The 115,343-nt window shown below is 42.0% G+C and carries 81 protein-coding genes and 1 pseudogene (1 of these 82 running past the window's edge); 66 read left to right on the top strand and 16 right to left on the bottom strand.

Going from position 1 to position 115,343, the window contains the following annotated elements; genetic code table 11:
* Positions 1-22, top strand: partial view of a putative ABC exporter domain-containing protein gene (locus tag FQ608_RS03475; protein ID WP_158856417.1) — the final stretch only. The gene continues 1,625 nt to the left of window position 1, outside the view; the window shows 22 of its 1,647 coding nt (coding positions 1,626-1,647); the start codon falls outside the window, past its left edge; its stop codon occupies positions 20-22.
* A 1,385-nt stretch (positions 23-1,407) separates the two neighbouring features.
* On the opposite strand, the gene FQ608_RS03470 is transcribed toward FQ608_RS03475, so the two are convergent.
* The gene (locus tag FQ608_RS03470; RefSeq protein ID WP_158856416.1) at positions 1,408-2,751 is read right to left on the bottom strand and encodes a Gfo/Idh/MocA family protein; all 1,344 of its coding nucleotides are present in this window, start codon (positions 2,749-2,751) and stop codon (positions 1,408-1,410) included.
* 22 nt (positions 2,752-2,773) lie between these two features.
* On the bottom strand, positions 2,774-3,871 hold the full coding sequence (locus FQ608_RS03465) for an amidohydrolase family protein (RefSeq protein WP_234364049.1): 1,098 nt from the start codon (positions 3,869-3,871) through the stop codon (positions 2,774-2,776).
* A 232-nt stretch (positions 3,872-4,103) separates the two neighbouring features.
* On the opposite strand from FQ608_RS03465, the gene FQ608_RS03460 reads away from it, so the two are divergent.
* The gene (locus tag FQ608_RS03460) at positions 4,104-5,573 is read left to right on the top strand and encodes a sulfatase (protein WP_234364048.1); all 1,470 of its coding nucleotides are present in this window, start codon (positions 4,104-4,106) and stop codon (positions 5,571-5,573) included.
* A 104-nt stretch (positions 5,574-5,677) separates the two neighbouring features.
* Here the strand turns inward: FQ608_RS03460 and FQ608_RS03455 are convergent, their stop codons facing one another.
* Genes FQ608_RS03455 through FQ608_RS03440 form a run of 4 tightly spaced genes read right to left on the bottom strand, consistent with a single transcriptional unit; the run spans position 5,678 to position 12,005 of the window.
* The gene (locus FQ608_RS03455; protein ID WP_158856415.1) at positions 5,678-7,171 is read right to left on the bottom strand and encodes a c-type cytochrome domain-containing protein; all 1,494 of its coding nucleotides are present in this window, start codon (positions 7,169-7,171) and stop codon (positions 5,678-5,680) included.
* Positions 7,172-7,186: 15 nt separating this feature from the next.
* Positions 7,187-8,566 carry a DUF1552 domain-containing protein gene (locus tag FQ608_RS03450; protein ID WP_234364047.1) on the bottom strand — a complete coding sequence of 460 codons (1,380 nt, stop codon included), beginning with the start codon at positions 8,564-8,566 and terminating at the stop codon, positions 7,187-7,189.
* Positions 8,567-8,623: 57 nt separating this feature from the next.
* On the bottom strand, positions 8,624-10,003 hold the full coding sequence (locus FQ608_RS03445) for a DUF1552 domain-containing protein (protein WP_234364046.1): 1,380 nt from the start codon (positions 10,001-10,003) through the stop codon (positions 8,624-8,626).
* A 16-nt stretch (positions 10,004-10,019) separates the two neighbouring features.
* The gene (locus FQ608_RS03440) at positions 10,020-12,005 is read right to left on the bottom strand and encodes a DUF1592 domain-containing protein (protein WP_158856414.1); all 1,986 of its coding nucleotides are present in this window, start codon (positions 12,003-12,005) and stop codon (positions 10,020-10,022) included.
* Between the two features lie 530 nt (positions 12,006-12,535).
* On the opposite strand from FQ608_RS03440, the gene FQ608_RS03435 reads away from it, so the two are divergent.
* The 18 genes from FQ608_RS03435 to FQ608_RS03350 all read left to right on the top strand — a co-directional run bounded on the left by FQ608_RS03435 (position 12,536) and on the right by FQ608_RS03350 (position 42,246).
* Positions 12,536-13,372 (top strand): endonuclease/exonuclease/phosphatase family protein, encoded by an 837-nt coding sequence (locus tag FQ608_RS03435; RefSeq protein WP_158856413.1) that lies wholly within the window; start codon positions 12,536-12,538, stop codon positions 13,370-13,372.
* A 172-nt stretch (positions 13,373-13,544) separates the two neighbouring features.
* The gene (locus FQ608_RS03430; RefSeq protein ID WP_158856412.1) at positions 13,545-14,774 is read left to right on the top strand and encodes a DUF6786 family protein; all 1,230 of its coding nucleotides are present in this window, start codon (positions 13,545-13,547) and stop codon (positions 14,772-14,774) included.
* A gap of 230 nt (positions 14,775-15,004) precedes the next feature.
* Positions 15,005-15,592, top strand: a complete 588-nt coding sequence (locus tag FQ608_RS03425) for an RNA polymerase sigma-70 factor (RefSeq protein WP_234364045.1) — start codon at positions 15,005-15,007, stop codon at positions 15,590-15,592.
* A gap of 117 nt (positions 15,593-15,709) precedes the next feature.
* Entirely contained in the window at positions 15,710-16,708 is a 999-nt protein-coding gene (locus FQ608_RS03420) for a FecR family protein (RefSeq protein WP_158856411.1), read from the top strand.
* Positions 16,709-16,809: 101 nt separating this feature from the next.
* A complete protein-coding gene (locus FQ608_RS03415) occupies positions 16,810-20,271 on the top strand; it encodes a SusC/RagA family TonB-linked outer membrane protein (protein ID WP_158856410.1) in 3,462 nt (1,153 codons plus the stop codon).
* Positions 20,272-20,284: 13 nt separating this feature from the next.
* Complete coding sequence (locus FQ608_RS03410; RefSeq protein ID WP_158856409.1) at positions 20,285-21,994, top strand: RagB/SusD family nutrient uptake outer membrane protein; 1,710 nt, start codon at positions 20,285-20,287, stop codon at positions 21,992-21,994.
* A gap of 476 nt (positions 21,995-22,470) precedes the next feature.
* Entirely contained in the window at positions 22,471-24,843 is a 2,373-nt protein-coding gene (locus FQ608_RS03405; RefSeq protein WP_158856408.1) for a hypothetical protein, read from the top strand.
* 162 nt (positions 24,844-25,005) lie between these two features.
* Complete coding sequence (locus tag FQ608_RS03400) at positions 25,006-26,046, top strand: FecR family protein (RefSeq protein WP_234364044.1); 1,041 nt, start codon at positions 25,006-25,008, stop codon at positions 26,044-26,046.
* Between the two features lie 87 nt (positions 26,047-26,133).
* Positions 26,134-29,544 (top strand): SusC/RagA family TonB-linked outer membrane protein, encoded by a 3,411-nt coding sequence (locus FQ608_RS03395; RefSeq protein WP_234364043.1) that lies wholly within the window; start codon positions 26,134-26,136, stop codon positions 29,542-29,544.
* A 12-nt stretch (positions 29,545-29,556) separates the two neighbouring features.
* Positions 29,557-31,137: a RagB/SusD family nutrient uptake outer membrane protein gene (locus FQ608_RS03390; RefSeq protein ID WP_158856407.1), complete on the top strand. Its 1,581-nt coding sequence runs from the start codon at positions 29,557-29,559 to the stop codon at positions 31,135-31,137.
* A gap of 354 nt (positions 31,138-31,491) precedes the next feature.
* On the top strand, positions 31,492-33,195 hold the full coding sequence (locus FQ608_RS03385) for an FAD-dependent oxidoreductase (protein WP_158856406.1): 1,704 nt from the start codon (positions 31,492-31,494) through the stop codon (positions 33,193-33,195).
* Positions 33,170-33,472, top strand: a complete 303-nt coding sequence (locus tag FQ608_RS27880) for an FAD-dependent oxidoreductase (RefSeq protein WP_158856709.1) — start codon at positions 33,170-33,172, stop codon at positions 33,470-33,472. The genes FQ608_RS03385 and FQ608_RS27880 overlap by 26 nt, the downstream gene beginning before the upstream one ends.
* Before the next feature lie 12 nt (positions 33,473-33,484).
* The gene (locus FQ608_RS03375) at positions 33,485-34,891 is read left to right on the top strand and encodes a Gfo/Idh/MocA family protein (protein WP_158856405.1); all 1,407 of its coding nucleotides are present in this window, start codon (positions 33,485-33,487) and stop codon (positions 34,889-34,891) included.
* Positions 34,892-34,931: 40 nt separating this feature from the next.
* A complete protein-coding gene (locus FQ608_RS03370) occupies positions 34,932-35,675 on the top strand; it encodes a 3-keto-disaccharide hydrolase (RefSeq protein WP_158856404.1) in 744 nt (247 codons plus the stop codon).
* An 87-nt stretch (positions 35,676-35,762) separates the two neighbouring features.
* Positions 35,763-37,451, top strand: coding sequence for an FAD-dependent oxidoreductase (locus FQ608_RS03365; protein WP_158856403.1), 1,689 nt, complete (start codon positions 35,763-35,765; stop codon positions 37,449-37,451).
* Positions 37,452-39,230 (top strand): arylsulfatase, encoded by a 1,779-nt coding sequence (locus FQ608_RS03360; RefSeq protein WP_158856402.1) that lies wholly within the window; start codon positions 37,452-37,454, stop codon positions 39,228-39,230. It begins immediately after the preceding gene.
* A 12-nt stretch (positions 39,231-39,242) separates the two neighbouring features.
* The gene (locus FQ608_RS03355) at positions 39,243-41,249 is read left to right on the top strand and encodes an FAD-dependent oxidoreductase (RefSeq protein WP_158856401.1); all 2,007 of its coding nucleotides are present in this window, start codon (positions 39,243-39,245) and stop codon (positions 41,247-41,249) included.
* A gap of 361 nt (positions 41,250-41,610) precedes the next feature.
* Positions 41,611-42,246 (top strand): hypothetical protein, encoded by a 636-nt coding sequence (locus FQ608_RS03350; RefSeq protein WP_158856400.1) that lies wholly within the window; start codon positions 41,611-41,613, stop codon positions 42,244-42,246.
* 136 nt (positions 42,247-42,382) lie between these two features.
* Here the strand turns inward: FQ608_RS03350 and FQ608_RS03345 are convergent, their stop codons facing one another.
* From FQ608_RS03345 to FQ608_RS03335, 3 genes are all read right to left on the bottom strand, one after another.
* Positions 42,383-43,387, bottom strand: a complete 1,005-nt coding sequence (locus FQ608_RS03345) for an SDR family NAD(P)-dependent oxidoreductase (protein WP_158856399.1) — start codon at positions 43,385-43,387, stop codon at positions 42,383-42,385.
* A 208-nt stretch (positions 43,388-43,595) separates the two neighbouring features.
* On the bottom strand, positions 43,596-43,835 hold the full coding sequence (locus FQ608_RS03340) for a tyrosine-type recombinase/integrase (RefSeq protein WP_158856398.1): 240 nt from the start codon (positions 43,833-43,835) through the stop codon (positions 43,596-43,598).
* Positions 43,805-43,954 (bottom strand): hypothetical protein, encoded by a 150-nt coding sequence (locus FQ608_RS03335; protein ID WP_158856397.1) that lies wholly within the window; start codon positions 43,952-43,954, stop codon positions 43,805-43,807. Before FQ608_RS03335 ends, FQ608_RS03340 begins: the two co-directional genes overlap by 31 nt.
* A gap of 30 nt (positions 43,955-43,984) precedes the next feature.
* Between FQ608_RS03335 and FQ608_RS27975 the strand changes: the two genes are divergently transcribed.
* Complete coding sequence (locus FQ608_RS27975; protein ID WP_394351628.1) at positions 43,985-44,356, top strand: DUF6922 domain-containing protein; 372 nt, start codon at positions 43,985-43,987, stop codon at positions 44,354-44,356.
* 154 nt (positions 44,357-44,510) lie between these two features.
* Here the strand turns inward: FQ608_RS27975 and FQ608_RS27970 are convergent, their stop codons facing one another.
* Positions 44,511-44,591, bottom strand: a complete 81-nt coding sequence (locus FQ608_RS27970; RefSeq protein ID WP_394351627.1) for a GIY-YIG nuclease family protein — start codon at positions 44,589-44,591, stop codon at positions 44,511-44,513.
* Positions 44,592-44,844: 253 nt separating this feature from the next.
* Between FQ608_RS27970 and FQ608_RS03325 the strand changes: the two genes are divergently transcribed.
* The 11 genes from FQ608_RS03325 to FQ608_RS03275 all read left to right on the top strand — a co-directional run bounded on the left by FQ608_RS03325 (position 44,845) and on the right by FQ608_RS03275 (position 72,313).
* Positions 44,845-46,167 carry a site-specific integrase gene (locus tag FQ608_RS03325; protein ID WP_158856396.1) on the top strand — a complete coding sequence of 441 codons (1,323 nt, stop codon included), beginning with the start codon at positions 44,845-44,847 and terminating at the stop codon, positions 46,165-46,167.
* A gap of 19 nt (positions 46,168-46,186) precedes the next feature.
* On the top strand, positions 46,187-47,065 hold the full coding sequence (locus FQ608_RS03320) for a hypothetical protein (protein WP_158856395.1): 879 nt from the start codon (positions 46,187-46,189) through the stop codon (positions 47,063-47,065).
* A gap of 740 nt (positions 47,066-47,805) precedes the next feature.
* On the top strand, positions 47,806-48,585 hold the full coding sequence (locus FQ608_RS03315) for a M15 family metallopeptidase (RefSeq protein ID WP_158856394.1): 780 nt from the start codon (positions 47,806-47,808) through the stop codon (positions 48,583-48,585).
* A 36-nt stretch (positions 48,586-48,621) separates the two neighbouring features.
* Positions 48,622-56,334, top strand: a complete 7,713-nt coding sequence (locus tag FQ608_RS03310) for a SpvB/TcaC N-terminal domain-containing protein (RefSeq protein WP_158856393.1) — start codon at positions 48,622-48,624, stop codon at positions 56,332-56,334.
* A 687-nt stretch (positions 56,335-57,021) separates the two neighbouring features.
* The gene (locus FQ608_RS03305) at positions 57,022-66,456 is read left to right on the top strand and encodes a ribosomal protein L7/L12 (protein WP_158856392.1); all 9,435 of its coding nucleotides are present in this window, start codon (positions 57,022-57,024) and stop codon (positions 66,454-66,456) included.
* 3 nt (positions 66,457-66,459) lie between these two features.
* Positions 66,460-66,699 carry a hypothetical protein gene (locus FQ608_RS03300; RefSeq protein ID WP_158856391.1) on the top strand — a complete coding sequence of 80 codons (240 nt, stop codon included), beginning with the start codon at positions 66,460-66,462 and terminating at the stop codon, positions 66,697-66,699.
* A 652-nt stretch (positions 66,700-67,351) separates the two neighbouring features.
* The gene (locus FQ608_RS03295; RefSeq protein WP_158856390.1) at positions 67,352-67,630 is read left to right on the top strand and encodes a helix-turn-helix domain-containing protein; all 279 of its coding nucleotides are present in this window, start codon (positions 67,352-67,354) and stop codon (positions 67,628-67,630) included.
* A 117-nt stretch (positions 67,631-67,747) separates the two neighbouring features.
* A complete protein-coding gene (locus tag FQ608_RS03290) occupies positions 67,748-68,968 on the top strand; it encodes a VapE domain-containing protein (RefSeq protein WP_158856389.1) in 1,221 nt (406 codons plus the stop codon).
* A 194-nt stretch (positions 68,969-69,162) separates the two neighbouring features.
* Positions 69,163-70,038 carry a toprim domain-containing protein gene (locus FQ608_RS03285; RefSeq protein ID WP_158856388.1) on the top strand — a complete coding sequence of 292 codons (876 nt, stop codon included), beginning with the start codon at positions 69,163-69,165 and terminating at the stop codon, positions 70,036-70,038.
* 797 nt (positions 70,039-70,835) lie between these two features.
* On the top strand, positions 70,836-71,399 hold the full coding sequence (locus FQ608_RS03280; RefSeq protein ID WP_158856387.1) for a GNAT family N-acetyltransferase: 564 nt from the start codon (positions 70,836-70,838) through the stop codon (positions 71,397-71,399).
* 5 nt (positions 71,400-71,404) lie between these two features.
* Positions 71,405-72,313, top strand: coding sequence for a response regulator transcription factor (locus tag FQ608_RS03275; protein ID WP_158856386.1), 909 nt, complete (start codon positions 71,405-71,407; stop codon positions 72,311-72,313).
* 58 nt (positions 72,314-72,371) lie between these two features.
* On the opposite strand, the gene FQ608_RS27965 is transcribed toward FQ608_RS03275, so the two are convergent.
* The 6 genes from FQ608_RS27965 to dinB form a co-directional block, all read right to left on the bottom strand.
* Positions 72,372-73,046 carry a nuclease-related domain-containing protein gene (locus FQ608_RS27965; protein ID WP_158856707.1) on the bottom strand — a complete coding sequence of 225 codons (675 nt, stop codon included), beginning with the start codon at positions 73,044-73,046 and terminating at the stop codon, positions 72,372-72,374.
* Between the two features lie 117 nt (positions 73,047-73,163).
* Entirely contained in the window at positions 73,164-73,640 is a 477-nt protein-coding gene (locus FQ608_RS03265; protein WP_158856385.1) for a hypothetical protein, read from the bottom strand.
* A 94-nt stretch (positions 73,641-73,734) separates the two neighbouring features.
* Positions 73,735-74,391: a tetratricopeptide repeat protein gene (locus tag FQ608_RS03260; RefSeq protein WP_158856384.1), complete on the bottom strand. Its 657-nt coding sequence runs from the start codon at positions 74,389-74,391 to the stop codon at positions 73,735-73,737.
* 334 nt (positions 74,392-74,725) lie between these two features.
* Positions 74,726-75,568: a helix-hairpin-helix domain-containing protein gene (locus tag FQ608_RS27375; protein WP_234364042.1), complete on the bottom strand. Its 843-nt coding sequence runs from the start codon at positions 75,566-75,568 to the stop codon at positions 74,726-74,728.
* Positions 75,516-77,666 carry a PHP domain-containing protein gene (locus FQ608_RS03255; protein WP_234364041.1) on the bottom strand — a complete coding sequence of 717 codons (2,151 nt, stop codon included), beginning with the start codon at positions 77,664-77,666 and terminating at the stop codon, positions 75,516-75,518. The genes FQ608_RS27375 and FQ608_RS03255 overlap by 53 nt, the downstream gene beginning before the upstream one ends.
* A 1-nt stretch (position 77,667) precedes the next feature.
* On the bottom strand, positions 77,668-78,816 hold the full coding sequence (dinB, locus tag FQ608_RS03250) for a DNA polymerase IV (protein ID WP_158856383.1): 1,149 nt from the start codon (positions 78,814-78,816) through the stop codon (positions 77,668-77,670).
* A 1,196-nt stretch (positions 78,817-80,012) separates the two neighbouring features.
* On the opposite strand from dinB, the gene FQ608_RS03245 reads away from it, so the two are divergent.
* From FQ608_RS03245 to FQ608_RS03080, 34 genes and pseudogenes are all read left to right on the top strand, one after another.
* Positions 80,013-80,756 carry a hypothetical protein gene (locus FQ608_RS03245; protein ID WP_158856382.1) on the top strand — a complete coding sequence of 248 codons (744 nt, stop codon included), beginning with the start codon at positions 80,013-80,015 and terminating at the stop codon, positions 80,754-80,756.
* Positions 80,753-82,051 (top strand): hypothetical protein, encoded by a 1,299-nt coding sequence (locus tag FQ608_RS03240; protein ID WP_158856381.1) that lies wholly within the window; start codon positions 80,753-80,755, stop codon positions 82,049-82,051. The genes FQ608_RS03245 and FQ608_RS03240 overlap by 4 nt, the downstream gene beginning before the upstream one ends.
* Before the next feature lie 299 nt (positions 82,052-82,350).
* Positions 82,351-85,671 carry a hypothetical protein gene (locus tag FQ608_RS03235; RefSeq protein WP_158856380.1) on the top strand — a complete coding sequence of 1,107 codons (3,321 nt, stop codon included), beginning with the start codon at positions 82,351-82,353 and terminating at the stop codon, positions 85,669-85,671.
* A 14-nt stretch (positions 85,672-85,685) separates the two neighbouring features.
* The gene (locus FQ608_RS03230; RefSeq protein WP_234364040.1) at positions 85,686-90,170 is read left to right on the top strand and encodes a DUF6443 domain-containing protein; all 4,485 of its coding nucleotides are present in this window, start codon (positions 85,686-85,688) and stop codon (positions 90,168-90,170) included.
* Entirely contained in the window at positions 90,158-90,886 is a 729-nt protein-coding gene (locus tag FQ608_RS03225; RefSeq protein ID WP_158856379.1) for a hypothetical protein, read from the top strand. The genes FQ608_RS03230 and FQ608_RS03225 overlap by 13 nt, the downstream gene beginning before the upstream one ends.
* A 964-nt stretch (positions 90,887-91,850) precedes the next feature.
* Positions 91,851-92,237: a ribbon-helix-helix domain-containing protein gene (locus tag FQ608_RS03220; protein WP_234364039.1), complete on the top strand. Its 387-nt coding sequence runs from the start codon at positions 91,851-91,853 to the stop codon at positions 92,235-92,237.
* A complete protein-coding gene (locus FQ608_RS03215; protein ID WP_158856378.1) occupies positions 92,234-93,721 on the top strand; it encodes a relaxase/mobilization nuclease domain-containing protein in 1,488 nt (495 codons plus the stop codon). Before FQ608_RS03220 ends, FQ608_RS03215 begins: the two co-directional genes overlap by 4 nt.
* A gap of 11 nt (positions 93,722-93,732) precedes the next feature.
* The gene (locus FQ608_RS03210) at positions 93,733-94,377 is read left to right on the top strand and encodes a ParA family protein (RefSeq protein ID WP_158856377.1); all 645 of its coding nucleotides are present in this window, start codon (positions 93,733-93,735) and stop codon (positions 94,375-94,377) included.
* Positions 94,356-94,700 (top strand): hypothetical protein, encoded by a 345-nt coding sequence (locus FQ608_RS03205; protein ID WP_234364038.1) that lies wholly within the window; start codon positions 94,356-94,358, stop codon positions 94,698-94,700. The genes FQ608_RS03210 and FQ608_RS03205 overlap by 22 nt, the downstream gene beginning before the upstream one ends.
* A 1-nt stretch (position 94,701) precedes the next feature.
* Positions 94,702-95,049: a hypothetical protein gene (locus FQ608_RS03200; RefSeq protein ID WP_158856376.1), complete on the top strand. Its 348-nt coding sequence runs from the start codon at positions 94,702-94,704 to the stop codon at positions 95,047-95,049.
* A 1-nt stretch (position 95,050) separates the two neighbouring features.
* Positions 95,051-95,368, top strand: a complete 318-nt coding sequence (locus tag FQ608_RS03195) for a DUF4134 family protein (RefSeq protein ID WP_158856375.1) — start codon at positions 95,051-95,053, stop codon at positions 95,366-95,368.
* Positions 95,369-95,424: 56 nt separating this feature from the next.
* Complete coding sequence (locus FQ608_RS03190) at positions 95,425-95,730, top strand: DUF4134 domain-containing protein (protein WP_158856374.1); 306 nt, start codon at positions 95,425-95,427, stop codon at positions 95,728-95,730.
* The gene (locus FQ608_RS03185) at positions 95,730-96,035 is read left to right on the top strand and encodes a DUF4133 domain-containing protein (protein WP_158856373.1); all 306 of its coding nucleotides are present in this window, start codon (positions 95,730-95,732) and stop codon (positions 96,033-96,035) included. The genes FQ608_RS03190 and FQ608_RS03185 overlap by 1 nt, the downstream gene beginning before the upstream one ends.
* Complete coding sequence (locus tag FQ608_RS03180; RefSeq protein WP_158856372.1) at positions 96,007-98,505, top strand: TraG family conjugative transposon ATPase; 2,499 nt, start codon at positions 96,007-96,009, stop codon at positions 98,503-98,505. The genes FQ608_RS03185 and FQ608_RS03180 overlap by 29 nt, the downstream gene beginning before the upstream one ends.
* Positions 98,506-98,516: 11 nt before the next feature.
* Entirely contained in the window at positions 98,517-99,176 is a 660-nt protein-coding gene (locus FQ608_RS03175; protein WP_158856371.1) for a hypothetical protein, read from the top strand.
* The gene (locus FQ608_RS03170; RefSeq protein ID WP_234364037.1) at positions 99,139-99,828 is read left to right on the top strand and encodes a hypothetical protein; all 690 of its coding nucleotides are present in this window, start codon (positions 99,139-99,141) and stop codon (positions 99,826-99,828) included. Before FQ608_RS03175 ends, FQ608_RS03170 begins: the two co-directional genes overlap by 38 nt.
* Positions 99,825-100,484 (top strand): hypothetical protein, encoded by a 660-nt coding sequence (locus tag FQ608_RS03165; RefSeq protein WP_158856370.1) that lies wholly within the window; start codon positions 99,825-99,827, stop codon positions 100,482-100,484. Before FQ608_RS03170 ends, FQ608_RS03165 begins: the two co-directional genes overlap by 4 nt.
* A complete protein-coding gene (locus tag FQ608_RS03160; protein ID WP_158856369.1) occupies positions 100,481-101,281 on the top strand; it encodes a hypothetical protein in 801 nt (266 codons plus the stop codon). The genes FQ608_RS03165 and FQ608_RS03160 overlap by 4 nt, the downstream gene beginning before the upstream one ends.
* A complete protein-coding gene (locus FQ608_RS03155) occupies positions 101,278-102,462 on the top strand; it encodes a plasmid transfer protein (protein ID WP_158856368.1) in 1,185 nt (394 codons plus the stop codon). Before FQ608_RS03160 ends, FQ608_RS03155 begins: the two co-directional genes overlap by 4 nt.
* A 12-nt stretch (positions 102,463-102,474) precedes the next feature.
* Positions 102,475-103,086 (top strand): conjugative transposon protein TraK, encoded by a 612-nt coding sequence (traK, locus tag FQ608_RS03150; RefSeq protein WP_158856367.1) that lies wholly within the window; start codon positions 102,475-102,477, stop codon positions 103,084-103,086.
* Positions 103,064-103,495: a hypothetical protein gene (locus FQ608_RS03145; protein ID WP_158856366.1), complete on the top strand. Its 432-nt coding sequence runs from the start codon at positions 103,064-103,066 to the stop codon at positions 103,493-103,495. Before traK ends, FQ608_RS03145 begins: the two co-directional genes overlap by 23 nt.
* Positions 103,485-104,708 (top strand): conjugative transposon protein TraM, encoded by a 1,224-nt coding sequence (locus FQ608_RS03140; RefSeq protein ID WP_158856365.1) that lies wholly within the window; start codon positions 103,485-103,487, stop codon positions 104,706-104,708. Before FQ608_RS03145 ends, FQ608_RS03140 begins: the two co-directional genes overlap by 11 nt.
* 5 nt (positions 104,709-104,713) lie before the next feature.
* Positions 104,714-105,556: a conjugative transposon protein TraN gene (gene traN / locus FQ608_RS03135; RefSeq protein ID WP_158856364.1), complete on the top strand. Its 843-nt coding sequence runs from the start codon at positions 104,714-104,716 to the stop codon at positions 105,554-105,556.
* Between the two features lie 26 nt (positions 105,557-105,582).
* Positions 105,583-107,565 carry a type IV secretion system DNA-binding domain-containing protein gene (locus FQ608_RS03130; protein ID WP_158856363.1) on the top strand — a complete coding sequence of 661 codons (1,983 nt, stop codon included), beginning with the start codon at positions 105,583-105,585 and terminating at the stop codon, positions 107,563-107,565.
* A 34-nt stretch (positions 107,566-107,599) separates the two neighbouring features.
* Positions 107,600-107,779, top strand: coding sequence for a hypothetical protein (locus FQ608_RS03125; RefSeq protein WP_158856362.1), 180 nt, complete (start codon positions 107,600-107,602; stop codon positions 107,777-107,779).
* Entirely contained in the window at positions 107,769-108,776 is a 1,008-nt protein-coding gene (locus FQ608_RS03120) for an ArdC family protein (protein ID WP_158856361.1), read from the top strand. Before FQ608_RS03125 ends, FQ608_RS03120 begins: the two co-directional genes overlap by 11 nt.
* The gene (locus tag FQ608_RS03115; protein ID WP_234364036.1) at positions 108,773-109,681 is read left to right on the top strand and encodes a DUF4099 domain-containing protein; all 909 of its coding nucleotides are present in this window, start codon (positions 108,773-108,775) and stop codon (positions 109,679-109,681) included. Before FQ608_RS03120 ends, FQ608_RS03115 begins: the two co-directional genes overlap by 4 nt.
* The gene (locus FQ608_RS03110; protein WP_158856360.1) at positions 109,656-110,306 is read left to right on the top strand and encodes a hypothetical protein; all 651 of its coding nucleotides are present in this window, start codon (positions 109,656-109,658) and stop codon (positions 110,304-110,306) included. Before FQ608_RS03115 ends, FQ608_RS03110 begins: the two co-directional genes overlap by 26 nt.
* Positions 110,307-110,495: 189 nt before the next feature.
* Positions 110,496-110,873, top strand: coding sequence for a hypothetical protein (locus tag FQ608_RS03105; RefSeq protein ID WP_234364035.1), 378 nt, complete (start codon positions 110,496-110,498; stop codon positions 110,871-110,873).
* Between the two features lie 509 nt (positions 110,874-111,382).
* Positions 111,383-111,874, top strand: coding sequence for an RNA polymerase sigma factor (locus FQ608_RS03100; protein WP_158856359.1), 492 nt, complete (start codon positions 111,383-111,385; stop codon positions 111,872-111,874).
* Complete coding sequence (locus FQ608_RS03095) at positions 111,858-112,184, top strand: hypothetical protein (protein WP_158856358.1); 327 nt, start codon at positions 111,858-111,860, stop codon at positions 112,182-112,184. The genes FQ608_RS03100 and FQ608_RS03095 overlap by 17 nt, the downstream gene beginning before the upstream one ends.
* Positions 112,185-112,199: 15 nt before the next feature.
* Positions 112,200-112,925, top strand: a complete 726-nt coding sequence (locus FQ608_RS03090) for a hypothetical protein (RefSeq protein WP_158856357.1) — start codon at positions 112,200-112,202, stop codon at positions 112,923-112,925.
* A 598-nt stretch (positions 112,926-113,523) separates the two neighbouring features.
* Positions 113,524-114,168: pseudogene (locus FQ608_RS27875) on the top strand (JAB domain-containing protein).
* A gap of 525 nt (positions 114,169-114,693) precedes the next feature.
* Entirely contained in the window at positions 114,694-115,275 is a 582-nt protein-coding gene (locus FQ608_RS03080; RefSeq protein WP_158856356.1) for a hypothetical protein, read from the top strand.
* The last annotated feature ends 68 nt before the right edge of the window (positions 115,276-115,343 follow it).

Below are 115,343 nucleotides of genomic sequence, written 5' to 3'. Positions count from 1 at the left end.
GCTGGAATTTAAGGAGATGTAATTTGAAAAATTGAAATATGGTAGAAATATTGATGAATTGATATTAGTGGATATTTGATATTTATGGATATTAGGGAAAATTGAAATATAGTTGAAATATGGCCCATGGCCGAAATAGTTAGGGATTGATATATAGTGGAAATAAGGTGGAAATATAGCCTTCGGCCGAAATATTGCCGAATTGATATTGGTGGATATTAGATATTGGAGTTGTGGTGTTTTTTAATATTCAGGAAAGGAAATATGCCTTATCGGCCGAAATATTGAAATTGGTCAGGCGATATGTTTTTCAACAACAACCAATAAACCTATAGACCCATCGACCTATAGACTAGATATCGAAATACAGTAGAAATGAGGTGGAAATATAGCCTACGGCCGAAATATTGGGGAATTGATATTAGTGGATATTAGATATTAATTGATATTAAGAATTTCGATTTGCGAGGCAAGTCATATTGGGTTATGGGTTTGAGTTAATTATGAGGTCTGGGTTATGATCGAAATAGCGAATTACCTTGCGATTAATGGTTGATAAGTTGATGGGTTTTTAGGTTGATTATGAGTTATGGATTGAACAATTGAAATATAGTGGAAATCGGAGCGATGCGTAGACCCTGAGGAGCGAAGCGGTTCAGGGTATGGCCTACGGCCGAAATATTAAATACCTCTGGAAATCGGAATGTAACGTCTAAAGCGTATTTATAATTTCGGTTTTATGATTTTGATTTCGCATTTCACAGCCCTGAAAGATCGAAATCTCATAGCCTGGGGTGTAGCGTAGCCCCAGGTAAGAATTGAATATTCTCGATTGTGATTTGGCAGCGGGGATGGTTGAGGTGTCATACCTTTCCCGCCAAAACCCGGTTTTATTGATCTGTGCTTTATCTACGAAAAATGGCCCGCAGATCTCGCGGATTTTCGCAGATCTTTTTGGTAAAAGATGGTTTTATTTTTTTTAGCCCTGAAAGATCGAAATTTCATAGCCTGGGGTGTAGCGTAGCGGAGCCCCAGGTAGGAATCAAATATTCTCGATTGTGTTTTGGCAGCGGGGATGGTTGAGGTGTCATACCTTTCCCGCCAAAACCCGGTTTTATTGATCTGTCCTTTATTTACGAAAAATAGCCCGCAGATCTCGCGGATTTTCGCAGATCTTTTTGGTAAATGATGGCTTCATTTTTCTAAGTCCAGACTTGGTGGCCAAAAAGTACGTAAGAGAATATTCCCAAGTCCCCAGGTTTCACCTGGGGTAATTGAGGGGTTCGACAGATTCACTGTCGTTGAAAAAAAACAATCCGTAATTAATTTATAAGAGAACAATCTCTTATTCCGGTTAGGGTTAATTTAAAAATGATTTCGTTTGGTTTTCTGAACCACATTGGATGATTAACCCCCATAAGGGATATAAAGAGGCGGCCTGCTCTGCCACTTTCCTTTGGTAAAATCCGGGAAATCCACGGGTTTGCTTTTTCCGGCCACAGATGCCTCCGAAAGTGGAATAACGGCAGCACTGGTGACGGAATCGTACACATCCCAATCCGGTTGGGTTTTTTCTCTGATGGCTTGAATTAATCTGTGCCAGTTGATGGGAGTTTGTGTCATTCCTCCACTTCCATGGCCCCGTATTGCTCCTCCTTTTCGTTGGGGAGGATTGTAGTTTTTCACAATTTCATGCTCGTATTCTTTTACATATTCGTCAGCGGATTCCCATTGATGATCTCGGGGACTTTTGCCATCTAGGTAGATGCGTGAATTGTCCCGTTCTCTGAGATAAATGCCTTTGGTGCCTTGGAGTCGGAAGTTTTCCCGGGGATGTGGGGTATGGGTATCGTGGTTAAGTGTGATCATTTTACCATTCACCGTACGGATCAGCGAGGCATTGTAATCTCCGAGTGCCATTTCCTTTGTAGCGTATGGATGCTCTTCACCATACATGTCTTTAGCATACTCATTGATCATAACAGATTTGGAACTCATGGATACCAGGTAGTCGAAGCGATCTCCCCGGTTGATGTCCAAGCAGGGCATCATATTGCGCATGGGATGGTCAGGATAAAGGTTTCCGTTGCGGTCTACAGCAGGCTGAAGGCGCCAAGGTTCTTCCTCAGGGTTGAATTTTACCATTCGCAAGTCATGGATATAACCGCTTTCTACATGTATTATATCTCCCAACAATCCCTTTCGAACCATATTCAGCATAGTCAGGTCCCCAAATCCTCCCAATACTATACTTGCCCATTTGCCGGTTTTCTCAAAGGTTTCCACCAATTCCCAAGCCTGTTCTATGGTTTGTGCCAATGGCACCTCGCAGGCCGCATGCTTGTTGTTTCGCATGGCGGCTAAGCAAATTGGAGCGTGGGTATCCCATGGCGTCGCGCAGATGACTGCATCCAGTTCTTCCTCTTCGCACAACCGCATGAAATCTGTGGGGCCTTTGTCGTAAAGTCTTGGGCTTGGCTGTCCCGATTCCTCTACCCAACGCTTGGCCCGGTACAGGTTTTTTGTGTTTGTGTCGCAAATAGCAGGTACTTCGACTCCCTCTATCCCCAAGGCAGTATCCAAATGATACGATCCTCGTCCCCCAATTCCAATAAATCCCAACCGAATTGTTTGCTTGGCGGAATGAGTATTTGAAAAGGCTTTACTGGGTGAAAATGCCGCACCTAAACTTAGTCCTCCGATTGCGAGGGATGATAATTTGAGGAAATTTCTCCGATTTTGTAAATTCATGGTAGGTTGGGTTCTATTAGGATCAGATTGGTTTTTGATTTAGTCGTGGAAACCACTTCTCCGCGTTGGTCCGGTAAATTTTGTCTACCACCGAAGATGGAAGCTTCATACCTTTAAATTTTCGAGTCACTTTAGGGACTTCCATTTCATCGTCCGTTACAAAAAAGCGCCAATGACGTAACCAAACCTCATGGGCATGATTTTTAATTTCATCCGAGGTTGTCCCTGTAATGTCAGAAGCACTTGTTCTTAAATCCGTTCCATAAATGATCCGGTCTTGGTATTTTACAAGAAAGTCATGGACTCCTAGCCAGTTTGTTACAGCCTGATGCTGTAAGTGTGAAATCCGTTCGGCCAAGTCCACGGACATGTTGGGATATTTATCCAGTCTTTTCGCCAGTTCATCAACACTCCATTCCAGGCTTCCCAGGTGGGCACCTACAAAATTCAGGTTGGGATTTATTTCCAACAACCTGTCCCGGGCTGCCATTTGGGCATCGTAGTCGGGATATTCTGGATGTAGGTACATATGGTATTTTGGATTTTCCGAGAAATAATCCCGGTCACCCTTTACGGTCATTTCTTCTATGGGAAGCCAGGTGTTTTTTGGCTCTCCCAGATGGCCCAACAGTGGGATGTTGTTGTCGATAAGTATTTTGACGATTGGTTCAAAAGCCTTGTCGTCAATCATCACAAATTCATCATCCTTGTTTTTTAGTTCCAGACCTATGTTCTTCCAAACCTTTACGCCTACAGCACCCTTATCAATAGCAGCTTGCAGGTAACTTAATGTTTTTTCTGTCCAATCGGACTCATTAAATCCTTCCAGCGAAAAGGTGCTGATAAATGCCAAGTCTTTGGGGTATTTATCCAATAGCTGAAGAGAAAAATTATCCTGGGATTCCGGAGAGCGAGTTGGTGAGGAATAGACACTGACATTGACCAAGGCAAAATTGTCAGCTAAAGCCTGATCCAAAAACAGCGTATCGAACTCCTTCCAAAGGTGCACGTGGGCATCGTATTTTTTGACGGCCTGAAAGTCTTCCATCGTGTAAAATTCCTTTGATTCGCTGGAATCGTCGGTTTCTTTTGGTGAGTCGCACTGGGTGAGTAGTGTCATTGTCAATAGAGAAAGTAAACAAATTAGCTTCGGTTGGCGCATAGTAGTAGCAGGGAAATAACCCTTTAAATGGCATATTACGAAAATTATATTGGTAATTCCAGCCATTTTATGGGGTTGGGGATTAATTTAAATCATTTTGCTGTAATTTAAAGCCGGATTCAAGATATTTCTTGCCTTTTTCTTTAAACCTCTTGTTTGATCATAACTTTCCAATCTATTCCTAACCCTCATGAATTATCCGATTTTCAAAACTTTTCTGCCGCATTTTATGGTATTAGTGATGATGCTCTTGTTATCTAGTCCAGTACCAAAAACCAAGGCAGATCGCTCTAAACTTTCCGCTCCAAATATTGTGTTGATTGCAGTCGACGATCTTAATGATTTTATTGGAGCGATGGGGCATCCGGATGCCATTACGCCCAATTTGGACAGGTTGATTCAGCGTGGAACCCTTTTTGCCAATGCCCAATGTCAGGCTCCCATGTGCAGTCCTTCCCGGGTAGCGATTATGACGGGCTTGAGGCCGTCCACAACGGGCATTTATGGGTTTTTAGATGACAACCTGATCCAGAACACCAACGAGGCAACAAGGAATGTAACCCTGATGCCGCAATACTTTAAGGATGCTGGCTATTATACCATGGGAATTGGGAAAATATTTCACGAACATGCACCTGACGGTCTGTTTGATGAAAGCGGTGGAAGGGAGCGGGGCTTCGGACCTTCTCCACCCGAGCGTTTTCATTGGGATAAAAAAGGTACATCTACCGATTGGGGAGCTTTTCCGGAACGGGACGATCAAATGCCGGATTACCGTACAGCTAAGTGGGCCGTGGAACGATTGGACAGAAATTATCAATCCCCTTTCTTCTTAGCCGTGGGGTTTTTGAGGCCGCATGTTCCCTGGTATGTGCCTCAAAAGTGGTTTGACTTATACGATACAGCAGCTATACATCTACCCGACTATCTTCCAACTGATGCCGATGATTTGCCTCCAATAGCTTTGGAGATTGATGATCTTCCAATGATGCCATCCACTGAATGGGCCATTGAAAACAAGCAATGGAAAAATATCCTTCAGGCTTATTTGGCGAGCGTTTCTTTTGTAGACCATTACGTTGGAGAGGTGTTAGATGCCTTGGAAGTGAGTCCTTACGCCCAAAATACGATTGTGGTCCTTTGGTCGGACCACGGGTATCGCTTGGGTGAAAAGGGAACCTTTGCCAAAGTGGCACTCTGGAATCGGGCGACACTTTCTCCCCTTATTTTTGCGGGACCGGGCATCTCTGAAAATGTACGGATAGATGCTCCGGTAGAGTTGTTTTCCATTTACCCCACCTTAGCCGAGTTGGCGGGGCTTCCCAACGTGCATGCGATCGAATCCAGAAGTATTGTCCCTCTTATCCAAGATCCAACACTCCAATGGGCACATCCTGCAATTACCACCTGGGCAAGAAACAACCATGCCATCGTAACCGAATCCCATCGTTTTATCCGGTATGAGGACGGTTCGGAGGAATTGTATGATTTGGTTCATGATCCCCAGGAATGGCATAATATTGCTTCAAATCCTGATAATAAATCCATCATCGATGAATTGGCTACCCATCTACCTAAAGTAAATGTAAAATGGGCGGCTGCATCCAAATATGACAACAACGCATATTTTATTCGTCAAAAACGGGAGCAAAGTGAGTAATGTCTAAAACTAATACTCTGCCTTGAATATTATGCGGCCAATGTGTGAAATTTGAGCTGGATTGATCAACGTATCTCGGGAATAACTAACTCCAGTTTGCTTCACTAAAAGAAATTCCCCCGCTCCAGGTGGATGGTAACATCCGGCCGGTTTACCTGTATGGCCTTAATCACTTCCGGGGATACTTGGGTACTGTTTAAATAAAGCTCCTGTAGACTTCCTATCTTTAATACGTGTAAAAGGTGCCCATCTTCAATAGCTGACTTAGAAAGGTCAAGCAGTTGAAGTTTGGGAAGGTTGCCAAGGAAGACTAACCCGGATCCATTGATCTTGGTCTGCTGCAAATAAAGCTCCCTAAGTGAAGACATCTGGCCAATATAGTAAAGTGCATCGTCAGTAATGTTGCTGGCTACCATCGAAGCCTTGGAAATTTGAGGGAAGAGGGGCTGCAGGTCCATCAAATCATTGTCTTCAAATGAGGTAGGGGGGAAGGCCATGGATAGGGCTATCCTACCGTCCCCAAATTCATCCAAACTCAGTTTGTACCTGTTTCCACTGGATACAGAAACGATCATACTTTCCAGTTCTTTCTGTTGCATATACCTGGCCTTCCTCTGGTTTTCCAGATCGGTGATAAAGGTCGTGATAAAAGGCTGCATTTGAGGATCCTGGGCCGCTTCCTGAACAAGTAATTCCGGTTCAGCGCCGTTACTTATCCACCATTCCAATAATGTAATTTCCTCGTGCGACAAAGGAACCTTACCATCGGGCGGCATGTGCTTTTCATCATCACGTGGGAGCATCACTCGCTGATACAATTCGCTCTGGCCAAGATCGCCTGGTTTTAGCGTAGGATGTTCACTTTTTCCACCTTGTAATATATCCTCATATGAAGTCAGAATCAATCCTCCTTTGGTCTTATTGGAGTTGTGACAGCTCATACATTTTTTATCCATGATAGGAATGATCATGTCTTCAAAAACCAACATTTCTTCCATGGGTTTGGGCTCCCAGTCATTCTCCGGCTCGTTTAATGAAGGCATGTATTCGGTGAGAAACTCACTTCCATGTGTTAATGATCCTCCCTGATGACTAGTATAAATCAACGCTACATTGGCAAAAACTAAAACACTTAAATAGGAAAGATAGCTTCCACTGGATTCAGATTTATAATTATGCAGGAAAAGAAAACAGGCCAATGCCAATGATGCCGTAAGAATAACACCGCCCCAAAGATGCTGCTGCATGATATCTCCTGAATATTCTCCGGTGTAAAACAACAAAAAACCAAGACCTACGGCAACCAAACTCCCCAACAGCGCTATGGCAAGTATAGATCCAGTTAGGTTGGCCGAAACGGCTCCGATATTAAATCGCTTTAAAAGCTCAAATACTAGGACTAGGAATACAAGAACAATTGGAAAATGAATAATTAATGGATGAAAGCGTCCAAAAAAGTAAACAAAATCCGGGGCTTCTTCTCCAGTAGGTTGTATTTGAGGTAAGAAGAGAACACCAACGGCAATGAACAACAAGACAAAACGATACTTTATGACATTTTTTTTGAATGCCATAAATGAAGGGGACACTTTTTGCATTTAGAATTTCAGGGTTTAGGCATAGATTTCACACAATTCACCGGTACTATCGGCAAAACACTCCAAAGGCATATCCATTACTCTTGCCATGGAAAGATAAAGATTGGTCAGCGGAGTTTCTTTTTTAAATTGTAAATTCTGCCCTGTTTTCAGACTGCCTCCGCCTTTTCCACCTACCAAAATTGGCAGGTTATACGGAGAATGGGAATTTCCGTCTCTAAGTCCGGAAGCAAACATCACGATGGAGTTGTCCAGCAATGTACCATCTCCCTCAGGAATTAGACGTAAACGCTCTAGGAAATATGCATACTGTGCTACATAATATTCGTTGATTTTCCGGTATTCCTCCATCTGGTCCTCGTGGTTCTGATGATGCGAAAGTTGATGGTGGCTCCCGCTGACACCGGGGAGGAAGGAAAAGTTTCTGTTACTGGCAGAGTTGCCGAACATAAAAGTACTGATCCGGGTGGCATCACTCCAAAATGCCAAGACCATAATGTCCAGCATTTGGCGGATTTTTTCGGTGTTGTCTACACCGACATGCGTTTCATTAAACTCTTCAATACGCATATTTAGATGTACCAGCTCCTTGCGGATTTCAGGAGTAATCTGCTCCTCATAGGCTTTTATTTTTTCATCATCACCTATGCGGCGTTCTACAGACCGAATTGATTCCAGGTATTCTTCCAATTTGTCCTGATCTGCCCGGCCCAATATGCGTTGTAGATCATCCGCATCGTCCTTTACCAAATCCAATACACTCTGTTTCCAGGTTTTGTCCTTCTGTTTGGCATCCGGTAAAAAAGTTCTGTATAACCTGTCAAAAGCCATCCTAGGTTCTATTTCCTTACTGCATGGCATCGTGGGAGTTTTCCAGGAGATGGCAGATCCATATAATCGGGTAAACCCTGTGGCTCCGCAAATCCCTGAATTGATCCTTTCCGTACCAAACTGCAAGGAATCAAAGGGTGTGTCCTGACCCTTGTGTTGGGCTACCAGTTGGTCAAAAGATATCCCGCCCACATGCAGGTTTTCCCCCATCGTTTTATAGATGGGGTACCCGGTCATGATATTGGCAGTTTTAGCAAAGTGACCTTCTGCTCCGGGGAAGATAGAACCTTTGTTCATCAGTTCATTCAGGATCAGGACCTCACTTTTAATATTTTGCAATGGCCTTAAGGTACGGCTCAGCTCAAAATCACTCCCGAATTTTTCCGGTGTCCAATGGAATTTATTTACCCCGTTTGGCATAAATAGACAGGAAAACCTTACCGGTTTTCGGGGCATATTGTAATAGTTCATACCAGGGGGAACCATGGCCTGAAGGAAAGGAAGCGCTATGCTTGCACCCAGTCCTTTTAACATGCGCCGTCGGGAAATATGCCATCTACTCATTTTATTCGGTCATTTAAGGTTTAGCTCTTTAATTTCTCCACTTTTCTGCCAAAGATACTAGGCATAAATTTCACATAATTCCCCGGTGCTGTCTGCGAAGCATTCCATTGGCATGTCCATGACATGGGCCATAGAAAGATACAGGTTGGACAAAGGTGTTTCCTTTTTGAATTGAAGGTTTTGACCGGTTTTCAGTCCTCCTCCACCTTTTCCTCCCACCAAAACAGGTAGGTTGTAAGGGGAGTGGGAGTTACCGTCCCTCAAGCCAGAGGCAAACATCACGATGGAATTGTCTAGTAAATTTCCATCTCCTTCGGGTATAGAACGCAACCTTTCTAAGAAATAAGCATATTGATCTACATGCCATTCGTTGATAATTCTGTATTCCTCCAGTTGTGCAGGATTATTTTGGTGATGGGAAAGTTGATGATGGCTTCCGCTTACTCCGGGAAGGAAGGAAAAATTCCGGTTGCTTACCGAGTTGCCAAACATAAAAGTAGTCACCCTCGTGGCATCGCTCCAGAAAGCCAAGGTCATAATGTCCAGCATCTGCCTTGTTTTCTCCGTAATATCCACCCCTACATGCGTTTCATTGAATTCCTCTATTCGCAAGTTCAAGTGTATCAGCTCCTTTTGGATCTCAGGAGTAATCTGATCAGCAAAGGCCTTATTTCTCTCTTGATCGGAAATTCTCCGCTCGACTGAACGGATGGATTCCATGTATTCTTCCAATTTATCCTGATCTGCCCGGCCCAATATCCGTTGTAGGTCGTCCGCATCTTCTTTGACCAAGTCCAAGACACTTTGCTTCCAAGTCTGATCTTTTTTCTTATTATCAGGTAAAAAAGTCCTGAATAGGCGGTCAAATGCCATCCGCGGTTCTATTTCTTTGGTGCATGGCATGGTGGGCGTTTTCCACGAGATAGCAGATCCGTATAAGCGTGTAAAACCAACTGCTCCGTCAATCCCTGCATTGATCCTTTCCATACCGTATTGTAGAGAGTCGAATGGGGTATCCTGGCCTTTTTGTTGGGCGACCAACTGATCAAAAGAGATTCCCCCACTGTGAAGATTATCACCCACGGTTTTGTAAATGGGAAAAGCAGTCAACAGATTGGAATCTTTTGCATAATGACCGTCGGCTCCGGGAAAAATGGAACCCTTGTTCATCAGTTCATTCAATACCAAAATCTCATTTTTCAGATTTTCTAAAGGCCTGAGTGTTAAGCTTAGGTCAAAATTACTTCCATATCTCTCGGGTGTCCAAAACTCTTTGTTGACCCCATTGGGCATGAAAAGACAGGAAAACCTGACCGGCTTTTTGGGCATGTTGTAATAATTCATTCCAGGAGGAACCATGGCTTGAAGAAATGGAAGTGCTACACTTGCACCCAAGCCTTTCAACATTCGTCTTCTGGAGATATGCCATTTACTCATCTTTTTATCAATTTAGTTAGTTGCTCGCCAAAATTCTGAATTTTGCCGATTCGTCGTTTACCTTGTATCTAAAGGGATAACTATTGACCAGCGCAATGATAAACTTTTCTGTATTAAAGTCATTTTCCAACAGGTTTTCAACCAGCTCTTTGATGTATAGTTCATCTTTGAATTCTACATTACGACCTATCGCATAGGTAAATATTTTTTCAGAAAAATTTCTGGCAAATAGCTCATTCTTAGATATCAGTATCTGCTTTAATTCCGCAGGACCTTTGAATATTTCACCTGTCGAAAGCGTATCCCAAGCAATGATGGGCTGGTCTCCATATCCGTCGCGCCAGCGTCCTATTGGATCAAAATTTTCAAGTCCGAATCCAATGGGATCCATTTTTTGGTGGCAGCTCATACATTCTGCTTTGGATCGGTGAAGCACCAGCAGGTCTTTGATACTGGCATTCTCAGCACCCGACTCTTCTTCTGACAGTTCACCTGCATCCGGTGGAGGTGGTGGTGCGGGCGTACCCAATATTTGTTCCAAAACCCACTGTCCCCTGAGTACAGGACTAGTCCGTATGGGAAGTGAGGTAGCTGTCAACACACTGCCCATTCCCAGGATACCTCCCCTGTTTCTGTTAGTTAAAGTGACCTTCCGCAGCTCGTCCCCCTTTACTCCTTGAATACCGTAATGTTGGGCCAATTCTTCATTAAGGAACGTATAGTCACTATCCAGAAGATCAAGGAGGTTTTGACTCTCGGCCAATACATAGTGAAAATATTCCACCAGTTCTTGGTACATGGATTCCCGGAGAGATGGTGTGAATTCTGGAAATCGCTCAGGATCTACTGGACTGCTTTCTTTTAATTTTGTGATACCAAACCACTGTGAGGCAAAACTTTCTGAAAAACGCTTTGACTTTGGGTCATTTAACAATCTTTTTACCTGTTTAGTTAGGATTTCAGGGTCCTGCAGGTCTTCTCTATAAGCGACTTCAAACAACTCACTATCCGGAAGGGTTGACCATAAAAAGAATGATAAACGGCTGGCCAATTCGAAATTGCTCAGGGCATAAGGTTGATTGACAGGTTGTTCCTCCTCAAAGCGGTACAGGAAATTGGGAGATATCAATACCGCCTTAAACGTCTCCATGACTGCAATATCAAAGCGGTTTTTATCATCTGTTCCCTCGTAGACTTTTTGGAATAGAGACAGGTAGGCCTCTTTTTCCTTACTCTCCAGGAACCTTCTGAACGCCTTGCTCGCAAATGGTATAATTACCTCCTCGGCAGCTTTCATAGGTGCATCTACATAACTATTTCCTGTGAACAGACTTAGAAACCAATTGTAAATACGCGTGAATAGATTAGGCTTGTAGGACTTAGGTACCATATTTCGCCATTTTTGCGGATCTGCATAGGCTTTTTCCAATATTTCTTCAGCAGCATCATAATACCGCTCCATTTTTAGGGGAGTCAAAAACAGGGTATTGGGAAAATTATCGAAACCAGCACCCCCCGAACCATCCGCTGGAAACAGGGACTTGGCATCATAGTCAACTCCAACTAGATTAAGGATGGAATATTGATATTCATTATGGCTCAATCGCCTAATCACTACTCTTCCAGGATTATTCGCATTCAGAGATCGGATCAGGATGGTATTGACACTGTTGAGCAGGGTTTCCCGCTCCTCCACTGTCATGTTAGGTTCCCCAGCAGGAGGCATTTCGCCGGTTTTTACAGTCTCCATGATATGCATCCAAAGCTTTCCGCCCCTGACGATCCTGCCTTCAAACTGATCTTCCAGGCCCATGAAAAAAGCTTTGATGCTGATGCCTCCAGATCGCTTGGTGTCATGGTGGCAGGAAAAGCAATGCTTCTCCACAATGGGCTGAATGACCTTAACATGGTCCACCTCCGCATCTTCCTCCTTGTCCACCGCAAACAAAGGTGTAAAAGAGAAAAGGAGAATAAGCAAATAAAATGTTATTATGGGTTTCATACTTGGATAAAAATAGATATAAAATTTCTTTCAGCCAAATTTTTTCAGATTTCGATATAGGTGTGAATAGAAAAATAATTAATTAGTTTGAAATGGCATCGCGAATCAAACTGTCCTCCGTAGAAACAATAAAACACAAGTCGGTTTTCTCAGAAACTACTCATTTGGAAGGTTTAAACCCGCATTTTGGTTTGGAAAATAATTTTATTCTTTATTTTACTGAAATTCAAAACTTTAACTAGGATATGTCAATGTTTATATAAGCTCGAATTCATTAATTTATATTTCCTCATAAGGCTTATATTGTGGAAAATTGCCTATGGCCATTGAGGACAGATTTTTTAAACGGGAAAATTTCGGGGTGAATGGGAAGAGTAAAGCACATCCAATTGGCGAACAAATCCAAAAATAATTTAGGGGCATGTTGTTGTTTGCCAGAATAGATATGGGTACAACGCTTAATACAATGAGGTTAATTTGAAATTCAGAAAAATCAACATACTTTTACTTGAACCACAATCCTTTCGACTATGCAGCTAAATTTGTTCTTCACTTTTCTTATAAGCGGCTTCACTTTGATTGCTTGCCAGCCAAAACCCTCTTCGGAGGAAGCAATCGCTGCGGATGCCGTTTTCTTAAAAGTGGCTGCCTACAACGTCGAATACAGCAAAAATGCGTCGGCGGAGGAAATTGGGGAAGCCTTTAGGCCGTTTGATTTTGACGTGGTGGCTTTTTCAGAAGCCCCGGGAGGTGATTGGACCAAGCGGGTTGCCGCGGCAATGGACATGGAACATGTTTTGGTGGGAAAACACAGTACCGCTGGACATGATGATAAATATAAAACCATTGCGTCTAAGACTCCTCTTTACGGATATGAGGAAATTCTTATGGCCGACACCCTTCACACAGTAACCAAGGCAAAAACAAAACTCGGAGACATGGAGGTGGAGGTTCATTCGGTTCATTTTCCCTTTGGATGGAGAGACCAAGCCCATATCGATGAGACTACAAATAAAATCCAAACCTACATAGACAACGTAAAAAGCCATTCAACCAGTGCACTTGCCGTTTTAATGGGGGATTTTAATTTTATTCCCAGCAATGCCGACAGTCTGAACATGTATCATGAAATGTTCAAAGAACTTGGATACGAACTTCACTGGCAGGACCTAGAAATAGATTCCCGGTATATTAATACCTTTAATGCATTGGTACCGAATGATGAAGGCAATGGGGATGTCATCGATCATATTATGTATTCACCGGAAAAGGCTAAGGCAGTTGACGGGGGAATTCTTGAACTGGATAGACCTCTTTCTGATCATAAGCCTGTTTGGGCTTTATTGGAGATAAAGAAAATGCACTAACCTTCCAGGTTTTTAAAAATTAGCAAGTTGTATAAATGAGCAGGTGAAACCTGGAAGGTTTTTTTCATAGGAATCTCTTGAATTCGGGAAAACACTACGGATTTTTAGATAATCAGATAAACTTCTTATATTGGTTTGTTAAAAAAGATTAAAACGATTAACTTTTTATCCCATGTACAAATACCATCTATTTCTCATTTTATTTATCGGTTTATTTTCCTGCCAATCAACGCATGAGGAGGCACAGAATGGTCAGGAATTTAAGAAGGGTACCTTTGGATTTGATTTGGAGTTTTTAGACGACTACGATAGTTTGGTGGTACTCGGTTCCGGAGATGCGATGTTGATTATTTCTCCTGCTTTTCAGGGGAAGGTTTTCACCAGCACAGCATCGAGGTTGGAAGGGCAAAGCTTTGGTTGGATCAATTATGACGCCATATCCTCCCAAAAAACCGCCCCCCATATTAATGCATATGGTGGAGAGGATCGTTTTTGGTTGGGGCCGGAAGGCGGGCAATACTCCATTTACTTTGAGCCGGGATCTGAGATGGTTTTTGATAATTGGCAGACGCCAGCCTCCATTGACATTGAACCTTGGACCTTGGTTTCGTCCAGCGAAATGTCCGCACAGCTATCCAAATCAATCCAACTTAAAAACTATATGGGTACAACCCTTCAGGGGGAGGTAGATCGCGTTATCAATTTGCTGACGGAAGCGGACCTGCAGCGTCTTTTGGATATACAGCTGGGGGACGGTACTAAATGGGTGGGATTTGAATCAAATAATACCCTGACCAATACCGGTCCGACTTCTTGGGCAGAGGAATCAGGAACCGTTTGTATTTGGATCCTGGGAATGTTCAACCCTTCTGATGCAACTACCGTTGTGATTCCCTATTTGACGGGGGATGAGCAAGAGTTGGGTCCTATTGCTACGACGGACTATTTTGGGGAAATACCAGGGGATCGGATTGCCATGCAGGATGGCATCTTATATTTCAAAGGAGATGGAAAGCATAGGGGTAAACTCGGCATTTCCCCTGAACGGGCGACCTCTGTGGCGGGGAGTTATGATGCGGAAAATAAGGTCTTAACGATAGTACAATACGATAAACCAGAGGAAAAATCACTTTATATGAATCAAGTTTGGGCTATTCAGGATGAACCATATAAGGGGGATGTTATTAACTCTTATAACGATGGCCCTCTGGAAAATGGAGACCAGATGGGGCCGTTTTATGAATTGGAAACCGTCTCTCCCGCAGCTTTTTTGGATCCGGAGCAAAGCATAACCCACACCCACCTAACCTTTCATTTTGAGGGTGAGGAAGGGCAGTTGAATGAGGTTGCTGAGAAAGTTTTTGGGATTTCTCTGGAGAAAATAATCGGAATTTTTGACTGATTATTAGGGACTTATAGAAAGGAAAATAGTAGTTCAAATTCTTTTGGCAAAATGAATTTTCTTATTAATAAAATGATAATGGGCGCTAATTCTTTGGAGGGATTGGAAAGTTTACTAAAATGAATTACATTAGAAATATATTTCCCTATTAAACTTAAAGAAATACCGATCGAGAGTAGGTATTCGAAAGGTATCGTGATAAACCGAATTTAACTGTGTTGAAAAGCGTCATGAGTACCTTAAGCCCAAACAGTGACCAAGATTTATTGATTAGCCTACGCCAGGGGGATATCAAAGCATTTGATGAGTTGTACCATCGGTATGCCAAAAAATTAATGGCTTTTGCATTGAAATTTTTTACCAATAAGGAAATTGCGGAAGAGGCAGTACAGGAAATTTTTATCCGTATTTGGGAAAGGCGCAGGGAGTTAGATGAAAATAAGTCGTTCAAAAGCTATTTGTTTCAGGCAGTGAAATTTTATATGTTCAATTATATCCGGGACAGAAAGAAATGCTGTTGCTACGAAGAAGTTTCAGAGGCGGCTTTCTTGAGGGAAAATTCAGTTGAGGAACAAATACACTATGAAGAATTAGAGGCAACTGCGAAGTTGTTTATTGAAAAACTTCCAATGGTACAGCAACAGGTGTTCCGACTGAACAAATTTGATGGCTTGACCCCTCAGGAGATTGCAGAAAGGATGAACCTCTCCAAACGCACCATAGAGCACCATATCTATTTGGCGACCAAGACAGTAAAGTCAGAACTCATGAACCATATTTCCATTTCAGCCATGATTTATGTCGGCGTGTTTTTTTGATTTTTGCAGTAATGTTCAGGTGTTTTTTCTCGATAGTTCAAAAATTATTTAAATTTATCTTATGCTTCATTAAGTAATTTATCTTACTGATGTTTTATACAGGAAAGAGATATTATTTTGAAAGAGGAACTATTGATAAAATTTTTGCGGGGTGAATGCTCTGCAATCGAAGAGCAGCGGGTTCTTCAATGGTTGGACAATCCCGCCGCAAAGCAACAGCTTGAGCAGCTGATGGAGAAACATTGGGAATATCCATCCATTCCTGTACATGACACTACCGATTATTCCATTTTGCTGCACAAAATACATCAGCGTGTTCTTACCCCGACCAATTCCCGGAAAAACCGATTCCAATCCATAGCAATCCAAAGTCTGAAGATCGCTGCCACGCTGTTGCTTGTTGTTTTCTCCGGTTTTTTTTTGTTTCTAGGCTGGTTAAATACTGATGAATCCACGGAGCTGGCAATTACCGATCCGGCACACCGCATTGAACGGATGACCAGTATTGGGGAAAAGCTTACTATGACAATGCCTGACGGTACAAGGATCATCGTCAATTCAGAATCTTCCATTCAGTTTAATTCAGACTACGGGCGCGCAGACCGGATTATACATTTGAGCGGAGAGGCTTATTTTGAAGTTGCTCCAGATTCATTGAAGCCATTTAAAGTCGAGGCAAATGGTTTTACTACCCTTGCATTGGGTACTTCATTTAACGTGTCAACAAAACATTCGAGCTATCAGGTAGCACTTACGGAGGGGAAAGTTACGGTAGGTGTTGGAGACGATGTAGTCAATCTTAACCCCGGTCAAATGGCAGTATGGGAACCTTCCGAACAAGCCAGTGAAATCAAAGTTAAAAATTTCGACATTGAGAAAATTACGGCTTGGAAGCACGGTAGAGTAGCTTTTGATAGAAAACCACTCAGCCAAATATTCAAAGATCTGGAAAAATGGTACAGAGTAACTATTCAGGTTGAACCTGGCGTGAATATTAACCAACGGGTGTCAGGCACTTTTGAAAACAAAAATTTAAAAGATATACTCACCGGACTTAGCTTTTCTACGGCTTTTTCCTTTGAACTAAACGGAAAACAAGTAACAATAAAAAGATAAACGCCTATGAACTAACCAAAAACAGGGTAAACTCTCCATCGCCAAATGAAATCGTTTACCCTGTAGCATCTTAAAGCATTACACCTTAAACGACTAAAATTATGAAAAGAAAATTACTGTACCTAATTAAGATGGTATCGAAAAACGTATTGTATGGCCTGATAATTCAAAGCCTACTGATGTCCACCCTGATGGCTCATGATATTAACGCCCAAGTTAGACCCATAGACCAAACCTATGTCCGATTGGTCAAGTCAGAAGCACAGCTTCTTGAAATCTTTAGGGATATTGAAGCAAATACCGATTACAGATTTGTATATCCGGCTGATATCCTTGAGAACAAATCCCCAATCAACGTTAAAAGCAGAAGACAGTCCGTCAATGATATTTTGGTGGATGTAGGTATGGCTGCCAGATTGAGGTTTAAGCAGGTTGATAACACCATATATGTGGCTAAGCCAGAAAAAGTGGCTGATGGTGGAAAAATCGAAATTTCCGTGGATATGGTGGAAATAAGTGGTAAAGTAACCGATGAGAGAGGAGATCCCATTCCCGGTGCGACAGTAATCATAGAAGGGACAGCCAGTGGAACCGCAACAGATGTAGATGGCAACTTTACACTTGACGCACCTGAAGGGTCAGTCTTATTGTTTTCTTTTATCGGCTATCAGGCGCAGCGGGTGACAGTGAGCAATCTAACTACGCTATCAATAGTATTGCAGGAGGACCTTTCTTCTTTGGACGAAATAGTGGTGGTGGGGTATGGAACTCAGGAAAGAGCTAAGTTAACTGGTTCAGTCGCAAGTGTTAAAGCCAATGATATTGATTTCATTCCAACATCCAACTTATCGAATCTACTAGCAGGCAGGGCTCCCGGAGTTCAGGTAGTTCAATCTTCCGGTTTTGCGGGTTCGCCATCCAGTATCTCCATTCGGGGTAGTGCTGCCATAGCAGGTTCTTCGCCTCTATACGTTATTGATAATATTATTAAAGCAAGGGTGGATTTTGATGCCTTAGACCCCAATGAAGTGGAGAGTATTAGTTTTCTGAAAGATGCAGCTACAGCGGCTATTTATGGAGCAAGAGCCGCAAATGGGGTTGTACTAGTCACCACACGTCAGGGTACAACTGGAAAACCTGTTTTCAATTATAAAAGTTTTTTCACCACTTCAAGGCCAACTAGATCGCTACCCCGTTACACTGCCACCCAAGAATTAGAATACATCAATTCTTATGCTGAGACTTTTGGCAATCCCCAACCAATTTCAGAAGAGATTTTCAGGTATTTCGAGGATAAAAACTACGAATTAAATGATTATATCTGGAGAAATCCTTCCTCGCAGCAGCACAATCTCAGCGTAAATGGAGGAACTGAGAATATTACGTATTATATGATGCTTGGAACAAATTCGGATAAAGGTTCATTTACAAATACGGATTATTCTAGGTATAATTTTAGAAGTAATGTTACAGCTAAAATTACAAATGATTTAAGTGTTAATTTAAATTTAAGTGGAAATAAAAGGGTGACCAATAGGTTTTTCTGGCCCTATGACAATGATGGCGGAGAAGGGTTTGAATTATCCGACTTTTATAGGACGACATTTAATTGGTCCCGATTATATCCGTTTTTTGTTGACGGTGAGGGAAATCCTACAACAGACAGTGAAAATGGTTTCCCAATTGGTAGAGGAGCATGGAACCCCGTTTTAATGCTTGAGAACGGTAACTACAGGAAAATTAACAGAAACACATTTAATGGTATAGTAAAAATTGATTATAATATACCATTTTTAGAAGGCTTAAGTACGAGTTTAATGGCAAATTATTCTTTCGATTCGAGAAATCAAAAGAACTTTGTCATCCATAATCGTTCCTATTTATTTCAACAGGGTTCAGCAACTAACCCATATGTTCCTGGACCGATTGATCCATCTAGTTTAAATATCCATAACCTGTCTCGTTCCTTTGAAGGTATCGATGAAAGTGCAACTTTTGGTGATAGTTATCAGCTAAACTGGTTTCTAGATTACAACAAAACTTTTGGTGACCATACGTTTGTGGGTACAGTAATTTATGAGCAATCCGCATTTACAGGAAAAACATTCAGTGGATCGGCGGATCAATTACTTACAAGCAGTGTTGATCAAATTTTTGCTGCATCAACCGACACGCAAAGAAGATATTTTACTGGAAGCGAGTCTGAATTTGGTAGAGCTTCTTGGATTGGAAGAACGCGTTATGAATATTCAAGTAAATATATAGCTGAATTTTCTTTCAGATATGACGGTAGCTACCGTTTTCCAGAAGATACAAGATGGGGCTTTTTTCCTTCGGGATCTGTTGCTTGGAGGATCACTGAAGAAAACTTTGTAGATATCCCATCTCTGAGTGAGTTTAAAATTAGGGCATCAGTAGGAACAACAGGGGATGATAATGTTGCCGCATTCCAATTTCAAAACAATTTTGTTCCAAGTTCCGGTTATGTATTTGGAAATACACTCTACAATGGAATTCGAGCAGGAACACCCCCAAATCCTAATATAACTTGGGCTAAAATGATAGCTTATAACTTTGGTTTTGACTTTGGTTTATTTAATGACAAGGTGGTAGGTTCATTCGATTATTTCCACAACCACAGATATGATTTGTTAAGGCAACGAATTAGGGTGATTCCGGGGACCTATGGAGCGCCATTAAGTCATGAGAATTATGCGGAAATAGACGTAAAAGGTGTCGAATTCTCCCTGAATTATAGAAATAGTATTGGTAGAGTGAATTATACTATAGGGGCAAATCTGGGGTATGCGAAAGATAAAGTAATTGTAATTGATGAACCTGTTGGACTTGAGGATTGGAGAACGGCCATTGGGCATCCCATAAACAGAATATGGGGATATAGATCGAATGGGATAATAAGGGATCAGGCAACGCTAAATGCTTTACCAGAAGGATTTTTGCAGTTTGGTCGAGAACCTATGCTCGGAGTAATACTATATGAGGATATCCGGGGTGTTAATCGAACGGAGGGTTCAGATGGGATTGTTGATCAAAATGATCAAGATTGGCTGTCTGACAATGCAATACCAAGAATAAATTACGGCGTAAATGGTGGTTTTTCTTGGAACAACTTGAAGATTGATTTCCTGTTGCAGGGAGTCGGGGCATTTGACAAGATTGTAAAAACCCAAAACACTTCCACTGGCGGTGTATTTCAAACAGGAGATAGGCCATATTTTGATCTTTGGACGAATCGATGGACTCCAACCCGCACAGATGCTCCTTATCCCAGAGCAGGTGGATGGGGAATGGAAGAATTTGGATGGGGCCCATCAGATTTTTGGATCCGAAGTGGAGCATATGTAAGGTTAAAAAATCTAAATATAGCCTATGACATTCCTTATCAATGGCTTCGTTCCAATAATATTAATCTGCAATTTTTCTTTAATGGGACAAATCTTTTTGTATTGTCTGCATTTAATGAATATGATCCTGAACAGGACAGACTAGATTCCTATCCACTTATGAAGTCATATACAGGGGGAATTAATGTTAGATTTTAAAAACATTGAAAACATGAAAAAGAACTTAAATCCACTATATATCATAGTCATTTTATTCATAATGACTTGTTGTTCAGAAGACGTTTTGGATGTAAAAAACTTGTCAGTTTATAATCCTGACGATGTGTGGAACGATCCCACACTTTCAAATGCCTATTTAGTAGACCTGTATGCCTCCACGTTTACGGGATGGCCACTTAATGATGGCAATAATGCCGATGAATCTGTTGGTATTCTGGGACAGGGTTTCGTACAAACTACTAATGGTTCATTTAAGCATTGGCCCTATACAAACATTAGAAAAATCAATGTTTTGCTGGATGAAATTGATGGAGGGAATTTGCCTGACAATACAAAATCAAACCTAAAGGCCCAAGCACACTTTATGAGGGCGTTTCACTATTTTAAAACCGTGGTATTTCATGGCGGGGTTCCAATTATTAAATCTCCACAGCTTCTAACGGATGATTTGCTGGTTCCTAGAAATTCTACTTTGGAGTGTTTTGAGTTTATTCTGGAGGATTTGGAATATGCAATAGCAGGGTTACCAGATAGATTTACCGGTGGGGATTTTGGACGAGTTGATAAAGGCGCGGCAATGGCTTTTAAAGGAAGGGTTCTACTCTATATGGCAAGTCCTCAATTTAATCCCTCTAACCCATATAATAATAATTATTGGGAGGCGGCCTACAATGCCAACCAACTAGCGAAGACATTTCTGGAATCCCAAGGTTACGGCTTAATGGATAATTATTCAGACATATGGATGGAATCTGCTAATAAGGAAGTTGTATTAGCTACAGTATATAGAAATCCTGTCAAAGTAAATGGGCGGCAAGAACACTGCGTAAGGCCAATTTCTCAATCCAGAAATTGCACTGGTGGAGATCAACCTATTTGGAAGTTAGTGGAGACTTTCCCGATGAAGGATGGGTTTAAGCCGGGGGAATCATTTAATTACGAATATGATATCCAACGATTTTGGGAAAACCGAGATCCAAGATTTTATGAAGTTGTTGTGTACAATGGATCTCTTTACGAACTTGGTGGTAATCAGGGTAGGCGACAATATACTGATATCCAATTAGGAGGTATCGATGATGGTTTTGGACCTGGATCTAATTTTGGAAGGTCTGGGTTCTATACCAAAAAGGGCATTCAAATCAATTTACCGATTGAACAAGCAGAATTAAATGACGTAGACTGGGTAGAGATACGGTTTGCGGAAGTATTGTTTAATCTTGCTGAGTCTGCAAATGAAATAGGGAACCCGAATGAAGCTATTGAAATTCTAAAGCAAATCCGTGAAAGAGCTGGAATAGACCCAGGTCCAGATTCAAACTTTGGACTAAAAAGTGGAATGAATAGAGATGAATTGAGAGATGCTATATATGATGAAAAATTTATTGAATTTGCTTTTGAAGGCAAAAGATTTTGGGATCTTAGAAGAGCAAGACGGCTTCATACCTACCTTGACGGCATGAGAAAATTTGGACTACAGGCAAAATTGAAAGATGGATTAAACCCGATTAGTGATCAGGTATTTTTACCAGAAGATTTTAACTATGAAATAACAGAGTTATTTAGTACTGGTCAAACTGAAATGTTTACTCCTGAAACCTATTATTTTTTTCCGATTCACAGGGATGAAATTGAAAGAAACCCAAATTTAGAACAAAATATAGGTTGGGATAGTGGTAGTTTTGACCCAACGATTAATTGAAATAAATAATTTGTTTTCAGAATTTCTGTATTTTATATCCGGAAATTCTGAAAACTACTATTTACAGTCTGTTTGATTAATATCATATTTTAGACGTTGTTAGTGTATCTTCCTGGCCTCTAAATGCGCTGAGGCTGAAGATTGGGGCGGACATATGTTTGGGTATTAGTAGGTGTTTCAAAATGAAAAACCTTTTACAAAAACTAATGATGCCTGCCTATTTCAATTGAGGATATTTAAGATGAAGTAATGAGCGTATGAATAGAATAACCCGTTATCCTGAATTTAGTAAGATCCTCCGTGAAAGTCCTAGAATTAAAAAATCATCTAAACTATAGACCATTCGATCTCCGAAAGGAGTTCCTCCACCTAATTTGATAAACAATATGAAACGTTTTTGTTCGCTTTTTATACTAATACAATACTCATTCTTTTCCGGGCTTCTTGCCCAGGATAAAGTTTTCGAAACCGAATTCATGAAATTGTCTTTGGACAGTAAGGGAAGATTGTCAGGTATGTATGACAAGTTAAACCTGAGAGAGTACCTACTTCCGGACCAATTTTCCCCACTACTAGCTATTCGAATTGCTGGAGAGTATTATAAACCCGATAGCTTGTCAATGACAGGACAGGAGCTTTCTCTTTATTATCCTCTTGATAATATTGTGGCAAACGTCCAAGTAAAGGCGTTCCAGAATTATATCTCTCTTGAACTGACAAATATAACCTCTGCCAATTTGGTTGAGTTGGTGGTCTGGGGGCCTTTTCCCACTATAGTTAGGGAAATAATTGGAGAGTCTGTGGGAGTAGTCCGAAATAGCGAGTTTGCGTGGGGAATTCAGGCATTGAACGTTAAGACTTTGGGGGGGTATCCAAGCCAGGAGAGTGACATAGAGCCCGCCTACGACATTTTCGAAACGGGAGACTTAGTAGATGTAGATTCCGAGTGGCGCAATAAAAAATATTATCGTGGACAAACGGCAAAAATAGTTGAAAATGGATCTTCACTTCAAGCTTATACCCGGAATAGACAGCAGGCAAGGATTATCGAAAACTGGGGTCATAACCTTTATACCGCACCAGCCTTTGATGACGGCGGTTTGATTGGATCAAAAATTGCATTTTTTGGTTGTCCTGCTGAAAATGCATTAGCAACTATCGGGGACATTGAACTGGCAGAAGGTCTTCCCCATCCGGAGATAAATGGAGAATGGGCAAAAACGACTAGAGAGGCTACCTCTTCATACCTAATTATGAGTTTTGATGAATCAACTCTTGATAAAGCTATTTCTTTCACCAAATCAGCGGGATTAAAATACTTATATCATGGTAGTCCGTTTAGAACATGGGGACATTTTGAATTGGATAAGGTAGCGTTTCCGGAAAATTGGAAAAGTATGAGGAAATATGTTGAAAGGGCAAACGCCCAGGGTGTTCACCTAGGAGTGCATACGCTTTCAAATTTTATTACTACTAATGACCCCTATGTTTCTCCCTTTCCGGATGAAAGATTGGCATTAGTTGGTGAAAGTGTACTTAAAGGAAGTATAGATGCCACCACTACGGAAATTGAAATTGAATCTCCGGATTATTTTAATCAGATGGGAAATAATACACTTCAGGCTGTTCGTATCGGAAAAGAAATAATAAGATACAGAGCAGTTTCTGAAACGGCGCCTTGGAAATTAATGGACTGTATTAGGGGGGCATTTGGAACTGAGGCCTCTCCACATGGATCGCAAGAAAAAGTCGGTAAGTTGATGGACCATGGATATAAAGTTTTTCTTAGCAATGCGGACCTTTCAGAAGAAATAGCTATCACGCTAGCAAGGCTTTTCAACGAGACTGGTCTCAAGCAGATCTCCTTTGACGGTTTGGAAGGCGTTTGGTCTACTGGAATGGGACAATATGCCAGGAGCTTGTTTACAAAAACATGGTATGACAATCTTTCATCAGAGCTTCAAGGCAAAGTGATAAATGATGCCAGTAATCCGAGCCATTTTAATTGGCATATTAATACCCGGTATAATTGGGGGGAGCCTTGGTATGCAGGTTTTAGGGAAAGCCAAACAAATTATCGCCTTATGAATCAGGATTTTTACAGGAGGAATCTATTACCTTCCATGTTGGGGTGGTTCAGTATGTCGGATGGAACTAGCCTAGAGGATACTGAATGGTTACTTGCTCGGGCTGCTGGATTTGATGCGGGTTTCGCTTTCAATGTCAATTTTTCCAACGTTGAAAGAAATGGACAAAGTAAAAAAATATTTGAAGCGATTAGGATTTGGGAGAATGCTAGAATGGCTGGTGCATTTACTTCTGAGCAGAAACTCCGGATGGAAGACGTTAAGAACGAATACAGTCTGGTAGAAGTTAGTGAGGTAGAGTGGTTGCTATATCCGTATGAGGTGCAGAGATATGTACACGAACAGAAAACCCGACAGCCAGGCGAACCAATTCATACGATCGTGGATTTTAACAATCCCTATAGCGAGCAGGCTATCCAGTTTGTTATGAAACTCCAATTGGATGAAAATAATAATAAAACCAGCAATAGTAAAGCAGAAGGGATTAGTATAGAAGTAAATAATTTCTATTCTCTAGAAATTCCATTTGCCTTGAGTATAGACCAGTACCTAAAGCTTGACGAGTCTGGCATACTTGAGCATTATGATTCTAATTGGAATTTGTTGGACTCGATAGATTTTAGAAATAAAGTGATTAAGCTTGACGAGGGCAAGAACACTTTGATTATTGATGCGGCATTCACCGGATCAGGTAATGCCAGCTTGCATATCGAATTCAAAACCAGGGCTGACGGCGAAAGAGTCTCTGGAAAGCGCAAATAGTTGAAATTCATAAGGGTATTAAGGGTGTGTTATTGCTTTAACTGAATCGGGCGTTTTAAAAATACGCCCACCCCTCAATCCAGTAGTAAGCAAGCGTGTTAAAGAGTGATTCCAGATTTATTTTAATTTATTTTCTTATTGATTAAGTAAATCATCTTACTGATGTTTTATATAGGAAAGCATTTTATTTTGACGGAGGATTTAATAATAAAATTTTTGAGAGGTGAGTGTTCTCCAAGCGAAAAGCGGTACGTATTCCATGGGTTGGAAAACCCTGTTGCCAGGAAACAGCTTGAAACCCTGATGGAGAAATATTGGGACAATTCCTCCATTCCTATTTCTGATGTAACGGACTATTCCTATTTATTGGACAAAATACATCAGCGGGTTTTGACCCAGGACATTTCGAAGAAAAACCAATTTCATTCTATCGCAATCCACAGTCTGAAGATAGCGGCCACGATGTTGCTTGTTATTTTCTCCGGGTATTTTTTGTTTTTAGGCTGGATAAATACTGGTGAATCCACGGAGCTGGCAGTTACCAATCCGGGCCACCGCATTGAACGGATGACCAATATTGGCGAAAAGCTTACTTTGACAATGTCTGACGGGACAATTATCATCGTCAATTCTGAATCTTCCATTCTTTTCAATTCAAATTATGGACGCACAGACCGGATCATTCAATTAAGCGGAGAGGCATATTTTGAAGTTGCTCTGGATTCATTAAAGCCATTTAAAGTTGAGACAAATGGTTTTACTACCCATGCATTGGGTACTTCATTCAACGTGTCAACAAAACATTCGAGCTATCATGTGGCACTTACGGAGGGGGAAGTTACGGTAGGGGTAGGAGATGACATAGTCAATCTTTACCCCGGTCAAATGGCAGTTTGGGAACCTGCCAAACAAGCCAGTGAAATCAAAATTAAAAATTTCGACATTGAGAATATTACCGCATGGAAGCACGATAGGTTAGCTTTTGACAGAAAACCACTCAGCCGAATATTCAATGATCTGGAAAAATGGTACGGAGTAACTATACAGGTTGAGCCTGGCGTGAATATTAACCAACGGGTATCAGGCACTTTTGAACACAAGAACTTAAAAGATATACTTACCGGACTCAGCTTTTCTACGGCTTTTTCCTCTGAACTAAACGGAAAACAAGTAACAATTAAAAAGAAAACGCCTATGAACTAACAAAATACAGGGTTAACTCTCCGTCGCCAAATGAAAATATTTACCCTGAACGATTTGAAGCAATAAACCTAAAAAACAACTAACATTATGAAAAGAAAATTACTTTACCTAATTAAGATGGTATCGGAAAACGTATTGTATGGCCTGATTATTCAAAGTCTACTGATGTCTACCCTGATGGCACACGAAATCAGTGCACAAATTAAACCCATAGATCAAACCTTTGTTCGGTTGGCAAAAGCAGAAGGGCTGCTTTTTGAAATCTTCGGGGAGATTGAAGCCCGGACTGACTACCGATTCGTATATCCTGCGGATATACTTGAAAACAAGCCCCCAATCAACATAAAAAGTAGAAGGCAATCAGTAAACGATATCTTGGTAGAAGTAGGAACCGTTGCCAAGTTACGTTTCAAGCAGGTGGATAACACTATTTACGTGGCCAGGCCTGGGGAGGAAACCGATGGCGGAAAGATCGAAATTCCCGTAGAAATGGCTGAGGTCCGTGGTCGGGTTACTGACGAGCGAGGAGATCCCATTCCTGGTGCTACTATCATTATTGAAGGAACTGCCAGCGGAACTGCAACGGATATAGACGGCAATTTTTCATTGGAAGCACCTGAAGGGGCAATATTATTGGTTTCTTTTATTGGTTATCAGGCTCAGCGGGTGACGTTAAGCAATCAAACATCGCTTACAATAATTTTGCAAGAGGATTTATCCTCTTTGGATGAAATTGTGGTGGTGGGGTATGGAACACAGAAAAAAAGTGATTTGACAGGTTCTATATCCTCCATCAAAGGAGATGCGGTAAAGGAGTTTCCTGTCACATCAATAGATCAAGCACTCCAAGGAAGAGCTGCCGGTGTACAAGTAACCCAGGCTTCAGCAGCTCCGGGAGGAGGAGTATCAGTCAGAATTAGGGGTTCCAACTCCATTAATTCAGGAAGTGAACCGCTTTATGTTATCGATGGATTCCCCATTTACCCGGACAATAGCGCTTACGGAGTGGGAGGTAACCGCCAGCCATCCAATATCATGTCCACCATTAATCCAAATGATATTGAATCCATTGAAATTCTAAAGGATGCCTCAGCTACTTCTATTTATGGATCTAGGGGATCTAATGGGGTGGTTTTAATTACGACAAAGCGGGGCAAATCGGGTGAAAGTAAGATTGATTACGAAGGATCTATGTCCGTCCAAAATATATCTAACCGCATCGATGTGCTGAACGGAAGGGATTATGCAACCTATCTTAATACCATGGAGCAAAGTCAAGGCGGAGCTCCATTATATACCCAAACAGAAATAGAGGCTATCGGTGAAGGTACTAATTGGCTGAATGAAGTAACCAGAACAGGAATGATTAGTAGCCACCAGCTGAGTTTTACTGGGGGAAATGAAAAAACACAATATGCGGTTGTTGGAAATTACTTCGAAAATGAGGGGATTATAAAAAACACTGACTTCAAAAGATATGGTGTTAGGCTTAATCTTGATAATAAAGCTTTAGATGATAGATTGACCATCAACTCCAGCTGGTCCATCAATAGGACCGAGTCCAATAACGCTCCTACAGATAGAGGAGGACCCGGTGGAATTATCATTACATCGTTAGGTCTGGACCCAACAGTTCCTGTTAGAAACGTAGATGGGACCTATGCTTTAGCTTCCTACGATGGTAGGTTTTTAACCAATCCTTTACAGGAATTGGAACATGTGACGGACCGGGACATCAATAACAGGATATTGGGAAATACAGGTCTGACTTATAAAATATTAGATGGATTAAATTTTAAGACCAGTATTGGGGCTGATATACTTTCAGCTAACCGTGCAACCTTCTTTCCCTCCGAAAACTCGAGATTGGGGAGGGACAGAGCAGGTGAATTAACCAAAGCAAATAGGAGCTCTATAAACATTCTGAATGAGAATATTCTTTCCTATTCCAACCAAATCAATAAAGACCACAGATTGGATATAGTAGCAGGATATACTTTTCAGAAAGAATTGAACGAAGGTATGTCTGCCACCAATCGTGGCTTGTCTGCAAGCCATGTAGATCAAGCTACATTAGGTGGTGGGACAGACATTCAAATACCCTCATCTGACCGTAGAGAATGGTTATTAAAATCCTTTTTAGGAAGGGTTAATTACAACTTAATGGAAAAATATCTGCTTACATTTTCTTTAAGGAGAGATGGGTCCTCCAGATTTGGATCCACAAATAAGTGGGCTAATTTTCCGTCAGTTGCAGGTGCTTGGCGAGTGGTGGAAGAAGATTTTTTTCAAGGTAGCTCCTTATCCAATTTAATCAGCGATTTGAAATTTAGAACCAGTTGGGGTATAACCGGAAATTCAGAGATTCCGGTATATAATTCCCTCGCCAACTTAAGGGAATTCAATTATGTTTTTGGGGGAAATCTTGTTCTAGGCTTGGCGGAGGCCCGATTAGCTAATCCGGGCCTTAAATGGGAAACGACCACTATGTATAATTTTGGTATAGACCTTTCCTTTATGGAAAACAGATTAAATCTAACCACAGAATATTTTTACAACCAGACAGAGGACTTGCTTTTGTTTGTTACCATACCGAGTAGCTTGGGGTTTGAATCTATTTTGAAAAATTCCGGTTCGTTGGAAAATAAGGGATTGGAAATTTCCCTAAATTATATACCCATCAATCGTCCTGATTTCCGATGGGACATTACTGGTAATATTTCCTTTCTGAGGAATAAAATCACAGATTTGGGCACCAGTACCCCTTTCTTTTCCGGGTCTACCAGTTCAGGTCACTTGGGCATTCCTGGTAGTTGGGTTGAAGCCGGATACCCTATAGGGGTTTGGAGAGGATATCGTTATATTGGATTATTTCAATCCCAAGAGGAGATTGATAGTAGCCCATCTCGCTCGGGTGATAGACCAGGTTATCCCAGATATAGAGATACTAATGGCGACGGAACCATCAATCCACAGGATTTTACGGTAATGGGGGATCCCAATCCAGATTTTACTTGGGGATTAACTACTACACTTAATTATAGAAAAATTGATTTCAACTTATTTATAAGAGGAGTTCATGGAAATGACATCAGAAATCTTCAGCAATCTGAATTGGGGGATGGTGTTCAGAAAATCAACCAGATTGCCAATATCCTTGTGGATTCTTGGACACCTGAAAACCGCAATGCAAGTCGACCTGTAATCGACGGCAATAGGGATTTTGCCAATTCTTATAGAGCTTCTGATTATTTTATTGAAGACGGAAGCTTTATAAGAATACAAAATGTATCGATTGGTTATACGCTGCCGGTAACAAAATTTGTCCGGAATGCAAGGTTATACATCAGTGCTCAAAATCCCCTTCTCTTTACTAAATACAAAGGATTTGACCCAGAAGTGAATAACTTGGGACAGAATAATCTCAATAGAGGCGATGATTACGATGCTTATCCGCGTTCCAAAACGTATACCGTTGGCATTAATATTGGACTTTAAACTGATTTAATCATGAAAAATATACTGAATAAAACAATAATAATACTTCTCTGTATTTTTATATTGACACCTATGGCTTGTCAAGAGTTGGAGGAGAATCCTGATTTTATCACAAGGGATAACTTCTTCTCTACGGCTGAACAAATGGAATTGGGGGTAAATGCCATTTATGATGGGATTGCAAGGGGTCGAGATGGTTGGAATCACTTTTACAATAGATTCGTGTTTGAGTGCAGGGTAGGGTATCAAGTAGGGTGGGAGAAAGGACCATCTGATTTTCAGAATGGAAGCGTGACATCCACAGATGTATATATTGCCACTTACTGGAGGATCTCATATGAAAATATAAACAGGGCTAATGCACTCATTGAGAAGGCGGACGAATTGCGGGAGGCGGGGATTCCCAATCAGGAATTATTGAATAGGATAAAGGCAGAAGCCATGTTTTTAAGGGCTTTTTATTACTTCAACCTGATTCGATATTTTGACGATGTTCCCTTTACGGATAAAATGACCGTTAACGACGAAGATCTGCCCTCCAATCAGGATGGGAAACGGAAGGTCCTTGACCTTATTGAAAGTGATTTGACATTTGGTGCGGATGTGTTGCCAGATAATTATACGGGAAACGATCTAGGCAGGGCAACCAAGTGGGCGGCATTGGCACTGCAGGTTAAAGCATATTTGCTTGATGAGAAATGGTTAGAAGCTAAAAATACCGCAGAAATTATAATTGAGCAGGGAAGTTTCGATCTTTTTGAAGATTTCGCACACAATTTTGATGTTGCACATGAAAATTCAGGCGAAAGAATTTTTGAAGCGCAGGTTTCAGCGTCCGCTAATATTAGTGAAAACCACAACCACCATTCCCATTTTGTCCCCGCAGACCTTCCCATTAATATTGGGGGTCAGGGATGGCATTGGTTAAATGGTACTCAGGCCTTTAGAATGAAGTATGAACCCGTAGACAAACGCATTCCAGGCACATTCATTACCGAGTATCCAAGCAACCGTGTAGGTTTAAATGCTGATGGAGAATATCCAATGGTTAGATGGAGCGGAAATACCTCCTATAATTTAAGCCGTTTTGGAGGTTTGGTATCTGCTGCCGCAAATCCTAATGATCCAGAGACTTTGGTCTTTTCCAATGCTTGGACTTCTAAGTGGGTACAAATCGGTATTGCTAATCCTTCCTTAACAGAAAAGAATATTGTCTATCTACGCTATGCAGATGTGCTTTTGGGGCATTCTGAAGCTGCCAACGAAAGTGGAACGGGGGACCCATATTTTGGGATTAATGAGGTTCGCAGCAGAGCTGGCTTGCCAAGTCTTTCAAATTTGGACCAATCGCAATTAAGGGATGCTATTGTGGAGGAAAGGGTTTTGGAGTTTGCATTTGAGCAGGAAACCTATCCAGAATTGAAAAGAAAAAGCACATTTGGAGGGGATCAGGATTATCTTGGTGACTATATCCAAAATTTTATAGACACTTATGATTTGGATAGACAACTGTCCCCAAAAGACTATGTGCTTCCAATACCATTGAATGAGATTTTAGGAAACCCTAACGTGCAGCAACATTTAGACTATTAAAAATAAAGTATAAATTACTAAATACATTTACATCTAAATACTAAAAGACAAAAGGGGAGAATTAATCATCTCCTTTTGTCTTTTAAATCAAATAGTAGTATTTAGGAAAAGGGCCTGAAATCCCCGCATGAAAGTAGAACTCAAAACCAAAGGTGAGGGGAAAGTGTTTTTACGAAAGGAAAATAAATCACAATCTGTTCGTAAGTCTGAATAATTACCTCAATATGCGCTATTTTTTAAAAAGTAATATTTAAATGAATTCTGTAATTTCAAAACAATAAGCTTTTCTAGGATTTTTTAAAAGATTTAGATTAAATTAACTTCAAAAATTAATTCAATTCTAAATTCCAACACATGAAAAAATCAATTCCCATTCTTGTTCTTTTTTTCATTTTCACATTTAAAAATAACTGCTATCCCCAATCCTACGATATCGTCATCTACGGAGGAACCTCGGCCGGCGTGGCGGCAGCGATCCAAAGCTCCCGGCTCGGTAAATCCGTTATACTTATTGAACCTTCCAGCCATGTGGGCGGGCTGACTACAGGAGGACTTGGTGCTACCGATATCGGCAACAAACAGGCAATTGGCGGAATATCCAAGGAGTTCTATGTCAATATCAAAAAATATTACGATGATCCGGCAAACTGGAAATGGCAGGAACGGTCCGAATATTTTGACCGGCCCAATGAAGGGAGATCCAGGGAAGGGGAGGAGGCCATGTGGACCTTTGAACCTACCGCTGCCAAAAAGGTATATGCCGATATGATGGCAAAGGAGAAAATCACCTTGGTTACAGAAAAACGCCTTAACCGACAATCCGGCGTCAAATCCCAAAACAACCGTATTGTTTCCATTACCATGGAATCTGGAGAAACTTATTCCGGCTCCATGTTTATGGATGCAACATACGAAGGGGACTTGTTGGCTGCTGCGGGCATTTCCTACGCTACAGGTAGGGAAGCCAATAGCGAATATGGGGAGACACTTAACGGGGTACAGGCAAATTTTTATAACGTCACTTTGAAAGGAACTGTGTCCCGAAATGGCGTTCATCACAACTTTATTCCGGGAGTAGATCCCTATGTGGTGAAAGGTGACCCTTCAAGCGGCCTTTTGCCGCTTATTATTGAAGGTGGACCGGGCCTAGACGGTACGGCGGATAACAAGCTCCAGGCGTATTGTTTTAGGATGACCCTCACCGACCATCCGGAAAACCGCATACCCTTTGAAAAGCCTAGTAACTACAATGAATTGGAGTATGAATTACTGTTTAGAAATTACGAAGCAGCAACAGGTCCCTTGGAGGAAATGTATGCCTATGGGGATCCATTAGTTCCGTGGATCAATACGCCCATGCCCAATCGGAAAACCGACACCAATAACCAAAAAGGCTTTTCTACCGACTTTGTAGGCCAAAACCATGATTTTCCGGAGGCTAGTTACGAGGAGCGCGAGACCATGGCACAACAGCATTTGGAATATCAGCAGGGATTAATGTGGTCCTTGGCAAATCATCCCCGAATTCCCCAACAAGTACGTGACGTTGTATCCAAGTGGGGGATGTCCAAAGATGAGTATTCTGAAAGAAACGGCTGGACACCGCAGTTGTATGTGCGTGAGGCACGTCGGATGCTCAGCGATTACGTGGTCACACAAAAAGACTGCGAAAGTCTTGTTCCAGAAGTGGAAGACGGGGTAGGGTTGGCCGCCTATGGCATGGATTCCCACATGGTTCAGCGGTATGTGGACCATAATGGTTATGTGCAAAATGAAGGTAACTTCGAAGCCCGGGTAGCTGCTCCCTATCCGATTCCCTATCGGGCGATTGTACCTAAAAAAGGGGAAAAGGAAAATCTCCTGGTACCTGTTTGTGTCAGTTCCACGCACGTGGCTTTTGGCTCAATCCGGATGGAACCGGTGTTTATGGTCTTGGGTCAATCAGCAGCTACAGCCGCAGCTATGGCCATAGACAACAAGGTGGCTGTTCAGGATGTCGATTATAAAGCGTTAAGAGCAAAATTGCTGGAAGATAATCAGATTTTGGAGCATCAATAGAGCATATAACCTGAACCATCTGAATGATACAGGAGGATTAATCCTTATAACAATTGGAAAGAAGAGACTTTATAGAGCTTTTATCATTACCAACGGATGCTACCGCTTGGCTCCGGTAGAATGGAGTATAGGGGAAGCGGTGGGTTTATTACTAGTATTTTCCATTGAAAAGAAAGTGCTTCCCCGAAAGGTGAGAGAAAATGGGGCCTTGCTTGAGGAATTTCAGGACTTTATCAGACGTGAAGGAATACATACTCACTGGCCCAAAAACAATTAACTTATAAATTGCATGAAAGATATATCCAAAAATAACCGAAGAACATTTATTAAGAAAATCGGTGCAGGCGCAGCCCTTGCGGTTGCTACTCCTGCTGCCATGGCCAAGGAGTCAGGCATCTATAAAAATGTGGAATACCTCAATCTGGTAAAACGGGAAGGTATTTCCGCCAATGACCGAATCCGGATCGCCGTAATTGGTACGGGGGGGATGGGAATAGGCGATGTCAATACCGCGCTAATGGTGGATGGAGTGGAAATAGTGGCCGCCTGTGACCTGTATGATGGGCGTTTGATCCGTGCGAAAGAATTATGGGGCAAAGAAATCATGACTACGAAGGATTACCGGGAAATTCTGGACCGCCCGGATATTGATGCCGTGATTAATGCTACTACGGACCATTGGCATGAGAAAATCTGTTTGGATGCCATGGATAGGGGCAAGCATGTGTATTGTGAAAAGCCTATGGTTCAGAAAGTGCATGAAGGACACCGCGTTATAAAAAAGCAAAAGGAGACAGGTGTGGTTTTTCAGGTAGGGAGCCATTATGTTAGTTCCATCATTCATGCCAAGGCCAAGGAATTGCTGGCGGCGGGGGAAATTGGTGAAATCAACTTTGCGGAGGCACAAATAGACAGGCAAAATGCCATAGGAGCCTGGCAATATTCAATTCCCTTGGATGCCTCTCCAGAGACGGTAGATTGGGATACCTATCTCGGTCAGGCAACAAAGCGTCCCTGGGATCCAAAAAGGTTTTTCAGGTGGAGAAATTATTGGGATTACGGTACCGGCATGGCCGGTGATCTTTACGTCCATATGTTGTCCATGCTACATTTTGTGACCGATTCCAAAGGCCCGAACAGGGTCATGTCCACCGGAGGATTGAGGTACTGGAAGGACGGAAGGGATGTGCCGGATATCCATTTGGGCTTATACGATTACCCTGAATCACCGGAGCATCCGGCTTTCAACTTGGCATTGCGAACCAACCTGATAAGTGGCGGCGGGGGTGGCTACCTCTTCCGTATTGTTGGCTCTGAAGGGGATATTTCCATTGGATTTGACAGCCTTACCCTAAGGCGGACCCCCATGCCTGAAGCCCCTGGGATGTCCATAAATTCGTTTTCCGAAGAGATGCAGAAAAAATACAAAGAAGAATATTTCAAAAAGTATCCCAGCCGGCCCCGGATGGAAGGACCAAAGGAATTTGCTTTTAAGGTTCCGTCTGATTATAAGGGTGACAGATATGAACATTTTGTCAATTTCTTTGAGTCTATCCGCCATGGCAAGCCAGTAGTGGAAGATGCTGTTTTTGGTTTGAGAACCTGCGGTCCCACAGAAGCCGGAAATATCAGCTACCAGGAAAAAAAGATAATGGGATGGGATCCGGTAAAAATGGAAATGGTAGACCGGGTTTAACTAACCGAAAAGTAATCCGGTAAAAATAAAATATACCTATATGAAATCAAAAAAACTCGTCTATATACCCATATTATTAATTTATATGATGGCCTGTAGTTCTAGCGAACCAAGGGAAGGAGAGACAGCGGATATACCTGCCGAATCCGATGAAAAAGCTCTGAACGGCCTGACTACGGCCGAAAAGGGTGAAGGATGGGAATTATTGTTTGACGGCGAATCTACCCAGGGTTGGCACAACTATCTGGAAGAAGGAATCACAGGATGGAAGGTGGAGGGGGGCATCCTGTACACGGAAGGCGGCAATGGCGATATAGTTACCGACAGAGAGTTTGAGAACTTTGAACTTAAGGTGGACTGGAAAATTGAAGATCAGGGGAATAGTGGGGTGTTTTACTATGTAAGAGAAGCAACTGAATACCCCAGAATTCACCATACAGGACCCGAGTTTCAGATCATTGATGATGACAATTACCCGCAGGAATTAATGGATAATCAAAAAACAGGGTCCATTTCCGATGTGAAAGCCCCAATTGCAATAACTTCCAAGGTGCCCGGTGTTTGGAACCACACACGGATATTAGCCAAGGATGGGTATGTGGAGCATTGGTTTAATGGAGAAAAAGTAGCGGAAGCTGAAATGGACTCACCTGAATGGAAAGACTTGGTGTCGAAAAGTAAATTTGCTGATTTTGATTATGCCAAGGTCCAGAGAGGGCGTATAGGCTTGCAGGACCATGGGAACCCAGTTGCTTTTAAAAATATTAAAATAAAAATATTATAAAATAGCGGTTGGCAGATAAAGATATATCATAGGAATGATTTTTTTATATGAGAATAATTTTAAAAAATAACATAAATGCGAAATAAAATGATAAAAAAACTCAGTTTCAAAACAATTCTAATAGCGTCGCTCTTTGTGTGGGCCTTTGTGGCCTGCAATTCCGAAAAAGAGGATGGCGATGTAACCGATGTAGTCATTTACGGTGGAACATCCGCCGCAGTAACGGCAGCTGTTCAGGCCAAGAAAATGGGTAAATCCGTTATCGTCATCAGTCCTGATACCCATTTGGGGGGCTTAACGGCCGGAGGTTTGGGCTGGTCAGACACCGGGAAAAAAGAAGTAATAGGAGGACTTTCCAGGGAGTTTTATCAAAGAGTCTATGACAAATACCAGGAAGACAGTGCATGGAATTGGGAGGATAAGAGCGAATTCGGAAATAAAGGTCAGGGCACCCCTGCCTTAGATGGTGAATTTAAAACCATGTGGATATTCGAACCTCATGTTGCGGAGGAAGTGTATGATGAGTGGATAGCCGAATTGGGGATTGAGGTATTGCGGGACGAATGGTTGGATAGAGATAACGGTGTCAGTGTAGAAGATGGAAAAATCACTTCCATCCGAACCTTAAGCGGCAAGGAATTCAAAGGCAGGATGTTTATCGATGCCACCTATGAAGGGGACTTGATGGCAACTGCCGGCGTAAGTTACCATGTGGGAAGAGAAGCAAACAGTGTGTACGGAGAAGAATGGAATGGGATTCAAACTGGCGTGTACCATCATCGACACCATTTTAAAGCGTTGGATCAGCCTATAGATCCCTATTGGACACCGGGCGACCCTTCTTCCGGTTTGCTGCCACGAATTAGCGGGGAACATCCCGGGATAAAGGGTGAAGGAGACGATAAAGTTCAAGCCTATTGTTTCCGTATGTGCATGTCCAACCATCCGGATAATCGGATAGCTTTTCCCCGACCTGCAAATTATGACTCTACCCAATACGAGTTGTTGGTAAGGATCTTTGATGCGGGATGGGATGAATGGTTTGGTAAATTTGACATGATACCTAACCGAAAAACCGACACCAATAATCACGGCCCATTCAGTTCGGATAACATTGGCATGAATTACGATTATCCGGACGCTAGCTATGAACGACGCAAGGAAATTATCCAAGAGCATAGGGATTACCAAAGTGGCCTTCTTTATTTTGTGCAGAACGATCCGAGAGTACCGGAGGAGACACAGAAGGAATTTCAGGAATGGGGATTGGCGAAAGATGAATTTACCGACAACGGCAATTGGCCCCATCAGATCTATGTACGCGAGGCACGTAGAATGATTGGCAAGTATGTGATGACAGAGAACGAGCTCTTGCAGAAAAAACCAACCCCAGAATCCGTTGGTATGGGCTCTTATACCATCGATTCCCATAACATTCAACGCTATGTGGATGAAAATGGACATGTACAAAATGAAGGGGATATCGGCGTTCCTCTGCCCGGTCCATATGAAATTGCCTATGGTTCATTGGTTCCCAAAAAAGAAGAAATCACCAACTTGGTAGTGCCTGTGGCAGTTTCTTCAAGTCATATTGCTTTTGGGTCCATCCGTATGGAACCGGTGTTTATGATTTTAGGCCAGTCTGCTACAACGGCCGCTATTTTAGCCCTTGATGAAGGGATCGCCGTGCAGGATGTTGCTTACGAGAAATTGAAGGCAAGGCTTTTGGAAGATGGCCAGGTTTTAACAATGGCAGATCAGATTGTTTCCAAATAAATGAAAACACTAGCCCCCATTTTATTGATGGCAGGTTGGATTTTGGGAGTAAGTTGTAAAGAACCAGATTCTGATGCTTTTACTACCCAACTCCCTCCCAATGTGGTTATCATCCTTACTGATGACCAAGGATGGGGTGATTTGAGTCATAGTGGAAATACAAACCTTTCCACTCCAAATATTGACCATCTTGCCACTCAGGGGGTTAGTTTTGACCGATTTTATGTGCAGCCAGTCTGTTCACCTACACGCGCCGAACTTCTTACAGGCAGGTATCACCTTCGTTCAGGAGTATACGGCACTTCATCCGGGGAAGAAAGGCTGGACTTGGATGAGGTGACGCTGGCGGATGTCTTTAAAGCTGCCGGCTATGCCACGGGTGCTTTTGGAAAGTGGCATAGCGGCATGCAATACCCCTACCATCCAAACGGTAGGGGCTTTGACGAGTTTTATGGGTTCTGTTCTGGACACTGGGGGGATTATTTCAGCCCCATGTTGGAGCATAACGGCCAACTGGTCAAAGGAAATGGATTCTTGGTGGATGATTTGACGGAGAGGGCAATGGGATTTATTGAGCAAAATCAAAATCAACCCTTTTTGCTATTCCTTCCATTAAATACACCGCATTCTCCAATGCAAGTACCTGACCGATGGTGGGATAAATTTCAAGATAAAGACTTGACCTTGACTCTACCCTTAAAGAAGGGAGAGGAAATAACCTTTACCAAGGCTGCCTTGGCAATGTGTGAAAATATTGACTGGAATGTGGGAAGACTTGTCAAAAAAATAGACGAATTAAATTTGTCGGAGAACACCATCATTATTTACCTCAGTGACAACGGGCCAAACAGTTTCCGTTGGAATGGAGGGATGAAAGGTAGAAAAGGCTCTACCGACGAGGGTGGGGTGCGAACTCCCTTTTTTATCCAATGGAAAGGAACACTTTCGGCGGGTAAGGAAATTTCTCAGATTGCCGGATCCATTGATTTGTTGCCTACCCTGGTTGATCTGACTGGAATTACCCCTTTGTCTACTAAACCGTTGGATGGGAAAAGTTTGGCTCCACTTATTTTGGAAGATGACCAAACATGGGAGGACCGCATAATCTTCAACCATTGGAATGGCAATACAAGCGTACGGACGCAGAATTTCCGTCTCGACAAAGACGGGAGTCTATTTTATATGGTATCCGATCCATCTCAGATAAAAGCGGTTAATGAAAAATATCCAACTGTGACACAGCAACTTTTGGCTGCGAAGACAGCCTGGGAAGAGGACATGGAAATGGAGAGGGAGGAAGGAGAGCGTCCGTTTTTGCTCGGACATCCTGATGCAGTTTATACCCAACTTCCAGCCAGGGATGGAATACCTCACGGAAATATCCAACGCTCCAACCGTTTTCCCAATGACTCTTACTTCACTGACTGGACAAGTACAACGGACAGTATAACTTGGAATGTTGAGGTACTTGGGGAGGGAGAATATTTGGTGGAAGCCTATTACACGTGTACGGATGTCGATGTAGGAGCCGAAGTGCTTTTGGAAATCGGCACATCCAGCTTGGAATTCCGGATTGAGCACCCCCATGATCCACCCATTCGGGGTATGGAAAACGACCGGGTGGAACGCCAAGAATCCTATGTGAAGGATTTTAAACCGATGACCTTGGGCACTATTAAATTATCACAAGGAAGAACCTCGGTCACAATGAAGGCACTGCACATTCCCGGAAACCAGGTAATGGACCTACGCCTGTTGCTATTTACAAAAAATCAATAAAAAGCTGAAACTATGAACATCTTGAAATTATTTTGTGTGCTCGCTTTTCTCTCATTTTCCTGCAGTCAAAAAGAGGAACGCCCAACTTATGACGTGGTTGTCTATGGGGCCAATTCTGCGGGAGTGATAGCGGCCTATACGGCCAAAACTATGGGTAAATCGGTGTTATTAATCGAACCCACCAACCATTTGGGTGGCTTGACTACCGGAGGGCTGGGATATACTGATATTGGGAATAAATTTGCCGTTACGGGTTTGTCCCGTGATTTTTACAGGAGATTGGGGGATCACTACGGGAAATTTGAACAGTGGATTTTTGAGCCCAGTGTGGCGAAAAAAACCTTTCAGGAATACTTGGACAAAGCAGGTATTGAAGTTCAATACGGATTGAGAATTATCGGAGTAGAAAAATCGGATGGAAAGATCAAAAGCATTGAACTTGAAAATACCTTTAGCCCGTCCTCTGGTTCAAATCAGACGGTAGCGGGTAAGGTATTTATTGACGCCACCTATGAAGGGGATTTAATGGCAAAAGCTGGAGTCTCCTACGCCATAGGCAGGGAGCCCAACTCCCAATATGGAGAAACCTACAATGGTGTACAGCTTATGACGGGTCATCAGTTTCCCGATGGGATTGATCCCTATGTGGTTCCCGGTGATCCTTCCAGCGGCCTTCTTTGGGGCATCAGTGATGGGGAATTGGAGCCAGATGGTGCCGGAGACGATAAAATCCAGGCGTATAACTACCGGATTTGCCTGACCAATGATCCGGCTAACCGCATAGAGATTACAAAACCCGACGGCTATGATCCATCCATGTTTGACCTGCTTGTACGCTTGTTTGAAGCCCAGCCGGACAGAACGAATTTGGGAAACTATTTTATCTGGAGCCGCATGCCAAACAACAAGACCGATATCAACAACCGGGGGGGATTTTCTACCGACATGATAGGTATGAATTATAATTACCCGGAAGGAAGCTATGAAGAGCGGCAGGAAATTATCGATGCTCACACCCATTATACTAAATCCCTTCTTTACTTTTATAAAACCGACCCTCGGGTGCCTCAGGAGCTTCAATCCGCTATTCAGGAGTGGGGATATCCCAAAGACGAGTACACGGATACTGACAACTGGTCGCCGCAGTTATACGTGCGTGAAGTTCGCCGTATGGTAGGAGAATACGTAATGACACAGGCCAACTGTGTGGGAGATGAAGTGGTGGAAGACGGGGTTGGAATGGCCGCGTATACCATGGATTCGCACAATATACAGCGCATCGTGATCGAGAAAGATGGAAAGAAAATGGTGAAGAATGAAGGGAACGTAGAAATTGGCGGTTTCGGGCCTTACCCTATTGCTTACCGTTCCCTAATACCCAAAAGGGCTGAAGTACAAAATTTGTTTGTTCCTGCGGCACTTTCAGCTACGCATATTGCTTTTGGTTCCATCCGTATGGAACCTGTCTTTATGGTTTTGGGTCAATCGTCAGCCGTTGCGGCAAGTATGGCTATAGACGGGGACTTGGCCGTGCAGGATGTTGATGTCTCAGCTTTACAGCGGGAATTGAGAGAAAATCCGCTTGCAGATAAAAGTACTGCTGAAATATTGGTAGATAATGATGATGCGGGAGTTGAGATCCAGGGAGACTGGGAGCGGGTAACCCGAGGAGGATATGGCCCAAGTTTCTTAAGGGAACTTTCCAAAGGGCAACAGCCTGCATCCGTAAAGTACGTTCCCAGCATTCAAGATGCAGGAGAGTACGAGATATTGGTCTATTTTTCCCGTACAGCCGATGAAACGCAGCAAACCCAGGTTTTGGTTTCGGATGGAAAAACCGAAAGAACCGTTACCATCAAGGAATCTGATATCCGTGTAGAAGGGCAAACCTCAGGGGAGTGGGTGTCCATAGGTACCTACACGCTTAGTCCGGGCAAGGATTCCCACGTTACCGTCACCAATCAGGATGCCGATGGGGTAGTAGTGGCAGATGCGGTGCTCTGGGTACCTGTCAAATAGGAAAAAATTGTAAGAAAATTGAGTTTAGTCTCTTAACAATGCACAGTCAATTCAAAAAAAATGCCCCAGTTTACAGCTGGGGCATTTACTTCATGTATTTTTAATTTCATAATAATTCTCTATCAGCCTCAAAATCGGTGCTTACTTTACGGATATCTGAAAGAAATAATGGGTCTTTGGAAGCTTTTTTGAGTAGCTTATTTTTCTCCTCACTTGTTTCATATATATCTTCAATAATAACCCTAACCCGTTTTTTAGCCTTAAATACAGATCGTGAAGAGGGATAATATCGGGTTGATATCATATATTGTAGCCTAATAGATTAATTGAAAAACGTTAAGCCAATCCTATCGATAGACCCATGAAAAAGTTCACACTATTTTGCACAGTTACCTTCTTTTCAGTGTTTTTCTGCTCCATAATTTGTTTCGCTCAACAGGAGGAGAAGTTGCTGTTTAGGGAAGACTGGAAAGAATCTCCCGCGGAAATACCCGTAAACCAATCTCATCTCAGTAGCGTGGACCTAATTCTTCACCTGTATGGTGCCGCCAAAGATCATCTTAAAAAAAGCAACCATCCTGAAATACCCAACGATCCCTATTATATATGGTCTGGGCTATGTGAGGGAAACTGGGCCATGGCGCTCTCCCATCCTGATTTTAATATGGACCTGAGTGGAGAAGGGACCGTCAAATGGCTCAGCAGGCAGACGGGGTTTAGGGTGCTTCGGGTACTTCTGGAACTTTCCGATAGAACTTGGATAGTGAGTGAAGTAGGATCCGGTTATACGGAAGATTGGGAAGAATCTGAATTTCAGTTGAACAAAATAACTTGGAGAAAGCTAAATATGGACGGTATCACTGAAGGAGCACGGATAGATCAACCCGACTTAAGTGCGGTAAGAAAAGTTGGTGTAACGGATTTGATGTCCGGAGGAGGGACTCCTGCTTCGTCCAGGCTGGATTGGATTGCTGTGTATGGGAAAAGGGCTGAATGATGTCAATTGGAAGACTCGAATCCGCAACCTTTCCAAGAATTGGGAAAGGTACTCTAAGCAGCTGAGCTATCAGGGATCAGACAATTAAAAATTTTCCGCTCTTTTTTCAGAAATTTTCCCGCTGAAGAGTTTTTGTCTAGCTTTTACGATATCGTGAAATGGTGCGTTCAGCTTCCAACGTGTCAATCCAGGCTTGTTCCACGCTACGAAATCGTATCCCTAACTCACGCTCTGCTTTAGCCGCTGAGAACTGGAAACTGGAAAAAGCAGCCAGCGCGAATTCCTGGCCAAACACGATGGGTAAACCTAAAACCCGTTCGATGGGTTCACATACGCGGTTGAATAGCATGGCCATCGGTTTTGGCATCCAGAACAGTGTCGTCTTGAAACCGCCCGGTGTTTGTTTCCACAAATCGAACATGTCCCGGTGCTGCATAATGCCGTTGCTCAATATGTAGGTTTCGCCACTCTGACCATGCTCGACGCAACCTACAATTCCTTCGACAACATCATCCACATGAACGTGAGCGCGCAGACCATTCGCTGCAAAGAGTACCGGTGGAAGTAAGCCACGCACGTACATGCGAGCCATGTAGCCTAGACCCGTGTGATCGCCCGGCCCTATGACACCAGCCGGACATGCAATGACGACTGGCGCACCATCTTGCTGAAGTTTCTTGGCGAATTCGTGTGCTTCGGTCTTAGTCTTCTCATAGGAACTTTGCGGCGGGACACGACGCTGGAACCTCTCGTCCGCTACTACATCACCGGTGTCGCCAAAGGCCAAGATCGTGGATGTATATACTATCTTTTGAATGCCTAACTCAACAGCCAACCGAAGCGTATTTTCTGTGCCCTGCACATTGATTGCTTGCATTTTGTCACGTGCGGATTTGGAAACCCCGAACTCGTACCAGGCGGCATTGTGTATCACGGCGTCAGTACCACTCATGCCTTCGCGCATGGACTCGAGATCAGTAATGTCACCTTGGATTAGTGTAGCCCCCATGGCTTGAATTGATTTCGCTTCGTTACTATCTGGCTTCCGAACCAAGGCAATAACTTCCCAGCCGCGCTGAACAAGAGCTTGGGTTAGTAGTTGACCTATAAAACCAGTGCCACCAGTTAGAAATACCTCCATGATCTATCACCTCCGCAGGCTTTAACAGAATCCGCCCAACATTGTTTATGCTGATCCAAATAATACCCAGAATTTTGATTAGTAGTACACATAATATACAAATAATGCGTTATGTTTTACCAACTTAAATCTTTGAAAACCAACAACTGTCACAATTAGCTTATTATAAATGGATTTTATACGGATCCGCATAAAACCCCTGGATTATTCAAAGTTCATCCATCGGGCTGCGAACCCCGGAAGGTCCACGATTCAATACATGCGTGTACACCATTGTGGTTTTTATATCCTTGTGTCCCAAAAGCTCCTGAACCTTTCGGATGTCGTATCTGCCCTCTAGCAGATGTGTGGCAAAAGAATGCCGAAACGTATGACAGGTTGCCCTTTTTGTAAGACCGGAATTGGAAACGGCATCTTTTATAGCCCGTTGAGTGAGGCCATCATCCATTTGTCACCACTAAGCTCCGCAAGCACAGCTTTAACCTCCTCTCGGGTCATCACCACGGGCGGTCGCTCTGGCTTCCGTGCACGTATTACATTGCCCAAATCTCCAATTTCCCGGTTCAATACCTACCGATTCAAAAATAAACAGCATTAATTAGAAAAGCCAATTCCATTGTCGGAAAAATTGGGAAGATTCGTCTCTCCGATTATTTTCCAATTTTTTGGGAGGTAGATTTAAATGAACTGGATTACAAAAGAGACGCTGATTTTGTCATTTCAAGGGTAATGGATTGGGGGGATTGTAATAATGCCTGGGATAATTTAGAATTACTATATCCTAAAGACTTGATTAAAATTTATTGTGTACATCAGGCACAGATTTTTGGCAATGAAAACATTGAGAGGCTGGCCAGCAAATTCGGCCTGAAACCGGAACAGTTTCCGAGATACGTCAGAAAAGAAACCAAAATTTCCCGGGGGCTGGGTATGTTAACAGCCCTAATAAAAGAAATACATAGAAAATAAATCGATTTTGATTGTTGCTAGAGTGTTAAGGTTCCAAAGTCTAAATCTGAAAAATGACTGATAAATAACCTATGGCCAAAATGTTGGACTACTCGCCGTTTGGAAAACAATCAATATAGATCACAGGTTTTTCGCAGTATTTTTTCGGTAATTTCTAGTTGACGTGTTTTTCCAGCCTTTTATCCGGATCTTGGGATGAACCTATATAATAGGTACCGTCAAGTTCTGAATGGATGATGTAGATATATAATAAGCCATAAACAAAAAAAGCCCGGGAAAACCCGAGCTTTTATGCGGAATGGACGGGACTCGAACCTTTAGTTATGCTATAAACATGATTGTCCATAATTAGCTTATATACATATATATAGATATATCAGTCCAGTAGCTTTGATCAACTATGACCACATTTAATGCAAAAAATAGCCCCACAATTAGCCCCACAAAATAAAAATGATTAATTTTAGGGAATCAAACATTGGAGTAAGATGGAAGCTACATTGAGATTCGAACTGAGATTGGACACGGTCAACAAAAATGGTGAACACCCATTAATTTTTATTATTCGGATAGCTGGACAACGCCGGAAGGTTTCCACCGGGATTACCCTGATTCCAGAACTGTGGGACAATCAACACCAACAAATCGTAAGTTTAACTACCAAATTAAAAATTCAGTTGGGAAAGAAGTATGGAGAGAACCTTCCGACTAAACACCAGCTGATTCAATATCAGGATCAAATTTCAGCATTGATGTCGGATGCAAGAGCTGTAGAATCAAGGTTTATATTTGAGAAGACCCCCTATAGTGCTGATATGATTGCAGAAGAGATCAAATTACAACAAAAGCAGGCAACGAAAAAAGAAGACCCATCCAACATCGTCTACGATTTTATTGATCAATACATTGAAGAACATAAGCATATAAGAGAAAAAGGAAGCCTTACGGTCTATAAGTCATTGAAAAAACACTTGACGAATTATCAAAATCATTCACGATCAAAAGTAAGGTTTGACCAAATCGATTATAATTTCCTACAGGCTTTTCAGGGATTCTTGATTAGTTGGGAAGAGACAAACGAGAAAACGAAGCGGGTAAGTAGTTTAAATAATACCACCATTTCAAAACAGCTAAGAACATTAAAAACCTTTCTTAGCTATGCAAAAAAGAAGGGCATATCCGTTAACCCCGGGCATAAAGATTTTTCCATTAAGGAATATAAAATGGAAGTAATCGCATTGACGCAAGCGGAACTTGATCTGTTGTTAGGTCTGGAACTTAATAGCAATAAACGCTTGGATCAAGTTCGTGATGTTTTTTGCTTCAGCTGCGTTACCGGGTTCAGATATTCCGACCTTGAACAGTTGCATCGTGGTCATATCAAAAATGATGAGATAAGATTAACTGTAAAGAAAACTAAAAAGCCTTTAATTGTTCCCCTTAATAGGTTTTCAAAAGGAATTCTGGAAAAATATGAAGAATTGGCCGCACCTCTACCGATAATCTCCAACCAAAAATTCAACAAATATATCAAAGAGCTATGCAAGCTGGCTGGGATTGATGATCCAGTTGAAATAATCAGGTACAAAGGCGCGACTAAGCAATCTACCATTTACCGGAAGCACGAAGTAATCAGTGCACACACCGGGAGAAAAACCTTTGCCACTCTCTCCCTAGAAAAAGGGATTCCCGCAGAAACAGTGATGAAAATAACAGGCCATGCGGACTACAAAAGCTTTCAACGCTATGTGAAGGTTACGGAAGAAAGAAAAAGAAACGAGATGCAGAAAGCCTGGGGTGCTCCCGTATGAGATAGTAATTCATTTTACCATGGAAAAGTTCGATTCAAATAGACCATTATGGCTGTATAAGCTACGGGAATACTTGCTGCTCTTTGATGGCGGCACCGAAGAAGAAAGGATGCTTGCCTATAGATACGGGTGGCATATTTTTTCAAGTAACAGGCAGCACTTCGAGGATTTTGCCCAATTTATCAAGCGTAGAAAATGGTTTGTTTACTTGTCACTCGTTTATCCTATACTTTTTGCTTCTATCAGCATGCTCTTGGCACTGTCTGTTCTTACGATTGAAATAGCCTTAAAAATTCCGCTAGCCCTTATCTTTTCAGGGATAACGGCAGGAATAATCTACAACCTGATAGGCAATACGTTCAAAAACATCCGGGAGACTGGAATTTTCCTGAAATATGTTGACCCTTACCAAAAGCTCGACAATTTTCGGGAATTCGAAAATCTGGATTTTTTAGATAAAGACAGTGCAATTACTTTCTATGAGAATATGCGTTCCAATAGAGATTTTCCACCTATAGATACTTTGACAGGCACTCTTGATAAAACCGAAAAATTACTGGCTATTGATTTTTTGTTGGGTGGTCCAGGGATCACGAACGAACTGATCAACAAACTGTGCCTTGACTCAAATTACAGTTTGTCAAAGGAGGGGATTTACCGGGTACTTGGTGAAGTTTTGACAGCCTCTCCGGATAATATCAAAAAGGATATAACTAGGGGCGTCAAAGAAATAAGGACTGGGCAATCTCTCTCCTTGAAAAGAATCGAACAGCTTAGAAATGTCAAAGCGGTTTTCCGCCAATCGAAATTGCCTTTAAAAGCACTTGAAATTGAGAGGTTGACTATGTCCACCGGAAATCTAAAATATGATATAAAAAATGATGGTTCCGACTTCTAACATATAAATTATTAATATTTTTTTATCAAATATTAACCATCTAGTATCTACAACAAGAATTTTCGATCAAAGGTACAAAACATCAATGGTTTTAGCCTCGAAACTTTTATTTACAAGAAGCTGAAAACTGCAAATGAAAATTTTAGAGTACAGCTATCCTATAAAACCTGGAAAATTGCCAAGGTCAATGAATAGCCTCAAATCGAATCTGAATTCAGGTCTTGCCTAAAAAGATGGGGTTTTAATTATCACACCTTCTGACTCATGATGTGGATGAATAATGTGAGAATTAATCATAAAAAATATGTATTTGATAATGTATAATTCGCACCTTAAAATTTTAATGTTTCCTACCCCATTTTTCTTTGGTTTTAGCCCCTACAGACAGCTTTTGGCGAAAAGGTATTAAAAGATAATGATCGAAAAAGAAACCTACATGTCTTATATAGAAATTAAATTTGGTTAATTAAAACGTATTTTTATTTTTAGTTAGAGAATAAATTGCCTATATTCAAATATTATTCGTTTTGAAAGTTTTTATATTTAGGCTTTTAGTAACGCAGTGATTATTTACGAATGGTATCTTATCAATTTTCCATTCCAAAAAATCGGGTAACCCAATTATTTCCTCTGGGTTTTAATTTTCCAAATACAATGTTTTTATAGCATCGCCGAAATGAATTCGGGGTCAGGAATTCTTATGTCCTAAAGCTAACTCTAACCATGAAATTCAAGTCAAAGTGAAAATCTTAAGATTACATTCCACCGGAACAGATGTCAGGAAATGGCAGCTATTTTTATTAGGAGAAGGGTACAGTTTACAAGTAGACGGTAAATTTGGCTCCAACACCGAAAGACATACTAAAGCATTTCAACAGGTCAATGGATTATCAGCTGATGGCGTAGTTGGCCCTAAAACATATGTAAAAGCCTTCGAAAAAGGCATGCCTTTTCTTACCGATCCAGGAGACACCTCCGAAACAAGTTTAAACTGGCCACCTAGTCCAGAATTCAATAGGCTCAATAATCTTGCAGATAAACAAAAGCATTTTGGAAAGTTCAATTTTACACGAGTGGCTAATAGTGATAATATCAATATTACATGTAATTGGTATCGAGATAAAATGACCTCCATAAATATTCCTGTTATAAAGCATTTTGAGAACGGATCTAGTAGTGGAAATGTGCCTTTTCATAATAAAGTAGCACATCAATTAAAGGGATTATTTGAGGCATGGGAAAAGGAAGGATTATTGGATCACATAAAATCGTGGGGAGGCACTTATAATCCGCGATTAATGAGAGGGGGATCTAATCTAAGCCATCATGCTTTCGCAACTGCATTTGACATTAATGTGGCATGGAATGGGCTGGGCCACACTCCCGCTCTGGTAGGCCAGGAAGGTAGTGTCAGAAAACTGGTTCCCCTAGCCAATAAATACGGCTTCTTCTGGGGTGGACATTTCAATTCCCGACTTGATGGGATGCATTTTGAGATAGCCAGGGTTTTGCCAGTTTGAAATAGAGGTCTTCGAAAATCACACTCATAAAAAAGGATGAAAGAGCAAACGCAAAATAACGCATCTTCGCAATTCCTCAAAACAGATGGCGGAAAATCAAAATCCAATGCCATTGAGGTCCCTTCAATTTCACTACCTAATGGAGGTGGGGCAATAAAAGGTATTGACGAAAAATTCTCTGTGAATGCTGTCAACGGCACATCTTCCTTTTCTATTCCCCTACCCTTTTCCCCTGCTCGGGGAGCTTCCCCTGATTTAAGCCTTACTTATAATTCAGGTGCTGGAAATGGCATTTTTGGTTTAGGTTGGAGTTTGAGTTTAGGGTCAATCAAACGCAAAACAGATAAAGGTTTACCTCAATATATTGATTCTATTGATTCCGATACTTTCTTATTTTCTGAAGCAGAGGATTTGGTTCCTGAGTTTGACAAAAATACCGATGGAAGTTTTCAAAAAGATGCGCATGGAGATTATGTCATTAAAGAAAGGTCCTTTACTTATGAAGGAGATAGCTACACAATCAGAAATTACAAACCCCGTATAGAAGGGTTGTTTGCACGGATAGAACGCTGGACTGATGATACCTCTGGAAGAATTAAATGGAGGGTAATCACAAAAGAAAATACTACTACGCTTTTTGGATGGACTGTTAATTCCATCATTGCAAATCCGGATGATACAACAAAAATTTATGAGTGGTTACCTGAATTTGTATTTGACGGTAAAGGAAATTGTTCCCATTACATATACAAAAAAGAGGATAGAGTTGGTTTTGATGAATCGTTGCTACACAACCGAAACCGCATAAAAAATGGTGAAATTTCATATACCAATCTTTACCTCGATAAGGTGCTTTATGGTAATAAGTCGCCCTTCTTAAAAATTGGGGAAAACCTACCAGAAGAATCGGATTATATGTTCCAAACTATTTTTGACTATGGGACTACTGATATAGACAGTGATTCTCCTGAGAAGATTAATTTATGGAAATTCAGACCTGATGCTTTTTCTGATTATAAATCAGGATTTGAAATTAGAACTACACGGTTATGCAAGAGGGTTTTGCTGTTTCATATATTTGAAGAATTGGCCTTATTACCTGATAAATCTGACAGAAAAACACTAATTAGATCAGTTAATTTAAAATACGATACCTCTGCGGAACAGGATTTCACTTTCCTAAAGGCGGTAACTTCTTATGGTTATATTAAAAAGCCAGATGGTTCTTACTCCCACAAAAAACTCCCTCCTATGGAGTTTGAATACCAACAACATGATTGGAGTAAAGAAGTAAATACTATTTCACCTGATGCATTGATTCATGCGCCTGCAGGTTTGGATGAACAGCAATACCAATTCACTGATTTATTCAATGAAGGCTTATCCGGCATTCTGACTGAACAAGCAAATGGATGGTATTATAAGCATAATTTGGGTCATGGGAAATTTGAACAAGCCAAACTAATATCTCCTAAACCATCTTTTGTCGGACTTGGTGCCCAGTTACAATTGGCCGATCTTGATAGTGATGGTGGCAAACAATTGGTGAGTTATGGTGCTGAACCCAAAGGTTTTTTTGAACTGGATGATGATAATGAATGGAGTGGTTTTCGTTCATTTAAAGCCTTACCAAACATAGATTTTGGTGATCCCAATACCCGAATGCTGGATCTTGATGGTGATGGAAGGCCAGAAGTAGTGATTTCTGAAGATGAAGTTTTCACCTGGTACCCATCAGAAGGTAGAGATGGATTTACGGCAGCAAGAAAAACTTCTAAACCATTTGATGAAGAAGAAGGCCCGCATATCATCTTTGCAGATTCACAACAAACCATCTATTTGGCTGATATGTCAGGTGATGGCATGACAGATATTTTGAGGATCAGAAATGGTGAAACCTGCTATTGGCCAAATTTGGGTTATGGTAAATTCGGAGCAAAAGTTGGTGTGGACAATGCTCCCGTCTTTGATCATCCCGATTCTTTTAATCCCGCTTATTTAAGACTTGCTGATATAGATGGTTCTGGTACTTCTGACATCATATACTTGGGTAAAAACAAGTTCAGTTGCTGGAAAAACCTAAGTGGGAACCGTTTCAGTACAACTCCATTTAAAATTGACTCCTTTCCTGAAATTCATTCACAGGCAAAAATAACTGTTACTGACATACTTGGTAATGGAGTGGCCTGTATTGTATGGTCAAGTCCATTGTCCAAAGATTCTAACATCCCACTACGGTATATTGATCTGATGAATAGTAAGAAACCCCATATAATGGTTTCTTATAAAAATAATTTGGGCAAAGAAGTTTCATTGGAATATACACCATCCACTAAATTTTATATTGAAGATAAGCTGGCGGGAAAACCATGGGTAACAAAATTGCATTTTCCTGTCCATTGTATTTCCAAGACCACTACGGAAGATAAAATATCAGGGGCTAAATATGTAAGTAGATACAAATACCATCATGGATATTACGACCATGCTGAAAGGGAATTCAGGGGCTTTGGCATGGTGGAACAAACAGATGCCGAAACCTTTGAGCAATGGGTAAAGAGTGATGCAACAAATATTACCGATGCTACTTTACACCAGGAACCTGTTATTACAAAAACATGGCAGCATACTGGTGCATTTTTACAAAAGGACAAAATCCTGAATCAATTCGCTGAGGATTACTGGTATGAGGAAATGATGTGGCAGGGATATCAGGTAGCACACTATGAGATACCTCTACCTGATGCCCGAATAATTGTTGCTCCTGGGATAGAGCCTTCAATACTTGACCAATTGTCTGCCCAAGAATGGCAGGAGGCTTTACGGGCCTGTAAGGGAATGGCTTTGCGTTCCGAGACATTTGCGAAGGATGCCATTAAATATAATAATTCTGAGGAAGCCCTTATAAGAGAACTTAAGCCTTATTCAGTATCCACCCACAATTGTGTAATTGAGTTAATACAACCTAAGGGCAAGAACGAACATGCTGTTTTTGTAGTGAAAGAAAGTGAGGCTATATCCTATAGCTATGAGCGAAACGCAGAAGACCCCAGAATAGCCCATAACTTAAATATCAGATTGGATGAATACGGTAATGTGTTGGAATTCGCTTCTGTCATGTATCCAAGGATCCTTGTAGATGAAACACTTCCTAAAAAAACCAAAGACGAACAAGCCAAAACGGTGATCATTTACACACAGAACCAATTTACAAATGATGTCCTTGATGAAGATATACATTACCTTCGATTACCTTCTGAAGTAACTACATTTGAATTGAAGGGGGTGGAAAAAGCTAATACTTTCTATTCACTGACAGACTTTGATGATATACTGACCGATGCGAAGTCAGATACAGCTCATTACCATGAAATAGATAAAGATTTGGTTGATGGAAAGGCGCAAAAAAGACATATTGAGAATGTTAGGTCCACTTATTATCGAAATGATTTAACAGGGGCTTTGCCTTTGCATCAGTTAGAGTCACTTGGTTTGCCTTTTGAGAATTATCAACTTGCATATACACCAGAATTAATAACAGATATTTTTGGGGATAAAGTCAATGAGGATGAATTGGATGACCTTTTAATTGAAGGTAGATTCACCAACAGCGAATCTGATAACAATTGGTGGATTCGATCTGGATCGACCCAGTTCAAAACTGACTTAGAAAGCCCAGCAGATGTCCAAGCCCGTTTTTATAGTCCCATATCATATACTGATCCTTATGGAGCTGTTACCAAAGTAAGATACTATAGTAATTATTTTCTCTTCATCGAAGAAACTGAAGATGCATTGGGAAATAGAAGTTCGGTCGACCTTTTTAATTTCCGTACACTTTCTCCTATGAGGATGAAAGATTTTAATGGAAATCTTTCGGAGGCCATGAGTGATGAATTGGGTATGGTAAAGGCGGTGTCTGTGATGGGTAAAGGAGAAGAAGCCGATGTACTAACAGGTATTACTGAAAGTACGGAAGAAGAATCAACATTAATTGAAGGTTTCTTCCATGCTCCCAATTCCGATGAACTTACCAATAAAGGGAAGAGCTTGTTAAAGCGTGCCACTTTAAGATTTGTATATGATTTTGAAGCCTATATTACCTCTGGAAAACCCGCTGTAGTTGGGTCCATATCACGGGAACAGCATTTCAGCCAGGCGGAAGATTCCCCAATCCAAATTGCATTTGAATACTCCAACGGTATCGGCGAAGTAGTGATGAAAAAAGTGCAGGCTGAACCAGGACCTGCTAAGCAGGTAAATGTCAATTCTGATCATTCTATTGAGATAAATGTAATCAATACCGCTTCATTGTCACCAAAACAACTTCGCTGGATTGGAAATGGAAAAACCATCAATAACAACAAAGGTAATCCGGTAAAGCAATATGAACCATACTTTTCTGTGGACTGGCGTTATGAAGATTATAAGGAGTTGGTCGAGACGAGTGTAACACCTATTATGTACTACGATGCAGCAGGCCGACTAATAAAAACCGAACTGCCCGATGGTACTTTTTCTAAAGTAGAATTTGATTCCTGGAAGCAAACAGAGTATGATGCCAATGACACGGTTCTGGAATCGAAATGGTACGATGACCGAATTCACCGAAGAATTGATGAGGAGCTAACAGATGCAGGTAAAAACCCTGAAGCTGAAGAAATAGCCGCAAAGAAGGCTGCCATTCATGCCAATACACCCAAAGTATTTCATTTAGATACACTGGGAAGGCCAGTTTTATCAATAGAGCATAATAAAATTAAAAATGAGGATGATTATGATGATGATTTCTATCACACCCACGTGCATTTGGATACCGAAGGCAATCTAAGAACTGTCACAGATGCAAGAGAAAATACAGTTATGCAATATAAATACGATATGCTTGGAAATCTGGCATATCAAGATAGTATGGATGCCGGAAAACGCTGGTTATTGGTCAATATACTTGAAAACCTGCTTCGCACATGGGATGAAAGGGGCCATGAGTTTCAATATTTTTATGACTTAGCCCAAAGACCTACTCATAGCAAAGTGATTGGGGGTGATGGAAAAAAAGCAGACGGTTCAGATGATCCACTAAACCATATTTTTGATAGGGTGATTTATGGAGAGAGTCTTTTAACTGAAATACGAACTGATGAAAACAGATTTAATGAAGATTCATTAAAAGGTCGAAATATTCTTGGGCAGGTTATTCAGCATTATGACACTGGAGGATTGATTGATACCCCTAATTATGATTTTAAAGGCCAACCCATTTCCACTACCCGAAAGTTATTTAAAAAATATAAAGAAGTGGCTAATTGGATTGATGCCAATTTGAATACTGATATAGAAAATGAAGATGTTTTTACATTCACTACGGTCACTGATGCTTTAGGAAGAATTATCCAACAAACTGCACCAGACAGAAGCATTATCACCCCTTCTTATAATGAATCTGGTCTATTAGATGGAGAAAGTGTTTTGCATTCAGGTTCGTCCAATACTTCTGTTTATATCAAGACCATAAATTACAACGAAAAAGGACAAAGAAAAAAAATCATTTATGGCAATGATGTAAGCACTAAATTCTATTATGATACAGAAACCTTCAGGCTAAAAAGATTAGAAAGCAAAAAGCTGACGGGAGAAGTTCTCCAGGATCTGTTTTACAATTATGATGCAATAGGAAACATTACCCATATAGAAGACAAAGCAATCCCTACAAGTTTTTTCGCAAATTCAAGTGTTAAACCAATAAATGAATATACTTACGATGCTTTATACCGCCTGATAAAAGCAACAGGCAGAGAAAACAATTCATCTTTAAATTTTGGCACTTGTGACAATTGGAATGACAAGCCCTTCCTCCATAACATAAATCCAGTCGACTCTATAGCTATAAGTGATTATACTCAATGCTATAAATATGATGAGGTGGGGAATATTAAGGAGGTGAAACACAAGTCTTCATCTCTAGGTGGAGACTGGACAAGAGGCTATAAATATGAAACAGCAAACAACCGACTCGAAAGTACAAGTATTGGAGATAATGAAAACCCAGCCAACTACAATAAATACAAACATCATTTAAAGCATGGATATTTGGAAGAGCTGCCCCATCTTAAAAAAATAGGATGGAATTTTAAAGAAGAAGTAGTCCTTACTACTCGCCAAGTTTGTGCTGATGGCGATGTACCTGAAACTACCTATTACCAATACGATGGCAGCGGACAGCGCATTCGAAAAATCACCGAAAACTTCGGAGCTTCAGGTGGTACTGTCACCAAGAAGGATGAACGCATTTATATAGCGGGTTATGAATTGTACAAAAAGCATAGCGGTACTAATTCCGGTTTAAAAAGAGTAAGTCTTAGTCTGATGGACGAGGGGCATCGTTTCATAATGGTAGAAACCCGAAATAATGTGGATGATGGAACGGAAAAAAAGTTAGTAAGATACCAGTTACATAATCATCTAGGCTCTTCCTCTCTAGAATTGGATGACCAAGCAAATGTCATTTCGTATGAAGAATACCATCCTTTTGGCACTACAGCCTATCAGGCAAAGAACGCCTCTATTAAATCTGCAGCTAAACGATACCGATATACGGGAATGGAGCGGGATAAGGAAACGGGACTTGAATATCATGCGGCAAGGTATTATTTGCCTTGGTTGGGAAGGTGGTTAAGTGCGGATCCGATAGGAATTGGGGATGGGGTGAATGTGTATCAATATGTAAACAACAATCCAGTTATTCTTTTTGATCCAAATGGAATGCAGTCATATTCAAATTCATTACAAAATGCGAATATTCAAGATCCACTTCAGAATGAAACAGGTGAAAGTTACTCTTATTCAAGTGCTTCATCAGAATATAACATACAAGATCCACAAATTGCATATAAGTTTGAAAGAGTTAGCCAGCGAGGACAAACGTTAGAAATAACACCCTTCGGAATTCCAATACTTACAGCAAATATCACTCAATTCGGTTATAACCTTACCAGTTTTGCATTTGGCTCTACGGGAGGACTTGGCTCAACGGTTGACAGTAATAACCTTAATATCACCCAGGGCAGAGTTTTGAGCGGTACTATGGGAATAGGGCCAGAGGCAAATAGTCTCTTGCAGTATAGACTTTTCCAGAACTCAATACCAATTGAAGACAGCGTGAATAGCTGGTTTTCATTATTATTGGGAGTGGCACAATACAGCCATCATGCAGGTGTTGATTTATCTCGTGTTCATCAAGATTCGAAAGACTTAGTAGGTATCTTCGGCTTTCGAGCTGGAAATTATTTGTCTTTTCTCACCTACAATGATGTAGTGTTTGGACGTGATCATTTATGGACTGCGGGATTAACTCTGAGCTTTGGGCCAGACTTAGGTCGAAGAACTCCCATCATAGGGCCATTTTGGGGTAAAGAAACTACACTAACTTTAAGTTATGATGCATTCACTGGTACTTTTGCTGGTAGAGACCAAATATTCGATTGCCCTAATAGCCCTCAGGGAGGTTGTTATATCCAGACGCCAGAAGAAGCAAGTTTTAACAGAAATGAATGGGTGGCTACTCTACGTAACAAAGACACGTTCCTCAAGATGACTATACTCCCAAATCGTAAATTAAATGCACAGCACTGGGTTCACGGAACAGGTCCTTCATGGATTGCGATTGCTAAAGAATCCGCTGAATTTGTTTATTCTCACGAGCAAAGAGGAATATATGGGTTCATGTTAAATTTCGGTTCAAGCTTCTAGGACGGATAAATAAAGTGGTTGTACAATTTGTTTTGATTTAACAGCCATTAGTAAAGCTTGCTGTTTGATTAAATTGAAAAGTTTTTTAACAGAATAAAGCCTTTCGCCTTTTGTAACAATGATTTAAAAAAAGAGCTGTAATGATATAGTTATAATTGTATTGAATCAATCATCTATTAATTAAACCCCAATAAGTCATTAAATACGTAATAAAAGTATCCCCAGTCACTGAACAGATCAAAATCGTAAGAGAAGTATATTTTGAACTTCTTGGTATAGAAAATAGACGAAAGGTTAATTTGCTTATAGATAATGGTGGAATTTTAATAGATAATTTGGCTAAAAATGGGTCCCGAATAGATAGTGATTTAAGGATATTATTTGTGGTGAATTATGAGGTAAAGGATTTAGGATCAATTGATTCATACTTACAAAGTGCTCAAAAGACTCCTATGCCTACCATTGAGTATTATTTAAACATGAAGCATAGAATGATGTAAATTGAAGTTGAGAACAGGTCATGCCAAGTGGTATTACATCATCCGCCATTGGAAAGCTTGAAGAATATTGGAAATAAGAAAAAAGTCATTTAATATTCCTGCATTTTGTAAAAAATATTTTAAGGCATAGCAAATGTGAAATAAAAAATTTAGAAATATTAATTTTAATAATTAAGCCACTTCAGAAATGAAATACTTCATCAAAATATCCCCTGTACAAAGTAATCAATCACTTATAACGAAGTTCCTTATTCGCCATCTTGGGGAACAAGCGTTAAGTACAGCAAGTAACCTTGTGAGGAATGGAGGGGTTGTTCGAGAAAATTTGACTAAGGCGCATGCAGAACAGATAGCTGGTCCTTTAAGGAATTTGGGAGCTCAGGTAGAAGTAATAGAAATGAGTGGGGATGATTTGGGAAATAATAACCCTACCTATGAGGTGAAAATAATTAATTATGGTTCTGGCAAATTAGCTGTTGTCAAAGCGGTAAAAGAAACTACTGGACTTGGTTTAAAACAAGCTAAGGAGCTGGTAGATAAAATTGGGGAAGGTGGGGAAAGATATAAAAAGGATGAAGCGGATCGTCTGGCGAACATTCTTCGAGAAGCTGGAGCTGAAGTGGAAGTAAACCAAATAGGGGGAGTTGAACCGGATCCTGAGCCGGAACCAGAACCAATACAACCTGTAGAGCCAATTGATAATCCTATTTCAAATAAAATTTTAAGTCAGAATCTAGGTGTAAAAACCATGGGGGATCCCATTGCTTTTAATGAGAAATCTTTTAATGTGTCCCTTCTTCATCAAGCTTTAGATGCAATGGGAATTTTTTCAGATGAAAAGGAAATTTATAATCGACATGCCGGTCCCGATACAAGTAAGAAAGTTCGACAATTTCAACAGAACCTTAAACTTCCAACTAACGGGAATGTAATTTTAGTAAACGAACTTTCCTTAAAAGCTATTTATAACACCTTAAAAGAGCGGGGGCTATTTGAAGCAAGTCGATCTTTTACTGTTACCGGCAAAGTCATTTCTAATCTTGATAAACCTGTTAAACAAATTCAGTTGTTAGTTTTTGATATGGACCTAACAGCGATATCCACTTTCCGATCTATCAAGTATTCTGAATTAGAGAAATTAGGAGAGTTCCGTTTTCTTGCATCCACACTTTCCAATAACTGCGGTGAATACCGTTTTCATTTTTATGATTGGCAGTTTCTTAATAGAAAGCAAAAGATTGCCAATCTGGTCATTTTTGCAGTTGGGGAGATAGAAAAGCAATATCATATATTGGGTTATTCAAATGTAGTTCACACCAATGCATGTAAGGACTCAGGTCTCGCTAGAAATGTGGATATCATAATCACCTCCAATGATGCACGTCCGGAGTATGAAAAGGTGGTTTCATTGGTAAATGATTACCTTAAAAACCATCAAAAGATAAATATCATCAGTTTAGGAGAATCACCTGAACAGTTAACCTTAGTTTCTTCGGAGCTCGATTTGGAAGAAAATTTAATAAAGACGGCTTCAATAGCTAGAAAAATATCTGCAGGTCGGGATCCGTCATTACGTGCAGAATTTTTTTATGGAATAAGTAGGCAGAATATAAGGTTGGATTGGGAAGTCTTATTTAATCAAACTGATATTGGAATTAGAGAAGCTATTGATCTATCTACCGAAGAAAATATCATTAAACAGTATCCAGAAATTATCATTGATCGATTTATCAAATATTTAAAAGAAACATCAGCAAAAGTATTATTAGAAGATGAAGATAATTTTTTAAATAAAATTTTAAATAGTGCATTACCAAAAAGATCTGACCGCTTAGCTTATTTATTGGCATATTCTAGATTTAGTAATTCTGATTCGGAAGACTTTTGGGAATCATTTTTACCCACCCAACCAGAATTTAAGAATAAACCTCAGTTAGTAAAAAATCTTATCCTAAACCATCAGCTTTCTACCCTCACAGGTTATAATGCTGCCTTAATCAATGAATTGCAGATGGAAAGAAAGGTCAAGCATATTGACGAACTTTTTGATCTTGAAAAAAGTGATTGGTTGGAGTTAGTTAAAAAAACAGAGGTAGTAGATAGAGTAAGTGGAGAGAGTATTGAGCAAAAACAAATGGATTATTCAGAATATATATTTAACCAATTAAACGCCACTTTCCCAACAAAACGTATCTTGCGAATGGTCGATAAAGGTCTCATTCCAATTGGGAAATCTCAAATAAAAACTTACATATCTAAATTTTTAAAAGAAAATGTCAATTTTGATTTTGCCAAATCAAGCATATATGATTTTAAATCCCAAATAAATTCAATTGACACCAACAATTCAGAAGAAGTATTTAAGGAATTATGTACCATACAACGGGTATTCCAAGTAAGTCCTGATCCAGATGCCATGGCTTCCCTGATGAAACAAAACTTAAATTCTGCAAGCAAAATTTCAGAATTTCCGACCAATCAATTTTTAAAGCATTATGCAGATTCATTAGGTGGTATTGCAAAGGCATCGTCTATACTACAAAAAGCTCAGCATATTACTTCAAGAAACGAATTATTCATTTTAAAATTTAAAGATGTTATCCATAATGACAAGCCTAGGGGGGTATTGTCAAAAAATGAACAGAAGGAAACGATAGAAATTATAAAAAAAAACATACCAAATTATTCTAAACTTTTTGGTCGTCCGGATATTTGTGAATGCCACCATTGTCGTTCAGTATTTAGCCCTGCTGCTTATCTTGTTGATTTACTCCGATTTTTAGAAAGAAGCAAATCAAGAGCATATTCAAAATCATGTATTGATGTATTTAAAGAAAGACGGCCGGATTTGCTTCACCTCCCTCTGACTTGCGAAAATTCAAATACATTGATTCCTTATATAGATCTTGCCAATGAAATAATGGAATATTTCACTGCCAATAAAAGCCTTAATAATTACATAGGATATAATACAACAAGTGATACTCCTTCGGAAGAGCTAAGAGCCACCCCTCAAAATTTTAAATTATTAGCCTACAAAGAGCTAAAAGATGCTAAATTCCCTTTTTCTTTACCATACCATCAACCACTTGATGTAATCAGGCAGTTTAGCCGGCACTTTTATATGAGCAGATATGAGGTGATGAAAGCTGTGAATTTGAATAGCGAAAATGAAGTCTCTCAAGCCATAGCAGCAGAATCACTTCATATCTCAGAAGAAGAGTTTAAAGTTATTACTGGGTATAAATTTGATGGCAGTATAGATCAGACAGAAAGTTATCAATTTTTTGGGTTTGAAAATGAAGACCAGATTGATTCAAAATTAAGTTCAGTTCCAATTTTTATTGATCGATCAGGAATTTCTTATCAAGAGCTAATTGAACTGCTTGGAACAAATTTTGTAAATCCGACCCAAAATATTTTAAATGTTATTGAAAAGATTTTTTCCAATTCAAATCTCACTTCAAACTCTATTTATCAGTTATTAGAAAAAATCAAATCTGAGTCTTTAAATTCGAGTGAGAAGGGTCGGATAGCAACTATACTTGAAGATTTTAATAATAAAGAGGGATTTAATTTAACCTTTTCAGATTTAGAAAATTGGACAAAAGAAAATCTGGATAAAATTCAAGAAATCATCACATTATTTGAACCTAACTCAAAATGCAGTTTGGAAACAACTAGATTACGTACTATAAAAAGTATATATAAAAATGAAGTTGTATCGGGTCTAAATAAAGATACTTGGAATAAAATGCAAAGGTTCATCCGATTATGGAGGAAGTTGGGCTGGACTATAGATGAGACAGACACCCTTCTTCAAGCACTGAGTATGTCCGAAATAAAGCCAGAAACTATTCAAAATATTGAAGTTATAATAGGTTTACAAGATATAACCAATCTAACTATTAATGAGATTTCTCTATTTTGGGGGAATTTCGATATAAATAAGAAGAAATCTCTCTATAAAAAACTTTTTTTAAACAAAGCCAATCCTCAAATAAACCAAGTGTTTAAATCAGATGCCTTTGGAGAATATTTGCAAAATGGAGATGAAGCTATTGTTAAACATCTTTCTTCAATTATTTCAGCTTTTAAAATTAAGGAGCAAGAAACACAGTCTATTATGCGACTTCTTGGATATGATGATTCTGTAGGAATTAATCTTTTCAATTTGAGCGCTATCTATCGCCATGTGCTCCTGGCAAAATCTCTTCAATTAAGCATATCTGATTTAATTGATGTAATTAATATTTTTGGATATAATGAATATATATTTATAACACCTACCAATACCTTTGAATTCTGTGAACTTATCGCAGACATTCAAAAGTCAAGCTTTACCATTCCCACAATCAATTATATTTTTAATGGAAAAAAGCTGGCAGATTCGGAAAATGGCTTATCCCAAGACGTAATTTCTGATACAAAGAAAAAGTTACAGGAAACAATTGAGCCTTTGGACAAAGATTTAAACAGAGATCTTATCGATAGTTATATATTTCAGTATGTAGCAGAATTAATAGGTATAAATGAAAAACAAACTTCATTAATAATTAGTGAAATTTTGGATGAATATCGTGATATAGATGAAGAATCTTTTACTCGCTTAGTAACTATCCATCATCGGGCAGCTGAATTTATTAAAGCCTTTAAATTAAGTGATGGTGAGACCAAGCATTTAGTAGATCACCCTCAAGATTTTGAGAATATCGATTTTAGTGAAATATCTCAAAAACACTGGACTCGGGTTAATGATTATGTGAATTTACGGAATAAAATACCACAAAAGCAGGCAACTCTTCTTGATGTATTTACCCTCGCTCATGAAACGGATATAGACATCACCAAACTAATAGAAACAATTCATTTGGCAACAGCCTGGAGAATTGAAGATTTAACATATCTAATTAAAGAGTTTTTTGGGTTGGAGACTAATGATTTTAAAAATGAAAAGGCATTGAATAAGATTGAAGAAGTGATGAATATCATTTCAAAAACCGGACTTACTGCTAAAACAATTACTACTTGGGGAAAACCTGAAACTGATTTCGATAAACTATTTAATTCAGCCAAAATAATCAGAAATGCTGTAAAAGCAAAATATGAAGATACAGAATGGCTTTCTATTGCGGCAAAAATTAATAATAAGTTAAGAGAAAATCAGCAAATGGCTCTATCCCAACATCTATTGACTTTACAAGAGATAAGATCATGGGGAGCTACTAATGAAGATGGTTTATTTGAATATTTCCTTATAGATGTTCAAATGAAATCTTGTATGGAAACATCCCGTATAGTTCAGGCTAATTCATCCATTCAAATGTTCGTTAATCGCATATTGCTTAACCTTGAAGAACCTGAACTTTCTCCTGATGCGATAGACAAAGACCATTGGGAATGGAAAAAGAACTACCGTGTCTGGGAGGCTAACCGTAAAACATTCGTACAGGCCGAAAATTACCTAGAACCAGAATGGCGTAATGATCGAAGTGAATTATTTAAGGAATTGGAATCTTATCTTACGCAAAATGATATTTCAAATAAAACTGCGGAACAGGCGATGCGAGGATATGTTAATTCACTGGATGAAATATCCAATCTTGATGTGTGTGGAATGCATAGGGAGCAATATGACAATGGAAAACTGAAATACCTGCATGTTTTTGCACGAACAAACTCAGCCCCTTATAAATTTTTCTACAGAAAATGGGATGAATTTGGCAAATGGACAGCCTGGGAGAAGGTACCTGTGGATATCCGCAGCATCGAAGCTAATTCGAATAAAGACAATGGCGGAGTACAGCTGGCGCCTGTAATTTGGAAAAACAGGATATTTTTATTTTGGCCCGAATTTTCAAAAATTTCTAAGGCCACAGAGATGGAAGATAATGAATCGTTTGAAGATAGGGCTGGCGAAACTATTAACTCAGTAAGGCCAAATGAAGCTTTGGAAATAAAACTTGCCTGGAGCGAGTATACAGATGGAAAATGGACACCAAAGCAAATAAAAGATGGTCCTGCCTTATTTGATCAAGAGTTTTCTAGATATGAAAAGGATTACTCTATTTGGATTTTTACAGGTCAACGGGCATTACATATTTATTTACTTAATTTAGAAAATAATATGGGTGTAGTTTTTAGTATCTTAGAAATTAATAGTATAATCAGTTATAGTTATGGTGAATTTATTAAAATCGAAGAGCTTTACGATTATAACTTTAATAAAAAGTTACTTAATGGAAAACTTATCTTTAATAATACTACATTTTTGAAAAAAGATAATAATAATAAACTTTTATCATCTAATGACCAAGTTAACCAGGTTTCAATAGAAGTTCCTTTTTTTTATTCAAGTTCAAATTTCTCATATTTTGTTAAACCTTATAAAAATGTAAGTGTTGAAGTTGTAACAAATACATCAAACTCACAACAGTATGCATTTATTAAAAATGTATATCACGATTATGATGAGATAAATATACTTAATGAAAATGAAAACTTTCAGAGAGCATCATTTGGAGGAGTATTTAGAGATGTTGTTATTCATAATGCTTTTGAATTCGAATTCCATACGTTTTACCACCCTTTTACGGGAGAGTTTGTTGAAAGACTTAATAAAGGTGGAATTAAGGCTTTACTTGAGAGTGGTCTATCTTTAAAATCAGATGAAGGTGAAAAATTTATAAATGATTATGATCCAAATTTTAATTTTGGAGGTGTAAAAGAAGCAAAAGAGGAAGGAAGAACTTATTATAAAGAAAATGTATGTTTTGATACTTTTGGAGCTAATAGTTTATATAATTGGGAGTTATTTTTTCATGTGCCCTTGTATATAGCCACTCGTCTTAGTAAAAACGGACGCTATGAAGAGGCTATGAAATGGTTCCATCATATTTATGATCCCACAACATCAGAACCTGCATCTGATTTGGACAAATTTGAAACTTCCCGATATTGGAAGATACTTCCATTTAAATCTACCGAATCTCAAAATATTGAAGACTGGTTTAAAGAATTGAGTCCAAATAGCAATCAGGCCAGAACTAATGCGGTGATAGGTGAATGGCGTAATCATCCATTTGACCCTCACCGTGTAGCAGCAAACCGTCCTATTGCTTATATGCAAAATGTGGTGGTTAAGTATGTTGAGAATTTATTGTCTTGGGGAGATTCACTATTCCGTAAGGATACCATGGAAAGTGTAAATGAAGCTCTGCAGCTTTATGTACTTGCTAACCACATCCTTGGACCGCGTTCAGAATTTATCCCCAAAAGAGGTACAATTAAAGCAGAATCGTATAATAGTTTACTTGGAAAATGGGATGATTTTTCAAATGCTAGAGTAGTGCTAGAAAACATTTTCCCATACAGCAGCGAACCTACGGTGAGTCACTCTTCAGCAGAAATTTCAAGCCTATTAAGCGGTGGTTCATCTCTTTACTTTTGCATTCCTTCTAACTTGAAGTTATTGGATATTTGGAACACTGTGGCCGACCGCCTTTTTAAGATAAGAAATTGCCAAAACATAGAGGGGGTGAAGCGTTCCTTATCATTATTCGCACCTATAATAGACCCAGCTATGATAGTCCAGGCAAAATCACGCGGATTGAGTCTGACAGAAATATTTACCGGATTATCCGTATCTACACCCCTTTATAGATTCAGTTATTTGCTTCAAAAAGCAAATGAGTTTTGTAATGATGTGAAGTCTTTGGGAGGAGCTTTCTTATCAGCATTGGAAAAGAAAGATGGTGAAGAACTGAATCTTTTACGTTCTTCTCATGAGAATCAGATGCTTGAAATGATATCGGCTATACGAGAACGTGGTGTCTTGGAAGCAAAAGCCAACAAAGAAGGATTTATAAAGAGTCGAGAAACAGCAGTTAGAAGGCTTAAACATTATGTAGGACTTCTGGGAATAGATGATATAACTATTCCGCCAACTCCGACATTAAAAGCCAGTTTGAATGACAAGAGTCAATTACCTTCTGATATTAATGTTGGTAAATTAACAACCACTATGGATCTTGCAAATATTGGAGAGGGTGCTGTAAAATTAATTTCTAAAGAAAGATTTGAATTAGATAAACTTGAGGATGCCCAATTTTGGCAAATTGGCGCGCAGAGTAGTGAGGCATTATCTGCAATTGCAAATATAATACCTAATGCGTACGTTGACGGAAAGCCACTTGGGGTAGGAGTTGGAGTGAGCTTTGGTGGTCGTGAACTTGGTGCTGCATTAAGTGCAGCAGGAAGGGTATGCAGTCTTATGGCTGGTATAAGAACTTATGAAGCATCTGAAGCTGCAAAAATAGCTTCGTATTTCCGACGAACACAGGATTGGACATTTCAAGGTAATATGGCTATTCGAGAGATTGTACAATTGGACAAGCAGATTACCACTGCAGATATACGCATTCAATTAGCGCAAATAGAACTAGAAAATCATAAGAAACAGATTGAACATACCGCAGAAATGGAACAATTTCTTAAGGATAAATTCACAAACCAGGAGTTATACCAATGGATGAAAGAACAAATTTATTCTGTTTATAAGCAAGCGTATAATCTTGCATTTGACATGGCCAAGAAGGCCGAGGAGGCTTGTCAAAATGAATTTGGCTTAACGACTGAGTCATTTATTAATTATGGATATTGGGAAAGTTCAAAACAAGGATTAGTTGCCGGAGAGAAATTACAACTTGCTCTTCGTCAACTTGAAAAGTATCATATTGAAAATAACAGTAGGGATTACGAAATTACTAAACACATCTCACTTTCCCGGCTGAATCCATTCGCCTTGATAGAGTTTCGTAAAGAAGGCAATTGCATTTTTGAGATACCTGAGGTTTTATTTGATATGGACTTTCCAGGACAATATTTCAGGAGGATTAAATCAGTAAGCATTAGCATCCCTTGTGTAGCAGGACCACATACTTCAGTAAGTGCTAAGTTGTCTTTAATTAATAATAGGTATAGAAAAAATGATAATCTCAATAGTACCGATAATACTGGCTATATAGAAGCTTTTAACAATGATGAACGTTTTATATCCACGGCTTTTAAAAATATGCAATCAATAACTACAAGCAATGCGCAAAATGATAGTGGTGTTTTTGAACTTAATTTCAGGGATGAACGCTATTTACCTTTTGAATATGCTGGTGCGATAAGTAAATGGAATTTAGAGCTACCAACTAAAGTTAAGCAGTTTGATTACAATACAATTTCTGATGTAATTGTACATATTAAATATACTTCAAGGGACGGAGGAACTGAAGCATTTAAAGAAGCAGTGAATGGGGCTATTAAAGACCAATTAAATCTAATTAAACAAGGAATAGGAAAAGAAGGGTTACATGTTATATTTTCAATTAAGCATGATTTTCCAAATCAGTGGCATCTTTTAAAACAAAACGGCACAGTGGATTTAATGCTGGATAAATCACTATTGCCTTATATGGTTAAATCTTTTGATGATATTAAAATTGAAAGTGCAACATTCAATGATAAATCATTACCAAATATTCAATTTGGTGAAACATTTCAGCTTTCTTTGGAAGATGAAGAATTGTCAAATTTAGAAGATGGAAATCTAATTGTTAACCTTAAACTTTAAACTATGGCTCACGCATTGATTTTAATAGAAGGAAACGAAGTTAAGATGGAAAATCTATACATATCCTTATCGAACGCTAAGCAGGTTGTAATAGATCCACCTACTGTCTTTGGCTATCTTGTCCAAATTAGAGGTAATGAAATCAAGGATGTGCACAAAGCAATTCTTGATTTCACGCTTATACCAGAAGTTACAGGGGTGATTCCGCTGATTATAAAAAGTGGGGATGTTTCGGAAGGGTAAATGAGAAAAAAAGCATGTATGGGTTATTTCTAGGAAAAAGATCATTAAAGTACCGATGCCAGCCGTGCAGTCCATCAATTAGCTGGAAAAACAGGGACTGGACCGGTGCCCTGACAGGACACGTAGGAACTTTGACGGTTACATCGGCCTGGCCGTCACTGCCGACAACCTGCATAAAATCGCAGGTAACTCCAGCCCGAAAGTGTGTATGCTTCTTAAAATCTGGTGGACAATGGTGTCAGAACTACTGGGCCAAATAAAAAATACTTCCATTGCCAAAATTTTCAATTTGTCTGATTATCAATATTTCTTTTTTATATAAATCTAGGATTGTTGTTGTAGAAATTTGTCTGGTTAGTCTATTTAAAAACATAACTATTAGATGATGTAATGCCATGACTTATATTCCCCCCAATTCTGAAAGATATAAATTCCCTTAACGACTATTCCGCAATTCAAAAATTTTATAATAGCATTCCCTCCAACCTCTCTTAATTCTTAAGCAAAAAATTTAGTTCACAAATTTTTTTCACCCCACAATCCCCCATTCCAGCCATTAATAGCGGCTTCCGAAAAGTTGGGGTACTACCCCAGCTAACTACCCCTGCTCATTTGTGCGCATATTCGGCCATCAATCAAACTAAAAACGAATATGAACGACATGATCTTTTCCCCCATCGACAAGAGGCAACTTATACTTGAGATTGCCGAAGAAGTAGCAGCCAGAATAATCCCTGAGCTGCAGCCCCCGGTTCCGGAAGACGAACTAATACAGATACCCGAAGCCATGAAACTGCTAGGGCGTTCCCGCACCACCATCAACAACTGGCGCAGGGAAGGTTTCCTGAAAGAACGGATAATCAACACCAGGGTGTATTTTAAAAAATCGGATATACTCAATGCTGGTCACCAGAAAAACTGTCGGAAATAAATAAAGGCGGATCATGCCCGATCCGCCTTCAATTGTCTTTTAGGAAATGGTATCCCTCTTTAAGTGAGACAAATATACCATTTCTGTATCTATTAATCAATCAAAACATACAGAAATATGGACGAGGAAAGCCAATTACGGAAAATCGATGAGAAGTCTTCCAGCCCCACCATACGGATGATAAAGTACCTCATGACCAAATATGACTTTAGAAACAACCTGGTACTAAATGAAGTCTTTGCGAGTGAAAAAAAAGAAAACAGATATAGTCCGGTAAATCCCAATACACTTTACATTGAATGCAGGCAGGCCGGATATCGGACATCCGTGGCGGAGATCAATACCTTTCTCTGCTCGGATTTTATTCCAAAAACAAATCCATTTCTGGATTACTTCAACTTTGTCCGGGGAAAATGGGATGAGTCTCTACATGGGGATTACATCCAAAAATTCACCGGATATATCCGGGTGCATGGTCAGGAACGTTTTGAGCTGCAGTTCAAAAAATGGCTGGTCCGCTGCGTGGCCTGCTGCCTGAGGGATGACTTCTTCAACAAGCAGGCCCTGATCTTCGTGCAGGAGCAGCAGAACAGCGGCAAGACTACACTGACCCGCTTCCTGATCCCGGAAAGGTTAAAGCCTTACCATGCCGAAAACATCTCCGTGGATAAGGACAGCCTTATCGCCCTAAGCCAGAATTTCGGGATTATCCAGGACGAACTGTCCACCCTTTCCAGAACGGAGATCAACGCCCAGAAAACCCTGATGAGCAAATCCCAGGTCAAGGTCAGGCATCCCTATGACAGAAAACCCAAGATGGAGCCCAGAAGGGCTTCTATCTGGGGGTCCACCAACAAGGCGGAGTTCCTGACCGATGTAACCGGGAGTGTGCGCTGGCTCTGCTTTACGGTACGGGAAATCAACTGGGACTACAAAAACGGCATCGATATCGACCGGATTTGGGCCCAGGCCTTTCATCTCTATAATTCAGACTTTGAATATGAGATGACGGCCGAGGAGATCGTGGAAAATGAAATTCAGAACAACGAGTACAAAACAATTTCCCCGGAAGTGGAACTGGTTCAGAAGTTCTTTTCCCCCGGTACCAAGGATGATCACGACCAGTTTATGACGGCGACGGAAATCTGCCACCACCTGGTACTCAATCTTTCCGGCAACCTTAAAATCAGCCCGGTTGAAATTGGGAAAGCCCTCAAACTGCTGGGCCATATCCAGTGCCAAAAGCGACGATCAGAGCATCAAACCTTCCCTGAAAAGGGATACTATATTAAACGAAATCAACCTACTACTTACTACAATCAGGCTTTAAATCAATGAAAATCAGCTTATTAAACTGTAGTAAGATAAAATAAAAGAAGTTACTACACCCTACTACAAAAGGAGAATTTGTAGTAAGATGTCCTTTTAAAACTAAAATACATAACTAATTGAATATTAAATAATAAAAGGCTAAATGTAGTAAGGTAGTAGGTGTAGTAGGCACTTTTTGTGAAAAATAAAAGATATAAACCATGAACGCCAAGGAAGCCAACAGAATATCCATCGTAACCTATTTGGACCGGCTGGGTATTAGACCCAGCAAAGTGAAAGCGGGTTATTGCTTTTACCTGTCCCCATATCGGGAGGAAAAAACCCCTTCCTTTAAAGTAGATCCCGTCAAAAATCTATGGGTGGATTTTGGGGACGGGAACAACGGGGGAACCCTTATTGATCTGGTGTTAAAGATGAATCCGCAATATGCAATTTCGGATGCGATCAGGGAAATATCTACCGTATGCGGATCTTCCTTTTTTCTTCACCAGCCGGATATACCCCAACCCGATTCAAACCAAAATAAATCCTCAGGAATTAAAGTTATCAAAACTAAGCCGCTGGGAAACAACCAGGCCATTACGGACTATTTAAACAGTAGATGCATTTCATTGGCGACGGCTGATCCCTATTGCAGGGAGATATATTATGCCATCGGTGAAAAGCGGTATTTCGGTTTGGGCAACCCGCATGAAAACGGATGGGCAATCCGAAACAAATATTGGAAAGGCTGCACAGCTCAGGGATTTTCTATCTACCGGGATAATGCGGCGGATCTTTGTCTTTTTGAGGGAATATTTGATTTACTGAGTTATGAAGAAATGCGGAAGGGAGACCATACCCGCAAGGATTTTATCGTACTCAACTCTCTTGCCAACCTACAGGCGGCATTACCGGAAATCAAAAAATACCGACAGGTCGACCTTTTTTTGGATCGGGATAAAGCGGGTATGGAAACTGGCCGGGAACTAAAGTCCATTCTTCCCAACTGCGTCGACAAAAGCGAAATCACAAATCCTTACAAGGATCTGAACGAAGCTTGGATGAATTCTGGCAGGATTGGCTTGAAGAGGTAAAATGGTCAAAAACGGAAGGGCTGAAATCCCAACGTGTTTACGGCCAAATACGCATAGCGGGTTTCCACCGGAGGCGGACACAGATATCCCAAAGCTGGATAAATCTATATCAGATAAACCGAAAATCCGTATATGTGGCTTAACGTGGATTTATCTAAACGAATTAACGTAATTGTCTATATTCCGATACCCACATATCCGAATAGATTTTGGACCCTATATGCGGCAAAACCTAAAACCGTATATCCCTTTAACTATATATTGACATGTCAATGTATAGGGGTAACTGTGAAACCAAATATACTTGTATCCCCACACCAGGCAAATCAGATATCCGTATATTCCGCTTAACCTGAAACCAAATATCCATTAAAAAATAGGGCTGAATATGCGGTTAAATCTTTACTAACCTATACAAATATCGGCATATAGGACTATACATATCTGAAACTATACAGATAGTTTTTTATTCAAATATGTAAATATTTTCATACATATATTTGTTTTTATTTAGATATAAACATAATTTAGTCTCGAAAATAGCATTATTTAACTAATTTACAATTCAAAAACAGTTCTATAAATTCAATAGTCAGACCGGAAAATACCGGTTTGGATAACCACAAATCCGCTGTGCGCGGTCCCTGCAAGTTGTGTGTTTGTCCGACAGAAACCTGACGGTTTTTGTCAGCCAAACACGAACTTGCCCCTCCCTTTCCCAAGCCTGAAACCCAGCTTTTGAAGGGGGAGTGGAAAGGAAAAATCCTCGCAACTCGGATTTTTTAAACCTACAATCTATGAGAAAAGCAACCCAAAAGGACAGGAGCAAGATAGTAGACATTCTGCTTAAATCATTCCGAAAAAACAAAAGTGTCAATTACATAGCGGGTGAAAAAGAGAAAAAAATCCGCTACCTGATGGAGTATTCCTTCGACAGCTGCATGGATACCGGAGAGGTTTTTATTTCCGACGATGGCTATGCCTGTGCGATGATACAGTTTCAGGACAGGAAAAAGTTCACGCTAAAAAGCACGTATCTAGATATAAAGCTAATTCTGAAAACAATAGGAATCGGAAATATCCCCAAAGCATTGGGTAGGGAATCTTTTATTAAAAAGCATTACCCAAACGAGCCGTTCACCTACTTGTGGTTTGTGGGTGTGAGTCCCGAAAGGCAAGGCAACGGGTCAGGCTCTAAGATGCTGAAGCATGTACTTGACTATTCCGAACGCCTCAACCGTCCCGTCTATCTGGAGACTTCCACCGAATCCAATCTTCCTTGGTACCAAAAACACGGCTTGGAAATTTATACCGTTTCTGACCGATTTGGGTTTCCGTTTTATTTCCTCAAAACTGCCTGACCATTATGACTGTATTTGGAACGGAGATACATATTGTAACCTTTATATTTATCGTTTTGGAAGGTCTGTTGTTTTCCCATCAGCTGGTTTTCTACCTACAGAAACCCGCGGAAAAGCAACGGAAATATTATCTGATCCTTCTCTTTCTGTTGATTATCTACAATATCGCAGGTGGTTTATTCCCGGATGACAACCTACCCATTTCTATACATCTACAATTCATTCTAGCCTATGGTACGGGATTCTGCATGGGTGCCTATTTTCCCTACTATTTCTACCAGGCTTTTGATATTACCAATATAAAGTTTCACGCTAAATATGGCGTCCTGTTATTTTTAATTCTACCGTTTGTCATTTTCTTCTGCATCCTATACCCGTTGGGAATCCCTTTAATGACGGTCATTTATGTCGGCCTGGTTATTCCTATGTTATATGCCTTTTATTTGATGTACCTCATCCTGCGCGGTATCCGAAACCGATACAAAAACGAAAAAACTTCATTGGATGCCGTCTTGTCCTATTTGGCGGTCTGCCCATGGACATTTATGCCACCCATGGCTTATTTTCAAGTAGATCAATTGACGGAGGTTTTGCTAACTAACGGTGGCTTTATCATAATAACCGTCCTGTTTATCCGAAACATGATAGGCGAAAGCAGAAAAGAATTTGAAACACTAGATTTGATACAAACCAAGACACCGGACGAAATCTTTGCTTTCCATTGCATTCAACATAACCTGACAAATAGAGAAATCGAAATATGCGAACTGGTAAGGGATGGTAAGAATAACAAGGAAATTGGTGAGAAGTTGTTTATCTCCCAACGGACAGTCAACAAACATATCCAGAACATCTTCAAAAAAACAAATAGCAAGAATAAAGTTGAATTGCTGAATACGATTTCAGGGAGGTGAGGTTGAAGCAGTTAGGGAAAGGAAGGGATAATAATTATCGAACTGTCGTCATTTACAGTTATCCATTTTTTGTAAATCGACATTTGGGAAATTTTTCACATCCTAAAAGCTTCCTTCCGGCATATGGTCCCTGTTTTGCTGTTCTTTCAAGAAGGTTAGATCCACACTTCGGACAAATGGTATTTGATGAATGTCTTTTTCTGAGAGACCTTAAATGATCTTTGCTTGAAAGAGAAGATTCTTGTAAATGCTTTCTCACCGCTGAAATAATCTGATTGACCTCATCAAGTGGGAAGATCTGATTTCGAAACCGTTTTATATACCTGCCTAAACCGGAATTCATCACGTTATCAGGCATGGGGGTTTTGAAACTGCAGTTTCCGGAAAAATTAACAACCGTGTGAATTTTGGATTCAGGCACACTAAGAAAAGCTGATAAAATCTTCTTTTGCCTGAAAGTTTGTCTAAGTGGGTTTTGAAACGAATAATTTCTGCCATAAATGGATTGTGTCCAGCTAGACTGCTCCTTGGATCCAAAAATCCAACCCCTTTTATTTTTCGTTTCAACAATGAATATTCCATAGATTGAAATAATAAGGTGGTCAATTTGGGTTGTTCCATTCTCCGACGGCAAGATGATATTATGGACTTTATAATACGATTTTTTACGTAGAAACAACCACAAATAAAAACTGGTTTTTTTCTCTCCTATCCAGCCTCGCAAAAAATTCATATACTTTTACCTAAAGTGATTATTGTATGAAGTGCAGCAAACTTAATTGATCCTAGCGAACTTTCTAAATCCAGAAATTATTCCGACCAACAATATGGGATTTGCTTATGGATTTCGCTAGTTAGAGGTTTTTTTTAATTCGGAAGTAAGTATAACCAAGATTGAAATCAGCTGCGAGGTTGGAATCGTAATAGAGTAGACCTCATTCAGTTCATGCTCCGAGTTGAATCTCTGTTCATCCCAACAATACCAGAAGATTTCTACTAACATGCTGCGCTCGAAGACATAAATCAAATATTGGTCAATGGACTCATCAAGTTTTAATAGATGTCTGAAAAATAGGGGTTCATCGGAATTTCTCTCAGCTTCTAAATTTTTTATAATTACATAAGGGGATAAACTTTTAAGGTTTTCATTCTTATAATATCCTATTTTTAAACGAGCTATAAATTGATCGACAGAAGCGATGTAAGTTGGGCAATAAATTGGTTCATCCGATATCAGCTTGTTACCAAGGTGAAAATTGAGATTTTGGAGACCTCCTTCAATACTTCGAAGTTCAAATGCTACTGTTTTTCTGGTTCCAATTATCATAAAACTTTAGAAATACATGTGACAGATAAAGTTAATAGCCTTTATCTGGCCCAAATGGGTTCAGACGGAGCTCGCAAATAGCAAATACAATTAACTATTTGCAATATCTGTCTATCAGATTTTCCGTCATATTTACTCCACCTAATTGCTTTGCCATATTTAAATCTGAACATATATTTTCATTGTCTTTTAATTCTATGCTAATCAATGCTCTATTGTAATAGGCATATGAATTGTCTGGAAATACCTCAATGGATTCGTTAATATCTTTTAAGGCCTCTTCATATTTTTTTAATGCAAAAAGGCTAAAACCTCTGTTATTCAGTAGCATGCCTTTCAATTTATCCTCTGGATTTTGAGCCAGGCCTTGTGTTGCGTAAGTTATACTTTTATCATATTTTCCTGCCTGTGAGAAATCGTACGATAAGTTACTTAATGTTAATTGGTCTTGTGGATTAATGCGATGAGCTTCCTCTAATGAAGCCAGGCCGTTGATAGTATCTCCGATCGCCCAATAGGCATATGAAATACCATTATAATATGAAACCTCATTTCCATCAATACTAATCAACTTTTTGTAATCTTCAATTGCTGATTTAAAATTTGATAAACCCATATAACTCCCAACTCTGTACTGTATTAAAGGCATAAATAATGAATCACCCGAATCAAAATTTTTTATTTGATTTGAACACATTTTTATCACTTCATCGAAGTTTCCATTTAAATATTCATTTTTTATCTGATTCATGTCAGGTTTTTGACCGAAGCAACTTGCCAAGACAAAAAAAAGCAATATGGTAACTTTGTACATCTTTGATTTTAAATATTTAATGATTTGGACGTGACGAATAAACCAATGAAATTATTGCGTTATACAACTATTCAACGAACTCAAATAATACACTTCGGCGTCTATTTAGTCCTTACCTATAGGTTTTTCAGGCAAATTAAGGATTTCATCAATCCTTACAAGTGGTTGGGTGATATTTATGTTGGTAGTTGGTGCGTACCAACAAAAATTAATATTCCAAAAGGCCCATAAACCATTTTCCCGCACGACCTATCAAACCTATTTCACCCACCTACAACCCCGCCTTCTTATCCTTAAACCCAACTTTTTTCATAGAGGCAACTTCCAAAGCAAAAACCCCAAATTCCTGTACCACCCTTCCTTTCAACCTGTAAAACCCTTTGCCCTGAAAGGGAAACCGCCTAAGCGTATTTGGAAAATGCACGGTATCCAGCCAGTCTCCCCGGGAATCCAGAAATGTACCAAACGCCATATATTCCCTGTTTACCGTCCGGACATCCTTGGTGGTCACCAACCTGCCCAGGATTTCCACGGTCTTGCCAAGTAAACCGCCAATCTCGCTTGCGTTTACCGTATTCCTTCCGTCATCGGCGCAGAGACGAAACATATCCGTAAGGGCAAATCCCAGCAGGTTGATCTCGTCGATGGCATCTTCCAGGGGATAATCCGGAAAGTCAGGAAGGGTAAATTCAATGGTAGGTTCCTTAAACAGGGCGGGTGATTCCGGAGTTATCCCCGTCTGTCTTTTTTGCAGGAAGTTAGCCTGCCAAAGCAGTTTCTTTTTGCCCAATCCCGTAAACCCAAAGGCTCCGACACTTATCAGGATATTCAGCATTTCGGGACCCGCATAGGTTCGCTCTATAAAATCGTGAAGCCCCAGAAACGGACCGGACCTTTCCCGCTCCGTCAGGATCCGCTCACAGAGCGCTTTCTCCAACTGCTCAATGTGGATCAGTCCCACAAATACCACATCCCCGGAAATATTCGTCAGGTAATCACTGCGGTTCACGCAGGGCGGATATACGGTTGCACCGGCACGTTTAAGCTCATGGAAGTAAAACTCAGTACCGTAAAAGCCCCCGAAATTGTTGATGACCGCCACCATAAACTCCATGGGAAAATAGGTCTTTAGGTACAGACTCTGGTAGCTTTCCACCGCAAAGGAAGCGGAATGGGCTTTGGAGAAGGAATACCCCCCAAAAGGATTCAATCTGTCTCCAGACTTCCGCCGAAACTGTGTCCTCATGCCCAAGTTCTTTGCAGTTTGCGAAGAACTTTTCCTTTATCTCGTTGAACTTGTCATGCCCCCGGTATTTTCCGGACATGGCTCGCCGGAGTATGTCGGCCTCCCCCATATCCATCCCCGCAAAATGGTGGGCGACCTTGATCACATCTTCCTGATACACCATCACGCCGTAGGTTTCCTCCAGGAGTTCCTTCATCTTAGGGTGCAGGTAGACTATTTTTTCGGGATCATGAAAGCGTTCGATATACTGTTTCATCATCCCCGATTGGGAGACGCCGGGACGGATGATGGAACTAGCTGCTACCAGCGTTAGGTAATCGTCACACTTCAGCTTGGACAGGAGCTGCCTCATGGCGGGGCTTTCAATGTAAAAGCAACCGATAGTGTCCGCTCTTCTGATCTGGGCGGCCACCTTGGGGTCGGCCATAAATTCATCCACCCGGTGAATATCGACATCAATACCCCTGTTCCGTTTTACCAGCCGAACCGCTTCCTTGATATGTCCCAACCCACGTTGGCTTAAAATATCCAGCTTGAACAGACCGATCTTTTCCGCAAGGAACATATCGATCTGGGCGGTACAAAATCCCTTGGGCGGCATTTCATTGACGGTGTACTGGTAGATCGGCTTTTCGGAAATCAGCATCCCACCCGGATGGATGTTGTGGTGGTTGGGAAAGTTTTCCAAGAGCTGGCCATATTTGAGGATGGTCCGCTGGATTTTATCCTCATTCATCGTCTGGTCTTTGCCCCGTACCAGCTTGTCGATCTCCTCTTTGGGCAAGCCAAATACCTTTCCAAGTTCCCTGATAACCGCCCTTCGCTGGAAGGTGCTGTACATGCCCAAAAGGGACACATGGTCCCTGCCATAGCGTTTGAAGATATAGTCAATAACCTCATCCCGGTCCTTCCACGAAAAGTCTATGTCAAAGTCGGGCGGGGATGTCCGGTGGGGATTCAAAAACCGCTCGAAATACAAGTCCAGTTTGATGGGGTCCACATCCGTGATCTTCAGGCAATAGGCTACGATCGAATTGGCGCCGCTTCCCCGCCCCACATAGTAAAAACCCCGGTTCTGTGCATACCGGATCACATCCCATACAATAAGAAAGTAGGCGTTGAAATTGAGTTCATTGATGATTTTCAGTTCCCGGACTACACGCTGCCTGGCGGTTGCGTTGCTGCCGTACCGGTATTCCAATCCGTCAAAAGCCAGCTTTTCCAGCAGTATCCGGTCATCCTCCTTGGAGGCTGAAAAATGTTTTTTGTTTTTGTCGGAATACAGCTCCATCTGTATGCCGCATTGATCTATTAGTCGGAGTGTGTTGGTGATGATTCCCGGGAAATGGCGGAAAGCGGCCATCAATTCCGCTTCCGGCAAAAACATCTCCCCGGGCGAGGCAAAATCATTTTCGCCCAACTTGCTGATCAGCGTGTTCTTCCCGATTGCCCGCAGCAGCCGGTGCACGTTGAAATAGGTGGTGTTCTGGAAGGTCACCGGGTGACGGATGAGCCATTTTGTGGAAAAATCTTTCACTTCCTGCTCCTTAAGACGCTTCAAATCACCCACCGTCAACCCGATGAATTCATTTTCGGCCAGTGCTTCCGGAGCAACTTTCCCAACTGGATACACTATAAAAACATCCGGAAGGCAATCTGGCCGTTCGGGAAAGGCCAGATCTTCCCGCAGGTGATTGGAAAGGAACCGGTTGATTTCAAGCAGTCCCCTGTCGTTCTTTGCCAGCAGCAGGTAAAAGAATTCGTCTCCGTTTCTAATCTCCGCCCCGGCGATCGGTTTGATCCCTTTCTCCCGGCAGAAATCCACAAAATCCCATAAATCCGCCGTGCTGTTGATATTGGTAAGCGCAAGGGATGACAAGCCCATTTCCGCAGCGGTGTCCACAAGTTCACGGATAGAGAAGGTTCCGTACCTGTAGCTAAACCAGGTTTTGCAGTTCAGAAACATGTCAAACGTTTTTTAAGGTGATTGCCCTGGCGATGCCGTCCGAACCATAGCGGTTCTTGATCCAGTCTATAGCCTGGTACAGCTTTACTTCTTCCTCCGTATTGTCAAACAGGTCAATCTGCTGGTTGCCGTGAACCAGGTGGCTTAGCTTCACGCCTAGGAGCCGCACCAACATCCGCCTGTCGTATAGCTTGGCAAAGAGCTCCTTGGCCCGTTGCAGCAACAGCTCATCCGAACTGGTGTAGGAGACTATACTCTGACGGCTAACCGTATCGAAATTCGAGTAGCGCAGCTTCACGGTGATGCATCCGCAGAGTTTCTGCTTCTGCCGCATTTCAAAAGCTACCTTCTCCGTCATGCGTACCAGCTGGGCATGCAGGAAACGCATATCGATGGTGTCGGATTCGAAGGTGGTCTCAGTTCCTATACTCTTTTGTTCGGAGTAGGGAATCACCGGGGACTCATCGATTCCGTTGGCCTTTCTGGACAGGTCAATACCTGATTTGCCCAGCAGATTCTGCATCATGCGGACGGGTATCTCCGAAAGCAGCCTGATATTCTCCACCCCCATGCGTTCCAGCAGTACCGAGACTTTCTCTCCCACCCCCGGCATCCTGCGTATCGGCAAGGGTGCTAGGTAAGGTTTTTCCGTTCCGAAGGGGACAGTCATCCTGCCGTTGGGCTTGGCATCATGGGTGGCTACTTTGGATACCAGCTTGTTTACCGCAAGGGCATAAGAGATGGGCAGCCCCGACTCTTTGTAGATGGCCGTTTTTAGCTCAGCCGTAAACCTGTCACATCCAAAAAAACGGTCCATGCCCGTGAGGTCGAGATAAAACTCATCAATCGACGCCTTCTCCACCAGTGGCACCTGCTCCTGGATTACGGAAGTTACCAAACGCGAATAGTAGGTGTATCCGTCATAATCCCCCTTTATAAAATGGGCATTCGGACAAAGCCTTCTGGCCAGGCGTATCGGCATGGCCGAGTGCACCCCAAATGTGCGGGCTTCATAGCTGCACGATGACACAACTCCCCTGTCGGAGCTGCCTCCGATGATGACAGGTTTGCCTTTCAGGGCATCGTTTTTCAGCCGCTCCACGGATACAAAGAAGGTATCCAAATCCATATGCACGATATGCCTTTCCATTTTCAAGAATTAGAAGTATGTTTGATACAATTAGTGTCAAAATTATGACTCTAATTGTATCAAATAAAAATGGGAAGTCAAAGGATTTTTTGGCTGGCCGATCTAAATTGCTAAGGAATAAGGAGAAAATTAGGGGTGAGAAAATTGTCGGGAAATTAAACGTGATGCGGGGGAATTCGATCGAAGAGTAACCAGGCGAATTTTCCCCTCCATAGACGGTTTGCTAGTAATTACGGATTCTCTAAAATGGTTGTGGGCGAAATGTTAAGCAGAGTTCACTCTATGCTTAATGGGTTAGGTTCCGCAATTAGGAGGAAGGATATTACATTTTTACTGAGGTGTAAATTTGGAAGATATACCCAACAAAACAACAAAGGATGACTGGCGTTAGCCAGTACATAGCACGATAAATTGAGCTCAGCGGCCGCCGTCTACCTATAAATACAATATAATTAACCACCAATCAGTAGTTTAGTGTATGTACTTACTTTTAGGACATTCTCAATCAATTTATGAACTTTTAAACCACACTTTACAATTTTGAAAAAATAAAAATAAAAATTTATTTATCTATTTGTAATTCAAAAACTAATTACTATTTTTCTGAAAATTTAGTCAAAGCCACTTCTTTGTTTTTAGTAACCTAATATAATGGAATATTACGCTAGTTTGGTCTAGTTTTAAAAATTAAGATTTTAATTTTTAATTTTGGTAAGAGTTCTTTGTGAAAAACAAGAATATTAAACGCATTATTCAAACGGAAAAATAATTTTGTAAATAGGGCTTTGATAATTAAGTAAAGAAACCTTTTAAAATTACGCAAATCTCTGCTGCTATGTACTACTCATGCAGCTTGATTAATTCACAATCTTTTGATTCTGTGACTTCTGTAGTACTTACCGTTTATTTCGGCCTCCTCTGACTTTTATCAACAATCATTATTTCAATTAGTTAATTTTTTTTAACATTGAAGTAAGTGTGTATCTGATGTGTTTGTTGGGAGTAAATGTGTAATAAAAATGTGTTACTAAAAGTATTTAACATGTCATTTCAGGCATGAATGAAAATACTTTGCCCAGCTCTTAATATATACGAATAATTTTAAAAAAAAAATTGATTTTGATTAAAATACACTAGGCAGCTTGTGTATTGAATGATATTTATTGTATAACGGTAAAATTATAGCAAAAAGATATATGAAATGGTTTACAATTAAAAGTGCAATCCGTCTTTGTTTGGTTTTGTTTTTCACTTCTGAAATAGGTTGGGCACAGACAAACCTAATTCAATCCACAGGAAATATTGGAATAGGGACAGTTTCCCCATCGTATCGACTACATGTGTCCGGAAGTATAGGTGAAAGGAGTAGGTTCCAATTTGGAACGAAAACAATTGATTTAGTTGATTATGGTACAGGTAGTTTAGCCTATTCAAATTCCTCAGGGATATTTGTAAGCAATACCGATGGATTGATAATGACAGGAGCGAACCTTGCAATTCGATTTGTTACAAATGACGGTTCTTACAAGGAACGAATGCGAATTACTGCAACTGGCAACATAGGCATAGGTTCATTATCTCCCACTCACAAACTCGAAGTAAACGGTACAATTAAAACAAAAGAAGTCAACATCACTGCCACAGGATGGTCGGACTACGTTTTTCTTCCGGAATACAAGCTGATGCCGCTCGGCGAAGTGGAAAATTTCATCCAAGCAAACGGCCACCTCCCAAATATACCCAGCGAGCCAGAGGTACTGAAAAATGGGATTAATCTAGGTGAGATAAATGCCAAACTTCTAGAAAAGGTGGAGGAGCTGACACTGTATCTAATTGAACAAAAAAGTGAACTCGAATCGCAGAGGCTGTTAATCACGGAACAGTCCAAAAAAATCGGCCTTCTTTTGAAGCAAATGGAACATTATTCTATAAGAGAATGATCATAAAGTCCCACATATGGCTGTTCTTTTTCTTCCTCGGATGCAATGTGGCATTTGCCCAGGTGGAGGTACCCTCACCGGACTCAATCTCGGTCTTTGGCCCTACGCTGGACTCATTACGGATTAACAGGATTAAAAAATACTCCTTGGACTCGCTACGGACTAATATGCTTAAAAATAACCCGTTGGACTCGGTTCGGATTAACCTTCCTGATTCTTTGGCTTCGAAAGTAATTGATAAGTCACGAAAGGTTATTGATCCCATTTTGACTTCCGGCCAGAGGTACAAACAGGCACCGCCTGAAAATAATATTTTCCGCATTCCAACTCTGGAAACGGAAATGGGAAAAGATAAGATTAGTGGAATCCAAAAAGGAATTTATCCACAAATCCAGCCTGAACTACCGGACCTGAAAGCGTCCGCAGTGAAATTGAAGGAGAAAAGCTCGGAACTGGAAAAATTTTCAGATACGGAAAAATATGCGGCGGAATTGAAGAAAATTCAGATCATAAGGGACAGTCTTTCTACGGTGGATAGGGATTCAGTTATAAGCTCCTTAACGCAAGAAGTGGAGGAAAAAGCAACAGGTTTACTTGCTTCCGAATTTGGAGCACTTCTCATGGAAGATGCCGGAGTGCCGGACATGGCTAGTCTTATTGAATCCCAAACTTCCACCGAGGACTATAATGCCAAGCGAATGCTGGAAAAATTCAAACAGGCCAACCATTTTGAAGACAGAGAACTTGTCGATAAGCAGCGGGAAAAATTGGATGTGTTAAAGAAAAAATACAAGCAGGTTCCGGATTCGAGAGAACTGGATGCGTTTGCCAAAAGAAGCAGTCTTGCAGACCATTCACTTTTCGAAAGGTTGGAGTATGGACTGATGCTTCGGAATCCTACCGCCAAACCTTTCCGTTTTGACCTGAATACATTTGTGGGATATAGGATAAACAAGCTTTTTGCGTTGGGCGGCGGTGCTTGGCTGGGGATGATTCCTGAAAGGGACATTAAGCTGAAATATGCCGGAATTTCGCTATATGCCATGCATAAGGTTCATAAAAGCCTGTTTGCCGTGGGCGGTTATGATATTGCGGGAAGGGGAAGAAAACTTACTAACGAAAATAGTGCAAAGAGCGCCCAAATTTGGGCAGGAATTGGAACCGAAACGGAACTGTTTCGGAAGATAAAAATGAGGTCCCAGGTTTCCTACGGTTTCACGCAGTTGATCAGAGCTTATAAAGACGAATTTCGGTCCCCTTGGGCCGTTTCTTTGGGAATTGTACATTTCAAATAAAACTTTCAAATGAAATCGAGCTTGACGAAAAGGTTACACAGTGGGATGATTATCGTTGCGAGATTCCATCCCGACCTACGGTACGGGACAAGTTATGACCGTTAAAAATTAAATTATAAACAGATGAAATCGAGCATGACGTACCCGTCACACACCGGGATGATTATAATTGCGAGATTCCAGTGACCACTAAAAGACAATTATAAACACATGAAATCGAGCATGACGAGATCGTCACACAGTGGGATGATTATAATTGCGAGATTCCATCTGACCATTGAAAAAAAAATTATAAACAGATGAAAAGACTTTTATCTATACTATGGGTTTTTTGTATAATAGGCCCCGGCATGGGACAGGGATATATAGGTCCCTCACCTGATGCTATGGGATTGTTCCGGCAGGCTAGTGTCGGGGTAAGCCACTACACCGGAAGTGCGAATATCGGAATTCCGTTGGGAGAAATCAGCGGTAGGGAACTTGGTGTGGGGCTTTCTTTATCCTACAACAGTTTTGGACATAGGGTGCAGGATGTGGCCTCCTCTGAGGGGCTCGGCTGGAGCCTGCAGGCCGGAGGCATGATATCCCGGGTGGTCAGGGGCACGCCGGATGACCTTACCGGTGGGTTTTGCATGAATTCCGCTACGGATAAAGAACCGGATTTGTTTATTTTTTCCTTTATGGGTCGGACCGGAAAATTCGTCGTTAGTCAAACCAAGCAGGTTGTACTCTTTCCCTTTCAGGATTTGAAAGTGATTCCCGGGATGTGCGGTTTAGGTGATACGTGGGAAATAATTGACGAAAACGGCACAAAATACCATTTTGGGACAACCGTCGGATCAAGAGAAAGAACTTCGACATGGAAAGGGACGCTGGTACAACCGGAATACACCTCTACTTGGTACCTTACAAAAATCATTTCCGCAAACGGGACAGATGAGATCACTCTGTCTTATGCAGCGGCGTCTCCTTATTCTTACGTCAATTATTATTTTGAAAAAGACGATGGTTACTGTTCTTCCCCAGAAAAAAATGAAAGTGTTACAGTTACCGTAAGAAGTTCAAAACTGACTGAAATATCCTCATCAGGTGGTAAGGTGCTACTTACTTGGAACACTCAGCGAAAGGATCTACAGGGAGCCCGTTCTCTTGCTACCGTTTCATTCGTTGACAATACGGGAAAGGCTGAAAGTAAATATTATTTTGAGTATGGTTATTTCCAGGGTTGTCAGGAAGCGGATAATCTTTGTAAGCGGTTGAAACTTGAAAAAATATATGATATCTCTACCACCCCTCTGTATGAGTTTCAATATAATGAGACAGTTAACCTTCCCTCAAGAATATCAAAAAATATCGATTACTTGGGGCTGTACAACAACAACACCGTTAATAGTTGGATTCCGGCAATCACTGACCCGTCAAGTTATAGCGGAGCTAGCCGAACTCCGGACACAAACCGCATGAAGGCCAACCTGCTGACCAGAATAAACCAACGCGGAGGCAGCCATACGCTTTTCACCTATGAGCCGCACAGCGGCTTCTATGGGTCAACTTTCAACGCTGTCTTAAGCGGCAACCGAATTAAAAGCATCTCGAACTACAGTGACGGAAACCTTTTGCAGACTACAAATTATAAATACGTGAAGGAAAACGTACCTTCTGAATCAAGTGGTATACTTTTTAGAAAACCCGTATTCCGATATTATACAAATTTTCCGGGATTGACTGTTAAGCGCTTTTCCCATACTTACCTTGAGATGTTTGATGTAAACGGGACTCACGTAGGATATTCCAGTGTCGAAGAAGAAATTGTAGGTAAGGGATTTATGGTCTATACATTTACCAACTACGCTGAATTTCCCGATGAGGATTTTAACGGAAATCCGGTCAACGATCAAGATCCTGTTGTTTCTCCCACATCCCGATTCTGGGAAAGGGGCAATGTGAAGACCATCACCGCTAAAAAGCTTAACAACACGGATGTGATCTATAAGGAAACATACGAGTACAACCACAACATACCGGATAAAGCGGTAGTCACAGCTACCAGGCCTAATCCATTTAAATTCAGTTGTTTTAATCAGTCACTAACATCCCAATACCGTATTATTTCAAAACCTTTCACGGTAACAAAAAAAATAACTGAAGTACATGATCAAGATGTTTCCACCAGAAAAATAACCAACATAGAGGAATACGCCTACAACCCGATTACCTTTCAACTTATAGAGAAAAAAGCGTATAACAATGCCATTCCTAGCGAAAAATATATTAGCAGGTACAAGTTCGTAACCCATGCCGACTATAACGTTGCGACCAGCCAGTCCCAGGCTTGCGAAAACACATATTACCAGTGTGGCCAATCATGTGGCGTAAACAATTACTCCTGTTGGAATACCTGCCAGGAGAATTTCTATACCTGTATGAATACGGCGTCAAGTGATGAACGTGTTGTAGCAATTCAAGCCCTTAGAAATAAGCATGCGCAAAATGTAGTAGTGGAGGAACAAAGCTGGCTGGAAAAAGGGGGAAGCCAATTTTTTCTGGGAGCTGGAATTACACTTTTCAAACGAACGGAACCGTCTTCCAATAAAATTGTCCCGGCAAGTACATGGTACAGCAAAAAAGTCACAGGTACATATTCAGGGTCACACATCTCCTCCACGAATTTTGTCCTACCAGCGTCGTTCGTACAATCGGATGTCTACAACGAATACGACCTGGCAACGGCCAAGCTGACGAAATCTACAGGCGGAGACGGCACGGTAACCCAAATGACATGGACATACAACGGAATACTTTTGGCAGGAACAACGTTAAATCCGGGTCAATCCCAGTTGACAAAGTCGTTTGAATACCGGCCACTGGTAGGACCTGTGAAGGAAACCGACACCAACGGAAACTTTGGACTTACGGAATACGATGAGTTCGGACGGGTTAGGCTGGCGAAGGATAAGAACAATAACATTTTGATGCGAAACCGATACCATTACCAAAACGAGCGTGCGGGAATGCGGATCAAATCGAATAGAATCGATGCGCTCACTAACCAACAGATTCAATTTAATCTGGATGACATTGTGTCGCCAGGGGGTGGCACGCCGGAATTTGCCTGGGACATGGACAATGGGACTGTCTATGATGACAGCCGTCTGACAACCTCCCTAAGTTATGCTACACCCGGATCTTACAACGTAAAGGCGGTAATGTTTACCAATGAGTTTGAGCCGTTTACGGCATCGAAAGAAGTGTTTGTGTGGCAGCCGCTAAATTTTTCACTTTGTATTGACGGTCCTCAGTTTATTGATCTGTGTTATCAGGATCCGGTGATTTTTGGCACTTGTACCCAGCAAAATAACCAGCCCACAAGTCCCATTGGGATTAAAGTTAATTTCAGCTCAGAGGGTTGTCCAAATGTCAATACGTTTTTATGGGAATACAAGAGACCTGGGGAGTCGAATTGGAACGTAATTAACAGTCTGGGTACGACAGCCGTACTTCCCCATCAAGCCTTTGTGCCCGGATATTACGAGATACGGTGCACCTATACCGACGGATGTAATTCTACCGTTGTCCGCACTACCTACGCAAGCTTTTATAAAAGTAATCCACTATGCTAATCAATCTGTTTTCCATGAAACGTTTACTTTTAATTTTGGCATTGACATCGGCTTTATCAACACTTTCTGCCCAGCAAGCTGAAATTGTCGAAAACGGCCAAAAAACACAGTATGAAAATACTTCCTACCTAGTAGTAGGTTCACTGGTGCTGAAACCAGGCTTTAACTTCAACTCAGCCAGCCAGGGCAACTTTTTCGCTCGGGCTTACGACAACGATCCCACCGTGGCGCCCTCTGAAACCAAAAGCTTTGTGCGGTCTGAGCAGGTGTATATAGCGGGAATAACCACAGACGACCAGGTAATTCCACTGCCCGTTGGGAGCAAAAGCGTCTCCTTCTCCTATTTTGACGGTATCGGCAGGCCCATCCAATCCCTGCAAATGCAGGGAAGTCCAGGTAAAAGTGACATTGTTCAGCCTGTCGCCTATGATGTGAAACAGCGGCCTTCGATCTCCTACCTGCCCTACCGCTCATCGGGTATCACCGGAGCATTCAGGACAAGCGCTGTTTCTGAACAAGGCAGTTTTTACGCCTCTCCGCCAATAGGGGTTACAAGTGACACCAAGGCTTACAGCAATGCGGTTTACGAAGATTCTCCCCTAGATAGGGTATTGTCAGTGAGCAACACAGGAAATGACTTTCAGCAGGTATATGCCTCGTCCCGGGTGAAGGTCAACACAGCCACCGATGCCGTAAGGCGCTGGGAAATAGTCAGTGGAAGGCCAAATTCCACGAGCACCTATCCGGCGAACAGCTTGTCGGTAGCCGAGACTATTGATCCGCAGTTACATATTACCCGTACCTTTTCGGACTTTGCGGGGCGTACAGTACTTTCCCGTTCACAGTCAGGAACCTCTTCTTGGTTCGATACCTATTATGTGTATAACAACTACGGTGAACTCCTTTTTGTCATACCACCGCAGTCATCCACCACCTTTGCCCCATCCCAGGCAGATGTGGATCTGTGGCATTTTCAGTATGAATATGACGTCTTGGGAAGAACGACGGGAACCAAGGCACCGGGTACGGATTGGCTCTATACCATATATGACCGCTGGGATCGGCCCGTACTCACCCAGGATGGTGTTCAGCGTGCGAAGACCCCTGCGGCTGAATGGTCATTTATCAAATATGATATCCATAACAGGCCGGTTGTTTCCGGTATCATTACATCCGCTGCGACACGGGCTTCTCTGACCACTGCCGTAGCCAACCATACTGTCAGAGCTGAGAATGACACTACTACCGCCGAAGGATACACACTCCACCGCACCTATCCAGTCAACCCTCCAGTCGACAATATACTGATGATCAGTTACTATGATAACTACCTATTCAGGGGAAATAATCAATGGTCTGACAACAATGCCTCCTATAATTTTCAGTCAGTCAGCCAGATTGTCACTGGACATACCCAAAACGTCAAGGGGTTGCTGACCGGCACCAAATCCAGAAGGCAGGGAAACTCTAATGCTTGGATGTACAGCGTGGTCTATTACAACGACGACTACCGGCCTGTTCAGACGGTCGCCTCCCACCAAATGGGCGGTGAAGGGACCGTAAGGTCGTCCACAAAATATGCGTTTTCCGGAGAGGTGGAAAAAACAAGAAACCATTATCAATACAATTTGAACACCGGTCTGGCTAGTACTACCATAGACCGGAGATATACCTACGACCATGTGGGACGGCCACTTAAGGTTTACCATAAGATCAACACCAACGCCGAGGTGATGCTTAGCCACTTTCAGTACAATGAGCTGGGCGAGGCCACCGACATCATCCACCACAGCCGGAACAACGGCAACACCTGGCTGTACAAGACCGGACTGAAGTCCACGATCCAGGGATGGACCGACGAGATGCTTTACACCTATTCAAACGGGGACCCCGTGTTCAGGCAGAAGCTGGATTACAACAAAGCCAGCGGCACCGGGAATACCACCAGACTTGATGGAATTATTACCTCCAACCAGTGGAAACATTACGGCTCCGAACCGGAAAGGGTGTACAATTATACCTACGATATCCCAAAAAGACTGACAGCCTCAACTTATCGGCAAAAAACAGGCACATCTTGGCTCACAAACAACCTCTACACGGAAAATGACATCGTCTACAGTGCCAACGGCAATATTACGGCACTCAAAAGAAACCGGGACAATAGTGGTACTGCCGTACAGATGGATGCGTTGGGATATTCCTACAACGGAAACCAGCTGACGTCCGTAATCGACAACGCCACCGCGGCACATAAAGCAGGCGGTTTCAATGACGGAAATCCCTCCGGTACGGATTACACCTACAACGGCAACGGCTTTATCGTAAGCGATGCCAACAAAGGTATATCCAGCATTATCTATACCATCAGTGACAAACCCCAGCGCATAAATTTTTCTACCGGACCCAATATAAGGTATACCTATAGCGGCGGCGGAGACCTGATGACGGTGACCAACCACAGTACTACTAACGGAGTGGCCACTAAAACTCTAGACTATGTGGGCGAGCTGGTCTTTGAGAACGATACACTGAAGGAAATCCGCCACGAGTATGGCCGGGTGCTGGCGGATGCGGGAAACCGCTACCAATATTACCTTACCGACCACTTGGGCAACACCCGGGTGGTACTGCAGGAAGACCCCGCTGACTTCACCGTATCGGCCACCTTCGAGCCTGATAATCTCGAGACGGAATCCATGCAGTTTATGGATTACGGCGAAGCACACCATATCGCTTCCTCCCTCTTTGACCATACCGGAACATCGGAAACTGGCTATGCCCTGCGTCTTACCAATGGCGAAACTGGCCCATCAAGATCCGTGGCGGTACTTCCGGGGGATACCGTACGCATGGAAGTATTTGCGAAATACCTGGATCTTGGGAACAAAAAAACAGATCCTGCTCTGATGGCCATTGCAATGGCGCTTGCCGGAGGCAGTTCTGCCAATATGGCCATCGACGGAGGCATCATCCCCCAGGCTCAACGGGTGGCGACAGAAAATAGCAGCCTTGCGGGTCTGCTGACAGGAAAACAACAAAACAACGACGCTCCCCCGGCCTACCTGAACTATCTCTTCTTCGACAAGGAGATGAACTACAAATACGGAGGCTATACCCAGATGACCGAGGCAGCCTACGAAGACGGCTCCAACCGGGAACATGAAAGATTATATCAGGAAGTAGTGGCGGATGAGCCGGGATATTTCTATATTTACCTGAGTAATGACGGCACGGAAGGTGGCGAAGCGTTCTTTGACGATTTTACAATCCTCACCCTTGAAAGCTACATCGTACAGCAGACGGATTACTACCCGTATGGGTTGATAGCCCGTAAATTTGTTCGGGCTGGCGAGAAGGAAACCAAGGAGCTATTCCAAGGCAAAACCTATGATGAGCTGACAGGGTGGTATGATTTCCATGCAAGGCAGTATGACGCTGCGCTGGGGAGGTGGTTTGGGGTGGATCCGCAGGATCAGTTTGCATCGCCTTATCTGGCAATGGGGAATAATCCGGTGATGATGGTGGATCCGGACGGGGAATTCGGGTTTGTTATTGTAGGTTTGGCAGTTTTTAATGCAATTAGGTCTGGAATTCAAGCAAATAATAATGGCGGAAATTTCTGGGGTGCTGCTGGGAAAAGCTTAGTTTTTTCTGCTCTAAATGCTGCAATCTCAGGAGGAATAGGAGGAATATTTGGAGATTTGGGAGCGACTCAAATTTTAGGTTCTAAGTTGCTTGGTGAGGTGGGGCGTGCAGGTACTCATGCACTGGCAGGGGGAGCATTGAGTTCACTAGGAGGAGGTGATTTCAAAAGTGGAGCAGCAGCATCCTTTTTCGGGTCATTGGCTGGATCAGGCTTAGGGGCATCCGGAGCGAAAGGAGGTCTAATGATTGGGGGAGCAGCATTAATAGGTGGTACAAGTTCATCAATTGCCGGAGGTGATTTTTGGGATGGGGCAGCACAAAGCGGGATTATGGCTACAGCAAATCACGTAAGACATAAAATGATTGAGTCTGGAAAGATCGGCGGAACTATATTAATTGATAAACAAGTTAACCCTCAAGGATTTGATTTTACTGATTATAAAGATTTGTTGCAGAGCAGATTGATCGGAGAAGGCTTTAGCCCAAAGACTAGGGTTGTTGATAATTCTATAGGAAATTCATTAAGTGCTTGGTGGAGAGGATCACCTACAGGAAAGGTAACTATCAGAAACTATACTTCTTCACGGGACACTAGAACTGGTCAAGCATTTTCTGAATTAGGTAATCCAAACTCGACCGTAGTTTATAATGAACTTGGACCAGAGACAACTGGAAAGGTTTTCCCAACATGGAGATATGTAAATGCTACCATTCACGAGTTGGGTCACGCATTATTCAGCTTTGGTCACACTAGCGGGATTATGAACAAGTTTGACGCATCCCGTAATCAGAATTCGAGCTTTAATCAAATTCAAAGAGAATATATCTTGGGAAGCAAATGGGGAAGATAAGGAAGTTTTTAGTGATTGCAATAATTAGCGTAATTGCCTCAGTTTTAATCAACAGGTTTATCCAGAGTCAGAGGTATCCAATCTTATTTAAGGTGTATCAAACTCGGGATCTTAGCGAAAAGTGGCTCTATAAACTATTAGGGGTCATACCAAAGGAATTTATTAATAGTTATTCCTTTTACGATATAGAGAATGGTAATGGTTATACATTGAAAAAAATTCAACGTGTAACTGAAATTCCTGTTGAGGTCGGTTACATCTTAGAGGTAAATAATGAAGCTGAGTTTATTACTGCCTTCTTATACTCTCTGATTAAGAACCAGAATTTAAAATGGATTAGTTACGAAAATCATCTAAATTATCTTTTTGATGTAGAGGTTTTCAATAAATATTTAAGGGTCTCGAAGGTTAAAGACCCTAAGGAAATAGTAGATAAATTGGCATATTTTTTTGCGGAAGGAGGTGAATTTAAAAAAGTCGAAAGCGGTTTGGATTTAAATTTACTCAAAAAGTATTATGAAGGAATATATAAGCCGATTCCAGACCCAGAGCTATTCTTAGTCAAAAGCAAAACGCTGAATTTTGCTGATTTTATTTATTTTTGGTATCCAAGGATGGGCTTGGTTCAATTTGAAGTGGATATTAAAGGAGATCAAGTAACTAAAGCGAATTTACAAATTGTAGGTTTTATGGGATTAGATTATCCTCCACTTTAGCAATAAAACTTAGCCATTTATCAATAAAGAATATTAGGTTAATTAAAAAAAACCATTGAATAAGTTGGATTAAAACTATTATCTGATCCCCAATAAATTAACAGACCTTATTTTATTAAGGAAGTTTTTGTAAAAATTGCCACAGCAGCTGAAGATTGTCTTTAAATACCTGTTTATCCGAATCCTATTTCTATATTTCCTTCCGGAGGCAATTGAGATGGAACGGGTGTAGACGGAGGCATAATTCTCCGCAAGTAACTCCCTAACTGAGTGTAAAATTCTCTACGGCCTTTTATTCCTAGATTCCCTTGAAGTCGTAATCTTTTCTAGGCCATTTGCAATGGCTTTCTAAAGAACTTCATTATAAATAAAAGCCGGCAATTTTGAACATTGTCTGGCCTAGGCCTTTAGACGCCTCCCAAACAACCATACCATTGTTCATTAATCTCTGGCTGGTCCAGATACGGCGAATGTTGAAGGAACCCCTAAACGTTAGAGTATCAAAAACCCCGGCGCAACCCAGGCTTTTTTCATTGGGTGAGTTTTTACCAATATCTTTTGTTATGTATGCGTCGAGGAACGTCTTTACAAAGTATTTGCACACCATGCAAGTTTTTGAATTTTGATCCGGTGATGAGCAGTTTTTGATGTTGAAGACCTATCAGTTTGGGAGTAAAAACCCAAATAGCTAGATTCAAGAGAGTTTCCCTTTTTTACTATGATCTTCTACTTTCCGCTACTATACTTTTTCCTCCTCAATAGCTGTCTTCCAAAACCCCATTAAACATCCACAAAGCCTTTCCCCAACCTAATCTTCCCAAGATACGTGTTCCATCCCCCCCTATCCCTATATACGCATACCTACGTATTCAGCTAAAATAGACCTTTTTGCGTATTTTATCCCACTTTTTTTATCCTTCTCTTTGGGTCATACAAATGTTGGCGGCTGCCAGCGGATACCAAGATGATACAGGAAACCCAGGAAAACAGAACCCACAAAATCACTTTTCGGCTTAATGACCGGGAGGTGAAATTCCTGGATGAGTTCTCCCAAAGTACAGGCATCTCCCGCAGCGACACGCTTAGAAAACTGATCCGAAAAATCCAAGGAGATGTCACCATCATCAAAACGGATAAACTCCTCAAAACGCTGAACATCCTCGCAGCAGAACAGGGCAGGGTCAACAATAACATCAACCAACTGGCCAAGCATGCCAATCAGTATTCCAACGTGGCGGACTTGGACCCCAAAGTCTTTGCGCAGTTCAACAGTCTCCTTGTCCGGCACCTGGACTATCAGGAGGAAATCAACCGGACTTTCCGGAAAATCTACAAAACCATCAGCCAATGACTGTCAAGATCCTTTCCTCGACCAGTACCTTCAACGGTGTGTCATACAACACCAACAAGACGCAGTCCGCCAAGGGAGAACTGATGACGTTTAAGAATTTCGGCTATCTACAAACCGCACAAAAAGTCACGCCGGATGAAATGAAGACCTTTCTAAAAGTCCACTCCAACCGGAATAGCAGGGTAAAACAGCAGCAATTTCATGCCATGATTTCCTGCAAAGGAAGGGAATTTGACAAGAAGGAGCTTACCGAAATCGCCGAAAAGTGGCTGCGCAGCATGGGCTATGGGGACAACCCCCACCTGGTGGTCTTTCACAGGGACACCAAAAATAACCATGTCCACATGGTCTCCTCCCGAATTGACAACAATGGCAAAAAGATAAATGACAGCATGGAACGTATCCGGGCACAAAAAAGCATGCTGGAAATTATGGACCGGAATCCGAAAAATGAATGTACCAAGTTGATAAATGAGCTGAACAAGTTTTCTTTTTCCACCCTCAACCAAGCCAAGTTGTTCCTTGAAACACGTGGCTACAGCCTAACCGAAAAAGACGGCAATCTTTCCCTGTATAAGTTCGGCCTGCTTCAGGGAGAACTGCCCATCAAGATACTAACCGATATCACCGAATCCTATAGCCCCGTTAAGGCAAGAATAAAACAACTACACGCCCTATTCGACAAATACAAAAAGGTGTACAGCAGTGCCCCGGTCCCTACCTTTGAACCGCTAAAGGGCAACCGTCTCGGAAAACCAACCGGATACCGCTCGGAAATGGCAGATTTTCTAAGGGAAAAATTCGGTGTGGAGCTGGTGTTTCACGGAAAGGACGGAAGGAGTCCCTACGGCTATACCGTTATTGACCACAGCAAAAAAGCCATTTTTAAAGGAGGCGAAATCTTCCCACTGAGGGACCTAATGCATGAGGAAACCGCCGACAAAGTCAAAGTCGTCAACTTTGCATCCAGGGCAGATAAGGAAGCTTATACTCAAATCACCGGGACCTCGGATACGGTATTCAGATTCAAACGCTTTCCAAAGCAAGCCGCCTACCGGCCAAAATTGCTTTCGGTATTATCCGACTATCCCAATTACCAAAAGGGATTGGATGAATTCCGGCTCCACCTGTTGGTAAACGACAAACGACTGTACCTGCTGGACAGTCAGGAGCGGTTTTTTATCGGCTTGGAGGCAATTCTCCGGGCCGAGGAATACAACCGCTTTGCGGGATTAATGGATGTTCCGACCATTGATGTAAAGGAGCCCGTCACAAGGGGAATTTCCGGTTCTGCGTATCCCCTTCGGAATCAGCAGGACAGCAACAGCCCTACTCCCAATTCCCTTGAACGATCAAATCACGAATCCGAAAAGGAAACGGCATTGCCACTTAGTCTGGAAATCCACCAGGATGTGGATGATGAAGCCATGCACGGAAGAAGGCGAAACAAAGAGAAAGGCAACAAACGCAAAAGCATCAGATAAAACCACTGCATATGATAATCCTATTCGCAAACCAAAAAGGAGGAGTCGGAAAAAGCACCCTTTCGGTCCTGTTTTCCAACTACCTCACACTAGCCAAAAACAAGCCCGTCAAGGTCTATGACATGGACTTTCAGCGGTCGCTCTATAACAAGGCGCAGGCCGCCGAGGTAATTGAAAACACCCCGCTTTATCCGGTGGAAGCCGCCGAACTTTCCCAGTTTGGCGCCATCCGGAAAAAAGCAGACAAAGAGGAAAACCGGGTAAGCATCATTGACCTGGCAGGCAAAATGGACGATGACGAGCTGGTTCCGGTATTTCGAAATTCTGACCTGATCCTCTGTCCCTTCAGCTATGACGAATACTCGGTATCCTCTACCATCGAATTCTCCTTTGTGATCCTAAAGATCAACCCCAAAGCCAAAATCATTTTTATCCCCAACCGGGTAAGAAGCAGCGTCAAATACGAAACCATGAAATCCGTGCAGGAAGCATTGAAGAATTTCGGGGTGGTGACCAACAGCATCACGGAACGGATCGACTTCCAGCGGATCACGACCCACGATATCCCGGACAGCATCATTGGGGTGATCGAGCCTGTTTTTGAATCCATTTACAACGAATATATCGACCCGTCATGGCACAAGATGACTACATAAAGACACTGATGAGCAGCTTCCGGCCAGAGGAAAATCTGACAAAGCGTGGAAAGGAAAGAAACCTTCCCAGTACCAAAACAGCGAAGACTATGAACGAAAACGGAAACATTCTCCCAGTATTGGATCAGGTAAGGGACCTGAACATAGAGGGTGACAAAAAGCGGCTGATCAAGATCGACCGAAGAAATGAGGAAATATTGAAGGTGATGTATCCGGTCTTTGCTGTCGATGTGACCCGTTTTGTCAATTTTCTCCTGACCAATTTCTTTCAGGAGCATCCGGAACTGATTGAGGAAATACGCAAATCATTTAAAAAACTCTGACATGGGATGGACTGAATTTATCAAATTTCTGGCATCGGGTTACCTGCTCTATTATGGGTTCCTGATCACGATGGACCTGCTAAAACCGGAACACGATGACCTAATTTCCGGAGAGGAAGACTTGGTTGAATTTCCGGAGGAAACCCTGGAACCCATTAATGACGTGGTGGAATCGCCCGCCGGATACTCCCCCACACCCGACCAAAAGCCGGGTGAAGAAGAAATGGAATCCCATACACTCTTAAGAGAAAACATCAACGAATCCACCGGAGGAATAAGCAGCATGGTGGATTTGTTCCAGCTGGCACAAAATGAGACAATCGACGTCAAAAAGCAACTGGTTTACTGATATGAGACCCCCACTCTTTCTATTAACAGTATTCTGCTTCGCTCTATTGACGGGTTCTGATTCCCTAGCCCAAATCCCTCCGGGCATACCCGAAATCAATGAAGGAAAAGAACATATGGCTCGGAACTTCAGGGCACTTTCCAGTGCGGTATTGGTTCTGGGATCACTGTTCGGCCTTATGGGCGGACTCCGGGTGTACCAGAACTGGCAGATGGGAAAACGGAATATTGACGTGGAAGTAGCCGGATGGTTTGGAGCCTGCATTTTCCTTTCCCTCTTGGGCCTTTTCCTCAGTTCGCTGTATCAGGTTCCGACCTAAACAACATAAAACCTCATTATCAATCCTACATACAATCCATTTAAACCACTTTAATCATGTACAAAAACAGCAAAAAAACAATCGGAAGTCTGGGTCTGGCAATGCTTGCCATCATTCAGGCAAACGCCCAAGGAGTGCAGGGAATCACCGCTGCGGAATCCTCCCTAATCGGCTATGTGGATCCCGTCGCCTCCCTCTGTCTGGTAATCGGTGCAGTTGTCGGTATCATAGGCGGGGTAAGGGTCTATATCAAATGGAACAGCGGAGACCAGGACATCAACAAAGAACTGATGGGCTGGGGAGGTTCCTGTCTCTTTATGGTCCTCGTCAGCGTGGTCATCAAGGCATTCTTCGGCGTGTAATGGATTTTCCCATCTACAAGGGGCTTCAAAAACCCCTGATCTACAAAGGCTTTCAGGGCAAGTTCATCGGCTGGGGAATCGCTTCCATGGTCTTGGGCTTGGTCCTCGGAGGCGTAGTGGGCAGCCTGACCGATATGGCATTCGGAGCTTTGCTTACTGTCGGCACCATTGCCGGAGGCCTGTATTTTACCAGCCGCCAGCAGAAAAAGGGCCTGCACAACAAAACCAGACACCGGGGGGTGTTCCTCCCCCCCACAAACCTAACACAGTATCACTATGGCAAAAAGGAGAAAGACACCCTTTAAACTTCCCTATCTCGGAACGGATACCTGTAACGGGTATGATATCCTTTACAACGAGAAAGGGGATTTTGGCGTCGTACTGGAAGTCAAAAACCCGGTTCCGCAGTATGCCGCCGATCCGGGCAACTATGACAGTTTCCACCAACTCTATGTTAATGCCATCAAAATTCTTGGCGAAGGCTTCCTGATCCAAAAGCAGGATATCCTGAGCCGAAGGCCCTTTGACCCCGAACCTTCGGGCGTTTACCTGCAACAAAAGTATGACGAACACTTTCGGGGCAGGATCTACACCTCCCACCAAACCTTTTTGGTCATTACCAAACGGGCAAAATCCGGGGTGTACACCTACAGCCAAAAACAGCTTGGCGATTTTACCCAGTCCGTGGACAAGATCGCAGCCCTCTTTACCCGCAGCCATCTTCCCGCCAAGGCGTTAAACAAAAACCAGATCAACCGCTATATCCGGCGTATCCTGTCCATGAATTTCCATGACGACCGGCTTTGCCTCAACAACCTGCTTGCGGGGGATGAACAGGTAGAGATGGGCAATACGGCTGTCCGCTCCATCAGCCTGATCAATACGGATATTATTGACCTTCCCCAGACGGTGGGCACCCACCGGGAACGGACTGACAAGGATACCCTCCGGGGTTTTCCCGTGGACAATATGGGGTTTCTCTTTTCTGTTCCCTACTTCCAAACCATGGTGTACAACCAGGTGATTGAAATTGTCCCCCAGACTTCAACCCAGCGGAAGCTCGAACTGAAACGCAAACGACATTCGGGCATTCCCGATCCGGCCAACAACATGTGCGTGGAAGATATCGACCAACTGCTGGAAGACATTACCAGAAACAACCAGCTACTGGTCAGTTCCCATTTCAACATATTGGTATCCGCACCTAAAGATCTGATCCAGGGAACGGCAAACTTTATCGAATCCTCGCTTTTTCAGCAGGGCATAATTCCTTCGAGAAATGCTTATAATCAACTGGAACTGTTTCGGACCGCGTTGCCCTGCAATACGGCGGAGCTAAAGTCCTACGATTATTTTCTGACCACCTCCGATGCGGCCCTATGTTTCTTTTTCAAGGAAACCCTGAGCCGGGATGAAGTCAGCAGTTTTCAGATCAGGCTAACTGACAGGCAGGGCATTCCGGTAAAGATTGACCCCGCAGACCTGCCCATGCAGACCAACCGAATTAACAACCGGAACAAGTTTGTGTTAGGGCCCTCGGGTTCGGGGAAGTCGTTTTTTATGAACGCACTAATCGAACAGTACTGCATGTACAACAAAAGCGAGGCACCCAGATGGCTGATGGATGTGGTGATTGTGGATACAGGACATTCCTACTATGGACTCTGCGCCTACTATGGCGGGAAGTACATTACTTATTCCGAACAAAACCCCATTACCACCAATCCCTTTGCTATTAACCCGGAAGAATACAACATCGAAAAAAAGGATGCCCTGCTTACCCTGATCAGCGTGCTGTGGAAATCCGCAGACGGTAAAATCTCCCAGGTGGAATCCGACGTGATATCCAACACAATTTCAGCCTATTATCAGGCCTGCTTTAAAGAAAGCCCGGAAATCAAGCGTCTCTGCTTTAACAGCTTTTATGAGTTTGCCCTAGAGTTTATCCCCAAGATGATCCGGGAAGAAAACATTCCCTTCAACATCGACGAGTTCCGATTTGTGTTGAAAAAGTTTTACAGGGAAGGCGAGTACGGCAGTCTGCTAAACGAAGAGGTGGACCAGTCCCTGTTTGGGGAGTCGTTTATCGTTTTTGAAATTGATTCCATCAAAGAGCACAAGGTGTTATTTCCCATTGTCACGCTGATCATTATGGATGTATTTATCCAAAAGATGCGTTTTCGGAGCAGGCAACGGAAAGCCCTGATCATTGAGGAGGCTTGGAAAGCCATCGCCTCCCCGCTTATGGCCAACTACATCCTGTACCTGTACAAGACCGTCCGGAAATTCTGGGGAGAGGCCATTGTCGTGACCCAAGAACTGGGTGACATCATCGGCAACACCGTGGTCAAGGATAGTATCGTGAACAACTCCGACACCGTCATTTTGCTGGACCAGACAAAATTCAAAGACCACTACAACGAAATCGCCTCCCTGCTTTCCATCAATGAACACGAACGGAAAAAGATCTTTACCATCAACCAGTTTGACAATACGGAGGGCAGGGGAAGATTCAAGGAGGTCTATATCCGCCGTGGTGCCACAGGGGACGTGTATGGGGTGGAAGTTTCCCTGCACCAATACCTGACCTACACCACGGAAAAGCCCGAGAAGGCGGCGGTGGAAATCTACGTCGACCGCTATGGTAATTATGAGAACGGCCTGGACCGCTTTGTTGCTGATTTTAGAGAATCCGGAAAAGAGCTTAATAGCTTTTTCACGATGGTAAATGATTTGGGAATTCCATACAGCGAAAGGAAAAATATATGGGCATAAACACAGCTATTATGAAAACACTGACAACGCTATTTATACTTCTTTACTGGGGTCTTTCCCATGCGCAAGTCTATGTGGATCCTGCCGTTTCAGCCGCCCAGGCTACCCATGCGGCAGTAATCAACACGCAGTTGAATACCACCAACGAACGGCTGACGCTAATAGAGCGTGGTCAATTGGCCGTCACCGGAAATCTTACCGTTGTCAATAGCATGCAGGAAAAACTGTATGCCGGCTTGACGGAGGTTAGTGCCATTTTCACCAACCTGGCCAACGTTAGGGAAATCGCCCGGATCGCAACAGGCATTACGGGGGATGTCAATGATATCATGGCATTAGCTCGTGAAAACCCGGCCTTCTTGGTCTTTGCCGAGCAGAACGCCACGCTGTTTCGGCAGCGGGCTACCGCTCTGTCCCTTGAAGTGCAGCAGTTTGCGCTTAAAGGCGGAAAGGACAACCTGATGGATGCCGGGGAAAGGGCCAAAATCCTCAACACCATATTAAACGAACTGCTAATTCTCCGCTCCTATACCTACGGAATGTACCGCTCCATGCAGTTTGCAGCCATGAGGGGACTTTTCAAATCCCTAAACCCTTTTCAGGGATATGTGGAAATGGACTTGGCCATAATGGATGACATTATTAGAAAGCGAAAAACCCTATCCCGATAAAGCCATGAAGATTTTGTTTTTTATCCTACCCCTTGTTTTCTCGTCACCGCTATTTGGCCAGATCAACGTCAGCCTGCTCCACCAATTGGTGGAAGACTCCAAAAATGAGCATGAACGACAACTGGACGCCAAAGAAAACCAACTTAAAAACACATCAAACGAAGAGGTAAACCGGAATTTGATGTCCAATGTCAAGGAGAAATACCGGGTCGTACAAGAGAGGTTTGCCAAACTCAACCTGCTGGCAGAGGCGGTTGGTCTAGCGGCCACGGCAGATCCGCTTGTCAGGTCAATTCTTGACCATCAGGAACAGATTATTTTCTATTGCCAAAATGATCCTACTTTGATTCCACTGGCACTGGAAACAGAAAAGCTCTTTGTAAGGAAATCCCGGTCCCTGCTGAATTACCTGTTGGGATTGATAGCACCCGGAGGAGACCTCAATCAAATGAAGGTATCCGAAAGGCGGCTGTTGCTCCAGCATGTGCTACACGAGCTCCGATCCATTAACCGGCTATCGCAGGCTACCTCCCAAAGCCTTGAATCCCATATCCGAAGGGTGGCCGGATTTAGTCCCTTTCCTCTTTACCAGACGGAAGCATCCAAAACGGTGGACGAGATTCTGGCCAACATTCAACAGCTAAAGCAATGAAAAAGCTACTTACCTTCCTATTTCTGGCAAATTGTCCCATACTCATGGCCCAAACCACCGTGTTTGACCGGGACCATTTGTTTATAGTCAACGATAATGCGTTCATGCGGAATGTATCTGAGATGGGCTATCAGGAAAGCCTGGACGGCATCCGCCAAAACACCGATGACATCGGACTGAACACTACCACCCTTGCCATGGTGGAGAAGCTAATTCTGAAATCACTCAACGAGGTCAATGAAGGTTTGAAAAATGCCATTCAGGTAAAACAGATCGGAAGAACGCTACAGCGTATTTATGTCCTAAGTGATGAAACTCTGGTGATGTCTTCCCAAAATCCGGTGCTGCTTCTCTTTGCCGAAACCTATATCAAGCAGGCTAAGGAAAGAAGCCTCACCCTCATTACCGAAGTTTCCACTTTCGTACTTTCTGAAGGGGAAAACCTCCTGATCAACGGCAATGTGCGGGATGAGCTATTGGTCAAAATCCGACAGGAAATAGAACTTATTGCTGCCTACCTTCTTGCGGTGCGCAATGCCATGTATTGGGCCAATATAAACGGGGTGCTGAAACAGCTAAATCCCTACCAGACCTACATCAACCAAAACCTCAATCTTGCCGACCAGATTTTACGCCAAAAAAGAATACTCCAATGAGTGCTAACATAAAATATATACTGTTACTTCCGATGGGTTTGCTGCTGCATCTGACAGATGCCCAAGCTCAAATGCCTATTCGTGACCGGGCAGTGATTGCCCAGCAGGAACGGATGGTATACCGGCAATGGGACAACAACCGCTTCTACCCCCGGCCAAACCGGATTCTTGGTATTCCCACCAACCCAAATTGGTACCTGACCTGGGCCATGCATCCGAACTATCCCAACCTGGACCGGAGACCCCTCTCACCTTCCGGCAACCAAACCCAACGTATTGGACTGGCAGCGGCCATGAAAATTTCCTCGGACTACTACAAACAACAGGCGGACACCGTTGCAAATTTGGCCATACGAGAAATGACCCGCATATCAGGTGCCCTTAGCGGAGCCGATCCCCTCTATCTCCTTTACTATAAAACGGAACTCGCCCCGCTGGATAATATTGAAGGCAACGCCTTCGAGCATTCTTCCCCAGAAGTAAGGGACTATATGCTGGAAAACGGAGCCTATGCCTGGTATCTGGAGCATATGCAAAGCCTTACGGAAAGATATGGAATGGCAAAAACGATGGATATGGAAAGGGGTCAACGCATGCTGATGTACCACCGAATCCTGCTGGAGATGAGAAAAATTCAAAGCAACTGGGAATACAAACTATCCCTATCCCAGAAAATGCTAGTCTTCCGGGAACGTATGGAAAACGTGCAAAACCGACAGATCCGGTTATCAGGGCAACCCGCCCAACAAGATGATATCCTTTCGGGAATCCTACAACGAAGAATCCAACTAAGATGAGAAAAACACTGACTACTTTAATTTTAATACTGGTTTTAATTTTTGCTATAAAACCATTGGCTAAAGCCCAGGTGCCTGTTCCTCCAAATGAATATAAGGAGGCGATTTCCTTTCTTCAGGGAAACGGGGTGTATGACCGGGGAATCATGCGCTTTTTTGAGGGAATGCGGGATTATGCGTACAGCCATTTTGGCCCATTTATCCGGGATGCCCAGGCGTTGGTCTGCATCTTTATGCTAATATTCTTTTCCATCAAATCCTATGAGATGATGGTAGGGGATAAAAAAATGGAAATCATGCCGCTTCTCCGTCCCTTTGGTTTACTGATGCTTACCATGTGGTGGGGCATGTTTTGCCGGGTTATCGCCTTTCCCACCGATCTGATTTCCGCAAAAACGGAGGCCATGTTTTCCACCCAAAATGACCGGATTAATGCCTTGAGACTGGACCGGGCGGTTTATATCATTGAGGTGGCCGACAAGATGGTCGAGTTCCAAGCCACCACCGAACTTGCCTCCCAACAGGCCCAAGAAGCGGACAAGGGGTTGGGCACCGTTATGGTGGATGGCATAAAGGGCTTCTTTACCGACAACGTGTACGGTCCGTTGGTTCAGATGAAAATCCGGATGCAAACCAACATGCAACTGCTTTTTACCCAATTGCTGGAACTCCTCGCTATCTGGATACTGCGGATCTGTGTCTATTTTGTCTTTTTTATACAGATTATCTATTCTACCATCCTCGTGATTTTGGGACCCTTCTCGTTGGCGGTAAGTGTATTGCCGGCCTTTCGGGATGCCTTTACCACATGGATTGCCCGTTTTGTGGCCGTCAACCTGTATGTTGGCATTGCCTATCTGGTCTTATATGTCTGCGGGCTGATGCAGGAGTATGCCTTTCTGCAGGAAATCCAAAAATACGAAGCCCTGCTGGACACCGGTTCAGGAGAAGAGGTCCTGTCCAAACTGGCTTGGATGGCGGGCAACGGCATCCTTTCATTTGGGTTGGTTATCGTCAGTTTTTTGGTTGGAGCCATCGCCATTACCACGGTTCCATCTATCTCCACTTGGATAATCAGCACATCAGGAATTACCGCAGCGGCAGCCACGGCAGGCAGGACAGGTTCCATGGTGGGCCGAAGCAGTTCCCGCATGTCAGCGGGTGCCATAATGGGAAAATAAAATTCAACAGCCATGATCATACAAAACATCGAATCAAAAATCAAACTGGCCACCGTCATCTCCCTGGGGAGTTTGGTTGCGGCCATCGCTATCAGCGTTACCGTCTCCTTCTTTGCCTACAAGCAGGTATCCAACGCCAGGCAGTCCATTTATATCCTTGACAACGATATTCCCATTCTGGCCAAACAGACCAACATGCAGATGAACCGCCCCGCGGAATACCGGGCGGCGGTAGACCTTTTCCACAGCCTCTTTTTTTCCCTAACCCCGGACGACAGGCACATTGAGTACCAGATGAAAAAGGCCATGTACCTGGCAGACGAGTCCGGTGTGTTGCAATACAACAACTTGAAGGAGAAGGGCTATTTCAACTCCATCCTCAGTTCGAGTTCTGTATTGACCCTGCAGACCGACTCCATTGTGCTGGAGCCGAACAACAAGTTTGTCTATTTCGGAAAGCAGCGAATAGAACGCAGAAGTGCCACAATCACCCGCTCCCTGATTACGGAAGGGTATCTGATGGATATTCCCCGGTCGGAAAACAACAGCCACGGGGTATTGATAACCAACTGGAAAACCTTGGAAAATAAAGACCTAAGCCATGTTTCAAAAAACGCATTCTAACAACCCATCCGAAATCAAAAAGGATATTGGCACCCTGTACCAAAAGGTAAGGAAAAGTCTGAATCTTATGATGGTCCGCTATCCAAGACAAAGCTTTGGGATAATGGTCGCTACATTGATCCTATCCGCTTTGCTCGCTTTATATATTCCACCTTTTACCCAACCAAAATTACAGGAAGATATTCGGCTCTTGGACGAAGTCAACAACCTCGGATCGGGGATGGCGGACGAGGTTTCCGCTCTTTACAAGATTGGTAGGGGGGCAAAAAAGGTGGGACAGCTAAAGGAGGAAGTCGAACGCATCATCGCAAAAGAAAAAATCAGTTTGGAGGACAGTATTTTTCTTGAAAATGCCATTCTCCAACTTCAACAATTTCACGAATCAAATCCAGGAAACCATGAAGATTAAATTTAAACAGCCAAAGTATATCCTGCCACTTATCCTACTGCCCTTTATGCTGCTGCTGAATTATGGGATGCAGTCTTTTGCTGACAACGAAGAAGTGTCAGATGGGCAGGGAGCCGAAGACCTGCAGGAATCCGTAGGTGATGTTTCGGATCAGATCAGAAACAGCGGCATTGACGGAAAGCTCGATGCCTTTCGATCCAGATACAAACGGGCGGACGGCTACACAGCCATCAAAAACCTTAGGATCGAAGTGGATGCCGATGATGAAGTACTTTCCCGGTATAACGAGGCCGAAAAAAGAATGCTCGATTCCATTGATTTGGCACTGAGAAATTCCATTAACAATCCGCAACCGGTAACAGCACCTGAAAGGTATTCTTTCAGCGGAACAAATCCCCCGGTTGAACCCGGTTATACGCCGGGAATCCAAACTGACGAGGATGCGCTTGTAATGGATGCATTAAGGCAATTGGAATCCCCCAGAAAAACCCGGGTTCAAACCCGATATGAAGACCCCATGGATCTTTTCCGTGCCCAAATGGCCTTGGTGGATTCGATCTCCAAAGCCAACGATCCGGCCTATCAGGTTCCGCAAGAGGATTGGAAGGTGGAAGAAGAAACCTTTCCCCCTCCGGCACTGAAGGTTTCCAAAAACAGGCAATCTGACCAACATTTCAACACCGTGGTAAAAGCAGCCGAACCTTCCTTTATCCAAGCCATCGTGGATCAGGAAATCCGAAAGGGCACGATGGGAGAACGGATCAGGGTAAGGTTACTGGATGATATTTGGGTGGGCAACTCCATGTTGAAAAAGGGCACCTACCTATATGCATGGATCAGCGGATACGAAGCCCAACGGGTAAAGCTGACCGTTAGCAGCGTCATGTCCGGGGACAAAATCCTGCCCATCGACTTGAACATTTATGACCTGGACGGAATGGAGGGACTGTATGTACCCGCCAGTTCCTTCCGGGAATTTTCCAAAGACCTTGGCGGCAATGTGACCGGGGGAATGAACCTACAAATGCAACAGGATCCCTCTTCAATGAACCGGATGTACATGTCCGCACTGCAACGGGTTTTTACCTCCAGTTCCCAGGCAATGTCCAGAAGAATCCGACAAAACAAAGCCAACCTGAAATACGGAACAATTATTTATCTAGTCGATTCAGATGACCTGAACCCCGAAAACTTTACTAACACTAACCCCTAACTGACATGAAAACTACCGTAGTTATTATATGCCTCGTTTCCCTTTTTGTTTTCCAAGCAAACGCACAGGAAGCTGCAGCAAACAATCCAGTTTCCGAAAGGCAAAAGCTTTACATTCGGGAAGACATTACCCTGCATTTTACCTCCCCGGAGCCCATCCAATATGTGGATATTTCCGGCAAAAACCTCGTGGGAGATCTTCCGCTCGACAATGTATTTCGGATAAAAGTTCTGGGAGACAGCACTTTTACACGCCATTCCGCTTCGCAGGATCTGGGTGTGGTTACGATAATCGGGCAAAAATTCATTGCCCAATATGACCTGCACTATGCGTCACAAAACCAGAAAGTGCCCACACTCTTGGAAATTCTGCCATCCGATATGCGACCGCTGGATATCGGTACCACTCCGCTGACGCAAAATGAGCTAAGGGAATTTTCACTAGAAGTCTACAAGCAAAAGTATAAAATCAAAAACCTGCACAATTCCCAATACGGGATTACAGGCTATGTCAACAATATCCACACGCTGGACGATTACATTTTCCTGGATATCACCTTCGCCAACGAAACCAACCTCAAGTTTGACGTGGATCAGGTGAGGTTTAGGGTGGAAGACAAAAAGATTGTAAAGGCAACAAACGTGCAAGGCATTGAACTGGAACCTGTTTACACCCTATTTGAAAAGGAAACCTTCAAACGGAAATACCGGAACATTTATGTGTTGAAGAAATTTTCCTTTCCGAACAACAAGGTGCTGGTCATCGAATTGACCGAAACCCAACTTTCCGGAAGAAGTCTGACGCTTGAAATTGACTATTCCGATTTACTTCAGGCGGACACGCTGTAGAAAGAATTTTGTAACCGCCAAGGAAGATGGAACAGAAAAGGCATTTGGAAAAGCTACACGGAATGATCCAGTCTCTGGTCTATGCCATGGTGTTCCTGGAAATCTTTCTTTTCATCTACAGCCATAAAGTTCTGGAGAATCCGGCTGCGGGCAGCAGGCTGCTTCCAATTTTGGACAAGCTGATGAATCTGCCAATCTATCAAAATCTGGTCTACAGCAAGCTGTCCATTTTGTTAGCCATCTGTCTGGCATCCATAGGAACCCTTTCCAAAAAAGAGTTGAACCTAGACCCCAAAACCAAGATCATGATTCCGCTGATGATTGGATTCGGAATGTTCTTCGGTTCGCTTTTTTTCTATTCCATGGAGGCTAGTTCCTTAATTCTTCCCTATACCAGTTGGGCAGATCTGGCATTTTGCGTTTGCTCGCTTGTCGGGGCGGTGTTGATCCATACCTCATTGGACAATGTTTCCAAGCTGATCCGCAGCGGGTTGGGGAAAGACGAATGGAATATTGAGGGGGAATCCTTTATGCAGGAAAAAAACCGGATGGAGACTCCCTATTCGGTAAATATTCCCATGCGTTTTTATTATAAAAAGCGGATCCACAAAGGCTGGATCAACATCGTAAACCCGTTTCGGGGAACCTTGCTGATAGGAACGCCCGGAAGCGGCAAGTCCTACAGCGTGGTGAATCCCTTTATCCGGCAAATGATCGCCAAGGGATATACCATGTGCCTGTATGATTTTAAGTTTCCGGATTTGGGACAGATTGCCTATTATCATTTCCTGTTGGGAAAACAAAAAGGAAAGATCCCCAATCACCGCTTTTTGGTGGTCAATATGGACCAAGTGGAATATTCCAAACGGATCAACCCCTTAAAGCGTGATTATATTCAGACCCTTGCCGATGCTTCCGAAACCGCTGAGGCCATTGTTGAGTCGCTTCAAAAATCAGAATCTTCCGGCGGATCGGACAAATTCTTTACCCAGTCGGCCGTAAATTTTCTGGCTTCCGCCATCTACTTTGTTTCCCGGCATCAAAACGGGAAGTATTCTACCTTTGCCCATTTGCTTGCGCTGTTAAACCGCACCTATGAGGAGATTTTTGCCTGCCTTTCTTCATTTCCGGAACTGGAATCGCTCCTTAGTCCTTTCCGAAGTGCCCTTGAAAAAAGAGCCTTTGAACAATTGGAAGGACAGGTGGGCACACTTAAAATCTTTATTTCCCGTCTGAACACCAAGGAGACGGCTTGGATATTTTCCGGGGATGACTTTGATCTCCGGATCTCCGATCCAAATTCCCCGGCCATCCTGGTGCTGGCCAACAGTCCCGCCACCCAAAATATCAACTCCACCTGTTATTCGGTAATCGTGAACCGCCTTACCCGCCTGCTCAATACAAAAGGGAATTTGCCCGTGGCAATCGTGGCGGACGAAGCCCCTACCCTGTACATACACCGGGTGGAAAATCTGATCTCCACCGCACGAAGCAACAAGGTAGCGGTATTGTTGGGCTTACAGGAATTGCCCCAGCTTAAACAGTTGCAGGGCAAGGATACCGCCACTACCATGACCGCTGTGATCGGAAACGTGCTGAGCGGTTCGGTTCGGAACAAGGAAACCCTGGAATGGCTGGAACGCATGTTCGGCAAAAAGAAGCAACTGGGGGAAAGCGTCTCCATCGACCGCAGCAAAACCTCCATTTCCCTAAACGAAAAATACGATCCCCTGATTCCCGCCGGAAAGATCGCCGGAATGCAAACCGGGGAGTTGGTGGGCCTGTTGGCGGTGGATGCGGATAAATTCAACGTTGCCTACAAGACTGCCAATATCCATTGCCGGGTGGACCTTAATCCACGGGAGATAAAAAAGGAGGAACAAAACTACAGACCCATTCCCAAATGTTACGACTTCAAGGGCAACAAAGAGCAGGTGCTTACCCGGAATTTTATGCGGATCCGGGAGGAGGTGGAAAACATAGTCGGATACTATACCGCCGCTGAATGAATGTAACGATACAACAACCAAAAAACCAAAACCCATGCAAACAAAAGAAGAAAAAACCATGCAGTCCCTTTTGGGAAAGTTGCACAGGCTGCAGACCGAAAACCGGGTGCAACTGACTCCAGAAGAAGCGGAATTGTTCCAAGTTTCAACCCTGGACGAAATCCCGCCGGAAGACGATGTTGAACCCGAAAACCCCATCGATCATGGCAGTTGAAACCCCAAAAATGTATGAAGCGGTGGCCTCCAAGATCATTGAGCAACTTAAGGAAGGAACCGCTCCCTGGCAGCAGCCCTGGGAAAAGTCAAGCTCCGCATTTGAAAAGCCCTATAACGCCGTCACCAACAAAGCCTACAGGGGACTGAACTCCCTCTATCTGCAACTATTTACACCCTATGAAGATCCCCGGTGGGCAACCTTCAAGCAGGCGCAGGCGGAAGGATGGCAGGTGCAAAAAGGCGCAAAGGGCATGGCTATCAACTTCGTCAAAACCCATCAGGTGTATCCGAAAAGGGATGAACAGGGAAGACCCGTGTTGGACCAAAAGGGTGAACCCGTAAAGGTTAGAAAAGAACTGGACTCCACCATCGTGACCAAGGCATGGGTGTTTAACGCCGAGCAGATCAAGGGGGTGCCCCCGTTGGGGAAAAGAGAGGAAATCAGCCAGTGGGAAAAACTGAACCGGGTGGAAAACCTGGTGAAGAATACCAAAGCCAATATCGAACATGTCCACGGCAACAAAGCCTATTATTCACCCCTGGGGGATAACATCCGGATGCCGGAGCGGACCCAGTTTTTATCCTCCGACAGGTATTATGCCACCCTGCTTCATGAACTGGGACACTGGACAGGGCATAAGAACCGATTGGACCGAAGCATTATGAACACCTTTGGCACCCAGGATTATGCCAGGGAGGAGTTGCGTGCGGAAATAGCCAGCATGATGCTGGGATCGGAACTGCAAATCGGACATGATCCCAAGCAACATGTGGCTTATGTGGACAGTTGGATCAAGATCCTTACCGAAAAGCCTTTTGAGATCCATCAGGCGGCCGCAGATTCCCAAAAAATCATGGACTACCTGATGGTTTTTGACCGGAAAAGAGAACAGAAGCAGCAGGAAACTATGCAGACCGGAGCGGAAATTTCAGCGCAACCGGAAAGTAAAGAACCAAAACAGGAATTTGAAACCACTTTAAAATTAGGACGATGATAAAGGAAAAACTATTACCCATGCAGGAGTTGAAGATGTTCGGGGTCTACCGGGATGGCAAGTTTACCATACCGGAGGACCAGGTAAGGGCGTTACGGGAAGGCAGGATGACAGATGTGGTGGAATTAAAAAACCTAAAAGGCAAGGATGTACAGATCGACAGCCTTCCGGCCAGGCTGTCCATAGTCCGGGGAGCGGACGGTAACCCTTCCCTGCGGGTTGATCCGGTATACCGATCTCCAAACACCCATCCCCGCCTTTCCGAGGAGGAAAAGAAGCGGTTGATTGAAGGAGAGGTGGCCAATATCCGGAAAAATTATGTGGACCGGAACGGAAACGCAAAAACAAAAATCATTGCCTACGACAGGGACACCAAACAGTTTCTGAGCTATGATCCCAGGGGAGTTCAGGCACCCGAAACCGTCAACGGCGAAAAACTCACTTCAGACCAAAAGCGGAAATTTAAGGAAGGGGAAGCTGTGGAGCTTTCAGATGGTACGCAGTTCCAGTTCTCCACTTCCGACCGAAAAGGAATCCGGTCCAACCGAAACGGACTGGTATTGTCCGTGTTGTTGGATGGTGGAATTTCCTATTTGTTGATTACCGGGGTGCGGCGGATGCTTGGCGCAAAAAGCAGCGAGGAACAATCCTATTCCAAAGGCTATCATGACGGATTGAAGAAAATGCAGCAGCAAACGGAAAGAAGGATTGCCCTCGATCCCAATGACAAAGATTCGGTTAGGGATTTGAATCTCGTAAAGGAAGAACTTTCAAAGGTTTCACTTGGCTCCCCAGACAAATTTCAGAGCCGGTTCGGGGATAATGCAAAACGGTATAATACAAACGATACGTCTGAAAGCCGAAACACATCCGAAGATCATGACAGCCGTCAGAGGAGAATTTGAATTGCTGGACAGTCTCGGAATAAGCCCGGAGGTAAAACATCTGTTCTCGGGGGTTTTGCGGGAAGACCAGCGAGGAAGGCTGGTTGCGGATTATCGGGATAAATACGGAAACGCCGTGGATTGGGAAATCCATGGCGTTTTGACACACAAGCTCGCCTCACGTGGCATCGTTTGTTTTTCCCCTGGACCTTCGGAAAATGTACGGATGCTTTTTATCTCCGATGCGGTTTTTCATTTGATCTCAATGGTACAATATAAAATTGGAAGGATGGATTTCGCATATGCGGCCTTTTTGGCTATTGGGGCAAAGATGGATAAAGAGCTATTACTAGCTGGGATTTCCCGATTGCCCTCCGGAATAAAAATTTATACCGTCTTTGGACATTCCCTTGTCGGAAGGATCAGGGATTGTAAGGTGCAGCATTGGGTGAAGGGAATGGATTGTTTGTTTAAAATTGAAGGGAATAATGTGAGCGCAATATTCAGAGAAGATGTATATCAAATGGATGCTTCACAATTTTCACTTCGAAACCATCTAAGGCAAATTGGTGTCAGGCAATCAGTTAGCACTGTTAAACCTTATGATAAAAATATTAATAATTTTAATTGTTTTAATTATTTTTAAATCCAATTACCAAATTTATAGACAATATTTAAGATCAAAGATTAAATAGATGTGAAACCCAACTTACTCCCGCCATGATGAACGCATTAAAATTTTCATTGATTTTCCCTTATTTTTCTCCTCATAAGCTGTTCAAATGAGCCGGAGGAACAGCCTTTGGTAGAAAAGATAGCCCGGTTTGAAATTGATATGAAGGGAAGCTTGGACGAATATCTTGTTATTTTTGGCATCCATTCGCTCTTTAAGGGAGAAACCGGTTTTGTTTCTGCCGAAGTAGTCCAGCCCACAGACATAGAATGGACCCAAGTTCTTCCACAAGCCAACACCTACAACCTATCTACTCTGGGCTCCTTTCCCAAACTGGTTGTGGAATCAACAGAACCCGTTCATACTTTTGGCTTTATTTTCAACGTGGTCCATACAGGAGACATTCCCGACGGGGACTTCGAAGATTTAACAGCAACGGTCAAGGTGTATGGAGACAATTCGGAGGTCCAAACCTTTCAATACACCGCAAGGCCCGTTGGGGAGGCGACATATCCGTTAAGTGAGACAATACGATTTTAGAAAATATATCTGGAAGCTTTAAGTTGTATCACCTTTTTTGTTGGAGTGAGAATTTATCGCCGATCGAAACTCCCTTAGTCAACGACTGGGGAGTTTTTTTGTTTTTAACCGTATTTTCAAAGTGGAAAACCGGCCGGTCGCAATCGATATAGCCTATTGCAGCTGTCCAGATGCTAAGTTTGATGCAATCCAAATATCGAAGGGATAATATGGCTGAGCCGGAAAGAAGTAAACCCACGGTGCCAAAACACTTCTTTTTTTCTGTGTGATCAATAATGTATTTTTAAAGCTCTTACCTTTAAAAGGAGAAACTGGCTTGTCAGAATATTCTGTTGTAAGATTAACCGGCTTGTAACAAGTTGATTATACCAAATATTTAGGTTTTCTGGAACAAATTCAATTATCTCAGGCAGTTATTCCTTTCTTTTGCCTAATAAAATTAAAAAACTTTTAAAAAAACATGGTATCCGTGTCATATAATTCCAACTTTTAGATACTAATGGATAAGAATGAAAAAATCTCACCTGGAAAACCTCCTTAAAGAACATCACCAAGCAGCTTACCACTGGTCAAGGCAGTGCTGCTCTTTTGATGAGGATTTGGCCAAGGATGTGTTGCAACAGGTTTATTTGAAAATTCTTGAGGGGAAAGCCTCCTATAAAGAAAAATCCCAAATTAAGACCTGGCTCTTTTCTGTCATCAGATTTACGGCTGCGGAATGGAAAAAGAAGGTAAAGAACATCTATCCACTTGAAGCGGAATTTGATGTAGCAGAAACAGAACAAGAAGTCACCGCTGCGTGCCATGAGGAATTGATCGAAAAGCTACCAGAAAGACAAAAGGAAGTTTTATTATTGGTGTTCTATCACAACCTTACCTTGGAAAAAGCCGCCGAAATCATGGAAATCAGTATCGGCACAGTCAGGACACATTATGACAGAGGAAAAAGAAACCTCAAAGAACTTATTTTAAAAAAGACACAGCATGAAAATAACTGGTAATTCCACAGACCAAGACCTGGTAAATTTCTTTAGCGAAATGAGAGCGGAGGATTCAGCAATTGTGGTTCCCCCATTTCCAAAAATTAAAAAGTCGAAATCATGGAGTTTGATTCCATTAGGAGTTGCGGCTACCTTGGCGTTATTGGCTTGGTTTTTCATTGAAGATAAAGCCATCCAAACCTTGGATCATGACGTGATCATCATTACCCTGGAAGCAGGACAAAACAATGAGCTCAAATTTAAAATTGAATCCACAACCGAAATGGAGTCTTGGGAGTCCCCGACTTCTTCCCTTTTGACTGATTTCTAACAAAATTTAATCTATATGAAAAAGCTATTGATAATTGGAATAATTCTATGCTCAGGTGTCCTCAATGCACAGGATATATTTCAGGAAAACCTGTATTCTGCCAACCTTGTATTTCAAAACAGTTTTGCCATTTCCCTTTCTGACCAACAGTTAGAAAAAATTACAAAGATACACAGCCAAAGTTCCAAAGAATTCTTTACGGGCAAATTGGATCTGGATGAAGCTTCTGCCAAGTTAAAGAAAATGCTGAGCGCAACCAAACCCAACCCTGAGGCAGTTTCCAGGCAATTGGATATAGTATTAAACCTGGAAAATTCATTGAAGAAAAAAAAGTTATCAACTTTGGTTGCCATTAAAAATGAACTCAGCGAAACCCAGCAAAAAGAGCTTTCGGAACTGAAAGGTGTCAGTGATATTGATAAATATGATTTTTCCAATAAGCCATTAGTTGTTGGGCCATCGACTATTGTGGATGGTACTAAAAAAAGAACAGCTAGTGATGGCACTAAAAATCCGAACATAAAAATGAAAGTTTCGGGAGATTCGGAAAACAGTCCATTAATGTTACTTTCAACAAAAGATGGAATGGTTGAGATTGAAGATATGGAGAAAATAAATTCAGAGGACATTTCAGGCATGTCGGTCATAAAAGATAAATGGGCGACCGATAAATATGGTGAAAAAGGGAAAAACGGAGTGGTAATTATCACATTGAAAAAGGACATGCCGGAGCAATTTTAGAAGTAGGGAACAATAGACCTTTGAGGTATGGTAAGCCTCCAAGTTTCCGTATGCCGACCTTTGGGGTTTATGAAACCTTAAAGGTTTTTTTGGCTATAGCCTTTTATTTGCCTCTTTTACTATTTGTTTTTGGGAAATCCTTCGGCGCACTCTAAGGTTGCACCTCGTTGAAAGAAACCTCCAACTATTTTTAAATTCTTTTGTAAATCCTCATTTCTCATCCTCGCACGAAACAATTCTATCGTTGGTTTAACCATTTTGGTGAAAGGTGTACAAACCAATAATCGGAGATCAGAACACGTTCAACTATTTTTAGGGCATTTTTCTATCGTAACGCACAATCAGTGTTAAACAGGATTAAAATTTAGACGTTAACCCAATCCATATAAATTGGCCAAATCAATGACTCACCAAAGTTATGGGCTATTTTTTCACATGCATCCGAATTGAACGCCTGATGTGTTCCAAGGAACTACGGCATAATAGGATGTGACTGACTGACGTGATTTATTCCGTTTCTCCTTGTGCTTAGTGAAAAACTCCCCATGGGATGGGCTTATCATTCATTTAGCCCTCCAGCGCCCTCGGTAAGCACACCATGAAACGTTTTAATCAATTATCCGAACCCACTGAAATGCTCTACACACAGGGAAAGTCCGCTATGACAGATTACCAGATTATCGCAGCCATCGCAAATATATCCGTGGACAAAGCCAGGGAAATACTCGCACTCGCAGACTTCCGGCTCTCAGAACTGGCAAGATGGGACATGGAAAGATGGCTTAAAATAGCAGGGATAGGGTACGCCAAGGCCACTGCACTAGTTATCTCATTCGAACTGGGTAGAAGACGGATGTTTGAGCAACCCGACCGGAAAATAAAGATTCACTGTTCCCAGGATGCATACAACTGCATGAAACCGTTCCTGTACGATAAACTGGTAGAACACTTCTACATTATGCTGCTGGATAGAAACAACCAAGTTCTGAAATTCCAGAAGATCAGTTCAGGAGGAACCCACGCAACCCTAGCAGATCCGAAGCTGATATTCAATAAGGCACTGGACATCGGAATCATCCTCGTTCATAACCATCCTTCGGGAAACCTAAAACCTTCCGAACAGGATAGAACACTGACATGAAGACTGGCAGAAGCCGGAAAGTACCTTGAAGTTTCGGTTTTGGACCACGTGATATTTGCAAACGTGGGCTATTTCAGCTTTGCAGATGAGGGCCTTTTATAGGCCTTTATTTTTGCCAAATCAGTTAGGAAGTCATAAAAAAATTAGAAACCTAAGTATTTTTAGATTGATGTGTAAACCAGAAAAATGCTTATACAAACATTGTATTGTACAAATCCTATAATCACTATAGAAAAATACCCCGATCAGGGTATTTTTTGCTTTGGAAGAAAACCATACCTTTAAAAGCGAGAGATTCTACTTTGTGATTCAAGTTTTGTAAGGAAATAAATGGGGCTTGCGGTGGCTATGGCGTAGGGGGATTGAAGAGCCGAACGGTATATTGATTTGTATCTAGTATACTTGCAGATCTATACCCGTGTACAAACGACAAAAGCCCGTTGTACAAAATTCAGCCTCAATGCTCTTATTACCGACAAAAAACCCAAGATATCTCTGGTGTTGGTAGACAATGGCGTTAAATTGCTATTCTAAACCGCTTAGACTCCTGTGGACTAAGAAGATATAGACGCGATAGAGTGAAAGGAGAGTTGCGTATATACAAGTGTTGGCATTAATTTGAAAAAAATGGGATTAAAACTTCAAGGTATAATCATAAACGAAAATTTTGAAACCAGACAAAGTGAGTTGTTCGAATTGCTAGAAATCGAGTCTTTTGAATTGATTAAAAAAAGTAATTTAAATGATTACTGGAATGGATTTCAGTCTAAAGGGAAAATAGTTTTTTCATTTTTTGAGAATGCTACAATCATTCGCTGTGATAGCCATTTTATTTCAAGTGAATCGACTAAATCTAAACTATCTAAAAATCATGAGATAATGACTTTCTACCAATACGACACCATAAGCGCATTGTCATTTGATTTCTTTAGGAATGGTAAGCCAATAAGACGACTTTATACTGATCGTGCGTCTAAAAATTTCAAATATGAAGAAGGCCAAACATTACCAGAAGAAAATAATCCGAAAAGTGTAGATGAATCATTTTATAACATGACAATACATTTCCTTACAAAAAGAATTGACAGCTCATTCGTGCATAATCCTGCTAATTCTTATGAATATGAGATTAAATATGACTACCCAGGGCTGATAAAAAAATTGATAGGTAAAGTGAATTATCATGATTATTGGAAAAGAGCTTTTTAAAGGAAAAACTAATGCCAATCGAGGTACTGTCTTAAATAGCAAGTGATTTTTGAAGATTTTTTCTTAAA

It is taken from the genome of Lunatibacter salilacus, assembly GCF_009797935.1.
GTDB lineage: Bacteria > Bacteroidota > Bacteroidia > Cytophagales > Cyclobacteriaceae > Lunatibacter > Lunatibacter salilacus.
This window is presented reverse-complemented; position numbering and strand designations above follow the sequence as displayed.

What these genes read in the sequence shown, in the direction of transcription:
- FQ608_RS03470 (WP_158856416.1), bottom strand. Translation starts at nt 2,751, where the DNA reads ATGAATTTACAAAATCGGAGAAATTTCCTCAAATTATCATCCCTCGCA.
- FQ608_RS03465 (WP_234364049.1), bottom strand. Translation starts at nt 3,871, where the DNA reads ATGACACTACTCACCCAGTGCGACTCACCAAAAGAAACCGACGATTCC.
- FQ608_RS03460 (WP_234364048.1), top strand. Translation starts at nt 4,104, where the DNA reads ATGAATTATCCGATTTTCAAAACTTTTCTGCCGCATTTTATGGTATTA.
- FQ608_RS03455 (WP_158856415.1), bottom strand. Translation starts at nt 7,171, where the DNA reads ATGCAAAAAGTGTCCCCTTCATTTATGGCATTCAAAAAAAATGTCATA.
- FQ608_RS03450 (WP_234364047.1), bottom strand. Translation starts at nt 8,566, where the DNA reads ATGAGTAGATGGCATATTTCCCGACGGCGCATGTTAAAAGGACTGGGT.
- FQ608_RS03445 (WP_234364046.1), bottom strand. Translation starts at nt 10,003, where the DNA reads ATGAGTAAATGGCATATCTCCAGAAGACGAATGTTGAAAGGCTTGGGT.
- FQ608_RS03440 (WP_158856414.1), bottom strand. Translation starts at nt 12,005, where the DNA reads ATGAAACCCATAATAACATTTTATTTGCTTATTCTCCTTTTCTCTTTT.
- FQ608_RS03435 (WP_158856413.1), top strand. Translation starts at nt 12,536, where the DNA reads ATGCAGCTAAATTTGTTCTTCACTTTTCTTATAAGCGGCTTCACTTTG.
- FQ608_RS03430 (WP_158856412.1), top strand. Translation starts at nt 13,545, where the DNA reads ATGTACAAATACCATCTATTTCTCATTTTATTTATCGGTTTATTTTCC.
- FQ608_RS03425 (WP_234364045.1), top strand. Translation starts at nt 15,005, where the DNA reads ATGAGTACCTTAAGCCCAAACAGTGACCAAGATTTATTGATTAGCCTA.
- FQ608_RS03415 (WP_158856410.1), top strand. Translation starts at nt 16,810, where the DNA reads ATGAAAAGAAAATTACTGTACCTAATTAAGATGGTATCGAAAAACGTA.
- FQ608_RS03410 (WP_158856409.1), top strand. Translation starts at nt 20,285, where the DNA reads ATGAAAAAGAACTTAAATCCACTATATATCATAGTCATTTTATTCATA.
- FQ608_RS03405 (WP_158856408.1), top strand. Translation starts at nt 22,471, where the DNA reads ATGAAATTGTCTTTGGACAGTAAGGGAAGATTGTCAGGTATGTATGAC.
- FQ608_RS03400 (WP_234364044.1), top strand. Translation starts at nt 25,006, where the DNA reads ATGTTTTATATAGGAAAGCATTTTATTTTGACGGAGGATTTAATAATA.
- FQ608_RS03395 (WP_234364043.1), top strand. Translation starts at nt 26,134, where the DNA reads ATGAAAAGAAAATTACTTTACCTAATTAAGATGGTATCGGAAAACGTA.
- FQ608_RS03390 (WP_158856407.1), top strand. Translation starts at nt 29,557, where the DNA reads ATGAAAAATATACTGAATAAAACAATAATAATACTTCTCTGTATTTTT.
- FQ608_RS03385 (WP_158856406.1), top strand. Translation starts at nt 31,492, where the DNA reads ATGAAAAAATCAATTCCCATTCTTGTTCTTTTTTTCATTTTCACATTT.
- FQ608_RS03375 (WP_158856405.1), top strand. Translation starts at nt 33,485, where the DNA reads ATGAAAGATATATCCAAAAATAACCGAAGAACATTTATTAAGAAAATC.
- FQ608_RS03370 (WP_158856404.1), top strand. Translation starts at nt 34,932, where the DNA reads ATGAAATCAAAAAAACTCGTCTATATACCCATATTATTAATTTATATG.
- FQ608_RS03365 (WP_158856403.1), top strand. Translation starts at nt 35,763, where the DNA reads ATGATAAAAAAACTCAGTTTCAAAACAATTCTAATAGCGTCGCTCTTT.
- FQ608_RS03360 (WP_158856402.1), top strand. Translation starts at nt 37,452, where the DNA reads ATGAAAACACTAGCCCCCATTTTATTGATGGCAGGTTGGATTTTGGGA.
- FQ608_RS03355 (WP_158856401.1), top strand. Translation starts at nt 39,243, where the DNA reads ATGAACATCTTGAAATTATTTTGTGTGCTCGCTTTTCTCTCATTTTCC.
- FQ608_RS03350 (WP_158856400.1), top strand. Translation starts at nt 41,611, where the DNA reads ATGAAAAAGTTCACACTATTTTGCACAGTTACCTTCTTTTCAGTGTTT.
- FQ608_RS03345 (WP_158856399.1), bottom strand. Translation starts at nt 43,387, where the DNA reads ATGGAGGTATTTCTAACTGGTGGCACTGGTTTTATAGGTCAACTACTA.
- FQ608_RS03340 (WP_158856398.1), bottom strand. Translation starts at nt 43,835, where the DNA reads ATGGATGATGGCCTCACTCAACGGGCTATAAAAGATGCCGTTTCCAAT.
- FQ608_RS03325 (WP_158856396.1), top strand. Translation starts at nt 44,845, where the DNA reads ATGGAAGCTACATTGAGATTCGAACTGAGATTGGACACGGTCAACAAA.
- FQ608_RS03320 (WP_158856395.1), top strand. Translation starts at nt 46,187, where the DNA reads ATGGAAAAGTTCGATTCAAATAGACCATTATGGCTGTATAAGCTACGG.
- FQ608_RS03310 (WP_158856393.1), top strand. Translation starts at nt 48,622, where the DNA reads ATGAAAGAGCAAACGCAAAATAACGCATCTTCGCAATTCCTCAAAACA.
- FQ608_RS03305 (WP_158856392.1), top strand. Translation starts at nt 57,022, where the DNA reads ATGAAATACTTCATCAAAATATCCCCTGTACAAAGTAATCAATCACTT.
- FQ608_RS03300 (WP_158856391.1), top strand. Translation starts at nt 66,460, where the DNA reads ATGGCTCACGCATTGATTTTAATAGAAGGAAACGAAGTTAAGATGGAA.
- FQ608_RS03295 (WP_158856390.1), top strand. Translation starts at nt 67,352, where the DNA reads ATGAACGACATGATCTTTTCCCCCATCGACAAGAGGCAACTTATACTT.
- FQ608_RS03290 (WP_158856389.1), top strand. Translation starts at nt 67,748, where the DNA reads ATGGACGAGGAAAGCCAATTACGGAAAATCGATGAGAAGTCTTCCAGC.
- FQ608_RS03285 (WP_158856388.1), top strand. Translation starts at nt 69,163, where the DNA reads ATGAACGCCAAGGAAGCCAACAGAATATCCATCGTAACCTATTTGGAC.
- FQ608_RS03280 (WP_158856387.1), top strand. Translation starts at nt 70,836, where the DNA reads ATGAGAAAAGCAACCCAAAAGGACAGGAGCAAGATAGTAGACATTCTG.
- FQ608_RS03275 (WP_158856386.1), top strand. Translation starts at nt 71,405, where the DNA reads ATGACTGTATTTGGAACGGAGATACATATTGTAACCTTTATATTTATC.
- FQ608_RS27965 (WP_158856707.1), bottom strand. Translation starts at nt 73,046, where the DNA reads ATGAATTTTTTGCGAGGCTGGATAGGAGAGAAAAAAACCAGTTTTTAT.
- FQ608_RS03265 (WP_158856385.1), bottom strand. Translation starts at nt 73,640, where the DNA reads ATGATAATTGGAACCAGAAAAACAGTAGCATTTGAACTTCGAAGTATT.
- FQ608_RS03260 (WP_158856384.1), bottom strand. Translation starts at nt 74,391, where the DNA reads ATGAATCAGATAAAAAATGAATATTTAAATGGAAACTTCGATGAAGTG.
- FQ608_RS27375 (WP_234364042.1), bottom strand. Translation starts at nt 75,568, where the DNA reads ATGGAGTTTATGGTGGCGGTCATCAACAATTTCGGGGGCTTTTACGGT.
- FQ608_RS03255 (WP_234364041.1), bottom strand. Translation starts at nt 77,666, where the DNA reads ATGTTTCTGAACTGCAAAACCTGGTTTAGCTACAGGTACGGAACCTTC.
- dinB (WP_158856383.1), bottom strand. Translation starts at nt 78,816, where the DNA reads ATGGAAAGGCATATCGTGCATATGGATTTGGATACCTTCTTTGTATCC.
- FQ608_RS03245 (WP_158856382.1), top strand. Translation starts at nt 80,013, where the DNA reads ATGAAATGGTTTACAATTAAAAGTGCAATCCGTCTTTGTTTGGTTTTG.
- FQ608_RS03240 (WP_158856381.1), top strand. Translation starts at nt 80,753, where the DNA reads ATGATCATAAAGTCCCACATATGGCTGTTCTTTTTCTTCCTCGGATGC.
- FQ608_RS03235 (WP_158856380.1), top strand. Translation starts at nt 82,351, where the DNA reads ATGAAAAGACTTTTATCTATACTATGGGTTTTTTGTATAATAGGCCCC.
- FQ608_RS03230 (WP_234364040.1), top strand. Translation starts at nt 85,686, where the DNA reads ATGAAACGTTTACTTTTAATTTTGGCATTGACATCGGCTTTATCAACA.
- FQ608_RS03225 (WP_158856379.1), top strand. Translation starts at nt 90,158, where the DNA reads ATGGGGAAGATAAGGAAGTTTTTAGTGATTGCAATAATTAGCGTAATT.
- FQ608_RS03220 (WP_234364039.1), top strand. Translation starts at nt 91,851, where the DNA reads ATGATACAGGAAACCCAGGAAAACAGAACCCACAAAATCACTTTTCGG.
- FQ608_RS03215 (WP_158856378.1), top strand. Translation starts at nt 92,234, where the DNA reads ATGACTGTCAAGATCCTTTCCTCGACCAGTACCTTCAACGGTGTGTCA.
- FQ608_RS03210 (WP_158856377.1), top strand. Translation starts at nt 93,733, where the DNA reads ATGATAATCCTATTCGCAAACCAAAAAGGAGGAGTCGGAAAAAGCACC.
- FQ608_RS03205 (WP_234364038.1), top strand. Translation starts at nt 94,356, where the DNA reads ATGGCACAAGATGACTACATAAAGACACTGATGAGCAGCTTCCGGCCA.
- FQ608_RS03200 (WP_158856376.1), top strand. Translation starts at nt 94,702, where the DNA reads ATGGGATGGACTGAATTTATCAAATTTCTGGCATCGGGTTACCTGCTC.
- FQ608_RS03195 (WP_158856375.1), top strand. Translation starts at nt 95,051, where the DNA reads ATGAGACCCCCACTCTTTCTATTAACAGTATTCTGCTTCGCTCTATTG.
- FQ608_RS03190 (WP_158856374.1), top strand. Translation starts at nt 95,425, where the DNA reads ATGTACAAAAACAGCAAAAAAACAATCGGAAGTCTGGGTCTGGCAATG.
- FQ608_RS03185 (WP_158856373.1), top strand. Translation starts at nt 95,730, where the DNA reads ATGGATTTTCCCATCTACAAGGGGCTTCAAAAACCCCTGATCTACAAA.
- FQ608_RS03180 (WP_158856372.1), top strand. Translation starts at nt 96,007, where the DNA reads ATGGCAAAAAGGAGAAAGACACCCTTTAAACTTCCCTATCTCGGAACG.
- FQ608_RS03175 (WP_158856371.1), top strand. Translation starts at nt 98,517, where the DNA reads ATGAAAACACTGACAACGCTATTTATACTTCTTTACTGGGGTCTTTCC.
- FQ608_RS03170 (WP_234364037.1), top strand. Translation starts at nt 99,139, where the DNA reads ATGACATTATTAGAAAGCGAAAAACCCTATCCCGATAAAGCCATGAAG.
- FQ608_RS03165 (WP_158856370.1), top strand. Translation starts at nt 99,825, where the DNA reads ATGAAAAAGCTACTTACCTTCCTATTTCTGGCAAATTGTCCCATACTC.
- FQ608_RS03160 (WP_158856369.1), top strand. Translation starts at nt 100,481, where the DNA reads ATGAGTGCTAACATAAAATATATACTGTTACTTCCGATGGGTTTGCTG.
- FQ608_RS03155 (WP_158856368.1), top strand. Translation starts at nt 101,278, where the DNA reads ATGAGAAAAACACTGACTACTTTAATTTTAATACTGGTTTTAATTTTT.
- traK (WP_158856367.1), top strand. Translation starts at nt 102,475, where the DNA reads ATGATCATACAAAACATCGAATCAAAAATCAAACTGGCCACCGTCATC.
- FQ608_RS03145 (WP_158856366.1), top strand. Translation starts at nt 103,064, where the DNA reads ATGTTTCAAAAAACGCATTCTAACAACCCATCCGAAATCAAAAAGGAT.
- FQ608_RS03140 (WP_158856365.1), top strand. Translation starts at nt 103,485, where the DNA reads ATGAAGATTAAATTTAAACAGCCAAAGTATATCCTGCCACTTATCCTA.
- traN (WP_158856364.1), top strand. Translation starts at nt 104,714, where the DNA reads ATGAAAACTACCGTAGTTATTATATGCCTCGTTTCCCTTTTTGTTTTC.
- FQ608_RS03130 (WP_158856363.1), top strand. Translation starts at nt 105,583, where the DNA reads ATGGAACAGAAAAGGCATTTGGAAAAGCTACACGGAATGATCCAGTCT.
- FQ608_RS03125 (WP_158856362.1), top strand. Translation starts at nt 107,600, where the DNA reads ATGCAAACAAAAGAAGAAAAAACCATGCAGTCCCTTTTGGGAAAGTTG.
- FQ608_RS03120 (WP_158856361.1), top strand. Translation starts at nt 107,769, where the DNA reads ATGGCAGTTGAAACCCCAAAAATGTATGAAGCGGTGGCCTCCAAGATC.
- FQ608_RS03115 (WP_234364036.1), top strand. Translation starts at nt 108,773, where the DNA reads ATGATAAAGGAAAAACTATTACCCATGCAGGAGTTGAAGATGTTCGGG.
- FQ608_RS03110 (WP_158856360.1), top strand. Translation starts at nt 109,656, where the DNA reads ATGACAGCCGTCAGAGGAGAATTTGAATTGCTGGACAGTCTCGGAATA.
- FQ608_RS03105 (WP_234364035.1), top strand. Translation starts at nt 110,496, where the DNA reads ATGAAGGGAAGCTTGGACGAATATCTTGTTATTTTTGGCATCCATTCG.
- FQ608_RS03100 (WP_158856359.1), top strand. Translation starts at nt 111,383, where the DNA reads ATGAAAAAATCTCACCTGGAAAACCTCCTTAAAGAACATCACCAAGCA.
- FQ608_RS03095 (WP_158856358.1), top strand. Translation starts at nt 111,858, where the DNA reads ATGAAAATAACTGGTAATTCCACAGACCAAGACCTGGTAAATTTCTTT.
- FQ608_RS03090 (WP_158856357.1), top strand. Translation starts at nt 112,200, where the DNA reads ATGAAAAAGCTATTGATAATTGGAATAATTCTATGCTCAGGTGTCCTC.
- FQ608_RS03080 (WP_158856356.1), top strand. Translation starts at nt 114,694, where the DNA reads ATGGGATTAAAACTTCAAGGTATAATCATAAACGAAAATTTTGAAACC.